Here is a 113613-nt window from a genome sequence, read left to right as displayed (position 1 = left end):
GTTGTCGGTCACCGCGCTGTTCAACATGATCTGCGGCAAGGAGATTGCCACCAGCCTGAGCCTGGAAGAGGGCAAGGTGCACTATTTCGACGGCAAGCAGTACCGGGTGGCGGTGCCGGTGGAGGAGATCACCGAGGTCAAGGTGCAGAACCTGTTGCTGTGCAATCGCCTGATCGTCGACTTCAGCGGCTCGCGCCGCCTCAGCCGCTTCAATGTCGAGAACGCCGAAGCCTTTCGCGACCAGCTTCAGTCGTCGGCGGCGTAAGTCACCGACTCGAGCCGGTCCAGGCCCTCGCCGATAAACAGCGAGAACGGCCGGCCGGCGCGGTTGGCCAGGTCCCGACAGTCGCTCTGGAGCATGCCGATACGCAGGTCCTTGCCCGGATTCAAGTTCAGGCTCTGCTTGCCCAGCGAGCCGACCTCGAAGGCCATCTCGAAGGGGCGCCACGGGCTGCGCTGCGGCGTCCCCTCGGCTTGCCAGGCCTTGACCTGGCCGTTGTGGATTCTCTCCCGCAGGGTCGGGTCCTTGAAGTCGAAGCGTGCCGGCAGTTGGGCGAAATGCATCGGCGCGTACTCGATAATGACCTGCGCGCGTTCCGGCGGGCCATCGTCGCGCTGCACGATCGACCTGAACTTGAATGGGCCACCGGACACCTCGGCCAGCACGTGACAGGTGATGATGCTCGACACTTCACTGTTGTTCTCGGCGGCAAGCGTGCGCTCGCGCAGCGTGGCACTGGAAAGCGCTTCGATACGATTGCCAAGCTTGAGCTGCAGGGTGACTGGTCCCTGGATGCTTTTGACCGCCTCGCTAAAACCGTCGAACCTGGCGCCCGGCGCGTGCGGTTCAAGGGTGACATCGACTTCCCAGGAAGCGGCGGCACGAGCCCGGGGAATTTCGTCGAACAACTCGCGCAGGGCTTGGCGCTTACCGGCATCGAGCGAGCGTGAGACGTTGATCCGCAAGTTCTGCCGGTGGTCATCGTCAAGCTCGACCTCGATGTCTTTTGGATCGATTTTCAGTGCCAGGATGGCCTGGTACAGGTCATCGCCGTATTGCGGCCTGAGGTCGCCATAGTAGGCGCTTACCGGCTGCGCGAAATGCAGGGTGGCGAAATCTTCCGAACAGCCGCCAAGCAGCATCAGCGGAAGCAGGACAAGCAGTTTGCGCATGGTCTGGAACTCTTTGCCTTGAAGGTGGGAAGGCACAGAGGGATTCCTGTTTCGCCTACCTGCGAAAGCGCCTGCGCGGCGCCACCATTCCATTGGGGGCGGCAATCATAGAAACATCACAACGGCATTGCCAGCCGCAGCGCCGCTGCGTGCCACTATGCCTGCCGGACGAAGGCTGGCAGACTGCCGGTTTTCCATGCCGTCGCCTTTCGAGGTTGTATGACCTTTACTCAGCGCCAGATCACCCTGGCCAGTTGGATCATCGTCTTCACCGGCCTGTTGCTGGTGTTGCCGCTCAAGTTGTTGCCGAGCCTGCTGGCCGGGCTGCTGGTGTTCGAACTGGTCAACATGCTCACCCCCAAGCTGCAGCACCTGATTGCCGGGCAACGGGCACGCTGGCTGGCGGTAGCGTTGCTGGGCACCCTGGTGGTCAGCACCCTGACGTTGCTGTTCGCCGGTGCCATCAGCTTCCTGCTGCACGAAGCAGAAAACCCCGGGGCGTCCCTGGACAAGTTCATGTTGTTGGTGGATCAGGCTCGCGGGCAGCTGCCGCCGTTCATCGACGCCTACCTGCCGGCCAGTGCCTCGGAGTTCAAGGTAGCCATCGGCGACTGGCTCAAAACCCACCTGGGTGAGCTGCAACTGGTGGGCAAGGGCGCGGCGCACATGTTCGTCACCCTGCTGATCGGCATGATCCTCGGCGCCATCGTCGCGCTGCAGCGCATTCCCGACATCTCCAAGCGCAAGCCCCTGGCGGCGGCGCTGTTCAACCGCCTGGCGCTGCTGGTGCAGGCGTTTCGCAACATCGTCTTCGCGCAGATCAAGATTTCCCTGCTCAACACCTTCTTCACCGGCATCTTCCTTGCCGTGGTGCTGCCGCTGTTCGGCGTGCATCTGCCACTGACCAAGACCCTGATCGTGCTGACCTTCCTGCTCGGCTTGCTACCGGTGATCGGCAACCTGATGTCCAACACCCTGATCACCATCGTCGGCCTGTCGTTGTCGATCTGGGTGGCGATGGCGGCGCTGGGCTATCTGATTGTTATCCACAAGGTCGAGTACTTCCTCAACGCGCGGATCGTTGGCGGGCAGATCAGCGCCAAGTCGTGGGAGCTACTGTTGGCGATGCTGGTGTGCGAGGCGGCGTTCGGACTGCCTGGGGTAGTGGCGGGGCCGATCTATTACGCCTATCTGAAGAGTGAGTTGCGCCAGCAAGAGCTGGTGTGAACTGAAGGCTATCGCCGGCAAGGCCGGCTCCCACAGGGATAGTGTGCAGCAATACTTTGTGGGAGCCGGCGTTGCCGGCGAAAGGGCCGCAACGCGGCCCCGGCTATCTCAGCCGTAACGCTTGCGCGCCTCGATCGCCAAACCGCTGCCAATGCTGCCAAAGATGTTGCCTTCGACATGCCGGGCATTCGGCAGCATCGCCGCCACGCTCTGGCGCAATGCCGGGATGCCGCTGGAACCGCCGGTGAAGAACACCGTATCGACCTGCGCCACACCCACGCCAGCCTTGGTCAGCAGTTCGCTGACACTGCCGCGCACGCGCTCGAGCAGGTTGTCGATCGACTCTTCGAACAGCGCCCGGCTCAGTTCGACGCTGAGCCCCGGCTCGACCCGCTTGAGATCGACCAGGCGGCGATCGTTGTGGGTCAGTTCGATCTTGGTCTCTTCCACTTCCATCGCCAGCCAGTGCCCGGCGCGCTGCTCGATCAGCTTGAACAGGCGGTCGATGCCGTCGGTGTCTTCGATGTCGTAGCGCATGCTGCCCAGGGCCAGCTGGGATTTTTGCGAGTACACCGAGTTGATGGTGTGCCAGGTGGCCAGGTTCATGTGGTGGCTGGTCGGCATGAAGGCACCGCTCTTCATCCGGCTGCCGTAGCCGAACAGCGGCATCACGCCCTGCAGGCTCAGCTGCTTGTCGAAGTCGGTACCGCCAATGTGCACGCCGCCGGTGGCGAGGATGTCCTGCTGGCGGTCGTCGAGCATGTGCCGCTCAGGGGCCAGGCGCACCAGGGAGAAGTCCGAAGTACCCCCGCCGATGTCGACGATCAGCACCAGCTCTTCGCCCTGGATGTTCGACTCGTAGTCGAAGGCCGCGGCAATCGGTTCGTACTGGAAGGAGACTTCCTTGAAGCCGATTTTCTTTGCCACTTCGGCCAGGGTGTCTTCGGCTTCCTGGTCGGCGGCCTGGTCGTCATCGACGAAATGCACCGGGCGGCCCAGCACCACCTCGTCGAAGGCGCGGCCGGCGTTGGCTTCGGCGCGCTTTTTCAGCTCGCCGATGAACATCCCCAGCAGGTCCTTGAACGGCAGCGCGGTGCCCAGCACGCTGGTGTCGTGCTTGATCAGCTTGGAGCCCAGCAGGCTCTTGAGCGAGCGCATCAGGCGGCCTTCATAGCCTTCGAGGTATTCGTGCAGGGCCAGGCGGCCGTACACCGGGCGGCGCTCCTCGATATTGAAGAACACCACCGACGGCAGGGTGATCTTGCCGTCTTCCAGGGCGATCAACGACTCCACGCCCGGGCGATGCCAGCCGACGGTGGAGTTGGAGGTGCCGAAGTCGATGCCGCAGGCACGGGCCGGGGATGCTTGACTCATGGATTGTACTTCCGGGGGAAAAACGGCCGCGCAGTTTATGCCAGCTGGCAGCAGAATCAAGACCGATTATCTGCTTTGCAGCAAACCCATGAGCACCTTGAAAGGCTATGCTTGACCCCAATCTACAAAAGCATTCGATTAACCCATGGTGATTCCTTAGATGGACTTCAAAGACTATTACAAGATTCTTGGCGTAGAGCCCACTGCGGATGACAAGGCGATCAAGACCGCCTACCGCAAGCTCGCGCGCAAGTATCACCCCGACGTCAGCAAAGAGCGTGACGCCGAGGAGAAATTCAAGGAGGCCAACGAGGCCTATGAAGCCCTGAGCAATCCGGAAAAACGCGCCGAGTACGACGAGCTGCGCAAATACGGCCAGCATGGCCGGCCGTTCCAGGGCCCGCCGGGCTGGGAAAGCCGCGGCTCGGCCGGTGCCGGCGGTTTTGGCGACGGTGGCGATTTTTCCGATTTCTTCAGCTCGATCTTCGGTTCGCGCGGTGGCAACGGCAATCCTTTTGGCCGCGGCCAGCAACGCAGCGCCGGACGGCGGGGGCAGGACGTGGAAATGGAACTGGCGATTTTCCTTGAGGAAACCCTGTCCAGCGAATCCAAGCAGATCAGCTTCCAGGTGCCGCAGCACAACGCCCACGGCCAGCGCACGGGCTTTACCACCAAGACCCTGAACGTGAAGATCCCGGCCGGCGTCAGCGACGGCGAGAAGATCCGCCTCAAGGGCCAGGGCGCGCCGGGCGTCGGTGGCGGCGCCAATGGCGACCTGTTCCTGACCATTCGCATGGCACCGCACCCGCTGTTCGATGTCGAAGGTCATGACTTGATCATCACCGTGCCGCTGGCACCGTGGGAGGCCGCCCTGGGCACCAAGGTGGCGATGCCGACCCTGACCGGCAAGGTCAACCTGACCATCCGTCCGGACAGCCAGAACGGCCAGCGCCTGCGCATCAAGGGCATGGGCCTGAGCAACAAGCAGGGCCAGCGTGGCGACCTGTATGCGCAATTGAAAGTGGTGATGCCGAGCCACTCCGATGCCGCAGCCCGTGAGCTGTGGACCAAGCTGTCGGAAAAGGCCGCGTTCAACCCGAGGACACAATGGAGTAGCTGATCATGAGCAGTACCCTGATCGTTCAACTGGACATGCAGACCCTCTGTCAGGAAGCCGATCTGCCGGCGGCCTACGTGATCGAAATCGTCGAACACGGCATTGTCGAGCCTTCTGGGCGAACGCCGGAAGACTGGCTGTTTGACGATCAGGCGCCGGTGCTGGCCAAGCGCGCGGCGAAGCTGCATCACGATCTGCAACTGGAGTGGGAAGGGGTGGCGCTGGCCCTGGAGCTGCTGGAGGAAGTGCAGCAACTGCGCAGCGAGAACAGCATGCTCAGGCAACGTTTGGGGCGGTTTGTGCAGGGCTGAGTTCATTGCGTCCGCTGCGCGACCGATCGCCGGCAACGCCGGCTCCCACACTGGCCCTGTGCATGCAGTACCCTGTGGGAGCCGGCCTTGCCGGCGATTGGCCCTGAAGACCTAGAGCAACTTGTAGTACAACGCCGTCGCCCGATAAACCCCGTCCGGCCCGCAGGCGTAATCCGGAATCTCGCCCGCCTTGCTGTAGCCCAGCGATCGATAAAAAGCTTCGGCCCCCGAGCCGGCCTCGGTATCCAGGTAAAGCATGCCGCGCTGCTTCTGGCGCGCCGCCAGTTCCAGCGCGTGCATCAACTGCTGGCCCAGGCCACGGCGCCGTGCCGCGCTATGCACCAGCAGCTTCTGTACTTCCGCCCGGTTCAAACCGTTGGGCTTGAGGCACAAGCCCAGCTGGACACTGCCCAGCACTTCCTTGTCCTTGCCCACCACCCACAGCAACAGCTCGCCGCTGACCAGGCGCTGCCTTACCTCCTCGAAGTAACGCTCGGCCTGCTGCACATCGATAGCCGCCAGAAACCCCACCGAGGCGCCGTGTTGCACGGCATCAAGCAGCAACGCCACCAGGCCGTCGCGGTAATAGGCAAGGCTTTCATGGGTTACACGATTAAGCTGCGCAGCATTCACAGGCGTCACTCCATTGTCGGGGGCAGGGCATCCGGGTTGAGGATCAACTGCATGAAGGTCAGGTCCAGCCAGCGGCCAAACTTCACCCCGACCTGGGGCATCTGCCCGTTGAGGGTGAAGCCCAGGCGCTGGTGCAGGCGAATCGAGGCGGCGTTGCCGCTTTCGATGGCAGCGACCATCACGTGTTTGTTGCAGGCGCGGGCCCGTTCGATCAGCGCGTGCATCAGCTTGGGGCCCAGGCCGTTGCCGCGCTGGTCGTTGCGGATGTACACCGAATGCTCGACGGTATGGCGAAAACCTTCGAACGGCCGCCAGTCGCCAAACGAAGCATAGCCGAGGACTTGATCGGCAGCGTCCACCGCCACCAGGATCGGATAACCCTGGGCCTGGCGGGCTTCGAACCAGGCCTGGCGGTTGCCCAGGTCGACCGCTTGCTCGTTCCAGATCGCCGTGGTGTTGAGCACGGCATCGTTGTAGATCTCGCGAATGCCCGGCAGGTCGGCAGGCACGGCATCGCGCAGCAGGTAAGTCATGGCAGGTTCTCGAACAGGGGCACGGTGATCGGCTCAGGTTAAATGGTTACCAGGCCGCGCACACCCTCGGCTTCCATATTTTCGCCACGCCCGGACTGGATGATTTCACCGCGCGACATCACCAGGTACTGGTCGGCAAGCTCAGCGGCAAAGTCGTAGAACTGCTCGACCAACAGGATGGCCATGTCGCCCCGGGCGGCAAGTTTGCCGATCACCGCGCCGATCTCCTTGATAACCGAAGGCTGAATGCCCTCGGTGGGCTCGTCGAGGATCAACAAGCGTGGCTGGCTGGCCAGGGCGCGGCCGATGGCCAGTTGTTGTTGCTGGCCGCCGGAGAGGTCGCCGCCACGGCGCTGTTTCATCTGCAGCAGCACCGGGAACAGCTCGTAGATGAAGCCCGGCACGCTTTTGGCCTGGCTGGCGCCAAAGCGCGACAGGCCCATCAGCAGGTTCTCCTCGACGCTCAGGCGCGGGAAGATCTCGCGGCCCTGGGGCACGTAGGCGATGCCGGCGTGCACCCGCTGGTGCGGCTTGAGTGCGGTGATCGCCTGGCCTTCCCAGTGCACGCTGCCTTCGCGGGTGGGCAGCAGGCCCATCAGGCAGCGCAGCAGGGTGGTCTTGCCGACGCCGTTACGGCCGAGCAGGCAGGTGACTTCACCGACCCTGGCCTCGAAGGACAGGCCGCGCAGGATGTGACTGCCGCCGTAGTATTGGTGCAGGGAGTCGATTTTCAGCATGTCTGATGTCCTTTGTTGGTCTTATCGCGGGGCCTGTGGGAGCGGGCTTGCCCCGCGATGCTCTGCAAGTCACCTTCCCAGATAAACCTCGATCACCCGGTCATCCGCCTGCACCTGCTCCAGCGACCCTTCAGCCAGCACACCCCCCTGATGCAGCACGGTGACGTGGTCGGCGATGCTGCCGACAAAGCCCATGTCATGCTCGACCACCATCAGCGAATGCTTGCCGGCCAGGCTTTTGAACAGTTCGGCGGTGAATTCGGTTTCGGCATCGGTCATGCCCGCGACCGGTTCATCGAGCAGCAGCAATTGCGGGTCCTGCATCAGCAGCATGCCGATCTCCAGGAACTGCTTCTGGCCGTGGGACAGCAAGCCGGCCTGACGCTGGGCCGAGCCGCTCAGGCGAATGGTCTGCAGGATCTCGTCGATGCGGTCGCGCTGCTCGCCACTCAGGCGCGCAACCAGGCTGGCCAGCACTGACTTGTCGGCTTTCTGCGCCAGCTCCAGGTTCTCGAACACGCTCAAGGCCTCGAACACCGTCGGCTTCTGGAACTTGCGACCGATCCCGGCCTGGGCGATCTGCACCTCGCTCATGCGCGTCAGGTCCAGGGTGTCGCCGAACCAGGCCTTGCCGCTGGTGGGGCGAGTCTTGCCGGTGATCACATCCATCAGCGTGGTCTTGCCGGCGCCGTTGGGGCCGATGATGCAGCGCAGTTCACCGATGCCGATGTACAGGTTGAGGCTGTTCAGTGCCTTGAAGCCGTCGAAGCTGACGTTGATGTCTTCCAGGGTCAGCACCGTGCCGTGGCGCACGTCCAGGCCTTCGCCGCGGCGCTGGCCAAGGCCGATGGCATCGCGGCCGCTGCCGGCGTCGAGGATCGGTTCAAGCATGAATTCCGGGTGCACCGGCGGTAGCGGGATGGCTCTCATTGTTCGCCCCTTTTCTTCAGCAGACCGACCACGCCCCGTGGCAGGTACAGGGTCACCAGGATGAACAGCGCACCGAGGCAGAACAGCCAGTATTCGGGAAAGGCCACGGTGAACCAGCTCTTCATGCCGTTGACCAGGCCGGCGCCCAGCAGCGGCCCGATCAGCGTGCCGCGCCCGCCGAGAGCGACCCACACTGCGGCTTCGATGGAGTTGGTCGGCGACATTTCGCTGGGGTTGATGATGCCCACCTGCGGCACGTACAAGGCCCCGGCCAGACCGCACAGCACCGCGCTCAAGACCCAGACGAACAACTTGAAACCGCGCGGGTCGTAGCCGCAGAACATCAGACGGTTCTCGGCATCGCGCAGGGCAGTCAGCACCCGTCCAAACTTGCTCCGGGCCAGGCGCCAGCCCAGGTACAGGCTGGCTACCAGCAAGGCGACGGTGAGCAGGAACAGCACCGCACGGGTGCTTTGCGCGGTGATTTCAAAGCCGAGGATGCTGCGAAAATGGGTGAAACCGTTGTTGCCGCCAAAGCCGGTCTCGTTGCGAAAGAACAGCAGCATGCCGGCGAAAGTCAGGGCCTGGGTCATGATCGAGAAGTACACGCCCTTGATCCGCGAGCGGAAGGCAAAGAAGCCGAACACCAGCGCCAGCAGCCCCGGCGCCAGCACCACCAGGCACAGGGCCCAGGCAAAGTGCTGGGTGCCGGCCCAGTACCAGGGCAGCTCGCTCCACGACAGGAAGGTCATGAATGCTGGCAGGCCATCACCAGACGCTTCGCGCATCAGGTACATGCCCATGGCATAGCCGCCGAGGGCGAAGAACAGGCCATGGCCCAGCGATAGCAGCCCGGCATAGCCCCAGACCAGGTCCAGGGCCAGGGCGACGATGGCGTAGCAGAGGATCTTGCCGACCAGGGTCAGGGTGTAGGCCGAGACCTGCAGGCTGTGCCCGGCCGGCAGCAGCGACAGCAATGGCAAGGCCAGCAGCACCAGCAGCACCACGGCGCCGATGGCCAGGGTCCAGCGCGGGCCGGCCTTCTGGCTGGCGGTAACAAGCAGAGGCTGGTTCATCAGTCGATTACCCGTCCCTTGAGCGCGAAGAGGCCTTGCGGGCGTTTCTGGATGAACAGAATGATCAGCGCAAGGATGAGGATCTTGCCGAGCACCGCACCGATCTGCGGCTCCAGCAGCTTGTTGGCGATGCCGAGGCCAAAGGCCGCCCAGAGGCTGCCGGCCAGCTGGCCGACGCCGCCAAGCACCACCACCAGGAACGAGTCGATGATGTAGCTCTGGCCCAGGTCCGGGCCGACGTTGCCGATCTGGCTCAGGGCCACGCCACCGAGCCCGGCGATACCGGAGCCGAGGCCAAAGGCAAGCATGTCCACCCGCCCGGTAGGCACGCCGCAGCAGGCGGCCATGTTGCGGTTCTGGGTGACTGCACGCACGTTCAGGCCCAGGCGCGTGCGGTTGAGCAGCAACCAGGTCAGCAGCACCACGAACAGGGCGAAGGCGATGATCACCAGGCGGCTGTAGGGCAGCACCAGGTTGGGCAGCACCTGGAGGCCACCGGAGAGCCAGGCCGGGTTGGCCACTTCGACGTTCTGTGCGCCGAACAGCAGGCGGATGGCCTGGATCAGGATCAGGCTGATACCCCAGGTGGCCAGCAGGGTTTCCAGTGGGCGGCCGTACAGGTGGCGGATCACCGTGCGCTCCAGGAGCATGCCGACCCCGGCGCTGACGGCGAAGGCCACCGGCAGGGCGATCAGCGGGTAGAACTCGATGGCCCCGGGCGCGTAGCGTTGCACCAGGATCTGCACCACGTAAGTGGCATAGGCGCCGAGCATGAGCATCTCGCCGTGGGCCATGTTGATCACTCCGAGCAGGCCGAAAGTGATGGCCAGGCCCAGGGCGGCAAGCAACAGGATCGAACCCAGCGACAGGCCGCTGAAGGCCTGGCCGAGCAGCTCGCCGAACAGCAGCTTGCGTTTGACCTGGGCCAGGCTGGTTTCGGCGGCGGTGCGCACGCCGGCGTTGCTTTCGACACCGGGTTCGAGCAGGGCTTGCAGACGCGTGCGGGCCATGGGGTCGCCGGTTTCGCCGAGCAGGCGCACCGCAGCCAGGCGTACGGCCGGATCGCTGTCGACCAGTTGCAGGTTGGCCAGTGCCAGGCCGAGGGCGGCATGCACGGCGGCGTCGGCTTCGCTGGCGAAGCGCCGGTCGAGGAAGGCGACCTGTGCCGGCTGGGCGCTTTTTTGCAGTTGCTGGGCAGCAGCCAGGCGCACCTCGGCATCGGCACTGAGCAACTGATGGCTGGCCAGGGCGTTATCCACAAGTCCGCGCAGGCGGTTGTTCAGGCGCAGCTTGCGGGTGTCGTCGGGGGCAATGCGGCCTTGTTGCAGGGAACTCAGCAGTTCAAGGCGGGCCGGGTCCGGTTGCGCCGCCCAGTCCTGGAGCAGGCGCGCCTGCTCATTGGCCTTGGCGGCGATGAAGTAGTCGGCGTCGGCTGCCTGGGCGGCTAGCGGCAAGAGCAGGAGCAAGCCGAGGAAGAGGCGCTGGAGGGCCTTGGGCATAGCGGGATCCGTCGCGGTTGTGGAATGTCTCAGGGCCTCATCGCTGGCAAGCCAGCTCCCACAGGCATTGCAGTGTCTGTGGGTATGCGCGGTCCTTGTGGGAGCTGGCTTGCCAGCGATGGGCCGCAAAGCGGCCCCGACAACTCAGTTGCCCTTCACCGCATAATCCGGCCGCTTGTCGTTGCCCGGAATGAACGGGCTCCACGGCTGTGCGCGCAGCGGTTGTTCGGTTTCCCAGACCACATTGAACTGCCCGTCATCCTGGATCTCGCCGATCATCACCGGCTTGTGCAAGTGGTGATTGGTCTTGTCCATGGTCAGGGTGTAGCCGGACGGCGCCTTGAAGGTCTGCCCGGCCAGGGCCGCGCGGACTTTGTCGACATCGGTGGACTTGGCCTTCTCCGCCGCCTGGGCCCACATGTGGATGCCGACGTAGGTGGCTTCCATCGGGTCGTTGGTCACCGCCTTGTCGGCGCCCGGCAGGTTCTTGGCCTTGGCGTAGGCCTTCCAGTCGGCGACGAACTGGCTGTTGACCGGGTTATCCACCGATTCGAAGTAGTTCCACGCCGCCAGGTGCCCCACCAGCGGCGTGGTGTCGATGCCGCGCAGTTCCTCCTCGCCTACCGAGAAGGCCACCACCGGCACGTCGGTGGCTTTCAGGCCCTGGTTGGCCAGCTCCTTGTAGAACGGCACGTTGGAGTCGCCGTTGACCGTGGAGATGACCGCGGTCTTGCCGCCGGCGGAGAACTTCTTGATGTTGGCGACGATGGTCTGGTAATCGCTGTGGCCAAACGGCGTGTAGACCTCTTCGATGTCCTTGTCGGCCACGCCCTTGCTGTGCAGGAAGGCGCGCAGGATCTTGTTGGTGGTGCGCGGGTAGACGTAGTCGGTACCCAGCAGGAAGTAGCGCTTGGCGGCGCCGCCGTCTTCGCTCATCAGGTATTCCACTGCCGGGATCGCCTGCTGGTTGGGCGCGGCACCGGTGTAGAAGACGTTCGGCGACATCTCTTCGCCCTCATACTGCACCGGGTAGAACAGCAGGCCGTTGAGCTCTTCGAACACCGGCAGTACCGACTTGCGCGACACCGAGGTCCAGCAGCCGAACACCACCGCGACCTTGTCCTGGGTCAGCAGCTGGCGGCCCTTCTCGGCGAACAGCGGCCAGTTCGATGCGGGGTCGACCACCACCGGCTCCAGCAGCTTGCCGTTGACCCCGCCCTTGGCATTGATCTGTTCGATGGTCATCAGGGCCATGTCCTTGAGCGAGGTCTCGGAAATCGCCATGGTCCCCGACAGCGAATGCAGGATACCGACCTTGATGGTCTCGGCGGCCTGGATGCTCCAGCTCAGGCCCATCGCCGCGATGGACGCGCTGAGGGTAAAGGCCTTGATCAGACTGCGACGCTTCATAGTGCTCTCTCCATGGAATCGGATGTTCTGTTGGGCAGATGGCGACTTCGCCAAGAGCGTTAGCAAGGGCTGTGCCGAGTGGTGCGAGGCGCTCTGGGGCGCGGTTTGCACGATGAATCGCGGCTGCTGGCAAGCAGGCTTGCACCGTGATGGCGCTGTGGCCGGTGCGCGGCAAACGGGTCTGCACAGCTTTGGTTCGTGCAGGTATCATCGCCGCCTTCGAAAGCAGTTCAGGGACGACGACAGTGAGCAAGCTCGCGTGTGCAGGGATGATGATGGCCGGCGTGTGGGCCGCAATGGGGCAGGTGCAGGCCAGCGAGCCGTCCTCGCTGTATTTTCGTTGCACCATGACCGCTGCCCAGTACGCCGAGGTCAAGGCCGCGCCGCCGGGTGGTGCGCCAGCCTTCGACGATTGGCAGCAATGGTTCGACAGCCAGGGGATGTATGGCCCGGGCAAGGTCAGGAGTGAAGACCTGCGGCCGCTGGTAGCGCGAAACCTGAGCGAGCTGGTCGGTGTCAGTGGCTGGGGCACGTACTCCGAGTACGACGAGAAGGCGGGCGCCTGGCGCTTCGCCCTGTTGCAGTTCAGCGAGAACTACGGCGAGATGATCTCGCTACTGGCGCCACTGCGCAGCGTCGCGCCGTACTGCGCCGCCGACTCCGACAGCTTCATGCTGGTCTATTCGTACATCTGGGGCGACGGCGATAACGCCTACCTGACCCTCAACGGCCGCAGCCAGTTCGCCAAGGCACCGACGCCGGCCCAGCGCGAGGAGGCCGACGCGGTGCTGGCCGAACTGCTCAAGGCCAGCGAGGGTTGATCAGCCCTGGCGGGAGCTGACGCTTTCAAGCTGGGCTTGACGATTGCGCCGCACGAACTGGTAAGTGACGGTCAGCAGCACGAACCACAAAGGCGTGACAATCAGCGCCTGGCGGGTATCGTGCTCAAGGCTCAGCAGCACCAGGATGAAGGCGAAGAACGCCAGGCACACCCAGCACATCAAACGCCCGCCGGGCATCTTGTACTTCGAGGCCTGGTGCAGCGCGGCGCGCTGTTTGCGGTAGTTCAGGTACGACAGCAAGATCAGCGACCAGACGAACATGAACAGGATCGCCGACACCGTGGTCACCAGGGTGAAGGCTTCGACCAGATCCGGAATCACGTACATCAGCAGCGCCCCGGCCAGCAGGCAGGTGCACGAGAACAGCAGGCCGCTGGCCGGCACGCTGCGCTTGGACAGCTGCTCGAAACGCTTGGGCGCATCACCCTGCTGGGCCAGGCCGAAGAGCATGCGGCTGGTGGAGAACACGCCGCTGTTGGCCGACGAGGCCGCCGAGGTCAGCACCACGAAGTTGATGATGCTGGCCGCCGCCGGCAGGCCGGCAAGCACGAACAGTTCCACGAACGGGCTCTTGCCCGGCACCACGTCACGCCACGGTGTCACCGCCATGATGGTGATCAGCGCCAGCACGTAGAAGACGATGATGCGGATCGGGATCGAGTTGATTGCCCGCGGCAGGTTGCGCTCCGGGTTCTTCGCTTCGGCAGCGGTGGTGCCCACCAGTTCGATGCCGACGAAGGCGAACACGGCAATCTGGAAGCCGGCAAAAAAGCCCATCAGGCCATGGGGGAACATGCCCTGGTCGTTCCACAGGTTGGCAAGGTCGGCGGTGCGCCCGGCGGGCGACTGGAAGCCGGCCATGACCATGTACAGGCCGGTGCCGACCAGGGCGACGATGGCGATGATCTTGATCATGGCGAACCAGAACTCGATCTCGCCGAACATCTTCACCGTGATCAGGTTCAGCGACAGCAGCAGGCCGACACAGGCAATCGCCGGCGCCCACTGCGGCAGGTCGGGGAACCAGAACTGCGAATAGGCCGAGATCGCGATGACGTCGGCGATGCCGGTGATGATCCAGCAGAACCAGTAGGTCCAGCCGGTGAAGTAGCCGGCCCAGGGGCCGAGCAGGTCGGCAGAGAAATCGATGAACGACTTGTAGTTGAGGTTCGACAGCAGCAGTTCGCCCATGGCACGCATGACGAAGAACAGCATGAAGCCGATGATCATGTAGACAAAGATGATCGACGGACCGGCCAGGCTGATGGTCTTGCCCGAACCCATGAACAGCCCGGTGCCGATGGCGCCACCGATGGCGATCAGCTGGATGTGGCGGTTGGACAGGCTGCGTTGCAGGTGGTCATGGTCAGTGGGTGCGGGGTGTTGCGGGGGCAGGTTCGCGGTCATAGGCAGGCATTCCGTTGAGGTCGGTCTTGTTGTGCGCCGCTAGGCTAACACGCGCCTTCCTGGCGCTAGCGCGACAATACGTCTCAAGGCGCGGGCGGTGTTGACCGTGATCAACGTCGGCGCATCAGGCCGATAAAGAACAAGCCGCCAATGGCCGCGGTGGCGATGCCGATGGGCAGGTCCTCGGGCGAAATCAGCGTGCGCGCGGCAACGTCGACCCAGATCAGGAACAGGCTGCCCAGCAGCAGGCACACCGGCAGCAGGCGGCTGTGCTCGGCACCGACCAGGCGCCGGGCGATGTGCGGCACCATCAGGCCGACAAAGCCGATCGAGCCGCTGATCGCCACCAGCACGCCGGTCAGCAACGAACAGATCAGAAACGCCAGCAGGCGCACCTTGCGTGCATTCAGGCCAAGGGTCACGGCGGTCTGCTCGCCGGCCATCAACGCGTTCAGCGAGCGGGCCATGCCCAGCAGCAAGGCCAGGCCCAGCAACACGCTGATGGCCGGGATCGGCAGCAGCTCCCAGCGCGCCAGGCCCAGGCCGCCGAGCATCCAGAACATCACCGCCGAGCTTGCCCGGTGATCACCGAGAAACAGCAGCAGGTTGGCCGCCGCCATCATCACAAAGGCCACCGCCACGCCGCACAGCAGCAGGCGGTCGCTGTCCAGGCGGCCGTGGCGGCTGGCGATGGCCAGCACCAGCAGCATGCTGCACAGCGCGCCGATAAAGGCTGCCAGGGGCAAGGTCAGCACCCCGAGCAGCTCGCCGATATGCAGCACCACCAGCACTGCCCCCAGGGTCGCCCCGGAGGTGACGCCGAGCAGGTGCGGGTCGGCCAGTGGGTTGCGTGTCACTGCCTGCAGTACCGCGCCGATCATTGCCAGACCGCCGCCGACCAGTGCCGCCAGGAGCATGCGCGGCACCCGAATCAGCCAGACGATATGCTCCTGGCCGGTGCTCCATGCAGGGGTGTCGGGCGTAATGCCGAACACCTTGAACAGCAACACGCGCCAGACCACCTCGACCGGCACCGGCGCCGAACCGAAGCCCAGGGAGACCACGCAGGACACCAGCAGCAGGCCGAACAGCCCAAGCAGCAACAGCCGATGACGGGAGCTTGCGGACCTCATGCGCCGTGCAGGCTCGCGGCGATGGTCTCGATGGCTTCGACGTTCTCAAGGCTTGGCGTGGCTGCTACGTAAGGGATGACCACGAAGCGCTTGTTGCGGATCGCAGCCACCGATTGCAGTGCCGGGTGTTGTTCGAGGAACGCCTGCTTCTGCGCGGCGCTGACTTCGCCATAGTCGACGATGACGATCACCTCGGGGTTGCGCTCGACCACGCTCTCCCAGTTGACCCGGGTCCAGCTGGCCTCGATGTCGTCAAGTACATTGCGCCCGCCCGCAGCGGCGATCAGCGCTTCGGGCATGCCCAGGCGCCCGGAGGTCATGGCCCGGTCTTCGCCGCTGTCGTAGAGGAACACACGTGGACGTTGTGCCGGCAAGTGCTGTTGCACCACGGCGACGCGCTCCTGCATCTGGCCGACCAACTGTTCGGCGCGGTCCTGCACGTCGAAGATCCTGCCGAGGTTGCGCAGGTCGGTATAGGTGTCGTCCAGGCTGGCTGCCGGGCGCTTCATGACAAAGGCGCAGGATTCGGTCAACTCGTACACCGGGATGCCCAGCGGCGCCAGGCTCTGTGGCGTCAGGTCGCCGCCGACGCGCATGCCGTAATCCCAGCCGGCGAAGAGGAAGTCGACATTGGCGTTGAGCAGGGTTTCCACCGACGGGTACTTGGCCGCCAGTTCCGGCAGGCCGGCGAGTTGCTTGCGCAACTGCGGGGTCACCGCCTTCCAGCCGCTGACGCCGCTGTAGCCGACCATGCGCGAGCGCAGGCCGAGGGCGAGCATCATCTGGGTCATGTTGATGTCGTGGCTCAGGGCATGCTCCGGGGCCTTGGTGAAGGTCACCTGGCGGTTGCAGCTCTGCACCGTCAACGGGTATTGGGTGGCCTCGGCGAAAGCGCCGGGGCTGGCCAGCAGCAAGGCCAGGCCGAGCAACAGGATGGATCGAATCATCGCTGGGTTATCCAGGTAAGGCGAGGGTGGTCAGCCAGAGGGTGGCGGTCGATCAGCGCTTGTACGCCGAAAACCTCGTGCAGCAATTCAGCGGTCAGCACCTGATCAGGCGTGCCGCTGGCGACGATGCGCCCGTGGTCGAGCACGTACAGGCGATCACAGAAGGCCGCGGCCAGGTTCAGGTCATGGATGCTCGCCAGGGTACCGATGCCCAGGCGGCGCACCTGCTGCAGCAGTTCCAGCTGATAGCGCGGGTCGAGGTGGTTGGTCGGCTCATCGAGGATCAGCACCTGGGGTTGCTGGACCAGGGCGCGGGCGAGGATCACCCGCTGCTTCTCGCCGCCGGACAGGCTGGCGAAAGTGTGGTCGTCAAAGCCCTGCAGGCCGACTGCCTGCAAGGCCTGTTGCACCAACTGGCGATCCTCGTGGCTGTCGCCGTCGAACAGGCTTTTGTGCGGGATGCGGCCCATGGCGACCACTTCCTCAACATTCAGGCCGAAGGCATCGGGAAACTCCTGCAGCACCACGGCGATGCGCTGGGCGCACCAGCGCGACGACTGCTGCCACAGGTCATGCTCGCCCAGGCGCACCCGGCCGCGCTCCGGTTTGTTGAAGCGGTAGGCGCAGCGCAGCAGGCTGGTTTTGCCGCTGCCGTTGGGGCCGATCAGACCGACGAATTCGCCGGCACCGACCTGCAGCTCAACGTCGCGCAGCTGGAACTGGTGGTGGCAGTGGCCGTGGCCCAGGGGCGACCAGTGCAGGTCGCTGATACTCAGGGTGCTCATCAAGGTCCTGCGGGCCTGCGGGCGATGACGCCGAAAACAGGCCCGTATCGAAAACGGGCGCTCATGTTAGCGGATTTGTCCGGGCCAGCGGTTGTGCATAACGATCAACCAACCACACCAGCAGCATCGAGCCACCCACCAGCGGGAATGCCGCACCCAGGATCAGCATGATTACTGTCGCGGTCTTCCAGCGCGGCAGGTCATGACGCAGTGGCGGCACGCCGAGGCCGCCTTCGGGACGGCGCTTCCACCACATCACCAGGCCGCTGACCGAGCCGAGCAGAATCATCAGGCAGATCAGCAGGACAACAATCTGGTTCAGCGGACCGAACATCTTGCCCTCGTGCAGCATCACCCCGAGCTCGGTGGCGCGGGCGACATTGTTGTAATCCTGCCAGCGCACATCCACCAGGACCTTGCCGGTGTACTGGTCGACATGCAGGGTGGCGTCGTTGCGCGGGTCATCGGCGAACACGGCGATGGTGTACACGCCTTCGGCGCTGGTCGGCAGGGTGATGCTGTAGCCAGGTTCGACGCGGCGGGTGTTGGCCAACTCTTCGATCTGTTGCAGGCTGACCTGCGGTGCTGGCGCTGCGCCGGAGCCCATGCTGTGGCCGGCATGCTCGGCGTGGGCCCCGGATTGCGGCATCGGTGTGTTTTCCATGGCCCAGGGCACGGTCTGGCGGCTGGCGTTGTTCAGCGCCCGGGCTTGCTGGTCGGATTGCGGTACGTCGTTCCACATCGCCGCCGGAAAGCGGTTCCACAGGTCAGCGTATTGCTTGCCCCAGAAGCCGGTCCAGGTCATGCCGCTGAGCAGCATCAACAGCAGCAGGGCCGAGCCCCAGAAGCCGGTGACCGCATGCAGGTCGCGCCACAGCAGGCGCCCGCGCGCGCTCCGGCGCGGCCACAGCACGCCGCCCGTACGTTTGCCACGCGGCCACCAGAGGTACAGGCCGGAGACCACCAGCACCACGCCCCAGCCGGCAGCCAGCTCCACCAGGCGATCGCCGGTGGTGCCGATCATCAGTTCGCCATGCAGGGCGCGGGCGACGGCCTGCAGGTTGTTCTGCGCGTCCTGCGCGCCGAGCAGCTTGCCGCTGTAGGGGTCGACGAACACGTTTAATTCACGGCCATCGTTGTGCACCACGAACTGCGCACTGCGGTCATTGGCCAACGCCGGCAGGTACTGGCTGACCTGACCTTTGGGGTAGGCCTGTTGCACCTGTTGCAGCAGGCTGTCGGCGTTTTGCCGGTGATGCCCGGCCTCGACCACCATCAAGTCGCGGTACAGCAGCGGGTCGAGCTGCGGCTTGAACAGGTAGATGATCCCGGTGATCGCCAGCAGGATCATGAACGGCGCGACGAACAACCCTGCGTAAAAGTGCCAGCGCCAGGCCAGGTTGTAGAAGGATACTTGCGGTTTGCCCATGGAGCGCTCCCGTGTTGCCTGGGTAGGGCGCGATCAGTGATCGCACCCGGGTTGGATCAGAAACTCAGGTCGACCTTGGTCCAGAACGTACGCCCTGGTTCGTTGATCGGCTGCGGGTCGGTGGCCGGGTAGCCGAAGCCGGCGTTGCCCGCCAGGTTCAGGTGTTCGGCGTAAGCCTTGTCGAACAGGTTGTCGACCCCGGCACTGAGCTTGAGGTTGTTGCTGACCTTGTAGGCGCCGTTGAGCGAGAACACGCCGAAACCGCCGCTTTTTTCGTAGTCCTTGCCCACTACGTTGCCGGAGTTCTCGGCGATGCGGTTCTGCGCCGCCACCAGGCGCCACAAGGCGCCAGCGCTCCACACATCACGGCTGTAGGTCAGACCCAGGCGGCTTTCCAGCGGTGGCATCTGCGGCAGTGCCTTGCCGTCGCTGCTGTTCTTGCCCCAAGCGTAGGCCAGGGTGGCGTCAGCTTTCCAGTTGCTGGTCAACTTGTACGCCGCGCCCAGTTCGCCGCCCATGATCCGCGCGTCGATGTTCTGCGCTTGCGAGCTGGGCATGCCCATCATCCCCGGCCGGTAGTCGAAGAGGATGTAGTCGCGGATCTGCCCGACATAGCCCGACGCCCAGGCGTCGACGGTATCGGTCTGGTACTGGATGCCGAAGTCGAGCTGGGTGGTTTTCTCCGGCTTGATGCTGTCGAAGGCGTTGACTGAGCCGGCCGGGCCGGATTTGGGCGAGAACAGCTCCCAGTAGTCGGGGAAGCGCTGGGCGTGGCCGAGGCCGACGTAGGTGGTGGCGGGGATATCCACCAGGTCATGCTCGTAGCGGATAAAACCGCTGGGCAAGGTATCGGCGCGGGTGTCGCCGCGGGTGGCGCTGGTGGCCCGATAGTCCTTGGCCGAGGCGCGGTCCAGGCGGGCGCCGGTGATCAGCCGGTCCTGTTCGGCGGCGTACCAGGTCAGTTCGCCGAACACCCCGTAGTTGTGGAAGTCGGCGTCCTTGGTCCAGGCCATGTGCTTGTGTGCATCGACGCCCATGCCGCCGCGCTGGCGGTGCTCGTTGGTTTGCGCGTCGATGCCGCTGATCAGTTGCAGGTCATCCCAGCGCCAGGTGCCCTTGATCCGCCCGCCGAGGGTGCGACGGTCGACGTTGCTGACCATGGGCATGCCCATCATGCCCATGCCCGAGGGCGTGCGCAGGCTGTAGTTGTCCATCACGTGGTCGGCGTAGTTGTAGTAGACCTGGGCTTCGAGCTTGTCGAAGACCTCGCCGATGTTGGACTTCTCGAAGCGCAGGCCAAGGCTTTCGCGCTTGAACTGCGAACCGTCCATGCCACGGCCGGCATAGCGGGCCTCGCCGTCGCCCTTGCCGGCGGTCAGTTCCACCAGGGTATCGGCGTCCGGGGTCCAGCCCAGGGCCACGTCGCCGTTCCACTTGTCCCAGCGCGACGGCACGGTGTCGCCATTGCCGTCTTCATAGTCGTCGGAGCGCGACTGGTTGCCGACGAAGCGCGCATAGCCGTAGCGGTTGCCCGCTGCGGCATCCAGCACCTTGTCGAAGCGGCCGTTGGAGCCGCCCAGCAGGCTGGCATTGACCCGGCTGCCAAGCTCGCCGAATTTCTCCGGCTCGCGATCGAAGAGGATGGTCCCGGCCGAGGCGCCCGGGCCCCAGATCACGCTTTGCGGACCCTTGATCACGGTCAGGCGGTCATAGGTTTCCGGCGAGATGTACGAGGTGGGGGCGTCCATGCGGTTGGGGCAGGCGCCGAGCATCACGCCGCCGTTGGTGAGGATGTTCAGGCGTGAGCCGAACATGCCGCGCAGTACCGGGTCGCCATTGGTGCCGCCGGCGCGAATCGCCGAGAAGCCGGGGATGGTCTTCAGGTAATCGGCGCCATCACTGGCCGGTACCGGCTGGCGTGGGTCCTTGGGGTTGGTGACGATGGTCAGCGGCGAGCTGGGGGCGACGGCGGTGATCACCGTCGGGCTCAGCTCGTTATGCTCATGCAGGTGCTCGTCATGGCCCTGGCTGGCGGCCAGGACCAGGGGGCTGAGCAGGGTGCCGCAAATCACGGCGATGGTCCCTTGCAGGGACAGACGAAAAACAGCGGTGCAGCCGGACATAATGATTCCAACATCGATCAGTCGTAAGGGTGCGCGCAGTCGACGGCAGATACCGGACTTCGGGCGCGGGTAGTGGGTTCAGACGACGATGAAGGCGGGTGGCGCGCGGCTGCGGGCGCCGGGGAATACCGTCTGCCGGGCATGCCCCTGGCGCGGGTGAACGAGCAGTTGGCTGTTGGCGGGGACGGCTTCAGTGTTGAGCAGGCTCAGCGCCTGGGGTAATGCCGGGCAATGGAAGAACAGGCTGCAATAGCCGCACTTCTCCCAGATTACCTTTAGCGACGGGCTGCTGCCGTGATGGCTGTCGGCATGGCAATCGGCGGCGCTGTCCATGGCCATGCTCATGCCGGCTGGCATGGCACGGTGATCCATCGGCATCGACTGGGAAACCAGTGGGCCGATAAAGATCATCAACATGGCGAACAGGCTCAGCCAGCTGCCGCGAACCGTCCTGGACTCAGGACGCGCGGGGCGGGTGAACCTGCTGCGGGCGCTAGTCACGCCGGGCAGCTTTCTTCAGCACTCAGTGGCTGTGGGCGGCTTCCTCGGGTGCATTTTTTTGCACCGCGACCTCGACGGTGATGTCACCGGCGTTCTTGAAGTGCAGGGTCAGCGGGAAGCGCTTGCCGTCAGCCAGCAGGCTGCGGTCCTTGGGCTGCATCAGCATCACATGGTGGGCGCCGGGGGCGAACTTCAGCTCACCGTCCGCTGGTACTTCGACACTTTGGACCTGCTGCATTTTCATCAGGCCATCTTTGTGCACATGCTCGTGCAACTGGGCGTCGTCGCTGATCGGGCTGTCGACGCTGAGCAGGGTGTCGGCAGTCTTGCCGTTGTTATGCACGACGAAATAGGCCGCGACGTTGGGCGCGTTCGGTGGCAGTTCCTGCGACCACGGGTGCGCGATGTGCAGCTCGCCGACGGTGTATTCATGGGCAGTGGCAAAGGTCGCCGGCAGCATCAGCGCGGCCAGCAGCAGGGCGTTCTTGAACATGGTGATTCTCCAGTCGAGTCAGGTTCGCAGCAGTTAGCGTAGTGAACTCAGACCAGAGGGGAGGCGCGGGGGTTGAGGGCCGGCCACTGTTGGCGTGGCGTGGGTTGATAGGCCGTCAGCAGCGGTTCGAGCCCGATCGACAGGGCCAGCGGTTTGCTCAGCTGCGGGGTATGCCCGGGAAGCGCCAGCAATGGCGCAGCACCAGAGCAGCACCAGCAGTGCTGCATGTTGGAGTGATCATCGCCTTGCTGGCCGAGGTCGATCTTGCCCAGGGCGATGATTTCAGCCTTGGCCTTGCCGCCGACACTCGAACAGAAGGCGCCCCACAGCAGTTGTTCGGCCGGCCCCTTGGGAGCTGCGGACGCCAACGGCATGGCCAGCAGATTGAACAGCACTGCGAAGCAGGCGATCCAGGCGATGGCGGGCCGATATGGGGACATGGAAAGATCCGGTCAGGAATCAGAGGTGGCTATTGTAGCGCCCAGTATAGGAAAAATTACCGGGGGTGCGGTGAAGTGCCGCACTCCCGGTTCGCATCAGGCCTGCTTGTTGCGGCCCATCAGCCCGCGCACGGTTTCCTGGAGGTCGGCGGGCAGCACCACGACCTTGGCGTTGTCGCTGCTGGCAAGGCTCTCCATGGCGCCGATATAGCGCTCGCCAAGCAGGTACATGGCCGGGGTGATCTCGGTACCGACCGCGTCCTTGACCAGGGTGATCGAACGCGCCGAGGCTTCGGCGAGGTTGATCTGCGCCTCGGCGTCGAGCTTGGCTGCCTGCTGGCGCGCTTCGGCTTCGAGGATGGCCGCCTGCTTGGCGCCTTCGGCACGGGTCACGTCGGCTTTACGCTCGCGTTCGGCGGCAGCCTGGCGCTCCATGGCGGCCTGCATGTTCTGCGACGGCTTGATGTCCTGGATCTCTACCGAGCGCACGGTCACGCCCCAGTCTTCGGTCTGCTCGGACATGGCTTCGCGCAGGCGCGCCTTGATCTGTTCGCGGCTCGACAGCGCTTCGTCCAGGTCCATGGCGCCGACGATGGCGCGCAGCGAGGTCATGGTCAGGCTGGTCACTGCGAAGGAGAAGTCCTGCACACCGTAGGCGGCCTTCTGCGGGTCGACGACCTTGGCGAAGCACAGGGCGTTGGCGACGATCACTGCATTGTCGCGGGTGATGATTTCCTGCTGCTGCACGTCGAGGATGATGTCCTTGGTCGGCAGGCGGTAGGCAACCACGTCCATGTACGGGATCAGCAGGTTCAGGCCCGGCTTGAGGGTGCTGTGGTAGCGGCCCAGGCGCTCGACGATCCACTCCTCGCCCTGAGGCACGATGCGCACCCCCTTGAACAGGGTGATGAGGACGAACGCGGCGATAGTCCCGACGACGATAAGGCTGGTCATGAGTCAAAGCTTCCTTTTTTGCTGATCAGGCCCGGGTAACCCGGGCGGTATTGCCTTCGATGGCGGTGATGCGCACGCGCTCGCCCGAGGGGATTTCGGCATCGGCAACGCAGATCCACTCCTCGTTGCCCAGGACGGGTTTCTGGAAGCGCACGCGGCCTTTCTGGAATTCAGAGACCGTGGCGGTGAGCAGGCCGACCTCGCCGATTACGCTGTCGGCGGTCCAGCGGGTGTCGGGCTGTTTCTTGCGAAACACCTTGAACCACAGCAGCGTGGTAATCGACGAGAACACCACCCAGAGCAGCACCTGCATGTCGAGTTGCAGACTTGGCGCCAAAAAGGCAATGAGCGAAACCAGCACGGCACCGATGCCGAACCAGAGGATGAAGAAGGTTGGCAGGACCAGTTCGAGCACTACGAGGCCGAAACCGAATACCAGCCAGATCCACCATTGCATTTCCATATGGGTGAAGTCTTCCGGGGGGAGGAGGGGTGTAGTGTAAGGCAGAGGGGTGGGGACGGGGCAAATCAACCCAGTAAGAAATTTCTTAAAATCTGGTTTGTATGGCTATGCGCCCACAGGTTGTGGTGCAAATAAATCCATCAAGGCAGGTCTGCCAGCAGCTTTGAAGGACTGAAGAATTCCCTGTCGACTTGCGGCAGCTCTGGTCGCTTGAGGACCAACACCGGCACTCGCCATTGCCTGGCGATTTCAAGTTTGGGCTCGGTCGCCCCGCTGCCACTGTTCTTGCTGATCAGCACATCGATCTGCCGGCGCTCGAACAGCGCGCGTTCGTCGTCCAGGTGAAACGGCCCGCGGGCGCCGATCACTTCGCAGCGCTCATTGCCCGGGCAGGCCTCAAGGGCGCGCAAGGTCCAGAACTGATGGGCGGGAATCTCGTGCAGATGCTGCAGCGGCTCACGGCCGAGGGTAAACAGCGGGCGTTGGAACGGGCGCAGCGCGTCGATCAGCTCGGCCCAGTCGGCCACCTCGCGCCAGTCATCCCCAGCCTGGGCTTGCCAGGCCGGGCGGCGCAAAGCCCAGCACGGCACGCCGGTGAGCTGCGCGGCGCGGGCGGCATTGGCGCTGATCTGCGCGGCATAGGGGTGGGTGGCGTCGATCAGCAGTTCGATGTTTTGCGCGCGCAGGTAAGCGGCCAGACCCTCGGCGCCACCAAACCCTCCCACCCGTACCTGGCAGTCCAGGTCAGTGGGCACCCGGCCGATCCCGGCCAGGCTGTAGACGTGCTGCGGGCCCAGGGTGCGGGCAATGGCCAGCGCCTCGGTAACGCCGCCGAGCAACAGGATGCGCTTCATGCAAAGCCCCCCGCATGGCCAACGATGCCACCCTGGCGATCAATGGCAAACACCTCCACCTGCACCTGCGCCGGCACGACGCTGCGGGCAAAGGCCAGGGCGTGGGCGCAGACGGCATCGCCCAGGGCAATCCCGGCGGCGCTGGCCAGGGCCAGGGCCTGCTGGCTGGTGTTGGCCTGGCGAATCGAGTCTTGCAAGGCGTCATCGGCACCAATGGCCGCGGCCCATTCGGCCAATTGCGGCAGGTCGATGCTCGAATGACGGCTGTGCAGGTCCATGTGTCCGGCGGCCAGTTTGCTGATCTTGCCGAAGCCGCCGCACAGGCTGAGTTTATCCACAGGCACCTTGCGCAGGTGCTTGAGCACCGCGCCGACAAAATCGCCCATTTCGATCAAGGCGATTTCCGGCAGGTTGTAGACCCGGCGCATGGTGTCTTCGCTGGCGTTGCCGGTGCAGGCGGCGATGTGCTGGTAGCCGTTGGTCTTCGCCACGTCGATGCCCTGGTGGATCGAGGCGATGTAGGCCGAGCAGGAAAACGGCCGGACGATGCCGCTGGTGCCGAGGATCGACAGGCCGCCAAGAATGCCCAGGCGCGGGTTCATGGTTTTCAGCGCCAGGCTTTCACCGTCCTGGACGTTCACCGTGACCTCGAAACCGCCGCCGTAGGCGTGTTCGGCAGCCAGGCGCTGCAGGTGCTCGGTCATCATCCGCCGTGGTACCGGGTTGATTGCCGGCTCGCCGACCGCCAGTACCAGCCCGGGGCGGGTCACCGTACCGACACCCTTGCCGGCAACGAAGCGCACGCCGGGCTCTGCCTGCAAGCGCACCTGGCTGTAGAGCAGGGCGCCGTGGGTAACGTCCGGGTCATCGCCGGCATCCTTGAGGGTGCCGGCCTCGGCGCCATTCTCCAGCAGGCGGCAGAACTCCAGACGCATCTGCACCACCTTGCCCTTGGGCAGGGTGATGTGCACGGCGTCATCGCCTTGGCCCGCAAGCAGCAGGCGGGCCGCTGCGAGGCTGGTGGCGGTGGCGCAACTGCCGGTGGTCAGACCGCTGCGCAGCGGGGCGGGTTGTTCCCGGGTTTCGTCACGCATCGACAGGCTTGACCGCTTCTAGCAGGGTGATCGGCAGGGCCTGGCGCCAGGTGTCGAACTCGCCCAGGGGCTGCGCCTGGGCGATATGGATACGGCTCAGCTCGCCGCCATGCTGCTCGCGCCAGTTGACCAGGGCCAGCTCGCTTTGCAGGGTCACGGCATTGGCCACCAGGCGCCCACCCGGGCGCAGTTGCTCCCAGCAATGCTGCAGCACGCCTTCGCGGGTTACGCCGCCGCCGATGAAGATCGCATCAGGGCGCTCCAGGCCCTGCAGGGCCATCGGCGCACGGCCGCGGATCAACTGCAGGCCAGGCACGCCGAGGGCATCGCGGTTGTGTTCGATCAACTGCTGGCGGCCCTCATCGGACTCGATGGCCAGCGCCCGGCAACTGGGGTGGGCACGCATCCACTCGATGCCGATCGAGCCGCTGCCGGCGCCGACATCCCAGAGCAGTTCACCCGGTCGCGGCGCCAGGCGCGCCAGGGTAATGGCACGCACATCGCGCTTGGTCAGCTGGCCGTCGTGCTTGAAGGCGCTGTCCGGCAGACCGGCCAGGGGCGACAGACGCGGCGCATCGGGCGCGGCCAGGCACTCGATGGCGATCAGGTTCAAGTCGGCAATCTGCGTGTGCGGCCAGTGCTCGGCAGTGCCCTCGAGACGACGTTCGGCGCTGCCGCCAAGGTGCTCGAAGACCTGCAGCCGGCTCGGCCCGAAGCCGCGTTCATGTAGCAATGCGGCGATGGCTGCCGGGCTGTAGCCATCGTTGCTCAGCACCAACAGGCGCACGCCGCTGTACAGATGGGCGTTCAACGCAGCGATTGGCCGGGCCACCACAGAAAGCGTCAGCACCTCCTGCAACGGCCAGCCAAGGCGGGCGGCGGCCAGGGCGCAAGAGGAGGGCATCGGCAGCACGCTCATCTCACTGACATCGAGCTGCCGGGCCAGGCTGGCCCCCACGCCATAGAACATCGGGTCGCCGCTGGCCAGTACGCATACCGCTTCGCCACGCAGGGCCAGTACCGGCGCCAGGGAAAAAGGGCTGGGCCAGAGCAGGCGTTCGCCAGTGATGCAATGCGGTAGCAGATCCAGCTGGCGCTGGCCGCCAAACACCCGTGAGGCGCCCAGTAGCGTGCGCCGGGCATGCTTGCCCAGGCCACTGAAACCGTCTTCACCGATACCTACTACTGTCAGCCAGGGCGACATGGATTTCCTCAATTCAACGCAATCCGACCGGCAGGCTTTTCATGCCTTCGGACAAAGCAGGCATAATACCGCGCCTTCTACACTGAAGTGCCTTTTCACGATTGCCGGGTGACCTTTTGAACCAGCCTGTATCGGCCCACCAGCCCCAAGCTTCGCTGCGTCCCTCGGCCTGTCCGGGGTTGTGGCGCATCGTCCAGGCGCTGGACGGCGGCATCTGCCGGATCAAGCTGGCAGGCGGTGCGCTGACGGCTGATCAGGCCGATGCCGTTGCCACTGCGGCCGAGCGCTATGCGGGGGGTGAAATAGAAGTCACCAACCGCGGCAACCTGCAGATTCGCGGCATTGCTGGCGAGCATGGCGCTCTGATCGAAGGGCTGCTGGCGGCGGGCCTGGGCCCGCGTGATGCGGCCGGCGATGATGTGCGTAACCTGATGCTCAGCCCCGTGGCCGGCCTTGATCCGCAGTTGCTGTTCGACACCCGGCCCTTGGCGCAGCAACTGCTGCAGTCGCTGGAAACCACTCCGCGTTTTCATCAGTTGTCGGCCAAGTTCGCCGTGCAACTGGATGGCGGTGAAGCCCTGGCGATGCTCGAACATCCCCATGACTTATGGCTCAGCCCCCTGAACCTGGACGGCGAACTGTGGCTGGCATTCGGCCTGGCCGGGTGCCCGGCCAAGGATGCGCCGTTGGGCGCTGTGCCCCTGACGCGGGGGCATGAGCTGGTGCTGGCGGTGCTCAATCGTTTTCTCGACCTGGCCCGGCCAGAACAGACGCGGATGCGCCAGTTGCTGAGCGAGCATGCGCCAGAGGTGTTTATCGCCGGGTTGGGCTTGCCGATCCGGGCTGACGCAGCGGTCTGTCAATGGCGCCGCTCGCTGACCGCGGCCAGCTATCTGGGCATTTATCCCCAGCTGCAAACCAGCCTGAGCGCTGTCGGTGCCGCAGCGCCGCTGGGCCGCCTGAACCCTTCGATGCTGCGCGGCGCGGCCCGGCTTGCACGTGAACAGGGCGACGGCACCCTGCGCATGACACCCTGGCAAAGCCTGTTGCTGCCCGCTATTGCCCAGCGCCATGCCGAGCGGGTCAGCGAGGGTCTGGCCCAACTGGGGCTGCTGGTCTCTGCGAGTGAGCAACTGTCCCGTCTGGTCGCCTGCACCGGTTCCGCCGGCTGTGCCAAGGGCCAGGCCGAAACCAAGGGCGATGCCCGCCTGCTGGCGACCCTGCTGGCCCCCGGTGCCCCGGCCAGCGTGCACCTGAGTGGCTGCCCGCGCTCTTGCGCCATGGCCCACGTGGCCCCGGCGACCTTGCTGGCGCAGAGCCCCGGCCACTACGACTTGTATCTGCGTGACGATGCCCAGCCAGGCTTCGGCCAGCTGCACGCACGCAACCTCACACTAAAAGAAGCCGGCGCATTGCTAGACGCCTGCTCACGGAGCACCCTTGATGATTGATTACATCCGCGATGGTCAGGAGATCTATCGCAATTCCTTCGCGATCATTCGAGAGGAAGCCCGGCTCGATCGCATCCCGGCCGATCTGGAAAAACTCGCGGTCCGCGTGATTCACGCCTGCGGCATGGTCGATGCGATCGATGGCCTGCAGTTTTCCGCGGGCGCCGGCAAGGCCGGGCGCGATGCCCTGGCCGCTGGGGCGCCGATTCTCTGCGATGCGCGGATGGTCTCCGAGGGTATTACCCGCGCACGCCTGCCGGCCAACAACCCGGTGATCTGTACCTTGCGCGACGAGCAGGTGCCGGAGCTTGCCCGCGAACTGGGCAACACCCGCTCGGCGGTGGCCCTGGAGTTGTGGCGGCCGCACCTGGAAGGCAGTGTGGTGGTCATCGGCAACGCGCCGACGGCACTGTTCTACCTGCTGGAAATGCTCGACGCCGGCGCGCCTAAACCCGCGTTGATCCTCGGCTTCCCGGTGGGCTTTGTCGGCGCTGCGGAGTCCAAGGCGATGCTCGCCGCCGACAGTCGTGGCGTGCCGTTCGTGATCATGCAGGGGCGCCTGGGCGGTAGCGCCATGGCCGCAGCGGCGGTCAATGCCCTGGCCACGGAGGTCGAATGATGCAGGCTCGTGGACGTTTGCTGGGCCTGGGCGTCGGCCCTGGCGACCCGGAACTGATCACCGTCAAGGCGCTGCGCCTGCTGCGCGAATCGCCGGTGGTGGCCTACTTCGTCGCCAAGGGCAAGCGTGGCAACGCCTTTGGCATCATCGAGAGCCATTTGCAGGAGGCCCAGACCTTGCTGCCCCTGGTGTACCCGGTGACCACCGAAGTGCTGCCGGCGCCGTTGTCCTATGAACAGGTCATCAGCGACTTTTACGATGCCGCCAGCCTTGAGGTTGCCGCGCACCTGGATGCCGGCCGCGATGTGGCGGTTATCTGCGAAGGTGATCCGTTCTTCTACGGCTCCTACATGTACCTGCACGACCGCCTCGCCGAGCGCTACGAAGCGCAGGTGATCCCGGGTGTCTGCTCGATGCTCGGCGGTGCCTCGGTGCTCGGTGCGCCGCTGGTCTACCGCAACCAGAGCCTGTCGGTGCTCTCCGGCGTGCTGCCCCACGATGAACTCAAGCGCCGCCTGGCCGATGCCGATGCCGCGGTGATCATGAAGCTTGGACGCAACTTCCCCAAGGTCCGCGATGTGTTGGCCGAACTCGGCCTGGCCGAGCGCGCGCTGTACGTGGAACGGGCGACCATGGCCAACCAGAAGATCGTGGCGCTGGATGAGGTCGACCCGCAGTCGTCACCGTACTTCTCGCTGATCATCGTTCCCGGTGAAAGGTGGCAAGGCTGATGATCCGTAAAGCCCCGGCCATCGTCATTCTTGGCAAAGGCAGCCTGGCCACTGCCCGCAAGATCCAGCAGTTGTACCCGGACGCACTGATCCATGGCCTTGAAGGCCGGGTCGAAGGCGCCGACCGCAGTTACCAGGAGTTTGGCGCGACCTTGCGCCAGCTCTACCAGCAAGACACGCCGATCATCGCGCTGTGCGCTGCCGGCATCGTCATCCGCACCCTGGCCGGCCTGTTGCTGGAGAAGGGCGCCGAGCCGCCGGTACTGGCGGTGGCCGAGGATGGCAGCGCCGTGGTACCGCTGCTCGGTGGCCTGGGCGGGGTCAATGTCATGGCCCGGGAAATCGCGGCCGGCCTGGGTGTGGCGGCGGCGATTACCACCAGCGGCGAGCTGCGCTTTGGTACCTGCCTGCTCAACCCGCCCAGCGGCTATGCCCTGGCGGACCTGGAACTGGGCAAGCGCTTCGTTTCCGACCTGCTGGCCGGTGAAAGCGTGCGCATCGACGGCGCCGCGCCCTGGCTGGAACAGGCGCAGTTGCCACAGAGCGAGCAGGCGCAGCTGGCGATTCATGTCGGTTGTGATGCCCGTGAAGCCTCGGCCAATGAGCTGGTGATCTATCCGCGTTGTGTGATGGTTGCGGTCAGTGAAGTGCCGCCGGAACTGGCCCAGGCTATTCGTGATGCGCTGCAGGCTGCATGGATTGCCGAGCCGGCGCTGGCCTGCCTGCTGGCAGCAGACGAGCACATGGCCAACCCGGCCTTGCACGCTGCTGCGGCCGAGCTGGGCGTGGCCCTGCGCTTTGCTCCGGGCGCCGGTGATGCCAGTGCCCTGGCCGCTCTGGTAATGCCGCAATTGCTGCCACCGCAGGCGGTGACCGATGGCCTGGCCATCGTGGTCGCGAACCAGCCGATCGATCCGCAACAGATCGGCCGCGCCCGTGGTCGTCTGGCAGTGATCGGCCTCGGGCCTGGCGCTGCCGACCTGATGGTGCCTGCGGTCAAGGCCGAGCTGGCACGGGCCAACGATGTGCTCGGCTATGAAACCTATGTGCGCATGGCCGGGCCGTTCCGTGCCGACCAGGTGTTGCACTGCACCGACAACCGCGAAGAGATGCAGCGTGCCCGCCATGCCTTCGAGCTGGCGGCGCAAGGGCGTTCGGTGGTGGTGGTGTCCTCGGGCGATCCAGGTGTGTTCGCCATGGCCGCGGCAGTGCTCGAAGCGCTGCACGAGTCGAGCGATCCGCACTGGCACGCGGTGGAGCTGGAAATGCTGCCCGGCGTTTCGGCCTCCCTGGCGACCGCGGCGCAGGCGGGCGCACCCTTGGGGCATGACTTCTGTGTGCTGTCGCTGTCGGACAACCTCAAGCCCTGGTCGATCATCGAGAAACGCCTGGACCTGGCCTGCCAGGCCGACCTGGCATTGGCCTTCTACAATCCGATCTCGCGCTCGCGTCCCTGGCAGCTTGGTCGGGCCCTGGAGATTGTTCGCCAGCACCGCGCCGCGCCGACCCCTGTAGTCCTTGGCCGCGACATCGGTAGGCCGGGGCAGACGTTGAGGGTGGTCACGCTCGGCGAGCTGCAACCGGACATGGTCGATATGCGTACCATGGTGCTGGTCGGCTCCTCGACTACCTGCGAGTTTGCCCGCGCCGACGGTGGGCAGTGGGTCTATACCCCACGCTGGTATCCGGCGCAGGATTGAATCTGTAGTGGAAGGCTTTCGGTCCTGATTGAAACGGCCATCTCGAATAGCGTGAAAACCCCTGTCGATAGCGACCGGGGCTTCATGAAAAGGACTATTCGAGATGAACGACACCACCGAAATTCTGAGCACCAATACCGCTGCAGTTCTGGAACAATCGCTGATGGCATTTGGTGCCGGCATGTCAGTGCAAAGCCGCACCGACGTGAAAAACTCTTACCAGTTCGCATCCCTGGTGGCCAGCAAGCTGTATGACCAGGAAGGCCAGGGTGAAGCCTGGTTCAAGCAGTTTCTTAAAGTTCTGCAGGACTGTGGCTGGGTCACCGCACGTCGTAGCTATGAGCGCGAATTTACTTCCTCCAAGACGCTGACTGTCGGCGCCGTCGCCTCCAAGGCGCTGGGCGCGATAGGCACTGCGGTGATGGGCGGTCCCGTCGGTGTGGCGCTGAACAAGCTGACTAACGATGCGCTGGCGAAGCTGGGGCAGGTTGAGCAGGCGCAGAAGCTGTTTGATCGCAACGTCAAAAACAAAAAAACCGCCACCATCGGTCTGGCCTCCTGTATCGAAACCTCCGACGGTGAAGTGGTCCTGGCCATGAGCTGCATACATTCGGACACCTCTGCCAAGGACCTGGATGTCTTCGTTCTGGAATGGAACAGCAGTTCCGCCGAGTTCTATACCGGCGCTGCGGCGCTGTCGTTCAACAAGCCGGTGTACGAGCGGGTGCGCGCCACTATCGAGAGCAAACTGGGCGACCGCAGCCTCGGCAACGTGCTCGACTACGAGATCTGACCGCCCGGGGTGGCTCGCTCGCCGGGCCATCCTGGCATTTCAGGAGCAAGGATCATGGAAACGGACGACTACTCGGTATGGACGGCTGGCGGCACCCTGCTGCTGATTGCCGCCGGGGTAACGCCTGCTCAGCGCCAGGCAGTACTCGATTCGCTGTTGTACTGCCAGTTGCGGGCCAACAAGGTTGTGGGCTCGCGTTTTCTGGACTATCCACCGTGGTATGGGCGATACCGCAAGGAGCTTTCCGAGCGCGGCTGGATCATTACCCAGTTCTTCCACGATACGCAGTCTGCCGGTGCATGTTCATTGCTCGCACCCATCCAGCCTTTACGGCTGTGGCTGGACAGCCAGTTCCCCTCGGCGGACAACGTCATCGAGCAGGGTCTGGTCAGGCTGAACCGGGCACAGAGCAGCCTGGACGGCTTTCGCGGTTTCACCTTCGAAAGCAGTCAGTGCGGTACGCGGCTTGCGTTGGAGATTGGACTGGTCCACCCGGGGCCGGTGATCAACCTGTGCAGTATCGCCTTGCACACCAGCGAAGCTGTAGAGCGGGTGAATTTCGAGGGACCGTTGCTGGCAAGGGCGTTGCAGGGGGAGGTTGTGGTCAAGGGGCTGTCGGCGCAACTGGACGTTGAACGCTTCGAGCTCCAGCGTGCCCAGTTGCGAACCTTGATCGAGCACAAGCAACAGGAGCGAGGCGACTTGTTGCACAGAGTGCCAGGAGATGCTCATGAATAAGCCACAGGCAACAGTGGTGGGCGCCGGCCTGATGTCGTTCATGCCCGGCCTGACTCCTGCGCAACGCAGCTCGGTGAAGCTTGCAGTATTGCAAGCCGAACGGGAAACCCGCTTTGTCCATGAACAGGGCCAGGTGCAGAACTGGTACAGCTACTACAAGAACAAACTGAAGTTCTATGGCTGGGACGCGGTGCCGCCTAGCGAGGTCCATTGGCCGGGCAACGAACGCTCGGATATTGTCGATAGCGCGCTAAAGGCCATCTCGGCCGTCGCCGGCAGCCAGTATGCAAGTTCGACGGAGTTGGCCATGCGGGGGCTCAAGCAGGACGCCAGGGCCTTGGTACAGTTTGAGCGGCGTACGCGTGAGCAGGGCGTGTTTCAGTTGTTGCCGTGTGCGCCGGGCCGAAATGGCGCGGTGGACATGGTGCTGTATTACGAAGAGCTTGAGCAATCGCAAGTCGCCGCCGGCTTTCTGTTTCGTAAACGCAGACACCAGCAGGTCAGGGCCGAGCTGGTGCGCTTTAACACCCGTCTGTTCGATCAACAGTTCAGAAGCAAGGTGGAGCGGAGCCTGGAGACTATCGCCCTGCGGGAAATCCTTGAACTGGAACTCTAGGGCACCAGGTAGCCCTTGATCCCGGTAAAGATGATCTGCGCCGCCAGGGCGCAGACGAACAAGCCCATCAAGCGACTAACGATCTGCAAACCCTGATCCCCGAGAATCCGCTCGATACGGTTCGACAGGTACAGCACCAGGCCAACCGTGAAGCTGGCCAGGGCGATACTGACGATGGCCAGCAGTTTGTCGTCCCAGTGTGGCTGGCCAACACCCATCACCAGCAGCGCACCGATGGTGCCGGGGCCGACGGTCAGGGGGATGGTCAGCGGCACGATGGTCACGTCCTGCTGCACGTTGTCGGTCTGCACCGCCGATTTTCCCTGGGCCATGCCCAGCGCGGAAATGAACAGCACGCTACCGGCGCCGATGCGAAAAGCATCCACCGTAATTCCGAATATGCCGAAGATCGCCCTCCCGAACAGGTACAGCAACACGCTGGCAACCAGCACGGCGATTGCGACGCGCCACGCCAGTTGCTTGCGCTCCTTGCTGGAGTAGCCGCGAGTCAGGCTGATAAAGCAGGAGAGCACGAAGAACGGGCTGTAGAGCACGAGCATTTTCAGGTAGACGCTGAATAACTCATGAAGCATGGTCGAGGCTCGCGGCAAGGGTGACGAGAGGGAAGTGTATGCGAATTACGGGGTCGGAATCTGACTTGATTCGGCTTCGCGGCGCGCCACCCAATGTTCGATCAGTTCACGCAGTTGCGACAGCTCTACCGGTTTGGACATGTGCCCGTCCATGCCCGCCAGGCGCGCGCGCTCCTTGTGCTCGGCGAGGATGTGCGCGGTCAGGGCTACCACAGGCGTGCGCCGGCGCTGGTTGCTGACTTCCCAGATGCGCAACTGCTGGGTGGCGGAAAAACCGTCGAGCACCGGCATTTCACAGTCCATCAACACCAGGTCGTAATGGTTGGCCTTCATCGCCTGCAAGGCCTCCTCGCCGTTGCTGGCGGTGTCTGGCTCCAGGCTCAACTTGCCGAGCATGCCGCGGATCACCTTGGTCGAGATGTTGTTGTCTTCGGCCACCAGGATGCGGAAATCGCTGGGCAGGTTCAATGGCGCTGACAGGCTGGCCTGCATCGGTATGCTCGGCTGGCCCTTGCTGCGCTGGGCCAGCTCTTCGGCCAGGGTGGTCTTGAGGGTGTAGCCGGCCACCGGTTTGGCCAGGATACGCTTGACCCCGGCATTGCGGGCGATGACCTTGCTCGGCGCATTGCTGATGCCGGTGAGCATCACCAGCAGGATGTCGTGGTTGAGGCTCGGGTCTTCCTTGATCTTCGCCGCCAGCTGCATGCCGGTCATGCCGGGCATGTTCTGATCGAGCAGCACCGCATCGAAGTAGTCGCGCAGGTGCGCCTTGGTGCGCAGCAGGGCCAGGGCTTCCTTGCCCGACGGCACGGCGCTGACGTTCATGCCCCAGGCGCTGCACTGCTGTACCAGAACCTTGCGGCAGGTGTCGTTGTCGTCGACCACCAGCACCCGGGCGCCGCGCAGCGGGCCGTCGAGGTCGGCGGGCGGTTGTTCGAGACGCAATGGGTCGAGCGGCAGGGTCATCCACAGGGTGTTGCCCATGCTGTGGCTGGTCTTGATGCCGAACTCGCCCTGCATCAGGGTGATCAGCTGCTTGGCGATCACCAGCCCCAGGTGGCCGCCGAGCTTGTTGCTGGAAAGGAAATGCTTGCTGTGCAGTTCTGCCTGCAGCAGCGCTTCGCGCTCACCCGGCGGGATCGGTTCGCCGCTGTCCTGCACGGCAATGCGCAGGCGCGGGCTGTCACCGCGTTGATCGAGGGCGACCACCAGCAGGATCTCGCCCTGGTCGGTTTTCTTCAGGGCGTTTTCCAGCAGGCTCAGCAAGGCCTGGCGCAGGCGTGTCGGGTCGCCACTGATGACCCGCGGCACCTGCGGCTGGGTGAAGCTGATCAGTTCGATGTTCTGTTGTTCGGCCTTGGCCCGGAAGATACTCAGGCAATCTTCGATCAAGGCATTGAGGTCGAACTGCACGTCATCCAGTTCGATCTGCCCGGATTCGAGCTTGGAGATGTCGAGGATCTCGTTGATCAGGGTCAGCAGCTCGTTGCCGGCGCTGTGGATGGTTTGCACGTAATCACGTTGCTTGACCGACAACGGGGTGCCGAGCAGCAGCTCGGTCATGCCCAGTACGCCGTTCATGGGCGTGCGGATCTCGTGGCTGATCTTGGCCAGGAACTCGGCCTTGGCATTGATCTCTGCGTTGCTGGCGGCCAGCTCGCGGCTGGCGCTGAAGCGTTCTTCACTGATGCGCCGCAAACGCTCGCTGACCGCGAGGTTGAGCAACAGGCCACTGACGCTGGTCAGCCCAAGGAGTATGAACAACAGCCATTGGGTTGGCGTGCGGGTCAGGCCAAGCAGGGCCGGCAACACCACCAGGCAGCCGATATTGAACACCAGCATGGCCACGGCGAACAACCGCGCCGGGGCGTAGCCCTTGTACCAGTGGTAGCTGGACACCAGCAGCATGGTCAGGCTGCCCAAGGCCATCAGCGCGTAGGTCATCAGGTTCAGCGGCAGGGTATCGACGAACAGCAGCAGCAGGCCGCAGAGCGCGACCACAAGCATTTCCACCTGCAGCAGGCGGCTCAGGCGCGGTTGTTCGCAGGGCGTGAAGAAGCGCAGGGTGAAGGTCAGGCCGGCCAGCGATGCCAACAGGGCGGTGAGGTAGGCCGCCGGTGTTTGCGCCGAATGCCAGAGGCTCCACCAGGGGCCGCTGAGGTTGAGCAAAATCAGCGCGCTGAGCAGCATCAGCGCATGGTAGACCGCCAGGGCCAGGCTGGTGCTGGAGCGTGAATAGGCGAAGCGGATCAGGTTGTGCAGCATCAGCATCAGCAGGCAGCCGAACAACAGGCCGAAGAACAGCGGCTGGCGCTGGTCGGCGGCGGCCTGGGCGGCAGGCTCGAGGCTGATGGCCGGACGCAGCTGGTGCTCTGACACCAGGCGCAGGTAGACGTCCAGCGGTTGCGCGCTGTTGGGCAGGGCCAGGACATGGTCGCTGCTGCGCAGGTAAGGGTCACCGCTGTCGTTCTGGCGACCGTTGTGGATCTGCTTGATCAGTCGATCGCCGTTGAGGGCGTAAAGGTCCAGGCGCGACAGGTCGGGGGCGAAGACCCGCAGCAGTTTTTCCTGCTGTCCGGGCTCCAGCCGGTAGTGCAGCCACAACGCCTGGTCGGGCGTGGCAGCGTTGAGTTCGTTGAGTTCGAGGGGGCTGAACTGGTTGCGGTAGCGTTCGGAACGTACATCGCTCAATTGCAGGCTGGCCTGATCGTCAAGCAATACCGCCCATCCACTGCCTTGTTCGGCCGCAGCCGGGAACAGGCAGAGCAGGGTCAGCAAGCTGACGGTGAGACCAATGGCAATCCTGAGCCAACGCAAGACGAAATCCCTTCTTAGCCAAATGCCGGATGGTAACTATGCGCGGCGCGCCAAGCCGAAGGCAAGGCCCATGGCGGGCCCTGTCGACGAGCCGGGGGCAGGACGCTTGCCACGTCGCTGCCTCCAGGCACCTGTTTACTGCTGGTGTTCACCGCGTTCGCGGGCAATGGCGCGGTAGCCGATGTCCTTGCGGTAGAAGCTGCCGTCCCAGTTGATCTCGGCAGCCAGGCGGTAAGCTTGTTGCTGCGCGGACTCGACGCTGTTGCCCAGGGCGGTGGCGCAGAGCACGCGGCCGCCAGTGGCAACCACCTGGCCATCCTTGAGCGCGGTGCCGGCGTGGAAGACTTTGCCTTCGAGCTTCGCGGCAGCGTCCAGGCCATTGATCGCAGCACCCTTGCTGTAGTCGCCCGGGTAGCCACCGGCAGCCAGGACTACACCCAGGCTCGGGCGCGGGTCCCACTGTGCTTCGACCTTGTCCAGGGCCTTGGCGAAGGCGGCTTCGATCAGCAGCACCAGGCTCGATTCCAGGCGTAGCATGACCGGCTGGGTTTCCGGGTCGCCGAAGCGGCAGTTGAACTCGATGACTTTCGGGTTGCCGGCTTTGTCGATCATCAGGCCGGCATAGAGGAAGCCGGTGTAGACGTTGCCTTCCTCGGCCATGCCGCGCACGGTTGGCCAGATCACCAGGTCCATCACGCGCTGGTGCACGTCGGCGGTGACCACTGGCGCTGGCGAGTAGGCGCCCATGCCGCCGGTGTTCGGGCCGGTGTCGCCGTCGCCGACACGTTTGTGGTCCTGGCTGGTGGCCATTGGCAGCACGTTGTGGCCGTCGACCATGACGATGAAGCTGGCTTCCTCGCCGTCGAGGAACTCTTCGATCACCACGCGCGAACCGGCGTCACCAAAGGCGTTGCCGGCGAGCATGTCGCGTACGGCATCTTCGGCTTCGGTCAGGGTCATGGCGACGATCACGCCTTTACCGGCGGCCAGGCCGTCGGCCTTGATCACGATCGGCGCGCCTTTTTCACGCAGATAAGCCAGCGCTGGCTCGATCTCGGTGAAGTTCTGGTAGTCGGCGGTCGGGATCTTGTGGCGCGCCAGGAAGTCCTTGGTGAAAGCCTTGGAGCCTTCCAGCTGGGCTGCGCCCTTGGTTGGGCCAAAGCAGTCCAGGCCGCGGCTGCGGAACAGGTCGACGACACCGGCAACCAGCGGGCCTTCAGGGCCGACGATGGTCAGGGCGACATTCTTCTCGGCGAAATCGGCCAGTTGCTCCAGGGCGCTGACGTCGATGTCGACGTTCTCGCACTTGGCTTCGGTGGCGGTGCCGGCGTTGCCCGGGGCAACGAAGACTTTCTCGACCCGAGGGTCCTGAGCGACTTTCCAGGCCAGGGCGTGTTCACGACCGCCGCTACCGATAATCAAAATTTTCATGAAGGCTCCTTCGGAGAAGCTGCAAGCTGCAAGCTACAAGAAAAAGCAGCCAGTGCTGCCCTTTGCGTAGCTTGCAACTCTGAAATTTAAGGGGCTGCAACTGCAAGAGGATGCGACTCGATGCGCTTTTTCTTGCAGCTTGCAGCTTGGAGCTTGTCGCTGCTTCACTCAGTGCCGGAAGTGACGCATGCCGGTGAAGACCATGGCGATGCCGGCTTCGTCAGCGGCTGCGATGACTTCGGCATCGCGCATCGAGCCACCCGGCTGGATTACCGCAGTGATGCCCACTTTGGCAGCGTTGTCGATGCCATCACGGAACGGGAAGAACGCATCCGATGCCATGACCGCGCCCTGCACCTGCAGGCCAGCGTGCTCGGCTTTGATTGCCGCGATACGGGCGGAGTTGACGCGGCTCATCTGGCCGGCGCCGACACCGATGGTCTGGCGGTTTTTGGCGTAGACGATGGCGTTGGACTTGACGTACTTGGCCACTTTCCAGGCGAAGATCAGGTCGTGGATCTCTTGCTCGGTCGGCGCGCGCTTGGTGACCACTTTCAGGTCGCCCGCGGTGATCATGCCGATGTCGCGGCTCTGCACCAGCAGGCCGCCAGTGACGCGCTTGAAGTCCCAGGCAGCGGCACGTTCAGCCGACCACTCGCCGCAGGCCAGCAAACGTACGTTGGCCTTGGCAGCCACTACGGCGCGAGCTTCGTCGCTGACGCTCGGGGCGATGATCACTTCGACGAACTGGCGCTCGACGATGGCCTTGGCGGTTTCAGCGTCCAGCTCGCGGTTGAAGGCGATGATGCCGCCGAAGGCCGACTCGGTGTCGGTGGCATAGGCCAGTTCGTAGGCCTGGCGGATACCGCCTTCGGCGTCCGGGCTGACGGCCACGCCGCACGGGTTGGCGTGCTTGACGATGACGCAGGCCGGCTTGACGAAGCTCTTCACGCATTCCAGCGCGGCGTCGGTATCGGCCACGTTGTTGTACGAAAGCTCTTTGCCCTGCAGCTGTACGGCGGTGGCGATGCCGGCTTCGGCAGGCTTGGCCTCGACATAGAACGCCGCGCTCTGGTGCGGGTTCTCGCCGTAGCGCATTTCCTGGGCCTTGACGAACTGGCTGTTGAAGGTGCGCGGGAACTCACTGCGACCGGAGGTCGAAAGGCTCTCGGCAGCCTGGTTCACGGTGCCCATGTAGTTGGCGATCATGCCGTCGTAGGCGGCGGTGTGCTCGAACGCCTTGAGCATCAGGTCGAAGCGCTGGGCGTAGGTCAGGCCGCCGGCCTTGAGGTTTTCCAGAACCTGGCCGTAGTCGCTGGCGTTGACCACGATGGCGACGTCTTTGTGGTTCTTGGCCGCCGAGCGGACCATGGTCGGGCCGCCGATGTCGATGTTCTCGATAGCGGTCGGCAGGTCACAGCCAGGCTTGGAGATGGTGGCTTCGAACGGGTACAGGTTGACCGCGACCAGATCGATCGGCTTGATCCCGTGTTCGGCCATGATGGCGTCATCGGTACCGCGACGGCCGAGGATGCCGCCGTGGATTTTCGGGTGCAGGGTCTTGACCCGGCCGTCCATCATTTCAGCGAAGCCGGTGTAATCGGCAACTTCCACCGCGGCAACGCCATTGTCCTGGAGCAACTTGAAGGTGCCGCCGGTGGACAGGATCTCGACGCCGAGCTGTTGCAGCTCACGGGCGAATTCAAGGATCCCGGTCTTGTCGGAGACGCTGATCAAGGCGCGGCGGATCGGCAGGCGGGTAGTCTGGTCGGTCATTTCAGATTCCATAACGCGGTGGAGTCAGCAAAAAAGGCGACCTCATCGAATGGGAGCCGCCTTTTCTGGTTTGGATGCTTGCTTACAATAAATCGTACTGCTTGAGTTTCTTGCGCAAGGTGCCGCGGTTGAGCCCGAGCAGCTCGCTGGCCTTGGTCTGGTTACCCTTGACGTAGTTCATTACGCTTTCGAGCAACGGCGCTTCGACTTCCGAGAGCACCAGGTTGTACACGTCCGTGACGGCCGCGCCCTCAAGATGGGCGAAATAGTTGTGCAGCGCCTTTTCCACACTGCCGCGAAGGGTCTGACCCTCTTCGCTCGGCGTATTCAGGTGCTGTTTCAGGTTGACGTTGTCGCTCACGGGCGTTGTTCCACTCACTAAAGTCTCGGTCATCATCGTCATGCGGCCACCCCTTGTCCGTCCTCTGTCTCAAGGCTCTGTTCACGTTCGCTGAAGAAGCTGCGAACGTTGGCGCACTGCGCTTGCGTGTCTTCCAAACGGTTGAACTGGGCGCGAAACTCCTTGGCGCCCGGTAGCGTTGCCAGGTACCAACCAACGTGCTTGCGGGCGATACGTACGCCCATCACATCGCCGTAGAAGGCGTGCAACGCGGTCAGGTGCTCCAGCAGAATTCGTTCCACTTCGTCCAGCTGCGGCGCCGGCAGTTTTTCGCCGGTGCGCAGGTAATGCTCGATCTCGCGAAAGATCCATGGCCGCCCCTGGGCAGCCCGGCCAATCAGCAGACCGTCGGCCCCGGTGGCATCCAGCACCGCCCGGGCCTTTTCTGGCGAAGTGATATCGCCATTGGCAAAAACCGGGATCGACACCGCCTGCTTGATCGCCGCGATGGTGTCGTATTCGGCTTCACCGGTGTAGAGGTCGGCGCGTGTGCGTCCATGTACCGCCAGTGCCTGGATCCCGGCCTGCTCGGCGATCCTCGCCACAGTCAGGCCGTTCTTGTTGGCCCTGTCCCAGCCGGTACGGATCTTCAGCGTGACCGGCACGTCCACGGCGGCAACCACCGCGTGGAGGATTTCGCTGACCAGGGCTTCATCTTTCAATAAAGCAGAGCCTGCGGCCTTGTTGCAGACTTTTTTTGCCGGGCAGCCCATGTTGATGTCGATGATCTGTGCGCCGGCCTCGACATTGGCCCGGGCCGCTGCTGCGAGCATCTGCGCGTCACCACCGGCGATCTGTACCGAGCGTGGCTCGGGATCACCTTCGTGAATCATGCGCAGGCGCGACTTGCGGCTGTTCCACAGGCTCATGTCGCTGCTGACCATCTCCGACACCACCAGGCCTGCACCCATTCGCCGGCACAACTGACGAAAGGGCTGGTCCGTGACCCCGGCCATCGGCGCGAGGATCAGGGCGTTCTGCAGTGTGTATGGGCCGATGCGTACCGCCGACATAGGAGTTCCCTGTTGTGGGGCCGGATCATTAGAGTTCGAAAAAGGGTTGGCATGATACCCGCTCTCGGTGACCGGATAAAGATGGATTTGGATAAAATCTGAACAGTTGGCTTTAAGCCTCAAGCTGCAAGCTTCAAGCCGCAAGTAAAAACGGATCAGCGTATGGGGCTGCTTTTCCTTGTGGCTTGAAGCTTGCAGCTTGCCGCTCGCCTGTTATTCCGGGGACCGGAATGACAGGCTGTAGTTGACTGCCTTGGGGCCCGGGTCGAGGATGTCCAGGGCGATGTGGATCGGCGTCTGGCTGGGCATTTCGCCCTTGCCGGCCAACTCGCCGCTGAGGTACTCGGTGGGCTTGAAGCGGCGGCTGGCGATCAACTGGCCATTGAGGTCGGCAAAGCGCAGTTCCAGCAGCGGGAACGGCTGGGAGAAGGGCGCACGGTTGTAGATGATCGCGTCGACGATCAATGCACCGTTGAAGTCCGGGTGGCTGCGCACCACCAGGTTGCTGCTCTTGATCCGGGCAATGTCGACCCGCGACGGCACCTGGCAACCGACGGTCGGGCAGATCGTCTGGAACCATGGACGGTAACGGTCCTGGCGGGCCAGTTCGTCGAACTGGTACCAGATGTACTGGCCGGCCAGCGCCGCGGCAGCCAGCAGGATCAGCAAGATCCACAGCAGGCGCTTGCCCCAGTTGACCTTGGGTTTCTGCCAGCCGAGCTGAATCGGGTCGTCGACCAGGTCGAGCAGCGGCTCCTTGCGGGCAGCGCGGCGGCCGCTCGGGCCCAGGCCTGGTTCGCGGCGTTCGACCAGCTCAGGCTCGGGGCTGTCCAGGTCGTCGTCAGGCTCCCGGGCCGACAAACGTTCGCCGGGCAGTTCGTCATCATCGGCATGCAGCGGCTGCGCGGGTGGTGCCGGGGCATCGAGATCGTCGTCGAGTACATCCAGCGACAGCGAAGGCTCGGTGCGCTCGCCCGGTGCCGGCGCGAGGTCCAGGGCTTCCTGTTCGATCAGCGGTGGCTGTGGCTCGTCGAGCTCGGCAATGAGTTGTTCGCGCTCGGAGGCCGGGCTGCTGAACAGGCTGTCGGGCCAGTGCTGGTCGTCCTGCTCGGGGCTGTCGCGGTGCGCGCTGAGGCTGTCTTCGCGCGGGGCGGCGGCCTTGAACTCGGTCGTCGGCTGGATTTCGCGCTGTTCCAGGCGCGCCAGTTCCTGATCCAGATCGAGCTGGTCGAGGTCCAGTTCTGCGGCGCTCCACTCGTGCTGACTGGGCGCTTGCGCGGGCTCCACCACAGGCTCGACCGGCGCCGGCTGCGCAGGCGGGTTCTGCGCCGCGCTTTGTTCCAGCAGTTGCCGGGCGGCGTTGAACACTTGCAGGCAGGCGCCGCAACGCACCACACCGCGGGCCACGCTCAGCTGATTGTGGCTGACGCGAAAGCTGGTCTGGCAATGCGGGCACTGGGTGACGAAACTGTCGGTCATGCGGCGGTCCGGGTTATGCAGAAGGTTATTCTAGGCGCACTTAGCGGCGGCGACCACTGATGCGTACCCAGCCATCGCGTACGGCGATCGGGTCGAGGTCGAAGTCCTTGGCGTAGGCCGCGGCGACTTCATCACCCTGTTCGGCGAGAATCCCCGACAGCGCCAGCAGGCCACCCGGACGTACCAGCCCGGACAGTTGCGGGGCCAGCGATACCAGCGGGCCGGCCAGAATGTTGGCAACCAGCACGTCGGCCTGCATGGCCGGCATGTGCTCGGGCAGGTACAGGGCGAATTTCTCGTCGGCGATGCCGTTGCGCCCGGCGTTGTCGCGCGAGGCTTCCAGGGCCTGCACGTCGATGTCGGTACCGACCGCTTCGCGGGCGCCCAGCAGCAACGCGGCAATGGCGAGGATGCCTGAACCGCAACCGAAATCGAGCACCTGAGTGCCGTTCAGGTCCTGGCCGTCGAGCCATTCCAGGCACAAGGCGGTGGTTGGGTGGGTGCCGGTGCCGAAGGCCAGGCCCGGATCAAGCAGCAGGTTGACCGCCTCGGGCTCGGGCGCCGCATGCCAGCTTGGCACGATCCACAGGCGCTGGCCGAAACGCATCGGCTGGAAGTTGTCCATCCAGCTGCGTTCCCAGTCCTGGTCCTCGATGACTTCGGCCTGGTGCTCCGGCAGTTCGGCGCCGGTCAGCAACTGCAGGTGGGCGAACACCGCGCTGGCGTCGGTATCGGCTTCGAACAGTGCCAGCAGATGGGTATGCGACCACAGCGGGGTGGTGTTGAGGTCCGGTTCGAAGATCGGCTGATCTTCGGCATCCATGAAGGTGACCGAAACGGCGCCTACTTCGAGCAGGGCATCTTCATAGGTTTCGGCTTGTTCCGGGCTGATGGCCAGACGTACTTGCAGCCAAGGCATGGCGGGCACCTTTGGAAAAATCTACAGGGGCAGCCCGAGGCTGCGAGAAGCCCGCCAGTTTACTTGAGTACGAGGGGTTTGTGGGAACCCTGTGGGAGCCCCAAAAAAAGACCCCGGTCACGGGACCGGGGTCTTTTTTACATCACTGCCGAATCACTCCTGGTTAGCCAGTTTGTGTTCCAGATAGTGAATGTTGACGCCGCCTTTGCAGAAACCTTCATCACGCACCAGGTCGCGGTGCAGCGGGATGTTGGTCTTGATGCCGTCGACGACGATCTCGTCCAGGGCATTGCGCATGCGCGCCATGGCTTCGTCGCGGTCCTTGCCGTAGGTGATCAGCTTGCCGATCAGCGAGTCGTAGTTCGGGGGAACCGCGTAACCGCTGTACAGGTGCGAATCGACGCGAACGCCGTTGCCACCCGGGGCGTGGAAATGCTTGACCGTGCCTGGGCTCGGGATGAACTTCTTCGGGTCTTCGGCGTTGATCCGGCACTCCAGGGAGTGACCACGAATCACCACGTCATCCTGGGTGAACGACAGCTTGTTGCCAGCGGCGATGCTGAGCATCTCCTTGACGATGTCGATACCGGTGACCATCTCCGAAACCGGGTGCTCCACCTGAACACGGGTGTTCATTTCGATGAAGTAGAAACTGCCGTTTTCGTAGAGGAACTCGAAGGTGCCAGCGCCACGGTAGCCGATCTCGATGCAGGCATCGACACAGCGCTTGAAGACTTCCTGGCGGGCTTTCTCGTCGATACCTGGGGCCGGTGCTTCTTCCAGTACCTTCTGGTGGCGGCGCTGCAACGAGCAGTCGCGGTCACCCAGGTGCACGGCATTGCCCTGGCCGTCGGACAGGACCTGGACTTCCACGTGACGTGGGTTGGTCAGGAACTTCTCGAGGTAGACCATCGGGTTGCCGAACGCGGCGCCGGCTTCGGTGCGGGTCAGCTTGGCCGAGGCGATCAGGTCCTCTTCCTTGTGCACCACGCGCATGCCGCGACCACCACCGCCACCGGCGGCCTTGATGATCACCGGGTAGCCGACTTCACGGCCAATGCGCAGGGCTTCTTCTTCGTCTTCCGGCAGCGGGCCGTCGGAACCCGGTACGGTCGGAACGCCGGTTTTGATCATCGCGTCCTTGGCCGATACCTTGTCGCCCATCAGGCGAATGGTGTCGGCTTTCGGGCCGATGAAGGCAAAGCCGGAGTTCTCGACCTGCTCGGCGAAGTCGGCGTTTTCCGCGAGGAAACCGTAGCCTGGGTGAATGGCGGTAGCGCCGGTCACTTCGGCCGCGGCGATGATCGCCGGGATGTGCAGGTAGGACTGGCTGGCCGAAGCCGGACCGATGCAGACCGACTCGTCTGCCAGGCCCAGGTGCATCAGTTCGCGGTCAGCCGTGGAGTGTACGGCGACGGTCTTGATGCCCAGCTCTTTGCAGGCACGCAGGATCCGCAGGGCAATTTCCCCGCGGTTGGCAATCAGGACTTTTTCCAGCTTCGCAGACATCGTTGGCTCTCCGCGGTTCAAACGATGGTGAACAGCGGCTGGTCGAACTCAACCGGCTGACCGTCTTCTACCAGGATGGACTCGATCACACCGCTGGTTTCAGCTTCGATGTGGTTCATCATCTTCATGGCTTCGACGATGCACAGGGTGTCGCCTTTCTTCACGGTCTGGCCGACTTCAACGAAGGCTGGCGAGGCAGGCGAGGCTTTGCGGTAGAAGGTACCGACCATTGGCGAACGGGCAACGGTGCCGTTCAGTTTTGGTGCGGCGGCTTCGGCTGGAGCGGCGGCAGCGGCCGGGGCGGCGGCTGGTGCGGCAACAGGAGCGGCGACTGGAGCCGGAGCGTAGTACTGCTGGGCTGGAGTCTTGCTGTGGCGGCTGATCCGTACGGATTCTTCGCCTTCCTTGATCTCCAGCTCGTCGATGCCAGACTCTTCCAGCAGTTCGATCAGTTTCTTGACTTTACGGATATCCATTAATCATCAACTCCCAAGGTTCGGTCAGGGGCGTAAATATAAAAACGTGTTAGCAAACGTTTCTTGTGAGCCCCGGCCTTACAGGCCAGGTTCTCGTCATCAGGGCTTTGCGTTAGCAGCCAGGTGTTCCAGGGCAGACTCCAGGGCCAGGCGGTAGCCAGTGGCGCCCAGGCCGCAAATCACTCCTACGGCGACATCAGAGAAGTAGGAGTGATGGCGAAAAGGTTCGCGTTTGTGCACGTTGGACAGATGCACTTCGATGAATGGGATGCTCACCGCCAGCAACGCGTCACGTAATGCGACACTTGTATGTGTGAAAGCCGCCGGATTGATCAGAATGAAGTCCACGCCTTCGCTGCGCGCCGCGTGGATACGGTCGATCAATTCGTACTCGGCATTGCTTTGTAGGTACTGCAGGTGATGGCCGGCGGCGCGGGCGCGCTGCTCCAGGTCCTGGTTGATCTGGGCCAGGGTCACGGCGCCATAGACGCCCGGTTCGCGGGTGCCGAGCAGGTTCAGGTTGGGGCCGTGGAGCACCAGTAGCGTTGCCATCTGTGGTTCCTTTTTATCGTTAGGAAACTTTGCGCGGCGACTATGCCGTAAACCGGCGGACACTGTCCAGTTGCCGGCAATAGCCAGCACGATGACCGATATTCACGCTAAATATGTGACTAATTTATTAGTTTCGGTCATCGAAGCCGGCTTTTTAGCGGCCAGAGGAAGTTATAGACCCAGATCGGCGCGAATGCGCGTCAGATGCTCGGCGAATTCGCCGGCGTTTATCTCGCCAACTAGCCGATCGGCGCTGATTTCGCTGCCGTTCGCGGCAAAGAACAGCAGCGCAGGCGGGCCGAACAGTTGGTAGCGGTCGAGCAGGGCACGCTGCTCGGCATTGCTCTCGGTAATATCGAAGCGCAACAGCTTGTAATCCTTGAGCTGCGGCTGCACCGCCGGAGCATTGAGTACTTCGTGCTCGATCACTTTGCAGCTGATGCACCAGTCGGCATACCAGTCCAGCAGCACCGGCTGGCCGGCGGCCTTGGCTGCGGCCAGCGCGCTGTCCAGCGCCGCCGGGGTGGTGATGGTCTGCCAGTCGCTGGCGCTGCTGGCCTGGGAGGTTGCGCCGGTGCTGGCAATCCCAGCCTGAGGCAGCGGACGCAGCGGGTCGGTCTGCCCGCTCAAGGCACCGTACCAGCAGGCCAGGGCGTAGAACAGCAGAGCCAGGCCAAGCAGTTGTGCCAGGCGCTGGCGGGTGGTTTTCACGGTGAACTCCAGGGTGCCGAGGAACACCGCGGTACCGGCGGCCAGCAGGCCGACCAGCAACAGCGTAACCTGCCCCGGCAGCACGCGGCTGAGCAGGCCGATGGCCAGGCCCAGCAACAGTACGCCGATAGCGTTTTTCACCGTCACCAGCCACGGTCCGCTTTTTGGCAGCCAGGCAGCGCCGCCAGTGGCGATCAGCAGCAGCGGCGCACCCATGCCCAGGCCCAGGGCGAACAGTTTCAGCGCGCCGCCCAACGCGTCGCCACTGGCGCTGATATACAGCAGCGCGCCGGCCAGTGGCGCCGACACGCACGGCGATACCAGCAGGCTGGAGAACACCCCGAGGATCGCCGCACCGATCAGCGAACCGCCCTTGGTCTGGCCCACCAGGCGCTCCAGGCGGCTGCTGATGGCATGGGGCAGCTTGAGCTCGAACAGGCCGAACATGGCCAGGGCGAACAGCACGAAGAACAGCGAAAACGGCACCAGCACCCAGGCCGACTGCAGGCGCGCCTGCAGGTTGAGGCCGGCGCCGAACAGGCCCATCAGCGCGCCCAGCAGGGCGAAGCAGGCGGCCATTGGCAGTACATAGGCCAGCGACAGGGCAAACCCGCGCACGCCGCCGACCTGGCCGCGCAACACCACGCCGGAGAGGATCGGCAGCATCGGCAACACGCACGGCGTGAAGGTCAGGCCGACGCCGGCGAGGAAGAACAGCAGCAGGCTTTTCCAGTCCCAACCGGCTTTGTCGGCGGCGTCAGCGGCTGGCGTCGCACTGCCGGCGGCGCCATCGATGCTCAGTCGTGCGGTTTCCGGCGGGTAGCACAGGCCCTTGTCGGCGCAGCCCTGGTAGCCCACCAGCAGGGTGAAGGGGCGTTGTTCGTTGGCCGGGCGGGGGATCTCGATGTCGAGGATGCCGTGGTAGACCTCGACATCGCCGAAGAACTCGTCGTGCTTGGCTTCACCGGGCGGAATCTGCGCGGTACCCAGGGCGATGTCGGCAGGTTCGCTGCGGAACTGGAAACGGTGGCGGTACAGGTAGTAGCCGTCGGCGGCGACGAAGCGCAGCTTCAGGGTTTGTCCTTCATCCTGCACCAGGCTCAGCTTGAAGGCTTCGTGCACCGGCAGAAAATCGGCGCTGTTGTTCAGCGACGCTGCGCCCAGGGTGGCGCTGGGGCGATTGTCGAGCAGGCCAGCGCCGACGGCGGGCAAGGCCAGGAGCAGAAACAGGAGGCAAAGCAGGCGGCGCATGGCGGTCTCGCAGGACAAAAGTGCCTGCATGATAACGGACTGAGCCGCTACGTGCAGTTGCGCGGCGCCTGCATCGCTGGCAAGGCCAGCTCCCACAGGTTCGGAGTACACACATCCCCTGTGGGAGCCGGCCTTGCCGGCGCTGGTGGCGTCACCGTCTCGGATCAGAGTCGAAACGCCCGCACCGCCGTATTCAGCTCACCCCCCAGCCTGAGCAACTGCTCACCCTGCTCACGGCCTTCACCAATACGCTGCAAGTTGTCTTCACCCAACCCATGAATCCGCTCGCTGTGATCGCGAATTTCGCTCACCGCGCCGCTTTGCTGGGCGGTGACATCGGCAATCCTTACCGCCGTGGCAGAGATGGTCTGGATCGCCGCGACAATTTCATCCAGCGCGCCATCCGCGGCCTGGGCCTGATCGGCGGTGATTTGCGCATGTTCGAGCTGGGCGCGCATGCCTTCAACCGATTCACGAGCAGCCTGCTGCAAGCGACCGATCAACGTCTGGATCTCACCGGTAGCGCCGGTAGTGCGTTGCGCCAGGGAGCGCACCTCTTCGGCGACCACGGCGAACCCACGACCCATTTCTCCGGCCCGCGCCGCCTCGATCGCGGCATTCAGGGCCAGCAGGTTGGTCTGTTCGGCAATCGAGCGGATCACCGTCAGCACGCCGCCGATGGTTGCCGACTCTTCGGCCAACTGTTCGATACTCTGCGCGTTGCCCTGCACCTCGTCGACCAGCGCCCGCAGCCCGGTCAGGCTCTGGCCGATCACTGCCTGGCCTTGCTCGACCGCCCGCCCGGCATCGTGGCTGGCGTCGGCAGCCTGACTGGCATCGCCGGCCACCTGGAGGATGGTCGCCTCCAGCTCGCCCAGGGCATCGCGGATCTGCGCGGTATCGCCGGCCTGGCGTTCGGCGCCATCGTGCAGGGCGCTGCTCATGCCGGCCAGGGCATGGCTGCTGCCGGCGACCTGCTCGGCGTTGTGGCGGATGGTGCCGACCAGCTCGACCAGATAAACACGCAGGCGGTTGAGCGAGTCCTGGATGTCATGCATTTCACGGTTGCTCCTGCCCAGGGCAATGGCCTGGCTGAAGTCGCCCTCAGCCCAGGACGACAGCGCCGGCGCCAGGTTGGTCAGCACCCGTGCCAGGCGTCGTTGCAGGGTGTCGATGAGCAGGGCGATCAGCAGAATCAGGCCGATCATCAGGCCCTGGATCACCCGCACTTCGCCCTGAATGGCGGCATGCTGACTGCGCACACTGGGTTCAAGCTCGGCGATGGCCTGCTGTACGGCGGCGATGCGCTCGAAGGTGCTGCTCGCCAGTGCGCTACGCTGCTGGATCTGCTCGCGGGTACGCTGCAGTTCGCCCGGGTAGCGCTTGATCAGGCTGTTGAGCTCGCGCTTGAGCGCCACACCGTTGTCTTCGGCCTCGGTGCTGGCCTGGGTTTCCAGGCCCATCAGGGCGGCAAAGTCATCGGCGCTCGAGGCGTTGGCGGCGGTCACGCCCAGCAGCGGCAACTGATCGAGCAGTTGGGCCTGGGCGGCAATCTGCTGCAGTTCGCGCTCGACTTCGTCGGCCAGTTCGCTACGGCCGCTGCTGACCAGTTTGTCGCGGGCCAGGGACAGCCGCGACAGATGCAGGGAGGCATTGAACAGCGCCGGGGCGTAGCGCCCGGCGTCGGCACGGGTGCTGCTCTGGGCATAGTTGGCCAGTTGTTCGAGGCTGGCGCCCAGTTCGCGTTCGGCCTGGAGCAGCAGGGCCTGGGGATCGCCGGCCAGCTTGCCGGCGCCAAGCAGTTCGTTGGCGGTGAAGCGCTGCAGGTTGTCCAGGCTCGGGCGCAGGCGCGCCGAAAGGTCTGCCGGCAATTTTTCGAGTTCGCCCTGCAAGGCTGCGGTGGCCTGCAGCGCCGTGGCATGGCGCAGGGCGTCGCCGCTGCTCAGGTAGTCCTGGATATTGCGTGCCGCCTGGTTCTGGAATTGCTGCGACAGCGACAGGTAGCGCTCCATCAATAGATAGGGGCGCTCCAGGGCACGCTGCGACCACCACAGGGTCGCGCCCAGGGCGATGCACACGGTAACCAGCAACAGGGTATTGAAATTGGTGAGCAGCTTCAGGCGCATGTCCGGTGTCTACCAACGGCCGAATGGTAAGCGCCTGAAGTTATTGCGTTTTTATGACCAGGTTATGACGAAGCGGGCAGGTCGGTGAAAAAAACTGGCACATTGCCTTTATGCTTCAACCCGCTGTACGCAGTTGCGCCCGGCACCCTTGGCCCGGTACAGCGCCTCGTCGGCGGCGGTAGCCATGCTCAGGGCATCCAGGCCTTCGCTCAACTGCACAATCCCCGCGCTGAAGGTGCAGGACAGGTCGCGGGGTTGGGCCGGGTAGTGGATCTCGGCAAAGCGCCGACGGATTTCATCGAGCACCTTGTGCGCCGAGCCCAGGTCGGTGTTGGGCATGACGATGGCGAATTCTTCACCGCCATAACGGCCGATGAAGTCGGTCTTGCGCAGGCGCTGTTTAAGAAACAGCGCCAGGCTCTTGATTACCCGGTCGCCCATGGGGTGGCCGTGGCTGTCGTTGACCTTCTTGAAGTGGTCGATATCGAGCATGGCGAAGCTCAGCGGCTGTTCTTCGCGGCGCGCGCGAAAGCTGCAGTCTTCGAGCAGTTGCAGGATGTGGGTGTGGTTGTACAGCCCGGTGAGGCTGTCGCGAACCATGCGCGCCTTGAGATTGCGCGCACGGGCAGCGCGGTTGCGCACGGTGGTGATCAGGTGCCGCGAGCGGATCGGCTTGGTCAAAAAGTCATCGCCGCCTTCGCTCATGGCGTCGAGCTGTTTATCCAGGTCGTCCTCGGCCGACAGGTAGATGATCGGCACGCTGACATATCGGTCGTTGTGGCGGATCACCTTGGCCAGCTCCGTGCCGGTGCAGGCGGGCATGTACATGTCGAGGATGATCAGGTCGGGCTGGAAGTCGGCAAGCTCGGCCATGGTCTGGATCGGGTCGATCAGGGTGCGGGTGACGATCCCGGCGCTGTTGAGCAGGCGCTCGGTGTGCAGGGCCTGGGCCCGCGAGTCGTCGATGATCAGCACTTTGAAAGGCTCGTACTGGGTGACGCTGGTCAGCAGCTCGACTTTCTCCAGCAGGCTCGAGGCCTCCAGGGTGCCGGTGAGAAATTCCTGGCCGCCGGCGCGCACGGCGGCCAGGCGGGTCGGGGTATCGGTTTCGTGCAGGCTGAAAAACAGCAACGGCACCCGCTGTTCCAGGCCCTGCTGGGCCTGGGCGGCCAGTTGCAGGCCGACACCGGGGCCGGTGAAGTCGACGTCCATGACGATCGCCGAGGGCAGTCGCTCGCTCATGGTCGCCTGGAAGGCGGCGGCGCTGTACAAGGCCTGTACACCCAAGCCGAAGAATTCCAGCTGCTGGGCCAGGCGTTCGGCGCGGTCGTGGTCCTGGAGCATGATGTACACCGGCTTGCGCAGCGGCGGCAGCGGTACTTGCTCAAGCTGGTCGCCCTGGCGCAGGCCGGTGCGCGACAGGCGCTGCATCAGCCGGTTGAGTTCGCTGATCAGTTGGCTGCTCAGGCGCGCGCTGTTGGCCTCGACCGCCTCCAGGGCATGACCGATGGCTTCGGCCAGCTGGCTATGCTCGGGCTGCTCGAAGCGCTCGGCATAGCGTTGCAGGCGCAGGTTGGCTTCGCACAGCTCACCCAGGTCGCCAGTGGACCACTCGCTGCGCTGCAGGCGCTGCCAGATCTCTAGGATTTGCCGGGCCTGATGGATGACCCGCTGGGCAAAGTGTTGCTTGAGGCGCTCACGACTGGGGTCTTCTGGCTCGGTCATGTCCTGACTACTTATAAGGGTGAGGCTGAGGTCGAGTGATGGCTCTATGCTAGCACCACTTTCCCGGCAATCGAGTGCCTTGTATCAATTAACTGTACAAGTCCGTTTATTCATTTGCTGACCCAATAGTCGCTTATGCGAAGCGCCGTGCTTGATTTATAGTGCAGCGATACTTGCCGACCCCGGCAGGTGGCGCGCGGCACAAAATGCCCATCGCGCTGGCACGAAGCCCGGGGGTTGCGGTCGAACCCCTTGAACCGACGTGACTGAAAGGACAACGCCATGCTGGACTGGAAAAACCGTACAGGCAAAGCCGAGGCGCGTGAGCGGGTCGAACCGCGCACTGCCGCTACCCGCAGTTATTTCGGCGGGTTGCTGTTCAGCCGTGCCCTGGGCTCGCTGATCGGCCTGTACCTGCTGGTGTGCGTGGGCCTGGGCTGGTACTGGAGCGCCGAGCCCGACCTGTTCCCGGTGCAGCAGAACGCCCAGGCGGCTGCAGAAAAGACCGGCAAGCAGATGGTTGTCGGCTACACCACCATCGAAACCCTCAAGACCGTGGCCGGTACCCTGCTCAACAAGCCCGGTGGCTACATTTCCAACGACCGCTTCCCGCCAGGCCTGTGGATGGACAACATGCCCAGCTGGGAATACGGCGTGCTGGTCCAGGTGCGTGACCTGAGCCGCGCCCTGCGCAAGGACTTCGCCCGCTCGCAGTCGCAGTCCACCGAAGACGCCGACCTGGCCAAGGCCGAGCCGCGCTTCAACTTCGATAACAAGAGCTGGATCCTGCCGTCGAGCGAATCCGAGTTCCAGGAAGGCATCAACTCGCTGACCCGCTACCAGAACCGCCTGTCCTCGCCGGATCAGCAGGGCGCACTGTTCTACACCCGCGCCGACAACCTCAACAACTGGCTGGGTGACGTCGCCACTCGCCTGGGTTCGCTGTCGCAGCGGCTGTCGGCCAGCGTCGGCCGGGTCAAGCTCAACAGCACCCTGAAGACCGAATCGGTGCTGCCGGGCCAGGTGCCGCAGCTTGACGAAGAAGTGGTCGAGACCCCGTGGCTGCAGATCGACAACGTGTTCTACGAAGCCCGCGGCCAGGCCTGGGCGCTGTCGCACCTGCTGCGCGCCATCGAGGTCGACTTCGCCGATGTGCTGGCGAAGAAGAACGCCACGGTCAGCGTGCGCCAGATCATCCGTGAGCTGGAAGCCTCGCAGGAACCGCTGTGGAGCCCGATGGTGCTGAACGGTAGTGGCTTCGGCATGTGGGCCAACCACTCGCTGGTAATGGCTAACTACATCTCGCGGGCCAACGCTGCGGTAATCGACCTGCGTCAACTGCTGACCCAGGGCTGATCCGGTGTCGATCTCCAAGCAGGAGGCGGCGCACCGCGCTGCCTCCGACCTCGAGCTGATTGCCTGGGTGGACGAAGACGACCGCGTGCTCGGCGCCTTGCCTCGGGCTGAGTTGCGCGAGCGCGGGCTGATCGGGCGCGGCACCTACATCCTGCTGTTCAATTCCGTTGGTGAGCTGTGCGTGCACCGGCGCACCGAGAGCAAGGCAATCTACCCGGGTTACTGGGATGTCGCCGCCGGTGGCATGGTCCAGGCCGATGAAAGCTTTGCCGAGTCGGCGGCCCGCGAACTGGAAGAAGAGCTCGGGGTGGGTGGGGTCGAACTCACCGCCCACGAGTGCTTTTTCTTCGACCAGCCCGGCAACCGGCTCTGGTGTGCAGTGTTTTCGGCCGTCTGGGACGGGCCTTTGCGCCTGCAACCGGAGGAGGTCAGCGAGGCGCGCTTCATCCCCGTCGATCAGGCCCTGGCCGACAGCCGGCAACAGCCATATTGCCCCGATTCACTGGCCGCTTTGCAGCGCTACATCGACCGTCAAGCCTGACGTCGCGAATCACATGCAAAATGGCGCAGTTTTGTACTTAGCATTCGCGACATTTATCGTTACACTGCGCGGCCTTTTAAGGCTGCCGCACGCTTCATGCGGCAGTTGCGCTGCCCCTGCCAGAGTGGGGCTTCGCGGTCGGTACCCCGCCAGGGGCGTCGACCAGTTTTTATCCTCACCGTAGAGGATCAAAAGTGGCCAAGAAAGCCGCATCATTCGCCGCCCTGGGTGGCCTGGTGTTCTCCACTGATGCAGGCCGGCATTGCCCGGACTGCAGCAAACCCATAGATGCCTGCATCTGCAAACAGACGCTCATCCCCGAAGGCGATGGCATTGCTCGCGTGCGCCGCGAAAGCAAGGGCCGTGGCGGCAAGACGGTGACGACCATCAGCGGCGTGCCGCTGCCCCTGGAACAGCTAAAGGATCTGGCCAGCACGCTCAAGCGCCGCTGCGGAACCGGCGGCGCGTTGAAAGACGGGGTCATCGAAATCCAGGGCGATCATGTCGAGCTGTTACTGGCCGAGCTGATCAAACAGGGCTTCAAAGCGAAAAAGTCCGGCGGCTGAAGACTGCATCGCGATTTTTTGCAATTCGCTTTCTAAACTCGTTCCCGTAGGAAGGGTCTATCCCTGAACACGGATAATCGTCACTTTCAGGTTTTACACTGCGCCCGCCCCATGCCGGCCAGTGTTTTTCGACTTTCTATATAGGGGACTTCAATGTCCGTACGACGCACACGCAAAGACGATGGCAGCCAATGGACAGTTGCGGACAGCCGCAGTGTTTACGGCATTCGCCATTGGGGGGCCGGTTACTTCGCAATCAACGAGGCCGGGCGCGTCGAAGTCCGCCCGAACGGGCCAGAGAGTGCGCCGATCGACCTGTTCGAACAGGTCGACGAGCTGCGCAAGAGCGGCCTGTCGCTGCCATTGCTGGTACGTTTCCCGGACATCCTCCAGGACCGCGTGCGCCAGCTGACCGGCGCTTTTGACGCCAATATCGCGCGCCTGGAATACCAGAGCCAGTACACCGCGCTGTACCCGATCAAGGTCAACCAGCAAGAAGCGGTGGTGGAAAACATCATCGCCACCCAGAACGTCTCCATTGGCCTTGAAGCCGGCTCCAAGCCCGAGCTGCTGGCCGTGCTGGCGCTGGCGCCGAAAGGCGGCACCATCGTCTGCAACGGTTACAAGGACCGCGAGTTCATCCGCCTGGCATTGATGGGCCAGAAGCTGGGCCACAACGTCTTCATCGTCATCGAGAAAGAGTCGGAAGTGGCCCTGGTGATCGAAGAAGCCGCCGAGCTCAAGGTCAAGCCGCAGGTCGGCCTGCGCGTGCGCCTGTCGTCGCTGGCCTCGAGCAAGTGGGCCGATACCGGTGGCGAGAAGTCCAAGTTCGGTCTTTCGGCGGCGCAACTGATTTCGGTGGTGCAGCGCTTCCGCGATGCCGGCCTGGACCAGGGTATCCGCTTGCTGCACTTCCACATGGGCTCGCAGATCGCCAACCTGGCCGACTACCAGCACGGTTTCAAGGAAGCCATCCGTTACTACGGCGAGCTGCGCGCGCTGAACCTGCCGGTCGATCACATCGACGTCGGCGGCGGCCTGGGCGTTGACTACGACGGTACCCACTCGCGCAACGCCAGCTCGATCAACTACGACATGGATGACTACGCCGGTGTCGTGGTCGGCATGCTCAAGGAGTTCTGCGATGCCCAGGGCCTGCCGCATCCGCACATCTTCTCGGAAAGCGGCCGCTCGCTGACCGCACACCATGCCATGTTGGTGGTGCAGGTGACCGATGTCGAGAAGCACAACGACGAAGTGCCGCTGATCGAGAACAAGGAAAATCTGCCCGAGACCGTACAGTGGCTGGCCGACCTGCTGGGCCCGACCGATATCGAGATGGTCACCGAGACCTACTGGCGCGCCACTCACTACATGAGCGATGTCGCCGCCCAGTACGCCGACGGCAAGATCACCCTGGCCGAAAAAGCCCTGGCCGAGCAGTGCTACTTTGCCGTTTGCCGGCGCCTGCACAACTCGCTCAAGGCCCGTCAGCGTTCGCACCGCCAGGTGCTGGACGAGCTCAACGACAAGCTGGCCGACAAGTACATCTGCAACTTCTCGGTGTTCCAGAGCCTGCCGGACACCTGGGCGATCGGCCAGGTGCTGCCAATCCTGCCGCTGCATCGCCTGGATGAAGAGCCGCTGCGCCGCGCCGTGCTGCAGGACCTGACCTGCGACTCGGATGGCAAGATCAACCAGTACGTCGACGAGCAGAGCATCGAGACCAGCCTGCCGGTGCACGCGATCAACGAGGGTGAAGACTACCTGCTGGGTATCTTCCTGGTGGGTGCCTACCAGGAGATCCTGGGGGACATGCACAACCTGTTCGGTGATACCGACTCGGTGAACATCTACCAGAACCCGAACGGCAGCGTGTACCACGCCGGTATCGAGACCCACGACACCATCGAAGACATGTTGCGTTATGTGCACCTGTCGCCGGAGGAGTTGATGACTCATTACCGCGACAAGTGCGCCAGCGCCAAGATCACTGCCCGTGAGAAGACCCAGTTCCTCGACGCGCTGCGTCTGGGGCTGACCCGCTCGTCGTACCTGTCGAGCTGATCAGTGGTGCGGGTCGCGTGCAGTCGCTGGCTGCGCGTCGACCCCATCGCCGGCAAGTCCGGCTTCCACAGGTGCAGTGCCGCACTCTTGTGGGAGCTGGCCTTGCCAGCGATGGGCTGCGCAGCAGACCCAGAAACTACCGCACAAACCACCCATCCCGCCGCTGCAGCCGCCAGCCCATCACCCCCAGCGTCACCCCGCGCAAGGCCATGAACAGCAGAAACCCCAACCACAAGCCGTGGTTGCCCAGGTCGCGGGCGACATAGGCGACCGGCAGGGCGATGAGTACGCTGAGCAGCATGCCGTTGCGCATCTCCCGCGCCCGCGTGGCGCCGATGAACAAGCCATCAAGCAGATAGCTCCACACCGCAATCAACGGCAGCAGTGCCAGGTACGGCAGGTACTGGTAGGCGGTTTCGCGTACGTTGGCGATGTCGGTCTGCATGTTGATGAACAGATGCCCGCCCAACAGAAACAATACGGCAAAGCCGGAACTGGCCAGCAACGACCAGCCGCAGGCAACGGTGAGCGAGCGCCTTAATGCCTGGCGATCGCCGGCACCGATGGCGTGCCCGCACAGCGCCTCGACCGCATGGGCCAGACCATCGAGGGCATAGGCGGTGAGCAGCAGGCCATTGAGCAGCAGGGCGTTGGCCGCCACTGTCGCTTCACCCAGCCGCGTGCCTTGTACGGTGATCAGGAAGAACACCGCCTGCAGCGCCAGGCTGCGGATGAAGATGTCGCGGTTGACGCTGAGCAGCGGCCGCCAGCTCTGCCAGCGCGCCAGCAGCGCCCAGGCGATCTGCCCAGGGTAGGCGCGCAGGGCCGGCCGGGTCAGGGCCAGGCCGAGCAGGGCGGCGCTCCATTCGGCAATCACCGAGGCGCGGGCCGAACCGATCACGCCCCAGTCCAGGCCGAGCACGAACCACAGATTGAGGGCGATGTTGAGCAGGTTGGTAGTCAACAGGATCGCCAGCGGCGCCTTGGCGTTCTGGGTGCCGAGGAACCAGCCGACCAGGGCGAAGCTGGCCAGCGCCGCCGGCAGCCCGAGCAGGCGAGTCTGGAAGAAGTCGTGGGTCGATTGCTCCAGCGCCGCCGTCGGTTGCATCAATTGCAGGGCCAGGTGGCTGAACGGCAGGGCCAGCAAGCCCAGCAACAGGGAAAAAAGCAGCGCCAGCAGCAGGCCTTGCAGCAACACCTGGCGTAATGCCGCACCGTCGGCACGGCCCGCAGCCTGGGCGGCGAAACCGGTCGAACCCATGCGCAGAAAGCCCATGACCCAGGCCAGGAAGGTGTACAGGCTGGCGCCCACCGCCACCGCACCCAGTTGATGGGCATGGGGAAGGTGGCCGATTACGGCGCTGTCGACCAGGGCCACCAATGGTACGGAAATATTCGAAAGTATCATCGGCGCGGCCAGCGCCCAGACCTTGATATGGGTCGGGCGGTCGCGCCAGTCGGTCAGCAAACGGGACATGGAGGCTCCTGGCAAGCCGGCATTGTAGCCGCTGTGCTAGTAAATCGTGCGAAGGCCGTCTCACATCCGCTCGCCGTATCACCGTTGCTGCGCGGTTGATATATAGTGCACGCCTAAGATTCCGCTGCCCGAGAGTTACTACTCCCATGCTCAACAAAGGATTGTTGCTGGCCTGCGCGCTGGCCTTGCTCAGTGCCTGCGATTCGTCTGCCCCGGATAAACCGGCTTCGGCGCCGGCCACACCGCCAGCGCAGACGCAGGATCAACCCGCGGCGCCAGCCCCGGCCCCGGCAGCTGTCCCCGCAGCGCAGCCGGAAGCGGAAAAAACCGCTCCGGCCAAGGAAGATGCCTCAACCCTGGCCAAGCGTTATGCCGGCCGCGAGCTGAGCGTGGTGGATGTCTCGGAAGTGCAGGTCGATGGTGCCAGCGCGCTGTCCCTGACCTTTTCGATTCCCCTGGATGACCAGCAGAACTTCGCCGACAAGGTGCACCTGGTCGATACCGTCAAAGGCAAGGTCGACGGTGCCTGGGAGCTCTCCGCGAACAAGATGGAGTTGCGCCTGCGCCACCTGGAGCCGCAGCGCAAGCTGGTGCTGACCATCGACGCCGGCCTGCTCGCGGTCAACGGCAAGCGCCTGCCCGGCGAGTCGATCAGCCGCCTGGAAACCCGCGACATGCAATCGACCATCGGCTTCGCCAGCCGTGGCTCGCTGCTGCCGACCCGCCTGGCCGAAGGCCTGCCGGTGATCGCCTTGAACGTCAACAAGGTCGATGTCGAGTTCTTCCGCATCAAGTCGGACAAACTGTCGCCGTTCCTGGCCACCTGGGGCCGCAACAGCAGCTTGTACTACTACACGTCCAAAGAAATCCTGGACATGACCGATCTGGTCTACAGCGGCCGCTTCGACCTCAACCCGGCGAAGAACACCCGCGAGACCGTGCTGCTGCCGATTGCCGGGATCAAGCCGCTGCAAGAGCCAGGCGTGTACATGGCGGTGATGCGCGCCTCCGGTACCTACGACTACACACAACCGGCAACGCTGTTCACCCTCAGTGACATCGGCGTCTCGGCGCACCGTTACCAGAACCGCCTGGACGTCTTCACCCAGGGCCTGGAAGGCGGCAAGGCGCTAAGCGGCGTCGAACTGGAACTGCTCGACGGCGAAGGCCGCGTGCTGGCCCAGGCCAAGACCGACAGCGACGGCCACGCCCAGTTGCCGACGCCACCCAAGGCCGAAACCCTGCTGGCCCACCAGGGCGTGCACACCACCATGCTGCGCCTGAACAGCGCAGCCCTGGACCTGGCCGAATTCGACATCACCGGCCCCCAGGCCAACCCGCTGCAGTTCTTCGTGTTCGGCCCGCGCGACCTGTATCGCCCGGGTGAAACCGTGTTGCTCAACGGCCTGTTGCGTGACCAGGACGGCCGTCCGCTCAAGCCGCAACCGGTGACGGTGGAAGTACGCCGCCCGGATGAACAGATCAGCCGCAAGTTCGTCTGGGAGGCCGATGCCAATGGCTTCTATCAGTACCAGCTGCAACTGGCCGACGAAGCGCCGACCGGGCGCTGGCAGTTGCTGTTCGACCTCGGCGGCAAGAAGCAGGTGTTCGAGTTCCTTGTCGAAGACTTCCTGCCCGAGCGCCTGGCCCTGGAACTGAAGGGCAGCGACAAACCGCTGAGCCCGGATCAAACCGCGCAGATCAAGGTCAATGGCCGTTACCTGTACGGCGCCCCGGCTTCGGGCAACCGCCTCAGCGGCCAGGCCTATGTGCGCCCGTTGCGTGAAGCGGTGCCGGCACTGCCGGGCTACCAGTTCGGTTCGATCACCGAGGAGGAACTGAGCCAGGACCTGGAGCTGGACGAAGTCACCCTGGACAGCGCCGGCAAAACCACCCTGAACATCGAAAGCAAATGGTCCGAGGCCCGTTCGCCGCTGCAACTGACCGTGCAGGCCAGCCTGCAGGAGTCCGGTGGCCGGCCGATCACCCGGCGCCTGGAACAACCGATCTGGCCGGCCGGGCGCCTGCCTGGCTTGCGCGGTCTGTTCGAGGGTGAAGAGGCCGACGAAGGCCCGGTGGAATTCGAAGTGCTGGTGGCCGACCCCCAAGGCAACAAGCTGGCGGTCAACAACCTCAAGGTGCGCCTGGTCCGCGAGCGCCGGGACTACTACTGGAACTACTCGCAAAGCGACGGCTGGAGCTACAACTACAACGAGAAATTCCTGATCCAGAACGAAGAGACGGTCAACGTCAAGGCCGGCTCCACCGCGCGGGTGAACTTCCTGGTCGACTGGGGCCCGTACCGTGTCGAGGTCGAAGACCCGCAGACCGGCCTGGTGTCGAGCGCGCGCTTCTGGGCCGGCTACCGCGCCCAGGACAACGCCGATGGCGGCGCCGTGCGTCCGGACCAGGTCAAGCTGGCCCTGGACAAACCGTCGTATAGCGATGGCGCCACTGCCAACATCACTGTCACTCCGCCTGCCGCAGGCACCGGCTACCTGATGGTCGAGTCCAGCGAAGGCCCGCTGTGGTGGGAAGAAATCGACGTGCCGGCCGAAGGCAAGAGTTTTGCCGTCAAACTCGATCCGAAGTGGGCGCGCCACGACCTGTATGTCAGTGCCCTGGTGATCCGCCCGGGCGAGCGCAAGGTCAACGCCACACCGAAACGCGCCGTGGGTGTACTGCACCTGCCGCTCGATCGCCACGAGCGCAAGCTGGCGGTGACCCTCACTGCCCCGGAAAAAATGCGCCCCAAGCAGCCGCTGACCGTCAAGGTGCAAGCGCGCAACGCCGACGGCAGCGTGCCCAAGCAGGTGCATGTACTGCTGGCAGCGGTGGACGTGGGTATCCTCAACATCACCGAGTTCGAAACGCCTGACCCGTTCACCGGCATGTTCGGCCGCAAGGCCTATGGTGCTGACCAACTGGATATCTACGGCCAGTTGATCGAAGCCGGGCAGGGCCGTCTGGCCAGCCTGGCCTTCGGTGGTGATGCGGCCATGGCCAAGGGCGGCAAGCGCCCGAACACCACGGTGACCATCGTTGCCAAGCAAAGCGCCCCGGTGACCCTCAATGACAAGGGCGAGGGTGAAGCGACGGTCGATATCCCCGACTTCAACGGTGAGCTGCGGCTGATGGCCCAGGCTTGGACCGACGAGCGCTACGGCATGGCCGAAGGCAAGACCGTGGTCGCCGCGCCGTTGATTGCCGAGCTCTCGGCGCCGCGCTTCCTCGCCGGTGGCGACCGCACGACCCTGGCCCTGGACCTTTCCAACCTGTCGGGCAAGGCGCAGAACCTGACCGTGCGCCTGAGCACCGAAGGCCAGTTGAACCTGCTCGGCGCCGCCGAACAGACCCTGAGCCTCACCGAAGGCAAGCGCGTCACCCTGCTGGTGCCGGTGCAGGCCAGCGGTGGCCTGGGCCAGGGCAAGGTCAAGGTCGAGGTGCAGGGCCTGCAACTGCCGGGCGAGTCGGCCACAGCCTTCAGCCGCGACTGGACCCTGGGCATTCGCCCGGCCTACCCGGCGATGCTGCAGCACTATCGTGTTGCCCTCAAAGACCAACCCTGGACCCTGCCGGAAGCTGACCTGGCGCTGTTCGAACCGTCGGGCCTGGAAGCCTCACTGGCACTGTCGAGCCGCCCGCCGCTGAACCTGGCCGAGCAGATCCGCGCCCTCGAAGCCTACCCGTACGGCTGCCTGGAACAGACCACCAGTGGCCTGTATCCGTCGCTGTACGCCGATGCCGCGACGCTCAAGCGCCTGGGTATCAAGGGTGAGCCGGCCGACGTGCGCAAGCGCAAGATCGAGATGGGCGTCGAGCACCTGCTGGGCATGCAGCGCTACAACGGCAGCTTTGGCCTGTGGAGCTCTGATGACCAGGAAGAATTCTGGCTGACCGCCTACGTCACCGACTTCCTCCTGCGTGCCCGCGAGCAGGGTTACGCGGTACCGCCCGAGGCCCTGAAAAAGGCCAGCGAGCGACTGCTGCGTTACCTGCAGGAGCGCAACCTGATCGAGGTCAACTACAGCCAGAACGCCGAGCACAGCCGCTTCGCCGTGCAGTCTTATGCGGCCCTGGTGCTGGCGCGTACCCAGCAAGCGCCGCTGGGTGCCCTGCGCAGCCTGTTCGAGCGGCGCAGCGATGCGCGTTCCGGCCTGCCGTTGGTGCAGTTGGCCATCGCCCTCGACAAGATGGGCGACAAGCCGCGTGCGCAACAGGCACTGCAGGCCGGCCTGGCCGTCACCCGCAACGAGAACACCTGGCTGGGCGACTACGGCAGCCCAGTGCGTGACCAGGCGCTGATCCTGTCGCTGCTCACTGAGAACAACCTGGCCAGCGACAAGCTCGATGCACGGCTGTTCGAGCTCTCCGACCAGATGGCGGGTAACCGCTGGCTGTCGACCCAGGAGCGCAACGCACTGTTCCTTGCCGGTCGTGGCCTGCTGCGCAAGCCTGAAGGCAACTGGTCGGCACGCCTGGACAGCGCCGGTGAGGTGCGCGAATTCAACAACGAGCAATCGGGGATGAAACTCGAAGGCGCGCTGCTGGCCTCACCGCTGACTATCCAGAATGAAGGCAGCGAGACGCTGTTCCAGCAACTGACCCTGTCCGGTTATCCGCGCCAGGCCCCGGTTGCCCGCGGCAGTGGCATGACCATCCGCCGCGAGTTCCTTGGCATGAATGGCCAGGCCCTGGATATCAAAGCGCTCAAGAGCGGTGACCTGGTGCTGGTGCACCTGGCGGTAACCGCCAACACCCAGGTGCCGGACGCCCTGGTGGTCGACCTGCTGCCGGCGGGCCTGGAGCTGGAAAACCAGAACCTGGCGCAAAGCGCGGCAAGCCTCGAGAACGCCAGCAGTGCGGTGAAGGAATGGCGCGAGTCGATGCAGAACGCCGCTGTCGTGCATCAGGAGTTTCGTGATGACCGCTACGTGGCGGCGCTGAACATCGACCAATACGCCACCACCCACCTGCTGTACCTGGCCCGTGCGGTGACCCCGGGGACCTACAAGGTACCGCCACCGCAGGTCGAGTCGATGTACCGGCCGAACTACAACGCGGTGGGCGAGTCGCCTGCCGAGCTGGTGGTCAAGGGCCGCCTGTAGGAGCGGGCTTGACCCACGATAGGGCCACACTGGCCCTATCGTGGGACAGGTCGACTCCCCGCACCGCCGCTCCTGCTGCTCAGTGAATGATCCAGCTCAGCACCCACAAACCCAGCACCAGCCAGATGATGCCGAGTATGATCGAAGCGCGCATGAAGGCGCGGATCGCCGAGTACAGCAGCATCAGGCCGATGATCAGGGCGAGGATGCTGACCAGCGAAGTGTCCATGCCCAGGGTGCGTGACAGGCCCTCGATGAAATTGCCGCCGGCGTTGGCCAGCAGGTTGAACAACCCGCTCAGGCCGTCGACGATAAAACGGATCACCGCCCCCAGCGCCTGGCCGAGCCACTCGAAAAAACCTTCTACATGCATAGTTGCTTCCTGATGATCAATTCGGCGAATGCGCCGTTGCCAAGCCTTTGGCCATGCCTTGGCCGGGTCGGTTCCCTGCGTAGCTGTTACGCCAGGAGAGCCTGATGCACATCTTAGCGCGCCTGCGTGGCGCAATCAGAAAACCACTGGGCTTGCTGCTCGCCATCCCGTTGCTGCTGATTGGCCTGTTATGGCTCGCCGACCGCATCTGGCCGTTACCGATGCCGGCGGATGACCTCGCCCGTGTGGTGTTGGCCGAAGACGGCACGCCGCTGTGGCGCTTTGCCGATGCCGATGGTGTGTGGCGCTACCCGGTCAGTGCCGAGCAGGTTTCGCCCTATTACCTGGAGGCGTTGCTGACCTACGAGGACCGTTGGTTCTACCATCACCCCGGGGTCAACCCGCTGGCGCTGACGCGCGCGGCCTGGCAGAACCTGCGCGGTGGCCGGGTGTTGTCCGGTGGCAGCACCTTGTCGATGCAGGTGGCGCGTCTGCTCGATCCGCATTCGCGTACGCTGCCCGGCAAGTTGCGCCAGTTATGGCGTACCGCGCAACTGGAGTGGCACCTGTCGAAAGCGCAGATCCTCGAGATTTACCTCAACCGCGCGCCGTTCGGTGGCACCTTGCAGGGCGTCGCCGCGGCCAGTTGGGCGTATCTTGGCAAGTCGCCGATGCACCTGACACCTTCGGAAGCAGCGTTGCTTGCGGTGTTGCCCCAGGCTCCCAGCCGCCTGCGTCCGGATCGTCACCCTGAACGCGCCCAGGCGGCGCGCGACAAGGTACTGCAGCGCCTGGCCGAATATCAGGTATGGCCGCAGCAGCGGGTTGCCGAGGCCGCCGAGGAACCGCTGTTGCTGGCACCGCGTCAGGAGCCGGCGCTGGCGCCGCTGTTGGCGCGTCGCCTGAATCGCCCGCACAGCCCGCCGTTGATTCGCACCACCCTCGATGCCTCCTTGCAACGGCGCCTGGAAGACCTGCTGCTGGGTTGGCGCGCCCGGCTGCCGGAACGTACCTCGGCGGCGATTCTGGTGGTCGAGGCGCAGAACATGGCGGTGCGCGCTTACCTGGGGTCGGTTGATCTCAACGACGAGCGCCGCTTTGGCCATGTCGACATGATCAGCGCCCTGCGTTCACCTGGTTCGACCCTCAAGCCGTTCCTCTACGGCATGGCCATGGACGACGGTCTGATCCATTCCGAATCCTTGCTTCAGGATGTCCCGCGACGTTACGGCGACTATCGGCCGGGCAACTTTTCCATGGGTTTCAGCGGGCCGGTGGCGGCCAGTTCCGCCCTGGCCCTGTCATTGAACCTGCCTGCGGTGCAACTGCTTGAGGCCTACGGGCCGAAACGCTTTGCCGCGCAGATGCGCAGTGGTGGTGTGCCGTTGATCCTGCCGCCGCTGGCCGAGCCGAACCTGTCGCTGATTCTTGGCGGTGCCGGTAGCCGCCTGGAGGATCTGGTCGGCGGTTATGCGGCGTTTTCCCGTGATGGCCTGAGCGCGCCGATCCGCTTGCAACCGGATGATCCCTTGCTTGAGCGGCGTCTGCTCTCGCCGGGCAGTGCCTGGATCATCCGCCGTATTCTCAGCGGCCAGGCACGCCCGGATCGCGACCCTCATGCCGAACTGGTGCAGCGGCCGCAACTGGCCTGGAAGACCGGCACCAGCTATGGCTTTCGTGATGCCTGGTCGATCGGCGTGGGGCCGCGCTACCTGATTGGCATCTGGATCGGCCGCCCCGATGGCACGCCGGTGCCGGGGCAGTTCGGCCTGGCCTCGGCGGCGCCGTTGATGCTGCAGGTGCATGACGTGCTGAGTAACCGCGACAGCCAGCGCGGCATCACCACATCGGTGGCGGCGGTGCCAGCCAACGTGGGGGTGGCGGCGATCTGCTGGCCGCTGGGGCAACCCATGGCCCGCCAGGACCCCAACTGCCGCCGCCAGCGCTTCGCCTGGACCCTGGATGGCACCACGCCGCCGACCCTGCTGGCCCAGGACCAACCCTTGAGCGTCGGCTTGCGCGAGACCGTCTGGGTCAACGCCCAGGGCTTGCGCGTCGATGCCACGTGCGCCGGCGCCCAGGCGCGGGAAATCGCCCTGTGGCCGTCGCCACTGGAACCCTGGCTGCCGCGGGTTGAACGCCGCGAGGCGCGCTTGCCCAAGGTCGATCCGCAGTGCCCACCGCAGGTGCCGCCCAGTGCGCCGCCGTTGTCCATCGTCGGTGTGCGTCAGGGCGATCAGTTGCGCCGTCCGGCCACCAGCAGCGAGCCGTTGCGATTCAAGGTCTCGGCCCTTGGCGGTAACGGTCGGCACTGGTGGTTCCTCAACGGCGCGCCGCTGGGCGAAACCAACGGTCAGGAAAACCTCACGGCGAGCTTCGATCAGGCCGGGCGCTTCGAGTTGAGCGCCCTGGATGAAAGCGGTGAAACCGCCCGGGTCGAGTTCCAGGTCAACGAGTGACAGCGCGGATTAGACGATGCCGGGGCCAGCACCTACGCTTGGATTGACGAGGCCGCCGCCCTGGCGGCCTTGTACTGTTCGGGATCATGGAGTGTCCGATGCGTGCGTTGGCTGTCGCGATTGTTGGGTTGTCCTGGACGAGCGTGGCCAGTAGCGAACCCCTGCCGCGCTTTCTCGACAGCCACGAAATCGAACGAAACCTGCCCGCCCCAAACTTGCCGGCCGATGCCTATCGGCCGAGTAACCCGGGGGTTCTGCTGCCCATCCCGGTCACCCAGGCCCAGCCGTTGCTGCGCGGCAGTCGGATCATCTTGCGCAAGGTGCGTTTCGAAGGCGGCAGCATCTATCCGTTGAGTGATCTGCGCGATAACTATCAGGGCCTGATCAACCGTGAAGTCAGCCTGGGCGAACTGATCGACGCCACCCAGCGGCTGACCCAGCGCTACCAGCAGGACGGCTACCTGCTGTCCCATGCTTATCTGCCCGCGCAGGACTTCGCCGATGGTCGGGTGCGGGTGGTCCTGGTCGAAGGCTACATCGACGATTTCGAGCTGCACGGCGACGTTGGCCCGGCGGCGGCCTATGTGGAAAAACTGGTGGGCAGGCTCAAAGCCGAGCGGCCGCTGACCCGCGCGACCTTCGAGCGCTATGTCGCCCTGATGAGTCGCCTGCCGGGCTTCAGCGTACAGGCGCGGTTGTCGCCGGCAGATGCCGGCAGTGGCACCAGCCAGCTGATCGTCGAGGCCACGCGTCGGCCTTTGAGCGGCACCCTGACCGTCACCGATGGCACCCGTGATGATCCCCAGGCGTTACTCGCCGTGAGCAGCAACGCGCAGACGGCGCTCGCTGAACAGTTCAGTTTCACGACCCTGGCGCCGCGTGGGGAGGATCACGAAAGCTATTTCCGCCTGGATTATTCCCAATACCTGGACGATCAGGGCAGCCAGCTGCACCTGTCGGCGTCGCGTTACGAAAGCGACCCCAGTGCCCAGGTGCTGCTCGGCGATGGCACCCAGCTCAAGGCCCATCGCGAGAATGACCGTTTCTCGGCCGGCCTGAGCCAGGTGCTACTGGCCGCGCCCGGTGAATCGCTCAACGTTGCTGCGCGCTTTTACATGGTCAATGACGATGTCGTGTATCGCGCGGTCGGTGCGCCCCTGCGGCTCAGCAATCGCACCGACGTGCGCGCCCTGGGGTTTGAAGGTGAGTGGCGCAAGGCCGATGCCGGCCAGCTGCGGATTGTCAGTGGCGGTGCCTATCAGGGCCTCGATTACCTGGGGGCGAAAACCAACAGCGACTTTGACCTGGATTTCCTCCGCTTGCGCCTGTCCGGGTTGCAGAGCGACCGCTTGTTCGGCAACTGGCAGGGGGTGGCGTCGGCGGCCTTGTACTGGAGTGGTGACAGCCTGCCCGACAGCGAGCGGGTGGTGTTCGGCGGGCAGAGCTTCGCCCGTGGTTACCCCGCCGACCAGGCCTTGGGCGACAAAGGCTGGGGCCTGGCGTATGAGGTGAACTACAGCTTCAACGGGGATGGTCGCTGGGTGAGGCTGCTGCAACCTTACGGCGTGCTGGATACCGCGCGCACCTGGTTCAATGAAGTGGACCTGCGCGATGCGCACCTGTCATCAGTGGCAGTGGGGCTGCGCATCGGTGATGGGCGTTTCTACAACATGGCGCTGGAACTGGCCAAGCCGCTGTCGGACGTCGCCCTCGACAGCTTTGACCGGGAACCGCGGGTGAGTTTGAGTTTCAGTTTTCAGCTGTAGGCCGTTCCTACTTTGTGGGAGCGGGTTTGACCCGCGATGCTTCTACTGCACCAGTTGCATCCGCGGCTTGGGGAACAGGTTGTCCAGGGTTTCCAGCAGGCGGGTGTGGTAGATCGGCTTGCGGAACAGGTCCAGCACCTGCAGGCGCAACAGGTCGCTGACGTCGTCCATGTCGGCATGCCCGGAGGTGACGATCACCGGCAGGTGCTGGCGCGCGGTGTGTTCGCGCAAGCGCTTGATCAGTGATATGCCGCTTTCCTCGGGCATGCGCAGGTCGGTGATGACCAGGGCCACGTCCGGGTGGCGGGTGAGCTGTTGCAGGGCGAGTTTGACCGAGGTAGCCGTGTGACAGCAAAACCCCTCACCCTCCAGCAATTCGGCAAGCTCCAGCAAGGCGTCCTCTTCGTCATCCACCAGGAGCAACTGTTGACGGGGGGAAGAGGTAGGCATAAGGCAGTCCTGTGATGGAGGCGTTGTTCAGTACGTTAGCGTGAACCCATGAATCCATTCGTCAATTGCTACCACCGCTGCTCGAAGCTGGTGGGGCTTTTAGCGCATTTTCAACCTTGGTCATGACTCCAGTGACATTGGTGGAAATAGGCGTAATGAACGCCGTCAACGCTACCGCGACCATTGCCGCGATAATCGCGTACTCAATGCCGGAGGCGCCATCCTTGCGGTAGAAGAATTCTTTGCAGCTTTTGAGGACACGGGAAAGAGGCATGGCATTTCTCCTTGCGCCGCAGGCGCAGGTGGCAGGGGTATTGGATGATTCCCCTTTGCCATCACAGCATCGTCAACGGGTCATACTTCGGCAAATGTAAGAAGGGATTAATACTAAAGTTATAACCAGATGTCGGCGCCAATAAGCTGTTGTTTTATGGTGCTGCCGGTTTTGCGACGGAAAAAAATCTGACGGGTAATGGCATTTTGTCCTAGCTACGCTACCGTCAAATAGCGAAATAGTTGTTTCCGACTGCAGTGCTGTGGGCCATTTCACATAAAGGGCCGAAAGAACGCTGAGGGGAAGGAGGACCGGCATGAGCAGTCGCATTACCATCATCCTCGCAGGCTTTTTTCTGCTCGGCGCGTTGCTGGCCGGTTACTGGGGCCTGGCCCTTAGCCGCTCACCCAGTGAACCGCTTGCCGCACCTGTACCGGCGCCCGTTGAGCAAGTGGCACAAGACGCCGCTGACGAACTGCGCAAGCCGGTGGTGGTGTTGCGTCGCGATGTTGCCGCGTATGTGCCGCTGACGGCAGACGACCTGGTGGTAGAACGCTTGCAGGTGGCGCCGCCCGGCAGTTTCCAGACCCCTGAGCAAGTGCTCGGGCGCAGCAGTTGGCGCGCGTTGAGTGCTGGAACCTGGCTGGAGCAGGGCAGCTTTGACGCCGGTGGTCCGCTGGCACGGATGATCCACCCCCATGAGCGCGCGCTGGCGGTAGCTGTGGATGAGGTGGTGGGTGTCGCCGGGCAGTTGAGTCCGGGCGACTATGTCGATGTCTTGCTGTTTCTGCGCGAAGAGACCCGCAACCCGCAAGCGTCGGCTCAGGTGATACTGCCTGCACTGCGTCTGCTCAGTGTCGGCGAACAGTTGGGCCTGACCAATGACGGCAAGCCCGCGCAGCCGCCAGTGAATGAAAAGAGCCAGCCGCAGCAACCGTCACATGTTGCGCGCACGGTAGTGCTTGCCGTTCCCGAGGCACTGGCCAGCCGCTTGTTGCTTGCCGCCCAGGCCGGCAGTTTGCGCCTGGCCGTACGCAGCGCCGAAGAGAAGCGCCTGGCCCGCTACTGGGCGGACCCCAAAGCCAGCGGCAAGGAAGTCGATAGCGCCAATCGCAAACTCTATCGCTTCAGTCAGCTTGCCCAGGCACCAGCCGCCCAGCCGGTGGCCAGCGTCGCGCCGTCGCGCGGCATAGAAATCATCCGCGGAAATCAAGCCAGACAGCCCACTCCCTGACCAAGCAAGGATGCCCTTCAATGAGCAGTCGTTCCGAGCGGGTAATCAAGCAGATGCTCTGTGCCTTGCCGTGCACTGCGCCGCAGGTGCCAATGGCGCACGACCCGATCCGGGGCCGGTTGGTGTTCCTCGAAAACAGCGATTTCGAGCGTCGCAGCGGGTTATCCCTATGAGTGAAAACCTGAGCCAGACCTTCCTCGCCATTACCCGCAACGATGGCGACTTGCAGTGGTTGCAAGGTGCGCTGGCGCCCTTGGGGCAGGTGGTGGGCGCCGGCAGCGGCAGCCTTGACGAGTTGCTGGCGCTGGTCGATGTCACCTTTGCCAGTTTGGTGTTCGTGGGGCTGGATCGTGAGCAGGTGGTCAATCAGTGCGCACTGATCGAGGGGGTGCTGGAAGCCAAACCGATGCTGGCAATCGTCGCCCTGGGCGATGGCATGGACAACCAGTTGGTGCTCAATGCCATGCGTGCCGGGGCGCGGGACTTTGTCGCCTATGGCTCGCGCTCCAGTGAGGTCGCAGGGTTGGTGCGGCGCTTGAGCAAACGCCTGCCGCCAGTAACCAGCAACCCCAGCCTTGGGGGGCTGACGGTACTCTATGGCGCCCAGTGCACCGCAGATGGCGCCTTGCTGACCACCCATATGGCGCGGGTGGTGCAAACCAGCGGCCAGCAAACGTTGCTGCTGGACCTTGGCGTGCCTCGTGGTGACAGCCTGGCATTGCTCGGCCTGGAAGCCTCGTTTCATTTCGGCGATGCCCTGCGCCACCTGCGCCGGCTCGACAATACCCTGATCGACAGCGCCTTCACGCGTGAAAGCTCGGGCCTGCGCCTGCTGGCCTACGCCGAGACCGACGAACCGCTGGAGCGCACCAGCGCGGCGGAGCTGTACATGCTGCTCAGCGCCTTGCGCCAGCATTTCCAGCACATCGTCGTGAACCTGACCGGGCAGGCTGACAGCGAAGCCCTGCGCACCTTCGTCAGCCATTGCGACAAGCTGATCTGGTACACCGACCAGAACGTCCTCGATTGCCGGCGCAACCTGGAGGTACTGACCCAATGGCGCGAGAAGGGCATGAAGCTCGAACACGCCAGCCTGCTGGTCGACCGCTACCTGCGCGGCGTCGCGCCGGACTCCGAAGCCCTGGGCAAGCGCTATGGCTTGCCGGTTCTGCGGGTCTTGCCCTACAGCCCAGAGGTGCGCCTGAATGCCAAGAACCAGGGCCTGACCTTGTTCGAACTGGCGCCGCGCGAGCAGCTCACCCAACATTTGAAAGCGCTCGGTGAACGGCTGGCGCGCCGCTCCGAGGGCAACCCGGTGGTCAGCGCCAACTGGCTCAATCGGTTATGGGGGCATAAATGAGCGGTGACGAACTGTTCGGCGGCCCGCGGCACAATCTGGGGGCCGACCCGCAAGGGCTCAAGCGTGCCTTGCATCGTTACATCATCGACGCCATCGAGGACAGCGGGCGCAACCTGCTCGAAGGCTCGCGCCCGGCCCTGGCGCAATTCGTGGTGGAGCAGGTCGGCGACTATATCGCCCGATTGCACCTGGCCCTGTCGCGCTACGAGATGGAACGCCTGGCCGAGGAAATCGTCGACGAACTGACCGGCTTCGGTCCGCTTGAAGTGCTGTTGCGCGATGCCAGCGTCACCGAAATCCTGGTCAACGGCCCGCACCGGGTGTTCATCGAGCGGGCCGGCCTGTTGCAGCAGACGGATCTGCGCTTTATCGATGCCCACCATGTCGAGCGGGTCATGCAACGGATTCTCGCGCCCTTGGGCAGGCGCCTGGATGAATCGTCACCCATGGTCGATGCGCGCATGCCCGACGGCAGCCGGGTCAATGCGATCATTCCGCCGGTGGCGCTGGACGGCCCGTGCCTGTCGATCCGCAAGTTTCGCAAGGACATGCTCAAGAGCGCCGACCTGCTGGCCACCCGGACCATCGACCAGGGCATTCTCGACTTCATCCAGTTGGCGGTGGCACGGCGCTGCAACATCCTGGTCAGTGGCGGCACCGGCACCGGCAAGACCACCATGCTGAATATCCTCAGCCAGTTGATTACGCCCCGCGAGCGCCTGGTGACCATCGAAGACGTGGCCGAGCTGCAGCTCGATCACCCTCACGTGGTGCGTCTGGAAACCCGTCCGCCGAATGCCGAGGGGCATGGCGAGATCAAGGCCAGCGAGCTGATCCGCAACGCCTTGAGGATGCGCCCCGACCGCATTCTGCTCGGCGAGATCCGTGGCGTCGAAGTGCTCGATGTGCTCACCGCGATGAACACCGGTCACGACGGCTCAATGAGTACCGTACATGCCAACACCGCCCAGGACGCCTTGCTGCGTCTGGAAACCCTGGTCGGCCTGACCGGCCGCCAAGTGGCCGAGAAAACCCTGCGGCAGATGATCTGCGCCGCACTGGATGTGGTCATTCAATTGACCCGTCTGGCCGATGGCCGCCGCTGTGTCAGCGAGGTGTTGGAGGTAGTCGGGGTGCGCGATGATGTATACGTCACTAATACCCTGTTCCGTCTCGATCGGCACAACGGCGAGGGTTTCTTGCGGGAGGCGCCGAACCCTGCCGGCGACAAGCTGCGCCGCGACTATTCGGAACTGCAGCCGTGATTGCCGCAGTACTTGGCTTGATCTGCCTGGCCTTGCTGGGGGTATCGGTGCGCTTGTTCTACAGCGGCATGCGCAAGTCGGGTGAGGAGCGGATCCTGCAGCGTCTTGGCCAGGTTCAGGAGTCCTCGGCGCTGTCGCCCAGTCGCCGCGACTGGCTGGACCGCCTGTTGCAGCGTGCCGGTATCGAGCGGCGCAATGACCGGCTGCTGATATGGCTGGCGATCGGCCTGCTGACAGCGCTGCTGTGTGGCCGGATCCTGGGGTGGGCTGCAGGCGTCGGGCTGGTGCTGCTTGCGCCGTTGCTGATCTGGTTGTACCTGGGCTGGCGCTATCGTCGACGGGTGCAGCGGATGATCGAACAGTTGCCGGTGTTGCTCGATCACAGTGTGCGCAGCCTCAAGGCCGGGCGAACCTTGAACGATGCCGTGCTGGGGGCAATCGATGCATCGCGTGATCCTTTGCATGGCGCTCTGCAGCGGGTGCGGCGCAATGTGCAGATGGGCGTCAGCCTGGACGATGCCATGAGCGACCTGGCCGAACTGTATGAACAGGATGAGCTGCGCCTGTTCGCGTTGGGCCTGCGTATCAATCATCGCTACGGCGGCAACGCCAGCGAGCTGCTGGAGAACCTGATCAAGCTGATTCGCGAGCGCGAGCAGGGTAGCCGTCAACTGCGCGCCATGACCGGTGAAACCCGCATGACTGCGACTGTCCTGGGCCTGTTGCCGGTGGGTATGGCCGGCTATTTCCTGATCAGCAACCCCAACTATTTGCTGGCTATGTGGCAGGACGGCAACGGTCAGTTCCTGCTGCTCGGCGCGTTTATCCTGCAAGTGGTGGGCTGCCTGATGTTGTGGCGCATGTTACGGAGTATCTGAAATGGCCTGGTTGCTCTGTGCCCTGATGTTCTTCGCCGCATTTGTCTTGCTGGCAGGCCAGTTGCTGCACCAGCGTCGTCGCCAGCGCCTGGTTGCTCGGCGTCTGCAGGGCCAGCTTGGCAGTGAGAACCGCTTGGGCAACTGGCTGCAACAGATCGGTAGCAGCCGGCTGGGCCAGCGTTCGCTGAATCTGGATAGTGAGACCCGTCTGCTGCTTGACCGCATGGGCTGGCGGCGGAGTCGGCAACGGGCGCTGTTTGCCGCTTGCCAGGTTGGCGTGCCGTTCCTCGCCCTGGGGTTGGGCGTAGCGCTGCAGGAGAGTCTGTACCGCGATAGCCAGTTACCGTGGCTGGTGGTGCCGTTTTGCGCCATGGGCGTGGGCTATCTGCTGCCCAAACGCCTGCTGGCGCGGGCCGCTGTGCGTCGCCAGCAACAGGTCGCCGGCGAAGTTTCGACCTTCATACCCTTGCTGAGGATTCTCTTCGAGTCGGGCCTGGCGGTGGAGCAAACCTTGCGTGTCCTGAGTCAGGAGTCGCGACAACTGTTGCCAGTGTTGAGCGAGGAGTTGCGGGCGATTCTGCTGCGGGTCGACTCCGGTTTGGCCTTGGCTGCGGAGCTTGAGAAAACCGCGCAGTTGCTCAGCGTCGACGAGTTCAGCGACACCTGCGTGATTCTCCAGCAATTGCTGACCCAGGGCGGTGGCGCAATGAAGTCGCTGTTGGCGCTCAAGCAACTGCTCGATGACCGTCGGCTGACACGCATGCAGGAACGGATTTCGAAGATGTCCGGGAAGATGTCGATGGTGATGATGGTGTTTCTGTTTCCGGCCTTGCTGATCGTGTTGGCCGGTCCCGGCCTTAGCGCCTTGGGCAGGGCATTGGGTTCATGAGCGGGAGCAAGGCACGAAGGCAGCGACGACAACCTCCTGGCGCAGGTCAACCTGGCGAGCCGCCTGCGTCTGACACCGGCGCTGCACTCAGTGCGCCGTGACACGTTGATGAAGGGGCGAGGTGCTGGGAGACAGCGCCAGCGCCAGTTGGGTGCGGTTGTGCATGTGGGTCAGGCGCAGCACCTGGGACACGTAGAGCTTGACGGTATTTTCGGTGATGCCCAGCTCGCAGGCGATCTGGTAGTTGGTCTTGCCCTTGCTGACCAGCCGCGCCACATCCAGCTGGCGCGGTGACAGCTTGTTGAACAGGGTTGGCAGGTTGTCGGGTTCCACTTCGGGGTCGACGTCGGTGGCGCGGCGGTGGGCGCCGAGCCCGCGGGCCTTGTCCAGGTCCTGGTAGAGGTCGTCGATCGAGTCGGCCAAAAACTGCAGCTTCTGGTTCAGGTCACCCAGGTGCTGGTAGCTTCTGCGTCGTTCCAGCACGGCAGCCTCCTGGCGTTGCACGCCTTCGAGCAGCTCGCTGAGGTCGACCGGTTTCTGGTAGTAATCGGCAAAGCCTTCGCGCAGCGCCTTGATCACGTCCTGCTTGTTGGCGCGGCCGGTGAGCATGATCGCTTCGAACAGCCGCTGCGGCCCGGCAATGGCCTTGAGCGCACGCATCAGTTCCAGGCCATCGTAGTCGGGCATATGCAGATCACACACCACCAGCGCGATCTCCTGATCGGCACTGAACTGTTCGATGGCCTGGGTACTGGAGTGGCAGGGCACGCAATGGTATCCACTGCTCTGGAGAAATTCGCACAACTCTTCGACGATCAGTGGCAGGTCGTCCACCACCAGCACCTTTAATTCACTGACTGATTTGTTCACATGCAACTCCCTGCTGTTCGCCTCTATGTTCCCTCAACCAGGCTGAGCCTGGATCCATCCGGCACACACTAGAAAGTAGTCGCACTTTTGGGCTATGTACAAGGTGGGCGCATCCATTTGCACGCAGCATTCGACTAATGGATCCATACCGCAGCCAGTAAAAAACCGACCAGCAGGAACGGCGCGAAAGGCTGTTTTTTTGACGACTCTTCGCTCAGTTGCTTCAGGCGGTTCTTAACCTTCTGACTTAAAAGGGACCACAGCCAGCGACGGCCAAGCAGCCAGGCAACGACGGCTACACCGGCACCGATAAACGTGCCCAGCAGGTGCATGCGATCGGTGGCCAGGGCCAGGGCACCGAGCAATTTCACGTCGCCGGCGCCCAGGCGGCCGAGCATGTAGCCGGGGAGGGTCAGGAGCATGACGATGGCCAGCGCCCAGCCACCTTCACTGGCATCGGCGCCGATCCAGGTGTGTCCGGTAACGAACAGGTAGATCAGCGCACACGCCGCGGCGCCGAGGGTCAGGGTATTGGCGATCTGACGTTCGCGCAGATCTTGTTCAGAGCACAAGGCAAGCCACAGCAGCAGAACAATGCTTTGCATTGGCGAAAGGCCATCCCTTTGTGGTGAATGATTCTATGCTGTCTTTCAGGTGTCACTGTCAGGGTAGACGCGATCATGCAAGCAAGCCTGTGCAAGCGGCAAAAAGGTGCGGCAGCCCTCGAGTTCGTCGCGGTATTCGTGATCTTTTTCGCGGCCTTCTATGGGGTGGTCAGCTACGGCTTGCCAATGTTGATGTTGCAATCGTTCAACCAGGCCAGCAGCGAAGCGGTGCGCCGTTGCGTGGCGCTGGACCCCGCCAGCGCGACCCACAGCGCTGACGTCAACACGCTGGCCAAGCGCGTGCTCGGTGAGCAACTGGCGTGGATGCCGGCGTCGTTGAATTTCCAGGTGAACAGCGATGCCAGTGTCACGCTCACCTCCGGCAAGCTGCTGACAGTGAAGATCGATTACGCCAAAGCCAAGCTGACCTCGGTGTTGCCGGTGCTGGACCTGCCGGGGATCGGTGAAGTACCGCGCTTGCCCGCCAGCCTCAAGGCCGAAGCGAGCCTGCAGCTGTGAGTGGCGGGCATAGTCTGTTCGAGCGCTGGCGCGGGCGCGCCGCGCCAGCCGAGGAGCCAGTGCCGCAACCGGCCGATGTGCCTGCCGTGGGCCTGCAACTCTGGTTGGATGGTTCCGCCCGCGTGCTACGCCTGGCAGGCCCGCTGCGCTCGGTGCTGGCGTTGCCGACCCAGGCCGGCGTGCGTCTGCACGACTACGTGCAGCCCTACAGCCTGCTGGTGCTCGAAGGCGAGCCGCCAGACTGGCAGGGCCAACCACTGGAACTGGATTTCAAGGCGGCTGGCGGGCGTACCTTGCACACCCGCGGCTGGTTGCTGGCGCAAAGCGGTGGCTGGTTGCTGCAACTGTTCGACATCGGCGACTTGTTGCAGCACCGCCAGCAAGCCCTGGCTGCCGAGCGCCAGCAGCACCTGACCGCGCACCTGGCCTGCGCCTTGCGCGCCTGCAGTATCGAGCGCCTGCAGGTGGTGGCCGAAGAGCAGCTCAACTGGCTGGTACGGCACTGGCGGGCCAGGGGCGCGCGGGTGCTGGTGCAAACGGATCAGGGCTGGCAAACCTACGCTTGCAGTGGCGACGCGCTGCACTGGCCGCGTGATGAACAGCTTGCGCCTGTGCTGGATCGTCAACTGCCCGCCAGTATGATCAGCAGCGCCACTGAGCCTGGCCTGCAGGACTTGCTGCCGGGGCTGTCGACCTATCTGCTGGCCTATGCGCAAGGGCAGGTCAATCAGGCTTGGCTGATCTGTGTCGAGCCGCAAGAGGTCCTGCAAGCGCTGGATGCATTACTGGTTGCCGCTGCTTTTGTCGAGCCGCTACTCGGTCGTCTGGCTGCGCATCAACTGGATCAGCAAAGCGAGCGCCTGGACAGCCTGCAACTGCAACTGGGGGCTGGCTGGTGGCAGTGGCGTCTGGATGAGCCGCAGTTGCACCTGGACCCGGCGCTGGCCGAGAGCCTGGGCATTCCGCCAGCGCTGACGGTCAATCAATGGCTGAGCCGCGTGCACCCGGCAGACCGGGAAGCGACTCAGCTGGCCTTTGGCGACCTGCAACGCCAGGGCTGCGCCGTGCAACTGAACCTGCGCCTGCTCGACCACAACGCCCAGGCGCAGCCGCGCTGGTACCGGGTGTGCGGCCAGGTGCACGGCAGCGGCGGTAACCGGCGGGTGCAGGGCTTCATGCTCGACATCAGCGATATCAAGACGCAGCAGCTGCAGGCCAGCGCTGCCCAGGCGCGCCTGGAAAACCTGATCGCCAGTTCACCGGCGGTCATCTACGTCCAGCGTTACCACGAGGGGGCGTTGCTGTCGGAATTCTTCAGTGCCAGCCTGGAGCCGCTGCTCGGTTGGCAGCCCCGGGCGGACGAGCCTCTGCAACCTGGCCAGTGGTTGCATCCCGACGATCAGCCACTGTGGCTGGAGCGTACCCGCATTCTGTTACGCGAAGGCTCTAGTCGCAGTCGCTATCGCCTGCGTGACCATCAAGGGGGCTATCACTGGGTACTCGATGAAGCGCGTCTGCTGCGTGATGACCTGGGCCTGCCGGTCGAGGTGGTGGGCATCTGGCTGGATGTCAGCGAGGCGACCGCCGCTGCGGAAAAAGTGCGTCAGAGCGAGGAACGCTATCGGGTGCTGGTCGAGGACTCCCCGGCGATGATCTGTCGCTACCGGCCCGACCTGAGCCTGGTGTTCGGCAACCAGCCGCTGGCCGATTACCTGGAGTGTTCACCCGCGCAACTGGCTGGCTTGAACCTTGGCCAATGGCTGTCCGAGGCGCAGCGCCAGGCCTTTGTCGAGCGCCTGGCCGGGCTGACGCCAGAGCAACCGGTCAGCAACGCAGAGATTTGCCTGCAATTACCGGGGCGCGAGCATGCCTGGTGGGTGTGGTCCGATCGCGGGTTGTTCGACGAGCATGGCCAGTTACAGGAAATCCAGGCGGTGGGCCGCGACAACACACAAGTCAGGCGCACCCAGCAGCAACTGCTGCAAAGCGCGAAAATGGCCACCCTCGGTGAAATGGCCACCGGCCTTGCCCACGAGATCAACCAACCGCTCAACGTGATGCGCATGGCCGTGGTCAATGCGCTCAAGCGCCTGGAAAGCGGCGAGGTCCAGGTCGACTACCTGCAAGACAAGCTCAAACGCATCGATGCCCAGGTGCTGCGCGCCTCGAAGGTGGTCGACCATATGCGCGTGTTCGGTCGGCGCTCGGAAGTCGAACAGCAACTGTTCGCGCCCTGGCAGGCCGTTGAGGGGGCGTTGTCGTTGCTAGCTGACGGCTTGCGCGGCAAGGGTGTGGAACTGCGCGTGCAGCCTCCTGAGCACGACGCGCAGGTCACTGGCCATCAGGATCAGTTGGAGCAGGTGCTGATCAACCTGCTGGTCAACGCCCGCGATGCCCTGCTGGCCCGGCGGGAGCAGCAACGCGACGTGCAGCCGTGGATTGCCCTGGGTCTTGAGTGCGATGCGCGGCAGGTGCGGCTACTGGTCGAGGATAACGGCGGCGGCATCGAACCGCGTTTGCTCGAACGCATCTTCGAGCCGTTCTTCACCACCAAGCCGGTGGGGGTCGGCACTGGCCTTGGGCTGTCGGTGAGCTACGGCATCATTGACACCATGGGCGGCTGCCTGAGTGTCGAGAATGGTGAGCTGGGTGCGCGGTTCTGCATCGAGCTGCCACGGGCTCAGATCATCAGTTGAGCGCGACCGCTGTGGCAACTGAGGTTGGCACCAATCTCCACCTGGTTCAGGTCGATACCCAGGAGCATCAGCAGGTTGTTGATGATCGGGTCGAGCAGCGAACCGAGCAAAGTGCCAATCAAGCCTGAAACGGTGTTGAGCAACAGGCTGACCAGCGGGATCTGCGGCGTCAGCTCCAGGCCCTGCAGGGTACTGCGCACACTGGCAACGATATTCTTCGAGCTGAGCAGGTGGTTGGCCGAGTCTTGTTCGAGCTCAGGTGGCTTGAGGTAGGTGAAAGATTCGCCCTGGCTGAACAGCGGTGAGTTTGCGCCCAGGCCGATGTCGATTCCCAGCACCTTCAGCAGCACCAGCGGGCTGGCGTCGACCGGCTTGACCGATGAGAAGAAGTTGCTGCTGTTGATTGTGCCGATCAGCACTTTCACCGCTGCTGCCTCGTTGCGCACGGTCAGGCTCTTGCTGGCGGCCGAGCCGCAGTTATAGCCGGTGACATGGCTGCTGGCGCTGCCGACCGCCAAGCCCACGTCGAGGCTGGGGTTGGGCAATACCTGGATGATCCCCAGGTTGATGCCTCCGAGCAGCGGTCCCAGGTCGACCTTGATCAGGATGCGCGTCTGGGCGGTGCGAACATAGATCTGCTCGGGATCTTTTGGGTCTGCCGTGGCTTTGGCCGGATTGCCCAGGGCGGAAAACTGCGGCGGCTCGATGATTTTTACCCGGGTCGAGATATTGGCCAGGCCCAGCAGGTTGACCGGCAGGCTGACCTCGGCACCATGGGCGCTGTTGGCCAGTTGCACCATGCCCTGGACCAATTGCAGGGCTTGCAGATTTGCGTCCAGCCCGGCACTCGAGCCGCCATTCTGGATATCGAGCAAATCGCCCAGGACAATGCCCCCTGCATTCCCGGCCTGCACACCGAGCTGGTTCAGGCCGCTGACATCCACCAGCGGATTGTTCTGCGCCGCCACCGTGGCCATGACCTTCAGGGCTTCACCGACATTGAGGGTCTTGCCCAGCAGTTCGGTGTAGTTGCCTGCGCTGACCTGGGTCTTGATCGCCAGGGCATCGAGGTAGTTGAGCAGATTGACGTCGGCCTGCAACAAGCCCTGCCACTGGGCCAGGCTCAAATTGACCTGGCTGCCCAGCAATGTGCTCATCAGTGTATTGAGCAGCGCCGAACGTGACGAGTCGATGTTCAGCAAGGTACTGCGAATGTTCAGGCGGGCCAGCGGCGGACCGGGCTGGGCCGCGGTTGCCTGGGCGCTGAGGCGGGTGCTGGGGTCAAAGGTGGCGGAGGCCACCAGCGAGCGGATACCGGCGGCAATACTGGTCTCCAGGGTAATGCCGGCCGTCACCCGGACCGCATCGGCCTTGGTGGAATCGGCAGTGAACACGCGCAAGCTGCCGGCACCGGTCTGCAGGCTGCCACATTCCACCTGCAGGCTGTGATTGGCGCCTGGGGCATGGTCATTGCGGGTCGCTGCCCGCACTGCCAGCGTCTGTGCGCTGGGACCTGTCGGCAGGCAAGTGCCCTTGCCATTGACGGCCTCAAGTGCCGCCATGTCGGCTACCCGCTGCAATTTGCGCTGCTCCAGGAACAGCCTGCCGGTGTCAACCACCATCAGCACGAACACCAGGGCCATGCCCAGGGTCAGGGCAGCCAACAGCCCGATAGCGCCACGTTGCCGTGCTGGAAAGCGAGAAGACACGAGCACTCCTTTGCCGGCCCATGGCCGCGCGGGGCAGCAGTGCGAGAAGTGTAGTCAACATAATGGCCAGTCGCCTGCATGGCGACTGGCGGGTGAGGCTCAACGTGGCGGGTAGTTGCCCATCAGTTTGGCGACGGTGTTCTGGATCGCCGTGTTGCGTTCTTCCGGGCTTGGCGGGTAATTGTTCATGATCTGTTCGGCACTGCCGCGCCACACCAGCTTGCCATCGCGGGCATCGAACAGGTCGACCTGGATGGTTGCCACCTTGTAGTCGACGCTGCGGGTTTCGTTGTACATCGGCCCACCCCAGTAGCCGCCCCAGTAGCCACCCCAACCGCCGCCGTAGTTGGTGGTGATTTGTTGCTGACGGTTTTCGACGATCAGGTAGGCCTGGACCTTGAGGTCACCGCGGCTGTTGCCCGGGGCCGGGCGCAGGCCGCGCTGGTCGAGTTGGCCGGCCACCGCCTGGCGGATGCGTTGTTCGGTGAGGTCGCTCTTGATCCGCGGATCGTCCGGGCGGTACTGCAGCCCCGGCTCCTGCCAGACCCAGCTGCGGTAGGCGGCAAAGTCACGGCTGGCATCGAAGTCCTGGGTAACGTTGCCGCTCTGGCAGGCGCCGAGCAACAGCACTAACGAGAGTAAAGCGAGACGGCGCAACATGATGGTTCTCCGATTGCCTTTAACTGGGAGGATAGCTGGCCAGCGCCTTTTGCACCGACTCACGCAAGGCATCGGCGCGCTTGCCCTGGGAATCCTGGCTGGCGGTTTCGGCGCTGGCGCTCCATACCGGCTGGCCGTCGCGGGCGTCATACAGGTCAACGCGCACCACCATTACTTCGACCTCGTAGGTACGCACCAGCGGGACACTGCCGTAGACCCCGTAGCCGTTGTGGTAGCGGCCGTAACTGCCGTAGCCAGCGTAACCGCCATAAGGGTAGGCGTCATAGGGGTAGTAGTCTTCGCGAACCTGGCGCAGGCGCCGTTCCAGGCGCAGGTCGGCACTGACCAGCAAATCCCCGCCTTGTCCGTTGCGTGCCGGGCGCAGGCCGCGCTGGTCGAGGGCATTGCTTACGGCGTCGGCCAGCTGGGCGGGTTCTGCATAGGTGCTGCCAGCCGGCAACTGGCCGTCGCGCCAGGCCCAGCTGCGGTAGCGGGCATAGTCGCGCGGCGCGGCGGGGTAGGCACTGGCATCGAAGGTGTTGGCCGCGTGTGCCGGCGCCGGCGGCAATGGCCGGGAACTGGCGACGTAGGGGTTGCTGCCCTGGCAGGCGGCGAGGGCCAGGCACAGCAGGCCCAGGGTCAAACGGTACGGCATGTCACCCTCCCGGCGGGCGCGGTTCAGCGCGGTCGACAGATCCAGTGCAGGTAGCGGCCCAGCCCGGCGAAAGCCGGATGACGACGATGCGCCAACTCCATCTCCAGCAGGTCGAGCAGTTCGGCCTTGGCCTGGAAGTCGCGGGGCATGTAGTCGTGGAAAACCCGTACACCACTTTCACTTTCGACCTTCCACAAGTCTTCAAGTTGCGCCTTGAGCGTGCGTGGATCAAGTGGTTTTTGCGGGGTCAGGCTCTGCTTTTCACCGGCCAGTTCATTGCTGCGCAGTTTGCGGAAATGGCCCTTGAGCAGGTTGCGGTACACCAGCGCGTCGCGGTTGTAGAACGCCAGCGACAGCCAGCCATCGGCACGGGTCAGTTGATGCAGCACCGGCAGGATGGCCTCGGGTTCGGCCAACCATTCCAGCACCGCATGGCACAGTACCAGGTCATAGGGTTCAGTCAGCTGGCCGAGCAGGTCCTGCCAGGGGGCCTGAATGAAAGTGGCCTGTTGGCCGGCTTCGGCAAAGCGTTCGCGGGCACCGTCGAGCATCGGTGCGGCGGGTTCGGCCAGGGTAACCTGATGTCCGCGTTGCGCCAGCCACAGAGACATATGGCCCAGGCCCGCGCCGATATCCAGCACCCGCAGCGGGCGCTCGGGCAGGGCTTCGGCCAGGTCGGCCTGAAGCACCGCGAGGCGGATCGCACCCTTGGCACCCCCGTAGATTTTCTCGGCGAAACGGGTGGCCAGTTCATCGAAATGACGGTCGTTCATTTGGCAAAACGCCTTTCGCTGTCGGCCAGTTTGCTTTTGACTACCTGCTCCATGTCCAGGCCCAGCTCGCTGCACAGCAGCAACAGGTAAAGGACGATATCGCCGACTTCCTGCCCGGCGTGCTCAAGTTGCTCGGGCGGCAGCTGGCGCGACTGGTCTTCAGTCAGCCACTGGAAGATTTCCACCAGTTCGGCCATCTCGACGCTGGCGGCCATGGCCAGGTTCTTTGGGCTGTGAAAGCCGCGCCAGTCGTTGTTGTCGCGGATGCGGTGCAGGCGTTGGGTCAGTTCTTGCAGGTTCATCGGGGCTCTCCTCAAGCGGCATAGCTTCAGGCGGGCGCCGTCGCAACGCAAGGGGTGCTGTCAGCTCAATGGCCGCCAGGCCCCGCGCATGTGCACCAGCTCGCCATGGCCGTCGAGTTGCAACTGGCCCTCGGCCGCCGTCGGGCTGGCATTGAGGATCACCTCGCTGGGCAGGCGCACCGGTTTAAGGAAGTCCACCTCGATCTCATATCCACTGACCGGCAGATGCCCGCGCAAGGCTGCCAGGGCCATGGCCTTGCTCCACATGCCATGGGCAATGGCGGTGGGGAAACCGAACAGCCTGGCGCTGGCGGCGCTCAGGTGGATCGGGTTGTAGTCGCCGCAGACCTTGGCGTAGCGCCGGCCGATATCGCTGTCGGCATACCAGCGGGTCAGTTCGCTCAAGGGCAGGGCTTCAGGCGCTTCGACCGCGGCCGGTTCGCCGGCCGGTTTCAAACCCCGGCAGAGCATGCGGCTGGTCTCGGACCAGAGTAGGCCAAGGCTGTCTTCGGCTTCGGTGATCAGCTCGAAGGTGCCGCCTTTTTCGTGGGGCTGCAGGTTGTCCACATGCACGCTGAAACGCAGGCGACTGATGCCGCCCAGGGGCCGCACGACGCGAATGCTGTTGTGCAGGTGCACCAGCCCCAGCAACGGGAAGGGAAAGTCCTTGGCCGTCAGCAACTGCATTTGCAGGGCGAAGGCCATGACATGCGGGAAGGTGGGCGGCAGGCGCCCGTCGTCGCTGAAGTGACAAAGTTTGCGGTAGGCCTGCAACTGCTGCGGATCGACGTTCAGGTGGCAACGCAAGCCAGTGGCGGGCAGGCTGTCGCCGCTGATCTTGCGTTTGCGCGCGGCGCGCAGGTACAGCCCGGAAAGCGCCGCAGTGTTGCCCAGCTCAATCCATTTTCGGGTCATGTTCAGGCCCCCATCACGGCTTGGCCGCAGACCCGCAGCACCTGGCCATTGACCGCGCCGCTGCCCGGCTGCACCAGCCAGGCCACCGCTTCGGCGACATCCTGGGGCAAGCCGCCCTGGCCCAGCGAACTCATGCGCCGCCCGGCCTCGCGCAGGGCGAAAGGGATGGCCGCGGTCATGCGCGTTTCGATAAACCCGGGGGCCACGGCGTTGATGCTGGCGCCGCGTTCGGCCAGCTTCGGCGCCCAGGCCTGGGCCAGGCCGATCAGCCCGGCCTTGCTGGCGGCGTAGTTGGCCTGGCCACGGTTGCCGGCGATGCCGCTGATCGAGGCCAGCAGCACGATGCGCGCGTTGTCGTGCAGGGCGCCGCTGTCGAACAGTGCCTGGGTCAGTAATTGCGGGGCCTTGAGGTTGACCGCCAGCACCGAGTCCCAGAACTCCGGGGTCATGTTGGCCAGGGTCTTGTCGCGGGTGATGCCGGCGTTGTGCACGACGATGTCGATGCCGTCGGGCAGACCTTCGAGCAACTGCGCCGGGGCGTCCGCCGCGCAGATGTCCAGGGCCAGGCTGCGCCCGCCCAAACGCGCGGCCAGGGCCTCGAGGTCAGCCTTGGCCGGTGGCACATCGAGCAGGATCACCTCGGCGCCATCGCGGGCCAGGGTTTCGGCAATCGCCGCACCGATGCCCCGGGCCGCGCCAGTGATCAGTGCCTTGCGCCCCGCCAGCGGCCGGCTCCAGTCCTGCACCGCTGTGCCGCAGGCCTCCAGGCGCAGTACCTGGCCGGAGATGAACGCGCTTTTCGGTGAAAGAAAGAAACGCAGGGCGCCTTCAAGCTGGTCCTCGGCCGCTTCGTTCACATACAGCAGTTGCAGGGTGCCGCCGGCGCGCAGCTCCTTGGCCAGGGAGCGGCTGAAGCCTTCGAGGGCACGCTGGGCAACGCGCGCCAGCGGGTCGTCGAGCTGTTCCGGGGCGCGGCCGAGGATGACGATATGAGCGCTGGGCGCCAGGCTGCGCAGCAGCGGCTGAAAGAACTCGCGCAGTTGCTTGAGCTGGTCGATATCGTCCAGTTCACTGGCATCGAACACCACCGCCTTGAGCTTGGGCCCGAGCCCGGCCACCCACTCGTTGGCCTCAAGTTCAGGGCTGGCAAAGCTGTACAGCTCGTCGGTCAGGCGCTTGGCGAAGGCTTCGATGGTCTTCGCCAGCGGCCCGCCACCCAGCAGCAGCGCGCCTTCGATCGGCCGCAGACGGCCGGCTTCCCAGCGCTCCAGGCGGGCCGGGCTGGGCAGGCCGACGGCACCCACCAGGCGGCGTCCAAGGTCGGAGTTGGCGAAGTCGATATAGCGGTCGCTCATGTGCGGTTCTCCCTGAAATAGCTTCAAAGTGTGGACCATGATTGGCCATTGGTCGTTCGACCGCAGAAAAAACACCTACGCTGTAGCGGACCATTAGGGAAAAAGAGGACATCACGCATGCGCTCACTGCGCCGGGTCGCCATCATTGGCGGCAATCGCATTCCCTTCGCCCGTTCCAACGGCCCTTACGCCACCGCCAGCAACCAGGCAATGTTCACTGCCGCGCTTGAGGGCCTGATCGAACGCTACAGCCTGCATGGCCTGCGCCTGGGCGAAGTGGCGGCGGGAGCGGTGCTCAAGCATTCTCGCGACATGAACCTGACCCGCGAAAGCGTGCTCGGCTCGCGGCTATCAGCGCAAACGCCGGCTTACGATCTGCAGCAGGCCTGTGGCACCGGGTTGGAAACGGCATTGCTGGTAGCCAACAAAATCGCCTTGGGGCAGATCGACTGCGGCATTGCCGGTGGCGTTGATACCACCTCCGATGCGCCGATCGCGGTGAGCGAAGGCTTGCGCCGGATCCTGCTCCAGGCCAACCGTGGCAAGACTACCGTCGACAAGCTCAAGGCCTTCCTCAAACTGCGCCCCGGTCACCTCAAACCCGAGTTGCCGCGCAACGGCGAGCCGCGCACCGGCCTGTCCATGGGCGAGCATTGCGAGCAGATGGCCAAGACCTGGCAGATCCCACGCCAGGAGCAGGATGAGCTGGCCCTGCGCAGCCACCAGAACATGGCCGCTGCCTTTACCGACGGCTGGCATGACGATCTGCTTACTCCCTTCCTGGGGCTGACCCGCGACAACAACCTGCGCCCGGACCTGACCCTGGAGAAACTCGCCAGCCTCAAGCCGGTGTTCGACCGCAGCGGGCAGGGCACGCTGACCGCAGGTAATTCCACGCCGTTGACCGATGGCGCCTCGGTGGTGCTGCTGGGCAGCGAAGACTGGGCCCGTGAGCGTGGCTTGCCGGTGCTGGCCTATCTGGTCGATGGCGAGACCGCCGCGGTGGATTTCGTCAAAGGTCACGAAGGGTTGTTGATGGCCCCGGCCTACGCCGTGCCGCGCTTGTTGGCGCGCAATGGCCTGACCCTGCAGGACTTCGATTACTACGAAATCCACGAGGCCTTCGCCGCGCAAGTGCTGTGCACCCTCAAGGCCTGGGAAGACCCCGAGTACTGCAAAACCCGCCTGGGCCTGGCCGCGCCACTGGGTGCAATCGACCGCGGCAAGCTCAACGTCAAGGGCAGCTCACTGGCCGCCGGGCATCCCTTCGCGGCCACCGGGGGGCGCATTCTGGCCAACATGGCCAAGTTGCTGGCCACCGCCGGCAAGGGCCGTGGCCTGATCTCGATTTGCGCCGCTGGCGGTCAGGGCGTGACGGCGATCATCGAGCGTTGACCCGTACCGACTGACTGGCCACCGGGGCCGGGCGGTTGGCGTAGTGCTCGGCCATGATCGAGCAGACGATCAGTTGGAACGGGTGGTCGATGGCTGCGCTTACGACGCCTCTTCGGCCTACATCGCTGCCTTCAAGGGCCTGTTCGGCTTCACCCCGGGCGAGCTGCGCCTGTAGCCGTCAGGTACGGAAGCGCCGTACCAGCGCATCCAGTTCATTGGACAAACCGGCCAGGCTCTGCGAGTCCTGCCGCGCCGAGTTGGCCAGCTCGGCCACCAGCTGCGCATCGCCGTGGATCTGGCTGATATGGCGGTTGATGTCTTCGGCCACCTGGTGCTGTTCTTCGGCGGCGGTGGCGATCTGGGTGTTCATGTCGCGGATGATGTCCACCGACTCGCGAATTTGCCCGAAACTGCTGCGCGCCAGGCCGATGCGGCTGACCGACTGTTGCGACACTTCCAGGCTCGCGTGCATCTGCTGGGCCACTTCACTGGTGCGGTTGGCCAGGTTGCCGAGCAGGTTGTCGATCTCGGCCGTTGAGTCGGCGGTGCGCTTGGCCAGGGCCCGCACCTCGTCGGCGACCACGGCAAAGCCACGGCCCTGCTCACCGGCGCGGGCGGCTTCGATGGCCGCATTGAGGGCCAGCAGGTTGGTCTGCTCGGCAATCGAGCGGATGGTGCCGAGGATCGACTGGATCGCATTGCTATCGCGTTCGAGTTGCTGCATCGACTGCGCCGACTGTTCGATCTCCTGGCTCAGGCGATCGACGCTCTGCACTGCCGCATCGATCTGCTGCTGGCCTTCGCGGGCCTGTTGCTGGCCACTGTCGGCCGAGTCGGCGGCCTGGCTGCAGGAGCGCGCGACTTCGTTGGCGGTGGCGACCATTTCGTGAAAGGCGGTCGACACCATGTCCACCGCTTCACGCTGGCGGCCGGCGGCTTCGGCCATGTCATTGGAGACCTGGGTCGAGCTGCTGGAGGTGGCGAGGATCTTGTTCGCCGCCTGGCCGATGCTCTGGATCAGGTTGCGGATCGCCGCGAGGAACTGGTTGAACCAGCTGGCCAGTTGCGCGGTTTCGTCACGTCCGCGTACTTCCAGGCTGCGGGTCAGGTCGCCTTCACCCTGAGCGATGCCTTCCAGGCCGCTGGTAACGCTGTGGATCGGGCGCACGATGAGCTTGGCAAAGGTGGCACCGACCAGGGCAAATACCGCCGCCAGCACGATGGCGAGGGCGGCGACCAGCCAGGTCAGCTGGGTGGCAGTGTGCATCACTTCGTCATGACGGATCAGGCCGATGAAGTTCCAGCCCAGTTGCTCCGAGGGCCAGACGTTGGCCATGTAGCGTTCGCCATCCAGCTCGACCTCGACCAGGCCCTTGCCGGCCTTGGCCAGTTGCGCATAGCCCTCGCCGAGGCTGCCCAGCTGCTTGAAGTTGTGCGCCGGATCGCGCGGGTCGACCAGCACGCTGCCGTTGTCTTCAAGCAGCATCAGGTAGCCGCTTTCGCCGAGCTTGATCTGCTTGACGATCTCGGTCAGCTGCTTGAGCGACACGTCGATGTTGACCACGCCACCGGGGTTGCCGAGCTGGTTGGGCACGGCGCGCACGGTGCTGACCAGCACCGCGTCATCGCCCGCCCAGTAATAGGCGTCGGTGCGCAGGGTCTTGCCCGGGTTGGCCATGGCCGCCTGGTACCAGGGGCGTTGGCGCGGGTCGTAGTTGGCCATTTTCGCGTCGCCCGGCCAGAAGGCGTAACCGCCGTCGCTCAGGCCGTAGGACACGTAGGAGTAAGCGGGATGGCTGGCGGCGAGGCTGGCGAAGAAGTCGTAGAGTTTCTTGTCCTGTTCGCCCAGGGCAATTTGTGGAGCATCTGCGCCCAGGTACTTTTTCACGTCGTTGCCGGTAGCGCTGACCAGCGGCTGGGCGGCCAGGTAGTCGACGTTCTGGCTGATGCCTTCGAAGAACAGTTGCATGGCGTTGGCCACCTGGCGGATCTCGCGGCTGCTGCCGTCGACGAAGCCTTCGCGGGCTTCACTGCGCAGGTTGAGGACCACCAGGGTGGCGACCAGGATCACCGGCAAACCGGCGATCACGGCGAAGGCCCAGGTCAGTTTTTGTTTTATGTTCATCCGCGCTCCAGTATTTTTCTTGTAAACGTACGAGGCTGCTGCAGACTACATCGGCCATGGGCGCTGGAAATAAAGTGTTACTTGCGTAATTAACCCCGTATTTATTGGTGTTTGGCGATTTTTGTGACCGATTGGTCGCGCTCGGGCAGAAAAAGAATGGCAAGTCAGGCAGATTGCCGTTACAACGCAGTGCGGTCTTGATTCAGCGACAAGCAGGTTCCAAGACCTGTGACCTATAACAATCACGTGTTTGGCCAGACAGGACCCCCGACAGAAACCGATGAAGACTCCAAAACGCATTGAACCGCTGGTTGAAGATGGACTGGTCGACGAAGTACTGCGACCGCTGATGAGTGGCAAGGAGGCTGCGGTGTATGTGGTCCGCTGCGGTCGGGAGCTACGGTGCGCCAAGGTCTATAAAGAAGCCAACAAGCGCAGTTTCCGCCAGGCCGCCGAGTACCAGGAAGGCCGCAAGGTGCGCAACAGCCGCCAGGCCCGGGCCATGGCCAAGGGCTCAAAGTTCGGTCGCAAGGAGGCCGAAGACGCCTGGCAGAACGCCGAAGTGGCGGCGCTGTTTCGCCTGGCCAATGCCGGTGTGCGGGTGCCCAAGCCTTATGATTTTCTCGATGGCGTGCTGCTCATGGAGCTGGTGGCCGACGAGCACGGTGATGCTGCGCCGCGTCTGAACGACGTGCACCTGGAGCCTGAGCAGGCCCGGGACTACCACGCCTTCGTGATTCGCCAGATCGTGCTGATGCTCTGCACCGGCCTGGTCCATGGCGACCTCTCGGAGTTCAACGTGCTGCTCGGGCCTGACGGGCCGGTGATCATCGACCTGCCGCAAGCGGTGGACGCCGCCGGCAACAACCACGCGTTCAGCATGCTCGAACGCGATGTCGGCAACATGGCCGCGTACTTCGGGCGCTTTGCCCCGGAGCTCAAGCAGACCCGCTACGCCCGCGAGATGTGGGCCTTGTACCAGGCCGGCGATTTGCTCCCGGAAAGCCCGCTGACCGGCGTGTTCGCCGACGACGAGCACAGCGCCGATGTTGACGGGGTGATGCGCGAAATCGACGCGGCGCGCATCGATGACGCCCGCCGGCGCGCGGCCAGGGCCGACGCCGAACGGGGGGCGGTCAAGGACGAAGAACCGGCGCCGCCCTGGCTTCAGTAAGCGCCGTTACTGACAGCAACTGCCGCCGGCTGCCAGGTCCTTGAGGATCGGGCAGTCCGGACGGTCGTCGCCCTGGCAGTGGGCAACCAGCTCGCTCAAGGTGTCACGCAAGCTCACCAACTCTTCGATGCGCCGGTTGAGGTCGTCAATGTGCTGGCTGGCCAGGGCCTTGACGTCGGCACTGGCGCGCTGACGGTCCTGCCACAGGGTCAGCAGGCGGGCGACTTCTTCCAGGGAAAACCCCAGGTCCCGCGAGCGCTTGATGAAGGCCAGCTGGTGCAGGTCTTCTTGCTGGTACAGGCGATAGCCGCTGTCGCTGCGCAGGGCCGGCTTGAGCAGGCCGATCGACTCGTAGTAGCGGATCATCTTTGCGCTCAAGCCTGAGCGGCGGGCGGCTTGGCCGATATTCATTGGGCATCGTCCTCAGGCGGGGTGGCGGGTTTCCAGGTTTTCAGCAACAACGCGTTGCTGACCACACTGACGCTCGACAGGGCCATGGCTGCGCCGGCCAGCACCGGGTTGAGCATGCCGAAGGCGGCCAGGGGAATACCGATCAGGTTGTAGATAAACGCCCAGAACAGGTTCTGGCGGATCTTGGCGTAGGTCTTGCGGCTGATCTCCAGAGCTGCCGGCACCAGGCGCGGATCGCCGCGCATCAGGGTGATCCCCGCCGCCTGCATGGCCACGTCGGTGCCGCCGCCCATGGCGATGCCGATGTCCGCAGCGGCCAGCGCCGGGGCATCGTTGATGCCGTCACCGACCATGGCCACCACGCCGGACTGCTTGAGCACGGCGACGGTTGCGGCCTTGTCGGCAGGCAGCACTTCGGCGTGCACGTCAGTGATGCCCAGAGCTTCGGCCACCACCTTGGCGCTGCCGCGGTTGTCGCCGGTCAGCAGGTGGCTGCTGATGCCTTGCCCGGCCAGTTGCCGCACTGCTTGCCCGGCACCGGTCTTGAGGCTGTCACCGAAGGCGAACAGGCCCAGCACCCGCGCCTGCGGGCTGCGCTCGATCAACCACGACAGGGTACGGCCTTCGGCTTCCCAGGCCTGGGCGCTGCTGGCCAGCTCGCCCGCTTGCAGGCCACTTTCATCCAGCAGGCGCCGGTTGCCCAGGGCCAGCTCGCGGCCATCGAGGCTGCCGGCGATACCGCGGCCGGTCAGCGACTGGCTGTTGTTGATGTCGGCCACCGCCAGGCCCTGTTCTTCACAGGCATCCAGCACCGCCTTGGCCAGCGGGTGCTCGCTGCCGCGCTGCAGGGCGCCGGCCAGTTGCAGCAACTGCGCCTGGTCACCCACTACCGCACGGCTGTGGACAATGCGCGGGCTGCCGGAGGTCAGGGTACCGGTCTTGTCGAACACCACGCGGTTGACCGCATGGGCGCGCTCCAGGGCTTCGGCGTCCTTGATCAGGATGCCGTGGCGGGCGGCGACGCCGGTGCCGGCCATGATCGCTGTCGGTGTGGCCAGGCCCAGGGCGCACGGGCAGGCGATCACCAGCACGGCTACGGCGTTGATCAGCGCGTATTCCATTGGCGCGCCGGTGAGCAGCCAGCCGACCAGGGTCAGCAGCGCCAGCACCAGTACGGCCGGGACGAACACCTGACTGACCCGGTCAACCAGTTTCTGGATCGGCGCCTTGGCGGCCTGGGCGTCTTCGACCAGGCGGATGATCCGTGCCAGCACGGTTTCCGTGCCCAGCGCCAGGGTGCGTACCAACAGACGGCCTTCACCGTTGATCGCGCCGCCGGTGACCTTGTCGCCAGGCTGTTTCGGCACCGGCAGGCTTTCGCCGCTGATCAAGGCTTCGTCGGCGTGGCTCTGGCCTTCGATCACTTCACCGTCAACCGGGAAGCGCTCGCCAGGCTTGACCAGCACCAGGTCATGCAGGCGCAGTTCGCTGATGGCGACATCGCGCTCCTGGCCGTCGACCAGCAACAGCGCGCGTTCCGGGCGCAAGGCCTCCAGCGCCCGGATGGCACTGGCGGTCTGGCGTTTGGCACGGCTTTCCAGGTATTTGCCGAGCAGGATCAGGGCAATCACCACGGCCGAGGCTTCGAAGTACAGGTGCGGCATGATGCCGTCCGTGGCCGTGGCCCATTCGTAGAGACTCAGGCCGTAGCCGGCGCTGGTGCCGATGGCCACCAGCAGGTCCATGTTGCCGGCGCCGGCGCGCACGGCTTTCCACGCAGCGACATAAAAACGCGCACCGAGAATGAACTGCACCGGGGTGGCCAGGACAAACTGCGCCCAGGCCGGCAGCATCCAGTGGATGCCAAAGGGCTGCAGCAGCATCGGCAGCACCAGCGGCAAGGCCAGCAGCACCGCCAGGGCCACCGACCAGCGCTCCTTGCGCAGGCGGCGTTCGGCATCGGCCTGGTTGACTTTGGCACTTTGCGGCAGGCTTGCCGAGTAGCCGGCATGACTGACGGCATCGATCAGCACGCTGCTGTCGACCTGGCCAAACAGCTGCAAGTGCGCGCGTTCGTTGGCCAGGTTGACGGTTACCTGCTGCACGCCCGGAACCTTGGCCAGGGCGCGTTCGACGCGCCCGGCGCAGGAGGCGCAGGTCATGCCGCCGATCTGCAGCTCGAGGGTCTGGGATGGCACGCTGTAGCCGGCTTGCTCAACGGCTTCGACCAGCGCTGGCAGGCTGTCGGCCGGGGCCTGGACCCGGGCCTGTTCGGTGGCCAGGTTGACACTGACCTGTTCGGCACCAACGACCTTGCGCAGGGCGCGCTCGACCCGGCCAGCACAGCTGGCGCAGGTCATGCCGGCAATCGGCAGGTCGAACGTGGTAGATGCGGACATGGGGCACTCCTCCTTGGACAGGCCTCAAGCATCAACCTTGCCATGCGGGGAAGGTCAATAGCCCAGGCCGGCCCTGATCAGCTTGAGGCCATTCTGATCCACGGCAATGCGGTATTTATTGATCTCGCCGGCCCTCAATGTCAGTTGCTGGCTGCGCTGGTTCTCCAGGCCGTTCTGGCAGCCCGGCATCTGTGCCGGCAACAGGCGCAGACGCACCGCGACCTGGCCCGGCGGCAGGTTGAACGAGGTCGACTGCTCCTGAAACAGCCGCGCCGAAAGCTGGTCATCCAGGTACACGCCGATCTCGCACGAGGTCGCCACTTCCAGGCGCTCGCGAGAAATGGTCAATATGCTGTAATCGGCATTGCCCTCGGCGCTGGCCTGGGGGACCAGGCTCAATACTCCCAGCAGGCCGAATAGGCCCAAAGCTGCCCTGCGCATGAATTCAAACTCCTGCAAACCAATCGTCAGGCATGCAGCTTGGCGGAGCGGCGCGCTGATTTCCAGCCCTGCAGGCAATCAACGAACTTGACTTTGCCCCGATGGCAAGCTTGAAACTGCGTTCAAACCCCACAGGAGGCTGTTGCAATGCAAGTATTCACTGTTCAAGGAATGACCTGCGGCCATTGCGTCAAGGCTGTCACTCGCGCGGTTCGGGCCCAGGATGAGGAGGCTGTGGTCGAGGTCGATCTGGCTCACAAGCAGGTAAAAGTGCAGAGTGAATTGTCGGCAGAAGATATTCTCACGGCGATTCGCGACGAGGGTTACGCGGCCGAAGCCGTCTGACCGCTGGCGCTTGCGCGGTGGATAAAAGATTCATCGCGCAGGCGTAAGTCTGTCAGCGAAACCCCGGCAGGACGGTTAGACTAGCGGACTTGCTTAGCCTGCTACGGATTTCCGATGAACCTGCGAACCATCCTGATTCTCGGCGCCTTGAGTGCGTTCGGGCCCCTGGCGATCGACTTCTACCTGCCCGGTTTCCCGGCCATGGCACTGGCCTTCGGCACCGACGAGAAGCACATCCAGACCACCCTCGCGGCGTACTTTCTCGGCCTGTCGCTTGGCCAGCTGGCCTATGGGCCGGTGGCCGACCGCTTTGGCCGGCGCATACCGCTGTTGGTCGGGGTGACGCTGTTCACTGTGGCGTCACTGGCCTGCGCTTTCGCCCCGACCCTCGATGCGCTGATTCTGGCGCGCTTCGTCCAGGCCCTCGGTGGCTGTGCCGGGATGGTGCTGTCGCGGGCGATCGTCAGCGACAAGTGCGATGCCGTGGGTTCGGCCAAGGTTTTCTCGCAACTGATGCTGGTCATGGGCCTGGCGCCGATCCTCGCACCGATGCTCGGTGGTGTGATGGTCAATCTGTATGGCTGGCAGTCGATCTTCATTGCCCTGACCCTGTTCAGTGCCCTGTGCACCCTGGCCGTGGCCCTGGGCCTGCCTGAAAGCCTGCCGGCCAATCAGCCGCGCCCGCCCTTGTCAGGCTCCCTGCGCCAATACGGTCGGCTGTTCAAGGACCGGATCTTTCTCGGCCACGCCTTGACCGGCGGCATCGCCATTGCCGGGATGTTCGCCTACATCGCCGGTTCACCGTTCGTGTTCATCAAGCTCTATGGGGTGCCAGCCGAGCACTATGGCTGGCTGTTCGGCAGTAACGCGGCGGGGTTCATTCTGGTGGCGCAGGTCAATGCGCGGCTGCTGGCCAAGCGTGGCCCGGCCTTCTTACTGGCGCGGGCAGTGTGGGTTTACCTGGCGGCAGGACTGACCCTGCTCGGGATCAGCGCCTTGCACCCGGCGGCGCTGTGGCCATTGCTGATTCCGCTGTTCATCTGTATCGCCAGCCTCGGTTGCATCATCCCCAATGCCTCGGCCTGCGCCATGAGCGGGCAGGGTGCCCGGGCCGGCAGCGCTTCAGCGCTGCTGGGTTGCCTGCAGTTCAGTGTGGCTGCCGGTGCCGCAGCGCTGGTGGGAGTGCTGCATGACGGCACGGCGGTGCCGATGTCCATGGTCATCAGCCTGTGCGGCCTGGCGGTGGTGAGCGTGGCGATGCTGACCCGGCGGCTGAGCCTCAGCCGTTGCGTTTGAGCGGGTGCGGCGCCTGTAGCCGGGCTTGCAGGGTGTTGACGAAGGCACGGGCCTCAGCCTCGCTGCGAAAGCTCACCACATGCTGGTCGAGCTGAACCTGCCATGGGCAGCCGGGCTTTTTTACTGATGCACTGACCTGGATATTCATATCTGCATACCTGAGGTTGGCGTTGGCTGATGCATTGTAGCGCCGGCCACGGGCAGCGGAATGACCTGGGTCAGTTGTCGGACTGACGGTCACGCCCACCCCGCAAGCGAGGTGGGCGCGTCATTTCAGAAGCCTTCCAGGACGATCTTGCCCTTGGCCGCGCCGCTTTCCAGCAGGGCATGGGCGCGGCGCAGGTTGGCGGCGTTGATGGTGCCGAAGTGCTCGCCCACGGTGGTCTTGAGCGTGCCGTTGTCGATCAGTTCGGCAACCCGGTTCAGCAGTTTGTGCTGCTCGATGATGTCGGCGGTTTCGAACAGCGAGCGTGTGTACATGAACTCCCAGTGCAGCGACAGGCTCTTGCGCTTGAGCTTGGTGACGTCCAGCTGCTTGGGGTCATCGATCAGCGCCAGTTTGCCTTGCGGCGCCAGGGCTTCGACCAGTTGATCGAGGTGCTGGTCGGTCTGGGTCAGGCTGGCCACGTGAGTCACCTGGTCGATGCCCTGGGCCTTGAGTGCGGCGGCCAACGGCTGGCGGTGATCGACCACCTGATCGGCACCCAGTTCACGTACCCAGTCCTGGGTTTGTGGGCGCGAGGCGCTGCCAATCACCGTGAGGCCGGTCAGCTTGCTCGCCAGTTGAGTGAGGATCGAGCCGACTCCACCGGCCGCGCCAACGATCAGCAGGCTCTGGCCGAGGTCTTGCTCGCCTTCGGCGATCTGCAAACGCTCGAACAGCAGCTCCCAGGCGGTGATGGCGGTCAACGGCAGTGCCGCCGCTTCGGCAAAGCCCAGGGTTTTCGGCATGTGCCCGACGATCCGCTCATCCACTACGTGCAGTTCACTGTTGCCGCCAGCGCGGGCGATGGAGCCTGCGTAGTAAACCTGGTCGCCCGGCTGGAACAGGCTGACCTCGCCGCCCACCGCCTTGACCACACCGGCCACATCCCAGCCCAGCACCTTGGCGGCGCCACCTTCAGGCTGCACGTTCTGGCGAACCTTGGTGTCGACCGGGTTCACCGAGATTGCCCGTACCTCCACCAGCAGGTCGCGTGGGCCTGGCTCGGGGGCTGGCAGTTCGATGTCGTGCAGGGCTGCCGCGTCGGTGATGGGCAGGGAGTGATAATAGGCAACGGCTTTCATGGAGAGTCCTCGGAGGGTCGTCAATGAGGGCCATGATTGGTGCTTTCACTTGCAGTTAAAAGCCGTTAAAACTACAGAATCTTTCAATAAAATTTTGATAATGGCGGGTGAATCAGGTGCGTATCGACGACCTGCAACTGTTCGTACGGGCCGCTGAGCTGGGCAGCCTGTCTGCCGCCGCCCGCCTGCTTGATCTATCGCCGGCGGTAGCCAGCGCATCGCTCAAACGTCTGGAGCAGCAACTGGGTGTGCGCCTGCTGGCGCGCTCGACCCGCAACCTGCGCCTGACTGCCGAGGGCGAGGGTTTCTTGCAGCACGCCCGTTCCGCCCTGGCGAGCCTCGAGGAGGGGCGGCGGATCCTGGCCCATGGTCAGGATCAGGTCAGCGGTACCTTGCTGTTGTCGGCACCGTCCGATTTCGGCCGTAATGTGCTGCTGCCCTGGCTCGATGAACTGCAGTACGAACACCCGCAACTGAATGTGCGCCTGCTGCTGGGCGACCGCAACGCCGACCTGTTTCGCCAGGCGGCCGACATCGCCCTGCGCTACGGCGCGCCGGAAGACTCGAGCCTGGTGGCCTTGCCGCTGTGCCCGGAGAACCGCCGGGTGCTGTGTGCCTCACCCGCCTATCTGGCCCGCCACGGTGCGCCGGCCGAAGTGGCACAACTGGCCCAGCACAATTGCCTGCTGTATCAGCTTGGCAGCCGCGTGCATGACCACTGGCGCTTTGGCGAGGGCGCCAGTGAGGTGGGTGTGAGCGTGAGCGGCGATCGCTTCTGTGACGATGCCGATGTGGTCCGGCGCTGGGCATTGGCGGGTGCCGGTATCGCTTACAAGTCCTGGCTGGATGTGGCCAACGATGTGCAGGCCGGACGCCTCAAGTTGCTAATGCCGCAACTGCGCGGTGAAGCGGCGCCGCTGAACCTGATGTGCACCCATCGGGCGCAGTTGGGCAAGCCCGTGCAGTTGTTGCGAAATATGCTTCGAGTGCGTTGTCAGGCAATGCTCGAGAAACTGCTGGGTTGAACTGCCCAAGACATTGCTATTACGTGTTACTCCTACATGGTATGCATGTAGTTCTTGTGGGTTGCAGCAAAATTTGTTGTAGGTTTTATCGGGTGGTTTGAACTTGATAATAATCCGTCAATTGCTAGCAAGATATGTAACATGGGGGCTTGGGTATACATGTCCAAACGTATCTTCAATCTTGCGCCAGGCCGCCGTTGCTGAGGTTGCCAATACCTTGGGAATTGACCGGATTTCCTTGGCGCTACGCGGCTTATAATGGATCCAGCAGTCATTTCCAGCGAGAGATACTTCCATGTCCAGGCCGGCAAGTATTGCCTCTTACTCAGACATTGCCTGGCCCTGGCCCGGGCTGACTGCCGGTGAGGTGCTTGACCGCAAGTAGCCTGAATAACTTTTGTATGTTCGTGTTTCAGGAGGAACACGATGACTAGATAACTTCCGCTTCCTGCCTTTCTGGCATCGGAACCTCGCAGTAAATGCTGCCGACATGGTTAATCAATCGATATCAGACGTGATCTCGCAGGGAGTTGAGATATGAAACCAGTAACGAGTATCAGCCAGATCGCCAGCTTGTTGGCCGACCCGAAACGCAGTGCAATGTTATGGGCCTTGATCGATGGCATGGCGCGACCTTCCGATGAGCTCGCCAGTTTGGCTGGGCTGACGCCTTCTTCGGCCTGTGCTCACCTGGCCAGGTTGTCGGCCAGCGGCTTGCTGAAGCTGGAGCCGCGTGGGCGCAAGCGTTATTTCAGGCTGGCCGCGCCAGAGGTCGGGGCGGCTGTCGAAGCGCTGGCCAGTGTCCAGGTGAAAACCCCTGAAGACAGCGGCGAGCGGGAGGTGGGGGGTATCCCGCTGTCCATGCGCCGGGCAAGAGTGTGTGGCGATCACCTGGGCGGCGAACTGGCGGCGGATCTGTACCAGCGCTTTTTCGATGCCGGCTGGCTGGAAGGCAGCGAGCGGGACATCGAAGTAACCCAGCACGGCCGTACCCAGTTTGCCGCTTACGGGATTTTCATCGAGGCCTTGGCCCAGCATCAACGTCGAAGTTTCAGCAGTTGCCGTTGCTGCAGCGAATGGAGCGACCATCGCCCGCATCTGGGCGGAGCGCTGGGCAGCAGCTTGCTCAAGTTGTTCCTGCAGTCTGGCTGGATTCGCGAGAGTGAAACCTCGCGCATGCTGCAAATCAGTGCAAGCGGCTTGTCACATATCAACCGCATGGCCCAGCTTCAGGTGTTGAAGACGGCAGGCTGAACCGGAGGCGCCTGCGTAGCGGGCGTCGTTGCGGTGTCTGGCAAGGTCGTTGCTGACAATTCGCCCGAAGGCAGATGCCGTGACACTCGGAGTTGGCACAACTCCCGGCGTCTGGAGCGCTTGCCGATCATTGCCCTGCGGTGTTCGGCATCGAGACGCGGGGCAAGACTCTGGAGGAGTTGAGCGAGATTGAGGATTAACCTGTAGGAGCGGGCTTGCCCCGCGATGAGGCCAGTGCAGCCAGCACCCCGATCGCGGGGCAAGCCCGCTCCTACAGGTCCAGCACTGTCAGGGTTTGACCAGCCGTGCATCCAGGCTGTTCTGCGCCAGGCGCCGCGCCTGGTCCTGGGTCATGCCCAGGTGCTCATGCAGGGCCTGGAAGTTTTCGGTGACATAACCACCGAAGTACGCCGGGTCATCGGAGTTGACCGTGACCTTCACGCCACGCTCGAGCATGTCGAGGATGTTGTGCTGGCTCATGTGATCGAACACGCACAGCTTGGTGTTGGACAGCGGGCAGACGGTCAGTGGGATCTGCTCGTCGATGATCCGCTGCATCAGGCGCTCGTCTTCGATAGCGCGCACGCCGTGGTCGATACGCTGGATCTTCAGCAGGTCGATGGCTTCCCAGATGTATTCGGGCGGGCCTTCTTCGCCAGCATGGGCGACGGTCAGGAAGCCTTCGCTGCGGGCGCGGTCGAACACCCGTTGGAACTTGCTCGGTGGATGGCCCATTTCCGAGCTGTCGAGGCCGACGGCGATGAAGGCATCACGAAACGGCATGGCCTGGTCGAGGGTCTTGTGTGCTTCCTCTTCACTGAGGTGGCGCAGGAAGCTGAGAATCAGGCCGCTGCTGATGCCCAGTTGCTGCTGGCCATCCTTGAGTGCCGCTCTGATGCCATTGACCACAACCTCGAAAGGGATGCCGCGATCGGTGTGGGTCTGCGGGTCGAAGAACGGCTCGGTGTGAATCACGTTCTGCGCCTTGCAACGCTGCAGGTACGCCCAGGTCAGGTCGTAGAAATCCTGCTCGGTGCGCAGGACATCGGCGCCCTGGTAGTAGAGGTCGAGAAACTCCTGCAGGTTGTTGAACGCGTAGGCGCTGCGCAGGGCCTCGACGTCGTTCCAGGGCAGGGCGATCTTGTTGCGCTCGGCCAGGGCGAACAGCAACTCGGGCTCCAGCGATCCTTCCAGGTGCAGGTGCAATTCTGCCTTGGGCAGAGCGTTAAGCCAGTCGTACATAGTGGTGGCGTCTCATCAGGTGCGGTTGCCGCCATTCTACAGAGGTTGCGCTGTCTACGCGGAGAAAGCTGACCAGGCGGTTACCCCGGGAAACCTTCAACGATGGCGAAACCAACGGGATCGAGGGCATGACCCTCTTCGTGCGGTTCGCCACCGTCATCATGTTGGCATTGCTCGCCTTTGAGCTATCAGCCCGCGATCAGTTGTGCGGCGGCCTGACGGTGATCGGCGATCAGCGCCTGCACATCCAGGCCTTCGATCTGGCCATCAACGACGCGCCACTGGCCACCGACCATGACCCGGTCAGCGCGGTCGGCGCCGCACAGCAGCAGGGCCGAAAGCGGATCGTGGCTGCCGGAGAAGCGCAGCTCATCAAGCTTGAACAGCGCCAGGTCTGCCTGTTTGCCCACCGCCAGCTCGCCAATATCGCTGCGCCCCAGCAGTTGCGCCGAGCCGCGGGTGGCCCAGCCCAAAACCAGTTCCGGCGTGATCGCTTCGGCGCCGTAGCGCAGGCGCTGCAGGTACAGGGCCTGGCGCGCTTCGAGGATCATGTTGGAAGCATCGTTGGAGGCCGAGCCGTCAACGCCCAGGCCCACCGGTGCCCCGGCCCGGGTCAGTTCCAGGGTTGGGCAGATGCCCGAGGCCAGGCGCATGTTCGAGCTCGGGCAATGGCAGATGCCAGTGCCGGCGGCGCCCAGGCGGGCGATTTCGTCCGGATTGAAATGGATGCCATGGGCCAGCCAGGTGCGCGGGCCGAGCCAACCGACGCTGTCGAGGTAGTCGACCGTGCGCAGGCCGAAGCGCTGCAGGCAGAAGTCTTCTTCGTCGAGGGTTTCGGCCAGGTGGGTGTGCAGGCGTACGTCCAGCTCTTCGGCCAGATCGGCGCTGGCGCGCATGATCTCCGGCGTGACCGAGAACGGCGAGCAGGGTGCCAGGGCGATCTGTATTTGCGCGCCATCGCCGCGCTCGTGGTAGCTGTGGATAAGTCGCTGGCTGTCGGCCAGGATCACTTCGCCCTGCTGTACCGTCTGTTGCGGTGGCAGGCCACCGTCGGCTTCGCCCAGGCTCATGGAACCGCGGGTGAGCATGGCGCGCATGCCCAGTTTGCGTACCGCTTCGACTTGCACGTCGATGGCGTTTTCCAGGCCATCGGGGAACAGGTAATGGTGGTCGGCGGCGGTGGTGCAGCCCGACAGCAACAGCTCGGCCAGGGCCACGCGAGTCGCCAGCTCAAGCTTGGCCGGAGTCAGCCGGGCCCATACCGGGTACAGGGTTTTCAGCCAGGGGAACAGCGGCTGGTTGACCACCGGCGCCCAGGCGCGGGTCAGGGTCTGGTAGAAGTGGTGGTGGGTGTTGATAAGTCCGGGCAACACCACATGCTCGCGGGCGTCAAAGACTTGTCCACAGGGGCTGGCCGGGCTTTGGCCAAGGCCGAGTACTTGCTGGATGCGGCCGTCTTCAATGACCAGGCCGCCACGGGCGTCGAGGCTGTTGGCAGTGAAGATGGCGAGGGGGTTTTTCAACCAGATACGGGTCGCAGGCATGGTGCCGGCTCCTCTGAAAGTGGGTTCAGGTTAGCCAGCTCAGTGTTGCCCTGTCTGCTGATCCAGGTCCGCCGCGGTGGGCGAGGTGTCGAGTCTACACCCACCGCGCGCGGTTTCACCAGATCAGGCTTTCGCCTTTGTAATTGATGAATTGCAGGCCGCCTTTGCCGCTGTTGGCGTGAACCTGATCGAGCATGCCGCGGGTGCTGGTGGCCACATCGATATCGGCGCCTTCACCGCCCATGTCGGTCTTGACCCAGCCCGGATGCATGGCCAGCACGGTCGGCTGCGGCTCGCCCAGTTGCGCCACGAAGCTGTTGATCATCGAGTTCAGCGCCGCTTTGCTGGCCTTGTACAGGCACAGTTCCGGCGCGTCGGGAATACTCACACTGCCCAGTACCGAGCTCATGAAGGCAATCACCCCGGTGTTCTTGCGCAGTTGCGGGGCGAAACGCTGGGCCACGCGAATCGGCGCCACGCTGTTGGTCATGAACAGCTCGCCGACATCGGCCAGCTTGGCCTGCTCCGGGTTCTGTTCTTCCGGGCCCTTGACCCCGGCGTTGACGAACAGCAGGTCGAAAGTCTGCGCGCCGAGGCGTTCCTGTAGTGCGTCGAGCTGGCGGGCGCTGTTCATCTCCAAGGTTTCTACCTGCACCCGCGGCAGGGCGCTGAGGGTGTCAGCCCTGGCCGGGTCGCGCACGGTGGCGATCACATTCCAGCCGTCTTCTACCAGGCGTTGCACCAGGCCAAGGCCCAGGCCGCGTGAGGCACCAATGATCAGGGCGGTTTTGTTGATGGACATGGGGGACTCCTTTCAAGGGGGTATCGATCTTTGATCAAAGAATAACCAGTCTAGTCAAACCGTGGCCCTACAAGCTGTTGGCGCAGGGGTGCACGGCTTATCCACAGCTTGCTCCACAGTAATTGTGTGCAAGCATTCAAGGTGGATATAAGCCCGTCAGAGCCCGGTCCGAAGCCAATAACTGGGGATAACTTGCTGATTTTTCGTCAGTTGATGCACTGTCATCAAAACTTGATCAAAATATGATCGTTCGTCTGCAGGCTAGGTAAATCAAGGCGCGCAGGCGAATGCTAAGAGCTTATCCACAGCCGGGCCCACAGTGAATGTGGGCAATTGTTCAGGGGCGTTCCAGCAGGATGCGGCCACGGCTGAGGTCGGCCAACTGGCGTTGCAGGGGTTCGATCTGCTCCTCGCCCAGGGCCAGGCGCAGATCGACGCCGTTGGCGGTGAATTGTTCGTCCAGCACCAAGCCGTCGGCTTCAGCCACGCGCAGTTTCAGCAGCGCCAGTTCGCTGAAGCTGCAGCTGCAGGTGAGTTCGCTGCGGCTGACCAGCAAGCGTTTTTCGGCCTGCTGCAGGCACTTGTTGGCGCCACCGCCGTAGGCGCGGGCCAGGCCCCCGGTGCCCAACTGGATGCCACCGTACCAGCGGATCACCAGCACCACCACCTGGTCACAATCCTGGGCCTCGATGGCCGCGAGGATCGGCCGCCCAGCGGTGCCGCCGGGTTCGCCGTCGTCGCTGCTGCGGTATTGCCCGCCAAGCTTCCAGGCCCAGCAGTTGTGGGTGGCGGCGAGGTCGCTATGGCTTTCGATGAAGTTCATGGCTTCGGCCGGGCTGCTGATTGGCGCAGCCAGGGTGATGAAGCGGCTCTTGCGAATCTCTTCGCGAAACTCGCAGGTGTCGAGCAGGGTAAAAGGCATAAGGCAGGTTCAGTCGCGAGGTGTCAGGCCACAGCCTTTGAGAATGATGTGGATAAGATTGTTGCTGGCATCTTCCATGTCCTGCTTGGTCAGGCGGCTGCGGCCGGTGACCTGGCAGATCTGGGTGGCGAAGTCGGCATAGTGCTGGGTACTGCCCCACAGTAGGAAGATCAGGTGTACCGGGTCGACCGGGTCCATCTTGCCGGCGTCGATCCAGGCCTGGAACACCGCGGCACGGCCCTTGAACCAGGCGCGGTAGTCTTCGCTGAAATAGTCGCTCAGGCACTGGCCGCCGCTGATGATCTCCATGGCGAAGATCCGCGATGCCTGCGGGTTGCGCCGGGAAAACTCCATCTTGGTGCGGATGTAGCTGCTCAAGGCCTGGGCTGGGTCATCGTCGACAGTCAGGGCGTTGAAAGTGCTGTCCCACAGCTCGATGATGTTGCTCAACACTGCCACATACAGGCCGAGCTTGTTGGTGAAGTAATAGTGCAGGTTGGCCTTGGGCAACCCGGCCTTGAGGGCGATGGTGTTCATGCTGGTGCCCTTGAAACCGTGGCGGGCGAACTCGTCCTCGGCGGCCTGGATGATGGCCTGCTCGTTCTTCTGGCGAATGCGGCCGGCGGGCTTGCCCGAGGCTTGGGGGCGATGCGCAGGGACTTCAAAGGTCATGAACGATTCCAGACAAGGCAATGGGTATCTCTTATGACTGGCTAACCTACCAGCATTAGTCCTCAGCGAGTAGCCGCCAGGCTTTCGAGGAAGCTTTCCAGCACCAGGTGCGGGCGCCGGCCTTTGCGCGTTACCCAGCACAGGCTCAGGTCATAGAAGCGCTCGGTGGGCTTGAGTGCACGCAGCCGGCCTTGTTGTACCCAGAAGGATGCATAGTGGTCCGGCAGGTAGCCGATGTAGCGCCCGGTCAGAATCAGGAAGGCCATGCCTTCGCGGTCCGAGGCGCTGGCGGTGCAGTTCAGCGCCTGGTAATGGGCCTGGATGTCCGCGGGTAGGCGGAAAGTCGGGGCAATGGCGTCCTGGCTGTTGAGACGCTCGTCGTCCAATTGCCGGTCGTCGGCGTAGAACAGCGGGTGGCCGACCGCGCAGTAGAGCAGCGAACGTTCGCTGTACAGCGGCTGGTACTCAAGGCCCGATAGCGGGCTGGTTTGCGGAACCACGCCAACATGCAGGCTGCCATCGAGCACGCCCTGTTCGACCTGGCTGGGGGCAATCATGCGGATCTGGATGCGCACGTCCGGGCCGCGGTCCTTGAGCTGCGCCAGGGCATGGGTAATGCGCATGTGCGGCAGGGTCACCAGGTTGTCGGTCAGGCCGATGTTCAGTTCGCCGCGCAAATGCTGGTGCAGGCCGTTGACCTCGGTGCGAAAGCTTTCCAGAGCGCTAAGCAATTGCAACGCCGACTGATACACCTCGCGGCCTTCCTCGGTCAGCGAAAAACCGGCGCGCCCGCGCTGGCACAGGCGCAGGCCCAGGCGCTGCTCGAGGTCGCTCATCTGCTGGCTGATGGCCGAACGGCCGATACCCAGCACGTTCTCGGCGGCCGAAAAGCCGCCGCACTCCACCACGCTGCGGTAGATTTTCAACAGGCGGATATCGAAATCGCTGACCTGGGCCAGGGGTTGTGGACGTTTCACGCGATGCCTTTGCACTGGAGGGGAGTGAAGGCTCACAACATACCCTCATCAGACATTCTCGCGCCAGCGACGGGCCTGAACGAGCAGGGCCGGAGCGAAGTGCAGCACGACCATCCGCAGCAGGTGATGCGTCAGGATGAATACCACATTCAGCCCGCCGCTGAAGGCGACGATGGCGATGGTCTCGATGGCGCCGGGCATGTACGCCAGCCATAAGGCAAAAGGGTCGTTGTCCAGCACCCGGGCGGCGACCCCGGCAAAGGCAGCGGCGACCAGCAGCATCAGGCCCACGGACATCAGCCCGGCCCGACCGTGACGAACAAGTTCTGCCAGGCTGATCTCCCTGAACCTGGCGCCAATCATCACGCCGAGGATCAGCGCGGCGCCATCGACGCTCCATTGCGGCATGTGGAAAGCATGCAACAGCCCAAGCTTCACATAGATCCCCGAGGCGATGATCGCGGTCAGCATGAAAGGTGCGGGAACACCGACTTTCAACAGCAGGCGGCCAAGCACAATGCACAGAGCGATCAGCGACAGCAGGGTCAACGCGGTAATGAACGTCAATGGACTGCTCGGGCTTACGTGCGCTCCGGCACTTGCCGGTATGCACAGGCTCACCAGCAGCGTGATCGACAGCAGTCGTACCAGGTGCACAACGATCACCTTGCTGGATGCGCGTTCAGACTCAAGCAGATCGAACACCGCCGCCAAGGCGCCCGGGTAGACGGCAAGGAGTGAATCCTTGAGGTTCCATGCCGAGACTTTCAGCAACCACAGTGCAGCCACGGCAATCTGCGTTGTCAGGCACAGAAGTAACAAGCCGAGGCTCGGCAGCATGGTTGCCACTGTCTGGTTGTCCCAGGCCTCGAACATCAGGCCGGTGGCAATGCCCAGGACGATCTGTACATAGCCGAGGCCGAAGCGCAGCCGGGGAGCCACATTGAACCTACTGACGACAATTGCCGTCGCCACTATCGAGCCCAGTAGCAGGCCATGGGGCACGCCAGCGTACTGCAGGGCGGTACCAGTCAAAGCAGCGATCAGCAAACACACGAAGGTTTTCATAGGCTCAAGTGCTCAATGCACGAAGGTTGCGGTAGATGGTTTCAGCCTGCATCTGCAAGACGTCGATATTGCTGACGGCATAGAACACACCCGTGGTCGGAGCGCCAATGGCAAAGATATTAGACGGCCCCTGGTGGTTGATGACGCGACAATCGTCATAACGCACGTCGATCCCACCGTATTGATGCTGGATACAGATACCGGATTCAGCCAGATTCTTGTAGAGCGCACCTTGCATCGCATCGCCAGCGCCCGTGGCATTGACCACGTTGGAGAACCTGCAATTGAAATCACGCCCGCGTGCCATAAAGTCGCCTTGTGTCACGCTGACATCGGATAATCCGGTTCGACAAGCCAAGCGTCCCGAATGCATATGTTGGTGAATCTTGATCCAGTTTTCCTTGGGGATGGGAACCCGCAATTGCCTCCAGGCACCCCGGAAGCGTCCGACGAATACCTTCCTTTCGCGCTCGGAGAGCAGGTTCCAGATCATCGGCACGATCAGGTTAGTCGAAGAGAACACCGAGTAGATATCCTCGCGGGCCACCGAGGCCTGGGTGTGATCGCGCATGAGGTCATCGAGGGTGGCGTCGATGCCCTGCGCCTCCAGCTCTTCGTCGAACATCGCCCGCACCGTCTTCAATGCCGAGCCACCAAAGCGCAGGCGATGCCTGATGGCGTGTTCAGTCAGTACCTTGAGTGCTCGCGGCTGATAGCTTTCGCTGTAGTTGGGAATCTTGCTGCTGCGGGTCAACATGGTCACATGATTGCCAGGGTCGGCATCGAGCAGGGTCAGTGCGACGTCGATGGCTGACAGTTGATTGCCGAGCACACCGATACTGTCGGAGCGAATCTCGGCAAGGCGAGTCGTCGGGTAGGGGTTGTTGATGTATCCCGGGGCCCCCTTTAGCCGATAAAAGTCGGTCGGCTCGGCATTGCCGGTTGCCAGCACGACGGCCTTGTATCCCGGGCGTTCACCCGATGCGGTGCTGAGATCATAGCGCCCCCGGGACGAAGTCATTCCGGTGATATGTTCACGGTAGTACTGAATCGATGAGTGCTCGCGCAGCGAAGACTGCACTGATTCTTCGATGAACTTGCCGAACACCGGGCGCGGTTGATAACCATTGGACTGGGCCATGCCACGGGTCTGCAACCACTGCTTGAAGTCGCCCTGCTCGCGCAGATACATCAAATTGGCGGGGCGGTTGACCAGGTTGCTCAAAATATCTTGCTGATAAGCCTGGCCCGATCCGCTGCTACCGGCAGTATCGAACACATCAATGCTGAGTGCTGGCGTCAGGTGCTTCAACCGTTCCAGAATGATCGCACCGCTATAGCCCAGCCCAACGACTGCTACCTTGCCCATATCCAATCCTTTAGATGTGGTTTTGCTGCGGGCGCGATAACGCCCGTTGCCTGGTATCGACCTGCCAGGTCATGACAGGTGACAAAGACCGGCTGGCGGGGTATCCGTCAGTCGGCGTCCGATTACAGGCAAGCGCCGGTGGGCGCTGCCTGATGTCGTTGTTCAAAGGGATACCGGCTTACGCCCAGACGAAGGTATCCCTGACCCAGCTGTCGAACTGGGCGAGATGGTCGCTGACTTCTTTCTCACTGTTGCCCTCGACAATCGCCGAGACGATTTCGCCATTGGTCATTTGCATTCCGGAATAATCCGTGCCCTTTTTTGCAGTGACCGTGTAATAGCGAATGAAGGGCAAGTCGATAGATGCCGGGAAGTCGATCAGCTTGCCTGTGCGCGGCGGTACGTTCAGTTGGCCGAGCAAGTGGCGCGGTGGCAGCAGCGACTTCAACGACGCCGACTTGCCGCCACGCTCGGCATCGATCAGGGTCAGACGCGGATTCAACCCGTAGGCTTCGGTCAATTCCTGATTGATGCAGCAGCCTCCCAGGCGACAGGCGATTTCGCAGACGATGAGGTCGTCGCCGTCGAGAAACACTTCAAGGTGGAACAGCAGGGTGCCCAGGTTTGGCAATGCCTGCTCGATGATGCTTCGGGTCAGCTTCACGCACTGCGCATGCAGCGGATTGCTTTCGGCCAGCATCTGGAAACCGAGGCTTTGTCCGTCAAGAAAGTCCAGGCAGGTAATCGTCGAGCGTACCGGGGAAATAATCACCGGGTTGCCGTTGATGTAGAGCCCATTAACGTTCAGCAACGGTGCATCGAGGTACTTTTCGACCATCAGATTGTGCAGCGTTGTGCCGTCCTGCTGTTGCAGGTAGTCGCGCAAGCCGTCGACGTCGCGTAGCACCCGTACGCCCCCCGAACCTCGTCCATCACGAGGCTTGACCACCACCGGGTAGCCGTACTGCTCGATGAAATCGTTGATTTCGCACGCCGAGCCGACCATCGCCATGGGATTGATGCGAATGCCATGCTCCGCGAGCCTCTGCTTCATGAGGAATTTGTCACGGTACAGCAGAGTCATGGCCTCATAGCGTGTACGCGAACCATTGAGACGGTCCTTGATGCGCGCCACACGCAGCAAGTCGACTTCTGCCAGCGCAACTACCGTGTGAGTGCCTAGCGCTCTCGCCGCCGCCAGGGCATCGAGTTCGACTAGCGCTGATTCATTGAAGTTGGGGTAAAGCCTGAAAGACTCGCTCAGGGTGGGGAACTGCTGGTCCAGCGCTGCTTTGGCTGACAAGTCGCTGTAAATCAGCGAATTGTTGCCCAGCACGTTCAACCATTCTTGTTCCGAGTGCTGCAGGAGGATTTTCGCGGGCGAGAACAGGATTACAGGGTTCAAAGGATTTCCTTATCGTGATTGTTCATGGCGTAGCACATGCGCAAGGCAGTCCATGGTGCGCGTGTTGTTGCAGCGACCGGCCGAAGGGCGCGTTCATACGCTCCTGTAGTGGAACTATCAGAAGTTGCCTGTACGTGAGCGCTGTAGGTCTTAGGAAATACTGGGAGGCGCGATGGCTTCGGACAAGAGAGGTTCTGCGACAGATAGAGTGAGACTCCTCTATCGTGGCTGTAAGTAAATGCACATCGCCGCACGGCGGTTTTTCGCAACTAATTGATTGGTGAGGGAATTTTCGGAGTCGCTCAGTCGACCGGCATTCAACATGACGCCAGGCGGTAAATGTTTAGCGAAAGGCAAACCAAAGATCGGAAAAGCAGGATTTTCCAGACCTTACGGCCATGCCAATTTAGTCGCAACAACACTTGTCGCTGCCCAATTGCCTTGCGAGGACTTGTCCGATGAATCTGCCTGAAAACGCTCCTGTCGGTCTGGCCAGCCAGCTCAAGCTGGACGCCCACTGGATGCCCTACACCGCCAACCGCAATTTTCAGCGCGATCCCCGGCTGATCGTCGCCGCCGAAGGCAGCTACCTGACCGACGACAAGGGTCGCAAGATCTATGACGCACTGTCCGGCCTGTGGACTTGCGGTGCCGGTCACACCCGCAAGCAGATCCAGGAAGCCGTATCGCGCCAGTTGGGCGTGCTCGATTATTCGCCGGCCTTCCAGTTCGGTCACCCGCTGTCGTTCCAGCTGGCCGAGAAGATCACCGACCTGACCCCGGGCAACCTCAATCACGTCTTCTATACCAACTCCGGTTCCGAGTGCGCTGACACTGCGGTCAAGATGGTCCGTGCCTACTGGCGCCTGAAAGGCCAGGCCACCAAGACCAAGCTGATCGGCCGTGCCCGTGGCTATCACGGAGTGAACATCGCCGGTACCAGCCTGGGTGGCGTCAACGGCAACCGCAAGCTGTTCGGCCAGTTGCTCGACGTCGATCACATCCCGCACACCCTGCTGCCTGGCAATGCCTTCACCAAGGGCATGCCGGAAGAGGGCGGTATCGCCCTGGCCGATGAAATGCTCAAACTGATCGAGCTGCACGATGCTTCGAACATCGCCGCGCTGATCGTCGAGCCGCTGGCCGGTTCCGCTGGTGTATTGCCGCCGCCGAAGGGTTACCTGAAACGCCTGCGGGAAATCTGCGACCAGCACAACATCCTGCTGATCTTCGACGAAGTCATTACCGGCTTCGGCCGCATGGGCTCGATGTTCGGTGCCGATGCCTTCGGCGTTACCCCGGACCTGATGTGCATCGCCAAGCAGGTCACCAACGGCGCCATCCCGATGGGCGCGGTGATCGCCAGCAGCGAGATCTACCAGACCTTCATGAACCAGCCGACCCCGGAATACGCGGTGGAATTCCCCCACGGCTACACCTACTCGGCACACCCGGTCGCCTGCGCCGCCGGTATTGCCGCGCTGGACCTGCTGGAGAAGGAAAACCTGGTGCAATCGGCCGCCGAACTGTCGCCGCACTTCGAGAAGGTGCTGCACGGGGTCAAGGGGGCGAAGAACATCATCGACATCCGTAACTACGGCCTGGCCGGTGCGATCCAGATTGCCGCCCGTGACGGCGATGCCATCGTGCGTCCGTACGAGATTGCCATGAAGCTGTGGAAAGCCGGCTTCTATGTGCGCTTCGGCGGCGACACCCTGCAGTTCGGCCCGACCTTCAACAGCCAGCCGCAGGAACTGGATCGTCTGTTCGATGCGGTCGGCGAAGCCATCAACCAGGTCGACTGATCGTCCCTCTATATATAAGAAGCGGGCGCGAGTGATCTCGCGCCCAGGCATACCCTCTTTCTGGAGTTCTGCATGAGCACTGTTCAACACCTGATCAACGGCGAGCTGGTGGCTGCCGACGTACGCACCGCCGATGTCTTCAATCCGTCCACTGGCCAGGCTATCCACAAGGTCGCCCTGGCCAGCAAGCAAACCGTGCAGCAGGCCATCGACTCGGCCAAGGCCGCTTTCCCGGCCTGGCGCAACACGCCACCGGCCAAGCGTGCCCAGGTGATGTTCCGCTTCAAGCAACTGCTGGAGCAGAACGAAGCGCGTATCTCCCAACTGATTAGCGAAGAGCACGGCAAGACCGTGGAAGACGCCGCCGGTGAACTCAAGCGCGGTATCGAGAACGTCGAGTTCGCCTGCGCCGCCCCGGAAGTGCTCAAGGGTGAGTACAGCCGCAACGTCGGCCCGAACATCGATGCCTGGTCCGACTTCCAGCCGCTGGGGGTGGTGGCCGGTATCACGCCGTTCAACTTCCCGGCCATGGTGCCGCTGTGGATGTATCCGCTGGCCATTGCCTGCGGTAACTGCTTCATCCTCAAGCCATCGGAGCGTGACCCGAGCTCGACCCTGCTGATCGCCCAACTGCTGCACGAAGCCGGCCTGCCTAAAGGCGTGCTCAACGTGGTGCACGGTGACAAGGAAGCGGTTGATGCGCTGATCGAGGCCCCTGAGGTCAAGGCCCTGAGTTTTGTCGGCTCGACGCCGATCGCCGAATACATCTATGCCGAAGGCACCAAGCGCGGCAAGCGCGTCCAGGCGCTGGGCGGGGCGAAGAACCATGCGGTGCTGATGCCTGATGCCGATCTGGACAATGCGGTCAGCGCGCTGATGGGTGCAGCCTACGGTTCTTGCGGTGAGCGTTGCATGGCGATCTCCGTGGCCGTGTGCGTTGGCGACCAGGTGGCCGATGCGCTGATCGCCAAGCTCGAGCCGCAGATCAAGGCGCTGAAGATTGGTGCCGGCACTTCCTGTGGCCTGGACATGGGCCCGCTGGTTACCGCGGCAGCCCGTGACAAGGTGGTGGGCTACATCGACGATGGCGTGGCTGCCGGTGCGCAACTGGTGGTCGACGGTCGTGGCTACCGGGTTGCCGGTAACGAAGACGGTTACTTTGTCGGCGGCACTCTGTTCGACCGTGTGACTCCCGAGATGCGCATCTATAAAGAAGAGATCTTCGGGCCAGTACTGTGCGTGGTACGCGTGGACAGCCTGGAAGAAGCCATGCGCCTGATCAACGAGCACGAGTACGGTAACGGCACCTGCATCTTCACCCGTGACGGTGAGGCGGCGCGCCTGTTCTGCGATGAGATCGAAGTGGGCATGGTGGGCGTCAACGTACCGCTGCCGGTGCCAGTGGCTTACCACAGCTTCGGTGGCTGGAAGCGTTCGCTGTTTGGTGATCTGCATGCCTATGGCCCGGATGGCGTACGTTTCTACACTCGCCGCAAAGCCATTACCCAGCGCTGGCTGCAACGTGCCAGCCATGAAGCCTCGCAGTTTGCATTCCCGAGCCTCTAAGGCGTTAGCTGCAAGCTGCAAGTTGAGCGCGGTGCTAGCGCTTCTACTTGCAGCTTGAAGCTTGTGGCTTATAGCCAAAACGCCGCCGCTGAAACAAAGTTGAAATAAGTCCTTGACGCCCCTGTGGATCTGTCTATAATTCGCCCCACTTCCGGCGCAGTCGGAACTGAAAACTCCTTGAGTTTCAAAGAGTTAGCGGTTCCAGGGTCATCCGGAAGGGCTTCGATCGAAAGATCGACAGCGGTGAAAAAGGCTGTTGACAGCGGTTTGAAACGCTGTAGAATTCGCCTCCCGCTGACGAGAGATCGCAGCGAGTCAAGTGGTTGAAGTTGAAAGGCTTTTTAATCGAAAGCATCTGAAAAACTTCAAAATAAACGCTTGACAGGCTCTGAGGAAAGCGTAGAATGCGCGCCTCGGTTGAGGCGAAAAGCTCTTAACCAACCGCTCTTTAACAACTGAATCAAGCAATTCGTGTGGGTGCTTGTGAGCTCAGACTGATAGTCAAAAAGATTATCAGCATCACAAGTGGCTACACGAAAAATCGAAAGATTTGAAAGTAAGTCATTTGAGATTGCTGAGCCAAGTTTAGGGTTTTCTCAAAACCCAAGCAGTATTGAACTGAAGAGTTTGATCATGGCTCAGATTGAACGCTGGCGGCAGGCCTAACACATGCAAGTCGAGCGGATGAGAAGAGCTTGCTCTTCGATTCAGCGGCGGACGGGTGAGTAATACCTAGGAATCTGCCTGGTAGTGGGGGACAACGTTTCGAAAGGAACGCTAATACCGCATACGCCCTACGGGGGAAAGCAGGGGACCTTCGGGCCTTGCGCTATCAGATGAGCCTAGGTCGGATTAGCTAGTTGGTGAGGTAATGGCTCACCAAGGCGACGATCCGTAACTGGTCTGAGAGGATGATCAGTCACACTGGAACTGAGACACGGTCCAGACTCCTACGGGAGGCAGCAGTGGGGAATATTGGACAATGGGCGAAAGCCTGATCCAGCCATGCCGCGTGTGTGAAGAAGGTCTTCGGATTGTAAAGCACTTTAAGTTGGGAGGAAGGGTACTTACCTAATACGTGAGTATTTTGACGTTACCGACAGAATAAGCACCGGCTAACTCTGTGCCAGCAGCCGCGGTAATACAGAGGGTGCAAGCGTTAATCGGAATTACTGGGCGTAAAGCGCGCGTAGGTGGTTCGTTAAGTTGGATGTGAAATCCCCGGGCTCAACCTGGGAACTGCATCCAAAACTGGCGAGCTAGAGTAGGGCAGAGGGTGGTGGAATTTCCTGTGTAGCGGTGAAATGCGTAGATATAGGAAGGAACACCAGTGGCGAAGGCGACCACCTGGGCTCATACTGACACTGAGGTGCGAAAGCGTGGGGAGCAAACAGGATTAGATACCCTGGTAGTCCACGCCGTAAACGATGTCAACTAGCCGTTGGAATCCTTGAGATTTTAGTGGCGCAGCTAACGCATTAAGTTGACCGCCTGGGGAGTACGGCCGCAAGGTTAAAACTCAAATGAATTGACGGGGGCCCGCACAAGCGGTGGAGCATGTGGTTTAATTCGAAGCAACGCGAAGAACCTTACCAGGCCTTGACATGCAGAGAACTTTCCAGAGATGGATTGGTGCCTTCGGGAACTCTGACACAGGTGCTGCATGGCTGTCGTCAGCTCGTGTCGTGAGATGTTGGGTTAAGTCCCGTAACGAGCGCAACCCTTGTCCTTAGTTACCAGCACGTTATGGTGGGCACTCTAAGGAGACTGCCGGTGACAAACCGGAGGAAGGTGGGGATGACGTCAAGTCATCATGGCCCTTACGGCCTGGGCTACACACGTGCTACAATGG

The 113613-nt window shown here is 63.5% G+C and carries 100 protein-coding genes, 1 rRNA gene and 1 pseudogene (1 of these 102 only partly in view); 37 read left to right on the top strand and 65 right to left on the bottom strand.

Annotation, left to right across the window (positions count from 1 at the left end; all coding sequences use genetic code 11):
* A protein-coding gene (locus tag JV241A_RS22225) for a hypothetical protein (protein WP_134064487.1) crosses the window boundary here: on the top strand, window positions 1-265 show its 3' portion. It extends 146 nt beyond the left edge of the window; only the last 265 of its 411 coding nucleotides appear in the window; its start codon lies off the left edge, out of view; the stop codon is at window positions 263-265.
* Here the strand turns inward: JV241A_RS22225 and JV241A_RS22220 are convergent.
* Window positions 247-1173, bottom strand: a complete 927-nt coding sequence (locus JV241A_RS22220; protein ID WP_134064485.1) for a hypothetical protein — start codon at window positions 1171-1173, stop codon at window positions 247-249. The genes JV241A_RS22225 and JV241A_RS22220 overlap by 19 nt on opposite strands.
* A 219-nt stretch (window positions 1174-1392) precedes the next feature.
* Here JV241A_RS22220 and JV241A_RS22215 point away from each other — a divergent pair, with 219 nt between their 5' ends.
* Window positions 1393-2400 carry a hypothetical protein gene (locus JV241A_RS22215; RefSeq protein ID WP_115089037.1) on the top strand — a complete coding sequence of 336 codons (1008 nt, stop codon included), beginning with the start codon at window positions 1393-1395 and terminating at the stop codon, window positions 2398-2400.
* A 108-nt stretch (window positions 2401-2508) separates the two neighbouring features.
* On the opposite strand, the gene JV241A_RS22210 is transcribed toward JV241A_RS22215, so the two are convergent.
* On the bottom strand, window positions 2509-3774 hold the full coding sequence (locus tag JV241A_RS22210) for an Hsp70 family protein (protein ID WP_115089035.1): 1266 nt from the start codon (window positions 3772-3774) through the stop codon (window positions 2509-2511).
* 160 nt (window positions 3775-3934) lie between these two features.
* On the opposite strand from JV241A_RS22210, the gene cbpA reads away from it, so the two are divergent.
* Window positions 3935-4894, top strand: coding sequence for a curved DNA-binding protein (gene cbpA, locus JV241A_RS22205; protein WP_115089032.1), 960 nt, complete (start codon window positions 3935-3937; stop codon window positions 4892-4894).
* Window positions 4895-4896: 2 nt separating this feature from the next.
* Entirely contained in the window at window positions 4897-5202 is a 306-nt protein-coding gene (locus JV241A_RS22200; RefSeq protein WP_045196932.1) for a chaperone modulator CbpM, read from the top strand.
* Window positions 5203-5313: 111 nt separating this feature from the next.
* Here JV241A_RS22200 and JV241A_RS22195 read toward each other — a convergent pair whose 3' ends face one another.
* The 7 genes from JV241A_RS22195 to urtA all read right to left on the bottom strand — a co-directional run bounded on the left by JV241A_RS22195 (window position 5314) and on the right by urtA (window position 12020).
* The gene (locus JV241A_RS22195) at window positions 5314-5835 is read right to left on the bottom strand and encodes a GNAT family N-acetyltransferase (protein ID WP_115089030.1); all 522 of its coding nucleotides are present in this window, start codon (window positions 5833-5835) and stop codon (window positions 5314-5316) included.
* 5 nt (window positions 5836-5840) lie between these two features.
* The gene (locus JV241A_RS22190) at window positions 5841-6368 is read right to left on the bottom strand and encodes a GNAT family N-acetyltransferase (RefSeq protein ID WP_115089028.1); all 528 of its coding nucleotides are present in this window, start codon (window positions 6366-6368) and stop codon (window positions 5841-5843) included.
* A gap of 38 nt (window positions 6369-6406) precedes the next feature.
* A complete protein-coding gene (gene urtE, locus JV241A_RS22185; RefSeq protein WP_115089026.1) occupies window positions 6407-7105 on the bottom strand; it encodes an urea ABC transporter ATP-binding subunit UrtE in 699 nt (232 codons plus the stop codon).
* Window positions 7106-7174: 69 nt separating this feature from the next.
* Window positions 7175-7996, bottom strand: a complete 822-nt coding sequence (urtD, locus tag JV241A_RS22180; protein ID WP_134064709.1) for an urea ABC transporter ATP-binding protein UrtD — start codon at window positions 7994-7996, stop codon at window positions 7175-7177.
* 35 nt (window positions 7997-8031) lie between these two features.
* Complete coding sequence (gene urtC, locus JV241A_RS22175) at window positions 8032-9111, bottom strand: urea ABC transporter permease subunit UrtC (protein WP_134064483.1); 1080 nt, start codon at window positions 9109-9111, stop codon at window positions 8032-8034.
* Entirely contained in the window at window positions 9111-10610 is a 1500-nt protein-coding gene (urtB, locus tag JV241A_RS22170; RefSeq protein ID WP_134064481.1) for an urea ABC transporter permease subunit UrtB, read from the bottom strand. The genes urtC and urtB overlap by 1 nt, the downstream gene beginning before the upstream one ends.
* A 144-nt stretch (window positions 10611-10754) precedes the next feature.
* A complete protein-coding gene (urtA, locus tag JV241A_RS22165; protein ID WP_134064479.1) occupies window positions 10755-12020 on the bottom strand; it encodes an urea ABC transporter substrate-binding protein in 1266 nt (421 codons plus the stop codon).
* A gap of 245 nt (window positions 12021-12265) precedes the next feature.
* Between urtA and JV241A_RS22160 the strand changes: the two genes are divergently transcribed.
* On the top strand, window positions 12266-12841 hold the full coding sequence (locus JV241A_RS22160) for a hypothetical protein (RefSeq protein WP_233673523.1): 576 nt from the start codon (window positions 12266-12268) through the stop codon (window positions 12839-12841).
* Here JV241A_RS22160 and cycA read toward each other — a convergent pair whose 3' ends face one another.
* The 14 genes from cycA to cbiE form a co-directional block, all read right to left on the bottom strand.
* Window positions 12842-14269 (bottom strand): D-serine/D-alanine/glycine transporter, encoded by a 1428-nt coding sequence (cycA, locus tag JV241A_RS22155; RefSeq protein ID WP_134064477.1) that lies wholly within the window; start codon window positions 14267-14269, stop codon window positions 12842-12844.
* 110 nt (window positions 14270-14379) lie between these two features.
* Complete coding sequence (locus JV241A_RS22150; protein WP_115089013.1) at window positions 14380-15402, bottom strand: iron ABC transporter permease; 1023 nt, start codon at window positions 15400-15402, stop codon at window positions 14380-14382.
* Complete coding sequence (locus tag JV241A_RS22145; protein WP_115089010.1) at window positions 15399-16349, bottom strand: ABC transporter substrate-binding protein; 951 nt, start codon at window positions 16347-16349, stop codon at window positions 15399-15401. The genes JV241A_RS22150 and JV241A_RS22145 overlap by 4 nt, the downstream gene beginning before the upstream one ends.
* The gene (locus JV241A_RS22140) at window positions 16346-17134 is read right to left on the bottom strand and encodes an ABC transporter ATP-binding protein (protein ID WP_115089007.1); all 789 of its coding nucleotides are present in this window, start codon (window positions 17132-17134) and stop codon (window positions 16346-16348) included. Before JV241A_RS22140 ends, JV241A_RS22145 begins: the two co-directional genes overlap by 4 nt.
* A gap of 61 nt (window positions 17135-17195) precedes the next feature.
* Complete coding sequence (locus JV241A_RS22135; protein WP_134064475.1) at window positions 17196-18563, bottom strand: PepSY domain-containing protein; 1368 nt, start codon at window positions 18561-18563, stop codon at window positions 17196-17198.
* Window positions 18564-18619: 56 nt separating this feature from the next.
* On the bottom strand, window positions 18620-20686 hold the full coding sequence (locus JV241A_RS22130; protein WP_115089004.1) for a TonB-dependent copper receptor: 2067 nt from the start codon (window positions 20684-20686) through the stop codon (window positions 18620-18622).
* Window positions 20687-20764: 78 nt separating this feature from the next.
* On the bottom strand, window positions 20765-21187 hold the full coding sequence (locus tag JV241A_RS22125) for a DUF2946 domain-containing protein (RefSeq protein WP_115089002.1): 423 nt from the start codon (window positions 21185-21187) through the stop codon (window positions 20765-20767).
* 22 nt (window positions 21188-21209) lie between these two features.
* Entirely contained in the window at window positions 21210-21680 is a 471-nt protein-coding gene (locus JV241A_RS22120) for a copper chaperone PCu(A)C (protein ID WP_134064473.1), read from the bottom strand.
* A 47-nt stretch (window positions 21681-21727) separates the two neighbouring features.
* Entirely contained in the window at window positions 21728-22120 is a 393-nt protein-coding gene (locus JV241A_RS22115; RefSeq protein WP_115088999.1) for a DUF2946 domain-containing protein, read from the bottom strand.
* A 96-nt stretch (window positions 22121-22216) separates the two neighbouring features.
* A complete protein-coding gene (locus JV241A_RS22110) occupies window positions 22217-23074 on the bottom strand; it encodes an SPFH domain-containing protein (RefSeq protein WP_115088997.1) in 858 nt (285 codons plus the stop codon).
* A gap of 25 nt (window positions 23075-23099) precedes the next feature.
* The gene (locus JV241A_RS22105) at window positions 23100-23537 is read right to left on the bottom strand and encodes an NfeD family protein (protein ID WP_115088995.1); all 438 of its coding nucleotides are present in this window, start codon (window positions 23535-23537) and stop codon (window positions 23100-23102) included.
* Window positions 23538-23677: 140 nt separating this feature from the next.
* Entirely contained in the window at window positions 23678-24391 is a 714-nt protein-coding gene (locus JV241A_RS22100; protein WP_134064471.1) for a cobalt-precorrin-6A reductase, read from the bottom strand.
* Entirely contained in the window at window positions 24388-25485 is a 1098-nt protein-coding gene (locus tag JV241A_RS22095) for a cobalt-precorrin-5B (C(1))-methyltransferase (RefSeq protein ID WP_115088991.1), read from the bottom strand. Before JV241A_RS22095 ends, JV241A_RS22100 begins: the two co-directional genes overlap by 4 nt.
* Window positions 25478-26689 (bottom strand): precorrin-6y C5,15-methyltransferase (decarboxylating) subunit CbiE, encoded by a 1212-nt coding sequence (cbiE, locus tag JV241A_RS22090; RefSeq protein ID WP_134064469.1) that lies wholly within the window; start codon window positions 26687-26689, stop codon window positions 25478-25480. Before cbiE ends, JV241A_RS22095 begins: the two co-directional genes overlap by 8 nt.
* A gap of 116 nt (window positions 26690-26805) precedes the next feature.
* Here cbiE and cobG point away from each other — a divergent pair, with 116 nt between their 5' ends.
* The 7 genes from cobG (at window position 26806) to JV241A_RS22055 (ending at window position 33337) form a co-directional block, all read left to right on the top strand.
* Complete coding sequence (gene cobG / locus JV241A_RS22085) at window positions 26806-28140, top strand: precorrin-3B synthase (protein ID WP_258578712.1); 1335 nt, start codon at window positions 26806-26808, stop codon at window positions 28138-28140.
* On the top strand, window positions 28133-28759 hold the full coding sequence (locus tag JV241A_RS22080) for a precorrin-8X methylmutase (protein WP_134064467.1): 627 nt from the start codon (window positions 28133-28135) through the stop codon (window positions 28757-28759). The genes cobG and JV241A_RS22080 overlap by 8 nt, the downstream gene beginning before the upstream one ends.
* The gene (locus JV241A_RS22075; protein WP_115088985.1) at window positions 28759-29490 is read left to right on the top strand and encodes a precorrin-2 C(20)-methyltransferase; all 732 of its coding nucleotides are present in this window, start codon (window positions 28759-28761) and stop codon (window positions 29488-29490) included. The genes JV241A_RS22080 and JV241A_RS22075 overlap by 1 nt, the downstream gene beginning before the upstream one ends.
* On the top strand, window positions 29490-31190 hold the full coding sequence (gene cobJ / locus JV241A_RS22070) for a precorrin-3B C(17)-methyltransferase (RefSeq protein WP_134064465.1): 1701 nt from the start codon (window positions 29490-29492) through the stop codon (window positions 31188-31190). The genes JV241A_RS22075 and cobJ overlap by 1 nt, the downstream gene beginning before the upstream one ends.
* A 103-nt stretch (window positions 31191-31293) precedes the next feature.
* Entirely contained in the window at window positions 31294-31983 is a 690-nt protein-coding gene (locus tag JV241A_RS22065) for a hypothetical protein (RefSeq protein ID WP_115088982.1), read from the top strand.
* A 54-nt stretch (window positions 31984-32037) separates the two neighbouring features.
* Window positions 32038-32721, top strand: coding sequence for a hypothetical protein (locus JV241A_RS22060; protein WP_115088981.1), 684 nt, complete (start codon window positions 32038-32040; stop codon window positions 32719-32721).
* Window positions 32714-33337 carry a hypothetical protein gene (locus JV241A_RS22055; protein WP_115088978.1) on the top strand — a complete coding sequence of 208 codons (624 nt, stop codon included), beginning with the start codon at window positions 32714-32716 and terminating at the stop codon, window positions 33335-33337. The genes JV241A_RS22060 and JV241A_RS22055 overlap by 8 nt, the downstream gene beginning before the upstream one ends.
* On the opposite strand, the gene JV241A_RS22050 is transcribed toward JV241A_RS22055, so the two are convergent.
* The 14 genes from JV241A_RS22050 to JV241A_RS21985 all read right to left on the bottom strand — a co-directional run bounded on the left by JV241A_RS22050 (window position 33334) and on the right by JV241A_RS21985 (window position 52115).
* On the bottom strand, window positions 33334-33930 hold the full coding sequence (locus JV241A_RS22050) for a MarC family protein (protein WP_115088976.1): 597 nt from the start codon (window positions 33928-33930) through the stop codon (window positions 33334-33336). The two genes, JV241A_RS22055 and JV241A_RS22050, sit on opposite strands and share 4 nt — an antisense overlap.
* A 45-nt stretch (window positions 33931-33975) precedes the next feature.
* Window positions 33976-36747, bottom strand: coding sequence for a hybrid sensor histidine kinase/response regulator (locus JV241A_RS22045; RefSeq protein WP_115088974.1), 2772 nt, complete (start codon window positions 36745-36747; stop codon window positions 33976-33978).
* A 135-nt stretch (window positions 36748-36882) separates the two neighbouring features.
* Window positions 36883-38178: a phosphoribosylamine--glycine ligase gene (gene purD, locus JV241A_RS22040; protein WP_115088973.1), complete on the bottom strand. Its 1296-nt coding sequence runs from the start codon at window positions 38176-38178 to the stop codon at window positions 36883-36885.
* 168 nt (window positions 38179-38346) lie between these two features.
* Window positions 38347-39954 carry a bifunctional phosphoribosylaminoimidazolecarboxamide formyltransferase/IMP cyclohydrolase gene (gene purH / locus JV241A_RS22035; RefSeq protein ID WP_134064463.1) on the bottom strand — a complete coding sequence of 536 codons (1608 nt, stop codon included), beginning with the start codon at window positions 39952-39954 and terminating at the stop codon, window positions 38347-38349.
* Window positions 39955-40036: 82 nt separating this feature from the next.
* Complete coding sequence (gene fis / locus JV241A_RS22030; RefSeq protein ID WP_003186237.1) at window positions 40037-40357, bottom strand: DNA-binding transcriptional regulator Fis; 321 nt, start codon at window positions 40355-40357, stop codon at window positions 40037-40039.
* Window positions 40354-41367: a tRNA dihydrouridine synthase DusB gene (gene dusB / locus JV241A_RS22025; RefSeq protein WP_134064461.1), complete on the bottom strand. Its 1014-nt coding sequence runs from the start codon at window positions 41365-41367 to the stop codon at window positions 40354-40356. Before dusB ends, fis begins: the two co-directional genes overlap by 4 nt.
* Window positions 41368-41580: 213 nt before the next feature.
* Window positions 41581-42846 (bottom strand): DUF3426 domain-containing protein, encoded by a 1266-nt coding sequence (locus JV241A_RS22020; protein WP_134064459.1) that lies wholly within the window; start codon window positions 42844-42846, stop codon window positions 41581-41583.
* Between the two features lie 40 nt (window positions 42847-42886).
* The gene (prmA, locus tag JV241A_RS22015; protein WP_134064457.1) at window positions 42887-43765 is read right to left on the bottom strand and encodes a 50S ribosomal protein L11 methyltransferase; all 879 of its coding nucleotides are present in this window, start codon (window positions 43763-43765) and stop codon (window positions 42887-42889) included.
* A 153-nt stretch (window positions 43766-43918) separates the two neighbouring features.
* Entirely contained in the window at window positions 43919-45274 is a 1356-nt protein-coding gene (gene accC / locus JV241A_RS22010) for an acetyl-CoA carboxylase biotin carboxylase subunit (RefSeq protein ID WP_038997371.1), read from the bottom strand.
* Window positions 45275-45291: 17 nt separating this feature from the next.
* Window positions 45292-45750 carry an acetyl-CoA carboxylase biotin carboxyl carrier protein gene (gene accB / locus JV241A_RS22005; protein ID WP_093376528.1) on the bottom strand — a complete coding sequence of 153 codons (459 nt, stop codon included), beginning with the start codon at window positions 45748-45750 and terminating at the stop codon, window positions 45292-45294.
* 99 nt (window positions 45751-45849) lie between these two features.
* Window positions 45850-46302, bottom strand: a complete 453-nt coding sequence (gene aroQ / locus JV241A_RS22000) for a type II 3-dehydroquinate dehydratase (protein ID WP_045182308.1) — start codon at window positions 46300-46302, stop codon at window positions 45850-45852.
* Between the two features lie 171 nt (window positions 46303-46473).
* On the bottom strand, window positions 46474-48264 hold the full coding sequence (locus JV241A_RS21995; RefSeq protein ID WP_134064455.1) for a protein-disulfide reductase DsbD: 1791 nt from the start codon (window positions 48262-48264) through the stop codon (window positions 46474-46476).
* A 164-nt stretch (window positions 48265-48428) separates the two neighbouring features.
* Window positions 48429-50390 (bottom strand): methyl-accepting chemotaxis protein, encoded by a 1962-nt coding sequence (locus JV241A_RS21990; protein ID WP_134064453.1) that lies wholly within the window; start codon window positions 50388-50390, stop codon window positions 48429-48431.
* Window positions 50391-50498: 108 nt separating this feature from the next.
* The gene (locus JV241A_RS21985) at window positions 50499-52115 is read right to left on the bottom strand and encodes a PleD family two-component system response regulator (RefSeq protein ID WP_115088963.1); all 1617 of its coding nucleotides are present in this window, start codon (window positions 52113-52115) and stop codon (window positions 50499-50501) included.
* A 282-nt stretch (window positions 52116-52397) separates the two neighbouring features.
* On the opposite strand from JV241A_RS21985, the gene JV241A_RS21980 reads away from it, so the two are divergent.
* The 4 genes from JV241A_RS21980 to speA all read left to right on the top strand — a co-directional run bounded on the left by JV241A_RS21980 (window position 52398) and on the right by speA (window position 56645).
* The gene (locus JV241A_RS21980) at window positions 52398-53471 is read left to right on the top strand and encodes a DUF2333 family protein (RefSeq protein ID WP_115088962.1); all 1074 of its coding nucleotides are present in this window, start codon (window positions 52398-52400) and stop codon (window positions 53469-53471) included.
* 4 nt (window positions 53472-53475) lie between these two features.
* The gene (locus JV241A_RS21975) at window positions 53476-54012 is read left to right on the top strand and encodes an NUDIX hydrolase (protein WP_134064451.1); all 537 of its coding nucleotides are present in this window, start codon (window positions 53476-53478) and stop codon (window positions 54010-54012) included.
* Between the two features lie 194 nt (window positions 54013-54206).
* Window positions 54207-54578: a translation initiation factor Sui1 gene (locus JV241A_RS21970; protein ID WP_010221702.1), complete on the top strand. Its 372-nt coding sequence runs from the start codon at window positions 54207-54209 to the stop codon at window positions 54576-54578.
* Window positions 54579-54731: 153 nt separating this feature from the next.
* Window positions 54732-56645: an arginine decarboxylase gene (gene speA, locus JV241A_RS21965; RefSeq protein WP_115088960.1), complete on the top strand. Its 1914-nt coding sequence runs from the start codon at window positions 54732-54734 to the stop codon at window positions 56643-56645.
* 136 nt (window positions 56646-56781) lie between these two features.
* Here the strand turns inward: speA and JV241A_RS21960 are convergent, their stop codons facing one another.
* Window positions 56782-58122: an MATE family efflux transporter gene (locus JV241A_RS21960; RefSeq protein WP_115088959.1), complete on the bottom strand. Its 1341-nt coding sequence runs from the start codon at window positions 58120-58122 to the stop codon at window positions 56782-56784.
* Window positions 58123-58268: 146 nt separating this feature from the next.
* On the opposite strand from JV241A_RS21960, the gene JV241A_RS21955 reads away from it, so the two are divergent.
* Window positions 58269-63230 (top strand): alpha-2-macroglobulin, encoded by a 4962-nt coding sequence (locus JV241A_RS21955; RefSeq protein ID WP_134064449.1) that lies wholly within the window; start codon window positions 58269-58271, stop codon window positions 63228-63230.
* Window positions 63231-63309: 79 nt separating this feature from the next.
* Here JV241A_RS21955 and JV241A_RS21950 read toward each other — a convergent pair whose 3' ends face one another.
* Complete coding sequence (locus JV241A_RS21950) at window positions 63310-63603, bottom strand: hypothetical protein (protein ID WP_038997361.1); 294 nt, start codon at window positions 63601-63603, stop codon at window positions 63310-63312.
* 152 nt (window positions 63604-63755) lie between these two features.
* On the opposite strand from JV241A_RS21950, the gene pbpC reads away from it, so the two are divergent.
* Window positions 63756-66062 carry a peptidoglycan glycosyltransferase PbpC gene (pbpC, locus tag JV241A_RS21945; RefSeq protein WP_115089512.1) on the top strand — a complete coding sequence of 769 codons (2307 nt, stop codon included), beginning with the start codon at window positions 63756-63758 and terminating at the stop codon, window positions 66060-66062.
* Between the two features lie 98 nt (window positions 66063-66160).
* A complete protein-coding gene (locus JV241A_RS21940) occupies window positions 66161-67828 on the top strand; it encodes a POTRA domain-containing protein (protein WP_134064447.1) in 1668 nt (555 codons plus the stop codon).
* Between the two features lie 42 nt (window positions 67829-67870).
* On the opposite strand, the gene JV241A_RS21935 is transcribed toward JV241A_RS21940, so the two are convergent.
* Together JV241A_RS21935 and JV241A_RS21930 are read right to left on the bottom strand one after the other, a co-directional pair.
* Entirely contained in the window at window positions 67871-68278 is a 408-nt protein-coding gene (locus JV241A_RS21935) for a response regulator (protein WP_115088956.1), read from the bottom strand.
* 61 nt (window positions 68279-68339) lie between these two features.
* A complete protein-coding gene (locus JV241A_RS21930) occupies window positions 68340-68552 on the bottom strand; it encodes a Flp family type IVb pilin (protein WP_134064445.1) in 213 nt (70 codons plus the stop codon).
* 316 nt (window positions 68553-68868) lie between these two features.
* Between JV241A_RS21930 and cpaB the strand changes: the two genes are divergently transcribed.
* The 6 genes from cpaB to JV241A_RS21905 are packed head-to-tail and all read left to right on the top strand — an operon-like array spanning window position 68869 to window position 74178.
* Window positions 68869-69786, top strand: a complete 918-nt coding sequence (cpaB, locus tag JV241A_RS21925) for a Flp pilus assembly protein CpaB (protein ID WP_134064443.1) — start codon at window positions 68869-68871, stop codon at window positions 69784-69786.
* A 20-nt stretch (window positions 69787-69806) separates the two neighbouring features.
* Window positions 69807-69959 carry a hypothetical protein gene (locus JV241A_RS27505; RefSeq protein ID WP_166675734.1) on the top strand — a complete coding sequence of 51 codons (153 nt, stop codon included), beginning with the start codon at window positions 69807-69809 and terminating at the stop codon, window positions 69957-69959.
* Window positions 69956-71146 carry a pilus assembly protein gene (locus tag JV241A_RS21920; RefSeq protein WP_115088953.1) on the top strand — a complete coding sequence of 397 codons (1191 nt, stop codon included), beginning with the start codon at window positions 69956-69958 and terminating at the stop codon, window positions 71144-71146. Before JV241A_RS27505 ends, JV241A_RS21920 begins: the two co-directional genes overlap by 4 nt.
* Complete coding sequence (locus JV241A_RS21915; RefSeq protein ID WP_010221716.1) at window positions 71143-72411, top strand: CpaF family protein; 1269 nt, start codon at window positions 71143-71145, stop codon at window positions 72409-72411. Before JV241A_RS21920 ends, JV241A_RS21915 begins: the two co-directional genes overlap by 4 nt.
* Window positions 72408-73289 (top strand): type II secretion system F family protein, encoded by an 882-nt coding sequence (locus JV241A_RS21910; RefSeq protein WP_134064441.1) that lies wholly within the window; start codon window positions 72408-72410, stop codon window positions 73287-73289. Before JV241A_RS21915 ends, JV241A_RS21910 begins: the two co-directional genes overlap by 4 nt.
* A 1-nt stretch (window position 73290) precedes the next feature.
* Entirely contained in the window at window positions 73291-74178 is an 888-nt protein-coding gene (locus JV241A_RS21905; RefSeq protein ID WP_115088951.1) for a type II secretion system F family protein, read from the top strand.
* 87 nt (window positions 74179-74265) lie between these two features.
* Here the strand turns inward: JV241A_RS21905 and JV241A_RS21900 are convergent, their stop codons facing one another.
* Together JV241A_RS21900 and JV241A_RS21895 are read right to left on the bottom strand one after the other, a co-directional pair.
* Window positions 74266-75054 carry a response regulator transcription factor gene (locus JV241A_RS21900; protein WP_166675733.1) on the bottom strand — a complete coding sequence of 263 codons (789 nt, stop codon included), beginning with the start codon at window positions 75052-75054 and terminating at the stop codon, window positions 74266-74268.
* A 128-nt stretch (window positions 75055-75182) separates the two neighbouring features.
* A complete protein-coding gene (locus JV241A_RS21895; protein WP_134064439.1) occupies window positions 75183-75653 on the bottom strand; it encodes a prepilin peptidase in 471 nt (156 codons plus the stop codon).
* 75 nt (window positions 75654-75728) lie between these two features.
* On the opposite strand from JV241A_RS21895, the gene JV241A_RS21890 reads away from it, so the two are divergent.
* Window positions 75729-76172 (top strand): TadE/TadG family type IV pilus assembly protein, encoded by a 444-nt coding sequence (locus JV241A_RS21890; RefSeq protein WP_115088948.1) that lies wholly within the window; start codon window positions 75729-75731, stop codon window positions 76170-76172.
* Window positions 76169-78868: an ATP-binding protein gene (locus JV241A_RS21885; RefSeq protein WP_134064437.1), complete on the top strand. Its 2700-nt coding sequence runs from the start codon at window positions 76169-76171 to the stop codon at window positions 78866-78868. Before JV241A_RS21890 ends, JV241A_RS21885 begins: the two co-directional genes overlap by 4 nt.
* Here the strand turns inward: JV241A_RS21885 and JV241A_RS21880 are convergent.
* The 7 genes from JV241A_RS21880 to JV241A_RS21850 form a co-directional block, all read right to left on the bottom strand.
* The gene (locus tag JV241A_RS21880; RefSeq protein WP_240047895.1) at window positions 78853-80577 is read right to left on the bottom strand and encodes a pilus assembly protein TadG-related protein; all 1725 of its coding nucleotides are present in this window, start codon (window positions 80575-80577) and stop codon (window positions 78853-78855) included. The two genes, JV241A_RS21885 and JV241A_RS21880, sit on opposite strands and share 16 nt — an antisense overlap.
* A gap of 99 nt (window positions 80578-80676) precedes the next feature.
* Window positions 80677-81237: a DUF4136 domain-containing protein gene (locus JV241A_RS21875; protein WP_115088946.1), complete on the bottom strand. Its 561-nt coding sequence runs from the start codon at window positions 81235-81237 to the stop codon at window positions 80677-80679.
* Window positions 81238-81256: 19 nt separating this feature from the next.
* Window positions 81257-81892 (bottom strand): DUF4136 domain-containing protein, encoded by a 636-nt coding sequence (locus JV241A_RS21870; protein ID WP_134064435.1) that lies wholly within the window; start codon window positions 81890-81892, stop codon window positions 81257-81259.
* Between the two features lie 23 nt (window positions 81893-81915).
* On the bottom strand, window positions 81916-82665 hold the full coding sequence (locus JV241A_RS21865; RefSeq protein ID WP_115088944.1) for a methyltransferase domain-containing protein: 750 nt from the start codon (window positions 82663-82665) through the stop codon (window positions 81916-81918).
* Window positions 82662-82967: a MazG-like family protein gene (locus JV241A_RS21860; protein ID WP_115088943.1), complete on the bottom strand. Its 306-nt coding sequence runs from the start codon at window positions 82965-82967 to the stop codon at window positions 82662-82664. Before JV241A_RS21860 ends, JV241A_RS21865 begins: the two co-directional genes overlap by 4 nt.
* A gap of 60 nt (window positions 82968-83027) precedes the next feature.
* Entirely contained in the window at window positions 83028-83882 is an 855-nt protein-coding gene (locus JV241A_RS21855; RefSeq protein ID WP_115088942.1) for a MaoC/PaaZ C-terminal domain-containing protein, read from the bottom strand.
* A 2-nt stretch (window positions 83883-83884) separates the two neighbouring features.
* Window positions 83885-85237, bottom strand: a complete 1353-nt coding sequence (locus JV241A_RS21850; RefSeq protein WP_134064433.1) for a 3-oxoacyl-ACP reductase — start codon at window positions 85235-85237, stop codon at window positions 83885-83887.
* 117 nt (window positions 85238-85354) lie between these two features.
* Between JV241A_RS21850 and JV241A_RS21845 the strand changes: the two genes are divergently transcribed.
* Together JV241A_RS21845 and JV241A_RS27750 are read left to right on the top strand one after the other, a co-directional pair.
* Window positions 85355-86632, top strand: a complete 1278-nt coding sequence (locus JV241A_RS21845; RefSeq protein ID WP_134064431.1) for an acetyl-CoA C-acetyltransferase — start codon at window positions 85355-85357, stop codon at window positions 86630-86632.
* A gap of 100 nt (window positions 86633-86732) precedes the next feature.
* Window positions 86733-86807: pseudogene (locus JV241A_RS27750) on the top strand (hypothetical protein); the annotation flags it as partial.
* 3 nt (window positions 86808-86810) lie between these two features.
* Here the strand turns inward: JV241A_RS27750 and JV241A_RS21840 are convergent.
* Entirely contained in the window at window positions 86811-88757 is a 1947-nt protein-coding gene (locus tag JV241A_RS21840; RefSeq protein WP_134064429.1) for a methyl-accepting chemotaxis protein, read from the bottom strand.
* A gap of 280 nt (window positions 88758-89037) precedes the next feature.
* On the opposite strand from JV241A_RS21840, the gene JV241A_RS21835 reads away from it, so the two are divergent.
* Entirely contained in the window at window positions 89038-89931 is an 894-nt protein-coding gene (locus JV241A_RS21835; protein WP_115088934.1) for a PA4780 family RIO1-like protein kinase, read from the top strand.
* A 6-nt stretch (window positions 89932-89937) separates the two neighbouring features.
* On the opposite strand, the gene cueR is transcribed toward JV241A_RS21835, so the two are convergent.
* Genes cueR through JV241A_RS21820 form a run of 3 tightly spaced genes read right to left on the bottom strand, consistent with a single transcriptional unit; the run spans window position 89938 to window position 93182 of the window.
* Window positions 89938-90342 (bottom strand): Cu(I)-responsive transcriptional regulator, encoded by a 405-nt coding sequence (cueR, locus tag JV241A_RS21830; RefSeq protein WP_115088932.1) that lies wholly within the window; start codon window positions 90340-90342, stop codon window positions 89938-89940.
* Complete coding sequence (locus JV241A_RS21825; RefSeq protein ID WP_115088930.1) at window positions 90339-92741, bottom strand: heavy metal translocating P-type ATPase; 2403 nt, start codon at window positions 92739-92741, stop codon at window positions 90339-90341. Before JV241A_RS21825 ends, cueR begins: the two co-directional genes overlap by 4 nt.
* A gap of 54 nt (window positions 92742-92795) precedes the next feature.
* A complete protein-coding gene (locus tag JV241A_RS21820; protein ID WP_134064427.1) occupies window positions 92796-93182 on the bottom strand; it encodes a hypothetical protein in 387 nt (128 codons plus the stop codon).
* Window positions 93183-93329: 147 nt separating this feature from the next.
* On the opposite strand from JV241A_RS21820, the gene JV241A_RS21815 reads away from it, so the two are divergent.
* The gene (locus JV241A_RS21815; RefSeq protein WP_115088928.1) at window positions 93330-93527 is read left to right on the top strand and encodes a cation transporter; all 198 of its coding nucleotides are present in this window, start codon (window positions 93330-93332) and stop codon (window positions 93525-93527) included.
* A 114-nt stretch (window positions 93528-93641) separates the two neighbouring features.
* On the top strand, window positions 93642-94823 hold the full coding sequence (locus JV241A_RS21810) for a multidrug effflux MFS transporter (RefSeq protein ID WP_115088927.1): 1182 nt from the start codon (window positions 93642-93644) through the stop codon (window positions 94821-94823).
* On the opposite strand, the gene JV241A_RS27500 is transcribed toward JV241A_RS21810, so the two are convergent.
* Window positions 94807-94971, bottom strand: a complete 165-nt coding sequence (locus tag JV241A_RS27500) for a hypothetical protein (protein WP_166675732.1) — start codon at window positions 94969-94971, stop codon at window positions 94807-94809. The two genes, JV241A_RS21810 and JV241A_RS27500, sit on opposite strands and share 17 nt — an antisense overlap.
* Before the next feature lie 125 nt (window positions 94972-95096).
* On the bottom strand, window positions 95097-96110 hold the full coding sequence (locus JV241A_RS21805) for a zinc-binding alcohol dehydrogenase family protein (RefSeq protein ID WP_115088925.1): 1014 nt from the start codon (window positions 96108-96110) through the stop codon (window positions 95097-95099).
* A 116-nt stretch (window positions 96111-96226) separates the two neighbouring features.
* Between JV241A_RS21805 and JV241A_RS21800 the strand changes: the two genes are divergently transcribed.
* Both JV241A_RS21800 and JV241A_RS21795 read left to right on the top strand, forming a co-directional pair.
* Window positions 96227-97135, top strand: a complete 909-nt coding sequence (locus tag JV241A_RS21800; RefSeq protein WP_115089509.1) for a LysR family transcriptional regulator — start codon at window positions 96227-96229, stop codon at window positions 97133-97135.
* 537 nt (window positions 97136-97672) lie between these two features.
* Window positions 97673-98389, top strand: coding sequence for a helix-turn-helix transcriptional regulator (locus JV241A_RS21795; RefSeq protein WP_134064425.1), 717 nt, complete (start codon window positions 97673-97675; stop codon window positions 98387-98389).
* A gap of 288 nt (window positions 98390-98677) precedes the next feature.
* Here JV241A_RS21795 and JV241A_RS21790 read toward each other — a convergent pair whose 3' ends face one another.
* From JV241A_RS21790 to JV241A_RS21750, 9 genes are all read right to left on the bottom strand, one after another.
* Window positions 98678-99631, bottom strand: a complete 954-nt coding sequence (locus tag JV241A_RS21790) for an adenosine deaminase (protein ID WP_115088922.1) — start codon at window positions 99629-99631, stop codon at window positions 98678-98680.
* A 188-nt stretch (window positions 99632-99819) separates the two neighbouring features.
* Window positions 99820-101175, bottom strand: a complete 1356-nt coding sequence (locus JV241A_RS21785) for an 8-oxoguanine deaminase (RefSeq protein ID WP_115088919.1) — start codon at window positions 101173-101175, stop codon at window positions 99820-99822.
* A gap of 115 nt (window positions 101176-101290) precedes the next feature.
* Window positions 101291-101977 carry an SDR family oxidoreductase gene (locus JV241A_RS21780; protein WP_115088917.1) on the bottom strand — a complete coding sequence of 229 codons (687 nt, stop codon included), beginning with the start codon at window positions 101975-101977 and terminating at the stop codon, window positions 101291-101293.
* 337 nt (window positions 101978-102314) lie between these two features.
* Window positions 102315-102899: a YigZ family protein gene (locus JV241A_RS21775; protein WP_115088916.1), complete on the bottom strand. Its 585-nt coding sequence runs from the start codon at window positions 102897-102899 to the stop codon at window positions 102315-102317.
* A 9-nt stretch (window positions 102900-102908) separates the two neighbouring features.
* The gene (locus JV241A_RS21770; protein ID WP_115088914.1) at window positions 102909-103571 is read right to left on the bottom strand and encodes a TetR/AcrR family transcriptional regulator; all 663 of its coding nucleotides are present in this window, start codon (window positions 103569-103571) and stop codon (window positions 102909-102911) included.
* Window positions 103572-103633: 62 nt separating this feature from the next.
* A complete protein-coding gene (locus tag JV241A_RS21765) occupies window positions 103634-104548 on the bottom strand; it encodes a LysR family transcriptional regulator (protein ID WP_115088912.1) in 915 nt (304 codons plus the stop codon).
* Between the two features lie 48 nt (window positions 104549-104596).
* Complete coding sequence (locus tag JV241A_RS21760; RefSeq protein ID WP_134064423.1) at window positions 104597-105616, bottom strand: AbrB family transcriptional regulator; 1020 nt, start codon at window positions 105614-105616, stop codon at window positions 104597-104599.
* 4 nt (window positions 105617-105620) lie between these two features.
* Window positions 105621-106985: an FAD/NAD(P)-binding protein gene (locus JV241A_RS21755; RefSeq protein WP_134064421.1), complete on the bottom strand. Its 1365-nt coding sequence runs from the start codon at window positions 106983-106985 to the stop codon at window positions 105621-105623.
* A 178-nt stretch (window positions 106986-107163) separates the two neighbouring features.
* Window positions 107164-108390 (bottom strand): ATP-grasp domain-containing protein, encoded by a 1227-nt coding sequence (locus tag JV241A_RS21750; protein ID WP_115088906.1) that lies wholly within the window; start codon window positions 108388-108390, stop codon window positions 107164-107166.
* 458 nt (window positions 108391-108848) lie between these two features.
* Between JV241A_RS21750 and JV241A_RS21745 the strand changes: the two genes are divergently transcribed.
* From JV241A_RS21745 to JV241A_RS21730, 3 genes are all read left to right on the top strand, one after another.
* Complete coding sequence (locus tag JV241A_RS21745; protein ID WP_038997314.1) at window positions 108849-110195, top strand: aspartate aminotransferase family protein; 1347 nt, start codon at window positions 108849-108851, stop codon at window positions 110193-110195.
* A gap of 72 nt (window positions 110196-110267) precedes the next feature.
* Entirely contained in the window at window positions 110268-111761 is a 1494-nt protein-coding gene (locus JV241A_RS21740) for a CoA-acylating methylmalonate-semialdehyde dehydrogenase (RefSeq protein WP_134064419.1), read from the top strand.
* A gap of 615 nt (window positions 111762-112376) precedes the next feature.
* Window positions 112377-113613: ribosomal RNA gene (locus JV241A_RS21730) — 16S ribosomal RNA — on the top strand; the annotation flags it as partial.

Source organism: Pseudomonas sp. JV241A (assembly GCF_900275665.1).
GTDB classification, from domain to species: Bacteria; Pseudomonadota; Gammaproteobacteria; order Pseudomonadales; family Pseudomonadaceae; genus Aquipseudomonas; species Aquipseudomonas wadenswilerensis.
Note: the sequence above shows the minus strand (reverse complement) of the source record. Positions and strands in the feature narration are given on the sequence as shown.

Excerpts from the sequence above, each read along its gene's own strand:
- JV241A_RS22220 (WP_134064485.1), bottom strand. The coding sequence starts at position 1,173 with ATGCGCAAACTGCTTGTCCTGCTTCCGCTGATGCTGCTTGGCGGCTGT.
- JV241A_RS22215 (WP_115089037.1), top strand. The coding sequence starts at position 1,393 with ATGACCTTTACTCAGCGCCAGATCACCCTGGCCAGTTGGATCATCGTC.
- JV241A_RS22210 (WP_115089035.1), bottom strand. The coding sequence starts at position 3,774 with ATGAGTCAAGCATCCCCGGCCCGTGCCTGCGGCATCGACTTCGGCACC.
- cbpA (WP_115089032.1), top strand. The coding sequence starts at position 3,935 with ATGGACTTCAAAGACTATTACAAGATTCTTGGCGTAGAGCCCACTGCG.
- JV241A_RS22200 (WP_045196932.1), top strand. The coding sequence starts at position 4,897 with ATGAGCAGTACCCTGATCGTTCAACTGGACATGCAGACCCTCTGTCAG.
- JV241A_RS22190 (WP_115089028.1), bottom strand. The coding sequence starts at position 6,368 with ATGACTTACCTGCTGCGCGATGCCGTGCCTGCCGACCTGCCGGGCATT.
- urtE (WP_115089026.1), bottom strand. The coding sequence starts at position 7,105 with ATGCTGAAAATCGACTCCCTGCACCAATACTACGGCGGCAGTCACATC.
- urtD (WP_134064709.1), bottom strand. The coding sequence starts at position 7,996 with ATGCTTGAACCGATCCTCGACGCCGGCAGCGGCCGCGATGCCATCGGC.
- urtC (WP_134064483.1), bottom strand. The coding sequence starts at position 9,111 with ATGAACCAGCCTCTGCTTGTTACCGCCAGCCAGAAGGCCGGCCCGCGC.
- urtB (WP_134064481.1), bottom strand. The coding sequence starts at position 10,610 with ATGCCCAAGGCCCTCCAGCGCCTCTTCCTCGGCTTGCTCCTGCTCTTG.
- urtA (WP_134064479.1), bottom strand. The coding sequence starts at position 12,020 with ATGAAGCGTCGCAGTCTGATCAAGGCCTTTACCCTCAGCGCGTCCATC.
- cycA (WP_134064477.1), bottom strand. The coding sequence starts at position 14,269 with ATGACCGCGAACCTGCCCCCGCAACACCCCGCACCCACTGACCATGAC.
- JV241A_RS22150 (WP_115089013.1), bottom strand. The coding sequence starts at position 15,402 with ATGAGGTCCGCAAGCTCCCGTCATCGGCTGTTGCTGCTTGGGCTGTTC.
- JV241A_RS22145 (WP_115089010.1), bottom strand. The coding sequence starts at position 16,349 with ATGATTCGATCCATCCTGTTGCTCGGCCTGGCCTTGCTGCTGGCCAGC.
- JV241A_RS22140 (WP_115089007.1), bottom strand. The coding sequence starts at position 17,134 with ATGAGCACCCTGAGTATCAGCGACCTGCACTGGTCGCCCCTGGGCCAC.
- JV241A_RS22135 (WP_134064475.1), bottom strand. The coding sequence starts at position 18,563 with ATGGGCAAACCGCAAGTATCCTTCTACAACCTGGCCTGGCGCTGGCAC.
- JV241A_RS22130 (WP_115089004.1), bottom strand. The coding sequence starts at position 20,686 with ATGTCCGGCTGCACCGCTGTTTTTCGTCTGTCCCTGCAAGGGACCATC.
- JV241A_RS22120 (WP_134064473.1), bottom strand. The coding sequence starts at position 21,680 with ATGTTCAAGAACGCCCTGCTGCTGGCCGCGCTGATGCTGCCGGCGACC.
- JV241A_RS22115 (WP_115088999.1), bottom strand. The coding sequence starts at position 22,120 with ATGTCCCCATATCGGCCCGCCATCGCCTGGATCGCCTGCTTCGCAGTG.
- JV241A_RS22110 (WP_115088997.1), bottom strand. The coding sequence starts at position 23,074 with ATGACCAGCCTTATCGTCGTCGGGACTATCGCCGCGTTCGTCCTCATC.
- JV241A_RS22105 (WP_115088995.1), bottom strand. The coding sequence starts at position 23,537 with ATGGAAATGCAATGGTGGATCTGGCTGGTATTCGGTTTCGGCCTCGTA.
- JV241A_RS22100 (WP_134064471.1), bottom strand. The coding sequence starts at position 24,391 with ATGAAGCGCATCCTGTTGCTCGGCGGCGTTACCGAGGCGCTGGCCATT.
- JV241A_RS22095 (WP_115088991.1), bottom strand. The coding sequence starts at position 25,485 with ATGCGTGACGAAACCCGGGAACAACCCGCCCCGCTGCGCAGCGGTCTG.
- cbiE (WP_134064469.1), bottom strand. The coding sequence starts at position 26,689 with ATGTCGCCCTGGCTGACAGTAGTAGGTATCGGTGAAGACGGTTTCAGT.
- JV241A_RS22080 (WP_134064467.1), top strand. The coding sequence starts at position 28,133 with ATGATTGATTACATCCGCGATGGTCAGGAGATCTATCGCAATTCCTTC.
- JV241A_RS22075 (WP_115088985.1), top strand. The coding sequence starts at position 28,759 with ATGCAGGCTCGTGGACGTTTGCTGGGCCTGGGCGTCGGCCCTGGCGAC.
- cobJ (WP_134064465.1), top strand. The coding sequence starts at position 29,490 with ATGATCCGTAAAGCCCCGGCCATCGTCATTCTTGGCAAAGGCAGCCTG.
- JV241A_RS22065 (WP_115088982.1), top strand. The coding sequence starts at position 31,294 with ATGAACGACACCACCGAAATTCTGAGCACCAATACCGCTGCAGTTCTG.
- JV241A_RS22060 (WP_115088981.1), top strand. The coding sequence starts at position 32,038 with ATGGAAACGGACGACTACTCGGTATGGACGGCTGGCGGCACCCTGCTG.
- JV241A_RS22055 (WP_115088978.1), top strand. The coding sequence starts at position 32,714 with ATGAATAAGCCACAGGCAACAGTGGTGGGCGCCGGCCTGATGTCGTTC.
- JV241A_RS22050 (WP_115088976.1), bottom strand. The coding sequence starts at position 33,930 with ATGCTTCATGAGTTATTCAGCGTCTACCTGAAAATGCTCGTGCTCTAC.
- purD (WP_115088973.1), bottom strand. The coding sequence starts at position 38,178 with ATGAAAATTTTGATTATCGGTAGCGGCGGTCGTGAACACGCCCTGGCC.
- purH (WP_134064463.1), bottom strand. The coding sequence starts at position 39,954 with ATGACCGACCAGACTACCCGCCTGCCGATCCGCCGCGCCTTGATCAGC.
- fis (WP_003186237.1), bottom strand. The coding sequence starts at position 40,357 with ATGACGATGATGACCGAGACTTTAGTGAGTGGAACAACGCCCGTGAGC.
- dusB (WP_134064461.1), bottom strand. The coding sequence starts at position 41,367 with ATGTCGGCGGTACGCATCGGCCCATACACACTGCAGAACGCCCTGATC.
- JV241A_RS22020 (WP_134064459.1), bottom strand. The coding sequence starts at position 42,846 with ATGACCGACAGTTTCGTCACCCAGTGCCCGCATTGCCAGACCAGCTTT.
- prmA (WP_134064457.1), bottom strand. The coding sequence starts at position 43,765 with ATGCCTTGGCTGCAAGTACGTCTGGCCATCAGCCCGGAACAAGCCGAA.
- accC (WP_038997371.1), bottom strand. The coding sequence starts at position 45,274 with ATGTCTGCGAAGCTGGAAAAAGTCCTGATTGCCAACCGCGGGGAAATT.
- accB (WP_093376528.1), bottom strand. The coding sequence starts at position 45,750 with ATGGATATCCGTAAAGTCAAGAAACTGATCGAACTGCTGGAAGAGTCT.
- aroQ (WP_045182308.1), bottom strand. The coding sequence starts at position 46,302 with ATGGCAACGCTACTGGTGCTCCACGGCCCCAACCTGAACCTGCTCGGC.
- JV241A_RS21995 (WP_134064455.1), bottom strand. The coding sequence starts at position 48,264 with ATGCGCCGCCTGCTTTGCCTCCTGTTTCTGCTCCTGGCCTTGCCCGCC.
- JV241A_RS21990 (WP_134064453.1), bottom strand. The coding sequence starts at position 50,390 with ATGCGCCTGAAGCTGCTCACCAATTTCAATACCCTGTTGCTGGTTACC.
- JV241A_RS21985 (WP_115088963.1), bottom strand. The coding sequence starts at position 52,115 with ATGACCGAGCCAGAAGACCCCAGTCGTGAGCGCCTCAAGCAACACTTT.
- JV241A_RS21980 (WP_115088962.1), top strand. The coding sequence starts at position 52,398 with ATGCTGGACTGGAAAAACCGTACAGGCAAAGCCGAGGCGCGTGAGCGG.
- speA (WP_115088960.1), top strand. The coding sequence starts at position 54,732 with ATGTCCGTACGACGCACACGCAAAGACGATGGCAGCCAATGGACAGTT.
- JV241A_RS21960 (WP_115088959.1), bottom strand. The coding sequence starts at position 58,122 with ATGTCCCGTTTGCTGACCGACTGGCGCGACCGCCCGACCCATATCAAG.
- JV241A_RS21955 (WP_134064449.1), top strand. The coding sequence starts at position 58,269 with ATGCTCAACAAAGGATTGTTGCTGGCCTGCGCGCTGGCCTTGCTCAGT.
- JV241A_RS21950 (WP_038997361.1), bottom strand. The coding sequence starts at position 63,603 with ATGCATGTAGAAGGTTTTTTCGAGTGGCTCGGCCAGGCGCTGGGGGCG.
- JV241A_RS21940 (WP_134064447.1), top strand. The coding sequence starts at position 66,161 with ATGCGTGCGTTGGCTGTCGCGATTGTTGGGTTGTCCTGGACGAGCGTG.
- JV241A_RS21935 (WP_115088956.1), bottom strand. The coding sequence starts at position 68,278 with ATGCCTACCTCTTCCCCCCGTCAACAGTTGCTCCTGGTGGATGACGAA.
- JV241A_RS21930 (WP_134064445.1), bottom strand. The coding sequence starts at position 68,552 with ATGCCTCTTTCCCGTGTCCTCAAAAGCTGCAAAGAATTCTTCTACCGC.
- cpaB (WP_134064443.1), top strand. The coding sequence starts at position 68,869 with ATGAGCAGTCGCATTACCATCATCCTCGCAGGCTTTTTTCTGCTCGGC.
- JV241A_RS27505 (WP_166675734.1), top strand. The coding sequence starts at position 69,807 with ATGAGCAGTCGTTCCGAGCGGGTAATCAAGCAGATGCTCTGTGCCTTG.
- JV241A_RS21920 (WP_115088953.1), top strand. The coding sequence starts at position 69,956 with ATGAGTGAAAACCTGAGCCAGACCTTCCTCGCCATTACCCGCAACGAT.
- JV241A_RS21915 (WP_010221716.1), top strand. The coding sequence starts at position 71,143 with ATGAGCGGTGACGAACTGTTCGGCGGCCCGCGGCACAATCTGGGGGCC.
- JV241A_RS21905 (WP_115088951.1), top strand. The coding sequence starts at position 73,291 with ATGGCCTGGTTGCTCTGTGCCCTGATGTTCTTCGCCGCATTTGTCTTG.
- JV241A_RS21895 (WP_134064439.1), bottom strand. The coding sequence starts at position 75,653 with ATGCAAAGCATTGTTCTGCTGCTGTGGCTTGCCTTGTGCTCTGAACAA.
- JV241A_RS21890 (WP_115088948.1), top strand. The coding sequence starts at position 75,729 with ATGCAAGCAAGCCTGTGCAAGCGGCAAAAAGGTGCGGCAGCCCTCGAG.
- JV241A_RS21875 (WP_115088946.1), bottom strand. The coding sequence starts at position 81,237 with ATGTTGCGCCGTCTCGCTTTACTCTCGTTAGTGCTGTTGCTCGGCGCC.
- JV241A_RS21870 (WP_134064435.1), bottom strand. The coding sequence starts at position 81,892 with ATGCCGTACCGTTTGACCCTGGGCCTGCTGTGCCTGGCCCTCGCCGCC.
- JV241A_RS21865 (WP_115088944.1), bottom strand. The coding sequence starts at position 82,665 with ATGAACGACCGTCATTTCGATGAACTGGCCACCCGTTTCGCCGAGAAA.
- JV241A_RS21860 (WP_115088943.1), bottom strand. The coding sequence starts at position 82,967 with ATGAACCTGCAAGAACTGACCCAACGCCTGCACCGCATCCGCGACAAC.
- JV241A_RS21855 (WP_115088942.1), bottom strand. The coding sequence starts at position 83,882 with ATGACCCGAAAATGGATTGAGCTGGGCAACACTGCGGCGCTTTCCGGG.
- JV241A_RS21850 (WP_134064433.1), bottom strand. The coding sequence starts at position 85,237 with ATGAGCGACCGCTATATCGACTTCGCCAACTCCGACCTTGGACGCCGC.
- JV241A_RS21845 (WP_134064431.1), top strand. The coding sequence starts at position 85,355 with ATGCGCTCACTGCGCCGGGTCGCCATCATTGGCGGCAATCGCATTCCC.
- JV241A_RS21840 (WP_134064429.1), bottom strand. The coding sequence starts at position 88,757 with ATGAACATAAAACAAAAACTGACCTGGGCCTTCGCCGTGATCGCCGGT.
- JV241A_RS21835 (WP_115088934.1), top strand. The coding sequence starts at position 89,038 with ATGAAGACTCCAAAACGCATTGAACCGCTGGTTGAAGATGGACTGGTC.
- cueR (WP_115088932.1), bottom strand. The coding sequence starts at position 90,342 with ATGAATATCGGCCAAGCCGCCCGCCGCTCAGGCTTGAGCGCAAAGATG.
- JV241A_RS21825 (WP_115088930.1), bottom strand. The coding sequence starts at position 92,741 with ATGTCCGCATCTACCACGTTCGACCTGCCGATTGCCGGCATGACCTGC.
- JV241A_RS21820 (WP_134064427.1), bottom strand. The coding sequence starts at position 93,182 with ATGCGCAGGGCAGCTTTGGGCCTATTCGGCCTGCTGGGAGTATTGAGC.
- JV241A_RS21815 (WP_115088928.1), top strand. The coding sequence starts at position 93,330 with ATGCAAGTATTCACTGTTCAAGGAATGACCTGCGGCCATTGCGTCAAG.
- JV241A_RS21810 (WP_115088927.1), top strand. The coding sequence starts at position 93,642 with ATGAACCTGCGAACCATCCTGATTCTCGGCGCCTTGAGTGCGTTCGGG.
- JV241A_RS27500 (WP_166675732.1), bottom strand. The coding sequence starts at position 94,971 with ATGAATATCCAGGTCAGTGCATCAGTAAAAAAGCCCGGCTGCCCATGG.
- JV241A_RS21805 (WP_115088925.1), bottom strand. The coding sequence starts at position 96,110 with ATGAAAGCCGTTGCCTATTATCACTCCCTGCCCATCACCGACGCGGCA.
- JV241A_RS21795 (WP_134064425.1), top strand. The coding sequence starts at position 97,673 with ATGAAACCAGTAACGAGTATCAGCCAGATCGCCAGCTTGTTGGCCGAC.
- JV241A_RS21790 (WP_115088922.1), bottom strand. The coding sequence starts at position 99,631 with ATGTACGACTGGCTTAACGCTCTGCCCAAGGCAGAATTGCACCTGCAC.
- JV241A_RS21785 (WP_115088919.1), bottom strand. The coding sequence starts at position 101,175 with ATGCCTGCGACCCGTATCTGGTTGAAAAACCCCCTCGCCATCTTCACT.
- JV241A_RS21780 (WP_115088917.1), bottom strand. The coding sequence starts at position 101,977 with ATGTCCATCAACAAAACCGCCCTGATCATTGGTGCCTCACGCGGCCTG.
- JV241A_RS21775 (WP_115088916.1), bottom strand. The coding sequence starts at position 102,899 with ATGCCTTTTACCCTGCTCGACACCTGCGAGTTTCGCGAAGAGATTCGC.
- JV241A_RS21770 (WP_115088914.1), bottom strand. The coding sequence starts at position 103,571 with ATGACCTTTGAAGTCCCTGCGCATCGCCCCCAAGCCTCGGGCAAGCCC.
- JV241A_RS21760 (WP_134064423.1), bottom strand. The coding sequence starts at position 105,616 with ATGAAAACCTTCGTGTGTTTGCTGATCGCTGCTTTGACTGGTACCGCC.
- JV241A_RS21755 (WP_134064421.1), bottom strand. The coding sequence starts at position 106,985 with ATGGGCAAGGTAGCAGTCGTTGGGCTGGGCTATAGCGGTGCGATCATT.
- JV241A_RS21745 (WP_038997314.1), top strand. The coding sequence starts at position 108,849 with ATGAATCTGCCTGAAAACGCTCCTGTCGGTCTGGCCAGCCAGCTCAAG.
- JV241A_RS21740 (WP_134064419.1), top strand. The coding sequence starts at position 110,268 with ATGAGCACTGTTCAACACCTGATCAACGGCGAGCTGGTGGCTGCCGAC.